We start from the raw sequence: 115,343 nt of genomic DNA, 5'->3' as shown, positions 1-115,343 counted from the left end.
CCCTCATCGTTTGTCTTGTCTCATCGGTGATAATGCGCGGACCACGGGTGAGATCTCCATACTCGGCTGTGTCACTTATGGAATATCTCATGTAGGAAAATCCACCCTGGTAGATCAGATCCACAATGAGTTTCAGTTCATGAAGGCACTCAAAGTAGGCTATTTCAGGTTGATAACCAGCCTCAACCAGAGTCTCGAAACCGGCCTTAATCAGTTCCGTAACTCCTCCACAGAGAACGCACTGCTCGCCGAAAAGATCTGTTTCTGTTTCCTCCTGAAAAGTTGTTTCTATTACTCCTGCTCGAGTGGCCCCTATACCCTTTGCGTATGCAAGAGCCAGCTCAAGAGCTTGTCCTGTGGCGTTTTGATAAACGGCAACCAGAGCCGGCACACCAGCTCCTCGAACATACTCACTTCTCACCAAATGACCCGGTCCTTTGGGAGCAACCATCGTTACATCAACGTCTTTTGGGGGGGCTATCTGCCCAAAATGTATGTTAAACCCGTGAGAAAACATCATCATTTTACCCGGCTTAAGATGAGGAGCGATAGAATTACGATAAACGGACGCCTGAATATGATCGGGTATCAGGATTTGTATAATATCCGCCTGCTCTGCTGCTTCTTCGACCGATACCGGCTTAAAGCCGTGTTCTAAGGCAAGGTTATAATTGTAAGACCCAGGGCGCTGGGCCACGATTACCTGCACACCGCTATCTCTTAGGTTTTGAGCCTGGGCATGTCCTTGGCTGCCGTAACCGATGATAGCCACCTTTTTACCCTGTAACATTCCAAGGTCCGCATCGGATTCGTAAAATAGACGCATTCGTGAATCCTCCTCTTTTGATTTATGCTCGTGCAGAGCACAACTTGAAGCGCCTCTTTGCTCGGATCAACCAAAAATCTTTAACATCTATTTATCCACCGACTTTTTGATTACCAATTTCTTCTTCGACAATCCACTAATAACAGTCAAAACCTGTTATTCATCAATAAATGCTTTCTCTTTTTCAGGGGCTTTCGATGCTTTACTCTGCTTTCCGTATTCTTTTTTACCTCTAGCCATTGCAGCCTTTCCTGTGCGGGCAAGCTCTAGAATGCCAAATTGATTAAGCAGTTCAAGAATAGCTGAGATTTTTCCTTCGTCCCCTGTAACTTCGATTATGTAGGAACTTGGGCTTACGTCCACCACTTTTGCTCGGAATATATCCACAATCCTCAATATTTCAGCTCTGCTTTGCTTATCTGCTCTGACTTTTATAAGAGCCATTTCTCGCTCGACAAATTCCATGTTGCGAAATTCTATGACTTTGATAACGTTGATGAGCTTATTTAGCTGTTTGATGATCTGTTCAACAATGTGTTGATCACCCGTAGTGACCAGAGTTATGCGGGACATGCCGGGTTCATTTGTCACCGCCACAGTCAGACTTTCTATGTTGAAGCCTCGCCCGCTGAAAAGACCAGCAACTCTTGCAAGCACACCGGGCTGGTTTTCCACCAGCACACCGATAATATGACGTTCGTTGTTTCCATTTTGTGTTTGTGCGTTTGGACTCATAGTCACCTACACCAGTAACATTTCGTTAATAGGTTTTCCTGCTGGCACCATGGGATAAACATTTTCTTCTTTATCTACAATAAAATCCATTATGACCGGTTTAGGCGTCTCAAGAGCCTTTCTTATAACCGGCTCTACTTCATCCGGAGTGACCGCTCTAAGTCCCACGGCACCGTAAGCCTCAGCAAGTTTCACAAAGTCCGGTGCTGCGCTCAAACAAGTCTGGCAGTAGTTCTTGTTATAGAATAGTTCCTGCCACTGCCGCACCATCCCAAGATAGCCATTGTTTAATATAGCTATCTTTATTGGAAGCTCGTTACACACTGCGGTAATTAGTTCCTGTATGTTCATCTGGATACTACCATCTCCGGCGATGTCTATAACAAGTTTGTCTGGTCGCGCAACCTGAGCACCAATAGCGGCTGGAAAGCCGTAACCCATTGTTCCTAACCCGCCGGAAGTGATTAGAGTTCTTGGTTCTGTGAAGTGATAGAATTGAGCTGTCCACATCTGGTTTTGCCCTACTTCTGTGGTGATTACAGCGTCGCCCTTAGAGAGTTCATAGATTTTTTCTATTACAAATTGAGGCTTAATAACGTCAGTCTGCTGATTATATGTGAGAGGATGAGTCTTCTTCCAATCTTCGATTTGTTCCAACCAGGAACGTCTTTTCTCGTCTAGATTCTGAATTGGCTCTTTTTCAAAGATGGAAATGAGATGCTTAAGAGTTCGTTTACAATCACCAACAATAGGAATATCGACTATAACGCTTTTACTTATACTTGTTGGGTCCACATCAATATGAATAATAGTCGCATTTGGTGCGAAAGCTTCCACCTTACCGGTTACTCGATCGTCAAAACGAGCTCCTACCGCAAACAGCAGATCACAGTGACTTACCGCCATGTTAGCGCAGTAGGTTCCGTGCATACCGAGCATTCCCATCCAGAGCGGATGGAATTCTTTGGTGCCCCTTTTCAGAGTAGCCGGAAAGCCGCCAAGTCCCATGAGGGTCGTAGTGACAGGAATCTGGAGCATCTCAGCAAGTTTTCTCAGTTCTGCTGATGCTCCCGAGTGGATTACTCCACCTCCAGCGTATATAACGGGTCTTTTGGCTTTTCGTATCGCCTGAGTCGCTCTTTGCACCTGTCCCTTGTGAGGCTCAATAGTTGGACGGTAACCTCGAAGATTAACAGTTTCAGGATAGACAAAGTTGGTTGAAGCCTGGATTACGTCCTTCGGGAGGTCTACAAGCACCGGTCCAGGGCGACCGGACCTAGCAAGATAAAAGGCTTCTCGGATTACTCTGGCAAGGTTTTTTACATCTTTTACGAGATAATTATGTTTTGTGCAGGGGCGAGTTATACCAGTAATATCCACCTCCTGAAAAGCGTCGTTTCCGATAAGGCGAGTAGGAACTTGTCCCGTGAAAATTACTATAGGGACAGAATCCATGTAGGCTGTAGCAATTCCCGTTACAGTGTTAGTTGCTCCCGGACCGGACGTAACCAGGCATACACCCACTCGCCCCGAAGCTCTAGCGTATCCATCTGCTGCGTGGGCAGCCCCCTGTTCATGGCGCACAAGGATGTGTTTTATGTCGTAGTTGGACATCTCGTGGTAAATATCGAGCACCGCTCCTCCCGGATACCCGAATATTACTTCCACACCCTCGCGTTTCAAACATTCAAAGAAGATCTGCGCCCCCGTAAGCTTCATGGTTCTTTTGAAACCTCCCGAAAGGAAGAATTATACCCCTGGAAGGGATGTTTACTTCCAGTCAATCGATTTTAGTTAATCTAAACTCTTATCTTAACAGGAAAAATCCCCCTCACAGGGTTATTGAACTGTAGATAAAAAAATTTTTTCTGTCAATCGTTTAACATAATTGGGTAGGTGAAAGGAGCTAATGTTAATCCTTCCATCTACCCTTATATATAGAAGCGATGGAAACTATGTATCCTAATTAAACGATGACAATTTCAGGAGGGTCGGATCCTGGATAACCAAGTTCCTTCAAAGATCTTATCTGTTCCCATGCATCGGTATCATGAAGTTCGTTTAGTCGTTTATGATCTATAGATGAAAAGCTGGCTGCGTCAACAGAGATGGCTGAAAATCCGGCAAAAATTCCCACATCGGGACCGATTATTTCTGCCTGCACCGGTCCACAATCGCAGATTGTGCTAAGCGAGACGGCGAAATTGATGAAAGCTACTTTGCCGGGTTTAAATGTATTTAAGACCGCATTAGCAGCCAGAGCTAACCCTTTACACAGGCGTTCTTTACCTATTAGTGTTATAACTCCTTCAGGACAGGCTTGAGCGCAGATGGGGCATCTCATACACGCTGGATCATCTATGACAACCACATTTTTTTCTGGATCAATCACTGGAATCTTCATCCTGCAGGCTTCTCTACAGGCTCCACAGCCCTGGCATTTTTCAGTATTAAGTTCCATGTCCACGAGCCTGTGTTGATCCAGTTTGGATTTTTTAGAAACTCCCCCCATGCCTAAATTTTTTATAGCACCACCGATACCCGAAAGAGGATGTCCTTTAACATGCGTTACTACTATCATGGCATCGGCTTCGTATAGAGCTCCTGCAACTTCTATCTCCTTGATAAGCTCGGATCCCGTGGAAATTGGTACTACATAGCCGCCCTTCAGTCCGTCAGCGTTAATAAAGTGTCCAAAGCCAAAACCATTAGCAACAGCATTTTCGTAATGGTCGTATCCGTTCGATCTCATCTCAGGATAATAGGTTGTTGTGTCTGTCAGAAAGGGTTTTCCTCCCCTCTCGCGCACTTCATCCATAATTTGTTTTACGAAAAATGGACGAATGTAATTTGGATTGCCCAATTCGCCAACATGCAGCTTGACGGCTACGAGGTCGCCCTTTTCTACCACATCGAAAACTCCGGCTTTTTCATAAAGCTTTTTGGCTTTTCTGAGCATGTTTGAAAAAGGGTCCCACTTCACCATAAAAACCTTATTGTAGTCCATTCTGTCCCTCCTTCTTGGAGTTGTTATTGCTGAGGTATAAACACGACCTTCCGTTCCCCTTCTTCGATCCAGCCAAGCTGGTGTCGAATCATTTTTTTTCGACTCTCGGGATTATCCTTAAACTGCTTAATGGATTTATACAGTTGTTCATTTTCTTTTGCTATGTTTTCAATGTTTTTATTAATGATAGCGATCTGGTTCTTCTTGTTTAAATATCCTTTTATGCCGGTGGGAGATGAGAAAATGCCGTAAAAAAGCAGAGCGATTATTATTGCAGCCGCAGCCCAAAATAAAACTCGAACGTTCAGCCAATCTTTCATAGGAACTCTATCCCTTGGCTATTTCTGGTATTCTAACTGAAGGGAAAAGATACGGATCGGTATGGGGCAGAAAGAGAGCTCCTCTAAATTCATGAATTAGCTCAACGTTAACGTTAAGCTCTACGTAAGTTATTTTATCGCATATTTCTTCAATATCCTTAAAGAGATTTCGGTTGAGAAGGAGCATCGAAGCTCCTTTTCCTGATGTGTTTCCCATGGGAACGAATTTGTCAATTGGCAGGTCAGGAAGCATACCAATTCGAATAGCCATTTGAGGATCGATATGATTGCCAAAGGTCCCAGCTACATAAAACTTGTCAATATCACGGACATCGATGCCGACTTTGCGGGCAATGATGTTTAATATAGTATACATCGCCGCTTTGGATTTGAGGAGAATACCGATATCTATGTCGGTTATAATAAGGTCTTTACTGTCGGCAGTTTCATCCGCAAAGGCGACAACAAAGCCTGTTCCGTCAGGAGTATTTACGATTCTGGGATTTTTTAACCTGGTGTTAATCTTTCCCTGAATGGTTAGAAACCCTGCCTGGAACATTTCGGCAATTAAATCAATTAGCCCCGACCCACATATTCCTATAGGTTTTTGATCACCAATGGTATGGTAGTTAAGCTCCAGAGTCTCAGGATTGATGCGGACTCGATCGATTGCTCCCGGTGCCGCCATCATGCCTCTCTCTACTACCCCTCCCTCAAGAGCAGGTCCCGCGGCACCCGCACAGGCTATAAGCCAATCCTTATTTCCAAGCACCACTTCAGCGTTTGTTCCCACATCCACCAGAAGCGATATGGCTTCACTTTGGTGCATACCAGAAGCTATGATTCCGGCGACGGCGTCACCGCCAAAATAGGAACCAACATTAGGAAAGACATAGACTATGCCATCCGGATGTATCTTTAACCCCAGGTGTCGAGCTCGAAAGATCGGAAAAGTGTTTGCTACAGGTATGTAGGGTTCTCGACAAATGTGGGAAGGGTTAAGCCCAAGAAAAAAGTGGCTCATGGTCGTGTTCCCAGCAACGGTCATGGCGTAAATGCGATTTGGTGACAAACTAAGTTCTTTCGATACTTTTTCTATTACATCATTGAAGGCGTTGATGAGGAGCCTCTGAAGTTCTTTAAGTTTTTCCTCACTGGATGCGTAATGAATACGGCTCAAAATGTCTTCACCAAAGGGGATTTGAGGATTAGCTATGGATGTCTCATAAAGCACTTTAGCAGTGGAAAGATCTACAAGATAAAAGGCAATTCTTGTCGTCCCAAGGTCAAAGGCGGTTCCGAAAGGTCCTGAATTTGTTGATCCAGGTTGAGGATTTTCAGTAACGTCCAGGATATCCCAGCCGCTTTTAATATAAGCGAGAATTGCTCGCCCCTCGAAATTGTTTCTTCTAACCTGTTCAGATAGCCTTTTGAATCTTTCAAAGGATATTCCTTGCAAGGTTAAAGGTTCAAACCCTGCTTTATTTAAATGCTTTATTAATCGATCCCAATCGGCAGTGTTATTTTGTAAACTTGGTTTATCAAGAATGAATGGTTCTTCCACTACCAAGGGTGAATATTCGTAAGACAATCTATAATCGATAGCATTCATCGGCAAAACTCCTTTTGAGCGCTCTTCATAACATTAAAACTTGAGAGGGTTATTCCTTACGACCACCACTTTATTGGCTGAAATCTCATAATATTTACCATAAATTGAACAATTCCAACAGATAGAAACTGGGATAGAGAAAAGGGAAAAGTTTCGTCAAGTTCCTTCAAGGCTTCTTTGACCATATCGGAAGGCTCTATATTAACAGCTTCACACCGCCATGATTCTTTATGTAAAGGGTGACAGAATCTGGGGGAACTAAAACTTACATGCATCCTGCATGCAAGCGGTCTGAAGGAATAGACTAAACAAAGCTTAGAATCCTTATCTAGGAAAGGACAGGGAGCAATTTTGCGAGAATAGGCTGTGAGAAGTTCCTCTATAATACTTTTCCCTGACAAATATTGAACGTTTTTGGATATGGAATCTATGATTTCTGATCGATCGAGCAAAGACGGCAGAAAAAGCCTTCTAGGAGAAACTTCAAACAATCCGTTGTAAAGATAAAGATATTCAACAGTGGAAATCCCGTAAGGCATTTGATAACAGCACCAAAAACATCCCATATGGCATTTAACTTTGTCGTCAGGATGGTGATGGCGAGAAATGAAAAGACGGCAGGATTCATCAAATAGATTGAAAAATTGTCCGAGAAGTTTTTTAACAGATATGGGAAGTTCACCAGTTATATGAAGTTTTGATAGCGACTTTCCGTAAGAGTTCTTTAACTCTTTCAGAATACTAGTCAGGGCGTCTTGAAGCTTTTCCAACTTATGACATCCTTATATCACTTTGCCGTCATTACACTCCCATGAGCAACAAATCTTTCTTCTTGACATAGGTATTAACTTTTCTCTAATGTAATTAATGATCTAATATAAGGGAATATGCCGGAAAGTTCAATCTTATTTCGAGAAACCGGTATAGACATTTTTAGAAGCTGCATTAGAAGGCGGTAGAGTTCGCCAGGTTTTTAATTCGGTAAAAAGTCATAATCCTCTAAACCCTTAACTAACGGAGAAGAAGCATGAAAGAGCTGAAAGATCTGGTAGCAGTCATTGCCAAATCCCTGGCAGAGCATCCCGAAAAAGTGGACGTTAGAGAAATTGAGGGGCAGAATACCTGTGTTATTGAACTTCGAGCGGCAAAGGAAGATCTGGGAAAAATTATCGGCCGGGAAGGTCGGAATGCTCATGCCATCCGCACTATTCTCAATGCGGCAGCGACAAAGTTAAAAAAACGTGCAGTTTTAGAGATCATAGAATGACCTGTTTTTCTAATCAATTGAATGAGTCGGCTCCTCATCTTGAGAGGGTTTCTAAAGATGAGGAGCCCAAAGGTAAACCTTCATGTTTTGGTAATTCTGACAAGGTAGCACCTAGAAATTCAGATGGTTTAATCGAACCCAATAAGGAATGTGTTCAATGTGAACACATTTCTGACTGTTTAAAGAAAGCGTTGCAGGAACAAGGAATTTTGAATCCGCCAATACGCGATAGAGAACCAGTAAATCGGCTGATGGGTTTTCTACGTAGATGGTCGGACAAAAAGCTAAGCAGTAAGAGTTAAAGATACCTTCATTCATTGCATCTAGGAATCCCGGAACCATATCTATTACCTGCTCTGATTTTAGTGACGGTTCCACCAGTTATAGTTATAAACTGGTCAAGGCGATTAGAACCGCAGTTGTAGTAAAATACTTTAGCGGGTTGATAGGCATAAGCTCCGCTACCCAAAGGGACCTTTATAATGCCTTTATCTTCTACATAGTCTGGTTTTCCACATATGCTGATTAACTGACTCTCACCATCTCCTTCGCAGACAAGGTTTCCGCTACAACGAATGCAATCCACCGCCAGTGTAGTATTAGCAAATAGCAAAGTGACAAAGCCTACCACCAGCCAGCATCTTTTAACACTAGAGATCTTGCCTGTCATTGCCTGTTTCTCCGCTTGAGATTGTCTGATAATTCTCCTTTAGTTGGAGAGCTTTTAAACATGTCTTCACAATAATAATATAGTAGGCACATAGGAGTTATCACAAAAATTTTTTCGAATAGCCTTTTCCCCTGCCTTTACAAATGTAAAGCATCCTTTTAACTCTAGATGATTTTACTCCTACGGCACGATCCACACAGTCTTGTCTGCGGCTAACTGAAGCACCTTGCTACCGACCCTTCCCAGGAAAAATTCCTCAATTTTTGAAAGCCCTCGTCGCCCCACAACTATTGTTCCACACTGGCGTTTTCGAGCTTCTTCCACTATAGTAGCAGCCCTGCTGTAGGCGCCCGAAATAATATTTGCTTCAATCTGTTTATACCTGATGCCGGCATTTTCCAGAATATCCTTAGCATTTTCAAACACTTCTCCCATTCTGGCTCGAACTTCTTCCATCTGTTGCTGCTCTACCCGCCTCATCCATTCCACCCGTTCATCAGGCACAAAGAAAGGATCATAACTTACAGTCAGAAGCTCCAAGGCTCTGACCACATGAACAAGATGGATTTTTAAATCCGGTCTATCTTTTCCTCCAAGCATAGAAGCTACATACTGAACAGCTTTCATCGCTTCCGCCGAAGGATCCAGACCAATAACTATACCTTTGTCTCCTGCCTGTTCGCCCACGACCCATAGGGGAACATTGGTCAGTCTGGATAGAATTTTAGAAGCAATGCTTCCAATGATGAGTTCTTTTAGCCTACTTGCTCCTCGGCGCCCGACAACAAGCGCATTGTAGCCCTTTTGAGCTTCAAAAACAATGTCCCGAGCGATACCCACCTGGCGCTGCTGCACCGAGATAGTGATTTTATCTCGCGGAATGCCGTGTTTGACCAGTATTTCCGCGAGCTTTTCCATTTCCGCTTCTACTGCCTTGCGCTGTGCTACGTCCCATGCCTGCATCATATCTGGTCTATAAGTGGTAAGGGGGCTACTTTCGATGTCCCAAAAGCTTTCCGGGAGTGGACTCATAACGTGAAGAATCCTAATAGAAGCTCTGCCATCATTTCCCAGCATCTTTCCAACATACTCCACTACCCGGTAAGCCCACTCCGATACATCAACCGCCACAAGAATCTGCCTCATTTCCATAGCTATTCTCCTTTTTTGCCTGGTTAGAACCGTTTAGTTCCTCGAAAGAAATCTTCTCCAAATTTATCCTCAATTCGCATTCTCCCCCAGAATGTGAAATGCGGAAACCTAGCTTTTTACCAAGAGCAAGCATTTGAGTGTTCTCCGGCAACACTATGCCAAACACATGTTTTATGCCTCTTTCTTTGGCAATCTGAAGGCACTTTCTCAGGAGTGCCGCTCCAATGCCCTTGCCCTGCCATGGATCCCCTACCAAAATAGCAAACTCAGCTTCCTCTTTGTCAGGTCCGGAGATCACTCTAGCCACTCCCAACATTCGTTCCTCAGGGCTATCTTCGTCTATAGCTACAAGGGCAATCTCTCGGTCGTAATCAATCTGAGTAAATCTCACAAGCAGAGAATGGGGCAAAGCTTTCATTGGGTGAAAAAACCGAAAATATACACTTGTAGGTGAAAGCACCTTAAAAAGGTCCTCGAAAAGAGGCGCATCTTCGGGACGCACAGGACGAACAAAAATTCGTATTTCTTCTGCTGCCTTCAGATGCCATTCATATTGGTTGGGGTAAGGGCTTATAATAAGATGCATGGGAGGTTTGGTTTCCGACGGTTTTAAAATAATTCTAGCATCGACAATAATCGGCTTTCCTTTCTGTATAAGTACAGGATTCATATCGAGTTCCTGTATTTCGGGGAAATCGGTTACCAAATTGGCAAGTCGGATCAGAAGTTCCTCTATAAGTTCAAGATCGGCCGGCGGGAGTCCCCTATATCCCTTCAAAAGCTTTGACACACGGGTTTTTTCTATTATCAGGCTAGCCAGAGCCCGATTAAGCGGAGGAATACCTATAGCACGATCCTTAAGCACCTCTGCAAAGATTCCACCCCATCCGAAGACCACAACAGGACCAAAAAGAGAATCTTGCTTCGCTCCAATAAGTAGTTCGTAATCGCGCTCTACAATCATACTTTGCATAGTCACGCCGTCAATTCTAGCATCTGGCATGTATGCCTTAGCAGAAGCAATTATGCTGTCAAAAGCCTCTGCGATGTCTTCCTCGGACGATATATTAAGTCTGACCCCACCTGCTTCGGTTTTGTGAAGAATATCGGGGGAAGCGATCTTCATCACGAGCGGCATGACCATTTTCTTCCCGATCTGCAAAGCCTTTTCCTTGGTTCTAGCAAGTTCTACATTGTTGACAGGAAATCCGTAAGCGCGAAGAAGAGCCATCGAGCTCCATTCCCCCAGCCTACCATCATTTTGGGAAATAGCATCTTCAATGATCTTATCTGCACTATTTCTATCGAAAAGAAGAGACCTTGAAAATCTCGAGGGTATTTGCTGTATAGCTTCCAGATTTTTTGCGTAGTCGTAGAGGTATTTAAAAGCCTGAACAGCTTCTTCGGGAGTTTCGTAAGTGGGAATACTAGCTTTGTTTAGAATTGATCTCGCAGGAGTAACATCGTGACCGCCCATCCAGCAGGCTAGAACGGGCATAGGACGCTTAATTACGGCTTTAGCAAAAGCTTCGGCAACAGCGACAGGATCAGTCATTGCCTGAGGAGTTAATATTACAAGAACGCCATTGACATCTGGAGAACCAAGACAGGTCTGAATTACCTGGACGTAGCGTTCAGGGGTAGCATCTCCAAGGATGTCCACTGGATTCCCGTGGCTCCAGCATCGAGGCAGAATACTGTTGAGCTTTTCCATAGTTTCAACACTAAGTTCTGCCAACTCTAGTCCAGCATCAGATATTGCATCAGCCGCCATCACGCCTGGGCCTCCAGCATTGGTTATAACAACCATCCTGGGACCTGAAGGACGAGGCTGTTTTGCAAGCAGTTCGGCACATGCGAAAAGTTCTCCGATCTCTCTCACTCTCACAATACCGGCTCGTTCAAAGGCTGCATCGTATAGAGCATCTTCTCCTGTCATAGCTCCCGTGTGAGAAGAAGCAGCTTTAGCTCCGGCCTGGCTTCTTCCTGCTTTGAGAACAACGATTGGTTTCGCTCTCGATACTGCTCTTGCAGCGCTCATAAACTTTCTTAAATTAGTAAGCCCTTCCATATAGATGATAATACTGCTTACCTTGGGATCGTTACCGAAGTAATCGATAAGATCTCCAAAATCGACATCGAGCATGGAGCCAATACTCACGAAATAGCTAAAGCCTATCTTTTCTTCCACAGCTAAATCTAGAATGGCAGTGCACAGGGCTCCGCTCTGGGAAATAAAAGCCAGGCGTCCAGATGGCGGCGTATGAGAAGCAAAACTTGCATTAAGATGGCGTTCAGGGCAAATAATTCCGAGACAATTCGGACCTATAATTCTAATACCCTTAGATTGAGCCACCTCTTCTATACGTTTTTCAATTAATAGCCCGTCATTACCGGTTTCCCTTCCACCAGCCGAAAGAATTATGGCGCCTCTAACCCCCGCATATCCACAATCTTCTAACACTTCGGGCACTTCTTCGATCGGGATAGCAATAACTGCAAGATCTACCGCGTTTCCTATTTCCTTTACAGAAGGAAATGACCTAATGCCATTCACTTCTTTTCTTCTGGGATTAATGGGATATATAGGACCAGGAAATTGAGATTCCAGAAGATTTTTCATAACTGCTTTTCCTACTGCACCTTCCCGTTCTGTAGCTCCTATTACAGCTACACTTTGAGGTCTAAAAATCGCATCAAGTCCCTTAAGTCCCATGTCTTATGACCTCCAGGATTTTCGTTGTGTAAGAAATCCTTTAGATTATCCTTTTCATACAGCAGCGGCTGATAGAAATGTAAAAAGTTGTGTCGCGTTTTTCTGGAAAGGATTCAACCCACGCTTTACCTCCGTGTTTTTTTGCCACCTCGGAAATGATAGCAAGTCCAAGTCCAGAGCCTTCCGCTTTGGTTTTCCCCCTTCTAAATGGATCAAATATAGTTTCAAGCATATGTGAGGGAATGCCGCTTCCGTTATCGTGAACAGCTATGACCCAAAAATCTGGTTTTTCTTCTACTTCGATTTTTATGTGAGATAACATCTGGCCTCCGTGTTTAAGAGCATTATCCACGAGATTTCTCATGGCTCTAAGAAGTAGGTGAGGATAGCCGCGAATTACAGGAAGATTGTTTTGAACCTCAAGTGTGACATTTTGGTTTTCCAGCCTGCTCTTGAATTCCGATTTAATGCTTTCAATAATATCGGAGAGAGGGAAATTCTGGGGCTCTTCAATGGATTCTCTGGCAGAAATGTAACCGTTGATACATTCCACAAGATTAACAATCTCTTCTGCTGCTTTCATAATCTGACGACAGTAAAGCTTTCCTTTTTCGGCAAGCCCATCGCCGTATTTTTCAACCAGTCTTTTGGTTAGACCGTAGAGTCCTACAGCAGGGCTTTTGAGGTCGTGACTTATGGAATAGGCAAAAAATTTTATGGTTTCTTTCCTACTTTCTAAAAGATTGATTCTTTCATTGAGAACTTCATTAAGTCGTGCATAGGCCACAACGAGTCCTATTTGATGTCCCATAATAAAAAGGGTTTTCATATCCTGAACTGAAAGCATTATGTCTTTTGTTGAACCAAGATTCATAACCCCTTCGACTTTTCCAAGAACGACGAAGGGAACACAATAAACAATTTTAAGTCCCTTGCTCTGAAGAAATTGGGATCTGACCCTGTCTTCAAGGTCTTCCACTCTGTAGGCAATAAAGGAACGGAGTTCGGCCGCTTTCCCTGTAAAACCCTGTCCTATCTTGACTCGCTCAAGCCCCGAAACATCAAGTCCGTAATGGGTAATAAGGCAGAAGTCGCCACTGACTGAGTCGAAGAGGTATATTCGTCCTGCATCTAGATCAAATTCTCGAAGGATAACCTGGAGACTGCCATCTAGTAACTCTCGAAGAGTTTTCGGTTGAGAAAGGAAATCGCTAAGAGCGATAAGACGGCTGAAACTTTTATCCTCCTCCACCATTTGGTCGAACAAAAGCGTAACTTGATTTTTGGCCACTTCTACTCCTCCATTTAACTATTACTCAACCCCCTCTATGTCCGGCAAAAAGACCTTGCAAAGTTTCCGGATGTCGGCGAGCATCTTTTCCCGGTAATAAGCGACCGATTGAGGATCCGTCATGACCATGTCTAGCTGGCGAGTATGAATAATGATGTACCCGATCAATCGCAGAACGTCTTTCATCTCTTCGACATTTCTACCTTCTATTCTTGCAGAAAGAGCGTCTCCATTTAAGGTACAACGGAACATCCATAGATCGAGGAGCAAGGCTATAAATTTTGCTCGAAGGATTCGTCGGTCTATACTGGCAGCTCCACCTTTGAAATGAAAGCTAACATAGTTTTCTCTGGTCCTTTCGCTAACCAGAGCTTCAACTTCCGAGAAGTGGTAACCAAAGCGGGACTGAAGAGAACAGAAGTTTCGCGAGATCATGAAATAGTTTTTTACTGCCATTGAAGAGGAGACGGCCGGATCCAGATTAGGATTCAGAGTGGATTCTGCCAATACGGACAAAAACCCTTTGGTTTCTATAGGTGGAGGACCACTCCATGGCACAGCCATCATACCTTCCCACAGAGCTTTCATCGGTATGGAAGCTATATCTTCAATACGCACGTATTTATCTTCCGGAGAAACCGTCCCCGGATGAAAACCATCGTCAAGATCTAGGATCCAAAACTGCATTTTTCTTTCACTTATGAGTCGTTTAGCTGCTTTCTCCGCAAATTTAAACTCTCTGCCGAATCGAAACATTTCTCTTACGGACATTTCGTGGCAGAAGCGAGTAATGTCGTGGTAAGTTTTGCACTTTTCTGGTTTGAAATCGATAGAATCCGGATCTAGAAGATGCAAAGGAACTATGAATCGTGATGTCTCGTAAAGGGTCTTGTATACCGGAGTGTCAACCATTATTAGATCCGCCTGGTTGAGATCTTGTGAAGGCACAGCGTTAAGTCCTTTAAGAATAAGCCTTCTGTTAGCATCTACGGTAATTTCATCACCTTCTTTAAGTGATCTAGTAGCACCGCTAAGACCAAATATAGCTGGAATCTTAAATTCTCTCGCCACGTTAGCAAGATGTCCGGCAACATTCCCAACCTCCGTAACAACAGCAGAGGCACGTCCTAGAAGAGATGCCCATCTAGGAAGAGCGAGTTCTGTAACCAGCACAGATCCTTCTGGAAACCTGAGAGCATCGGCATCTCGTTTGATAACAAACACTTTACCAGAAGCTACACCAGGGCTCGCCGTTACTCCACCTTTAAGAATAACCTCCTCGGCAGGCGAAGGCTCCAAAATTTTTAATCTTTCTTCTGAAGGCTTTGGCAATTGAAGGTTTAGAGGGCGGGTTTGAAGAATCACAAACCGATCATGTGATGTTAAAGCCCATTCAATATCTTGGGGCACTCCGTAATGACGTTCTATACTGATAACAATACTGGCAAGGAGTTTGAGTTGTGACTCTGTAAGGGATGGCATTTCCCATTGGTGAGGCGGCATTTCCGCTCGAACAACTCCTTCCTCCTCAAGAGGAATAAAAGCAACATCCTTAATGGCTATGTTTTGAGTGAGCAAATCAAATGGTTCATGCCGGGAAATGATAAAGATGTCCGGATCCAGAGAACCATCGACCACAGGCTTGGGTAATCCCCAAACAGAGTGGACCAAGAGGCTTTCTTCATCGGGACTTATGGGATTTCTGGTATAAACCACACCTGATGCCACTGGATCGATCATCACAAGACATCCTACGCTCATGGCTATATCTTCATCTCGAATTCCGTGGCGAAAACGATAAGTCATAGCTGGAAGACCATACATGCTGGCAACAACTTCTTTGTATGCTTGAATCACATGATCGGGGTGAACATTAAGAATTGATCTATACTGACCCGCAAAGGAATGGCCTAGGAAGTCTTCGCCAAGAGCACTACTTCTAATGGCAAAAGTTACAGAAGATCCATGTTTTTGAAGCAATTCATCTATTTGGCATATTATAGCCTCTTCGAGATCATCGGGAATGGGAGTATTAACAATAAGTTGCTGTATTGCTGAGCTCAAAGCAAAAAAATCACTTATGTCTTCGGTTACTGTTTTTTGAAGTAAACGGTTTATTTCGGAAAATAGATCCGTCTCAATTAAGAATTTTCGGTAAGCTTCTACTGTAATAGCGAATCCATCGGGCACATTAAGCCCCAGAACGTGTTTAAGTTCACCTAAATTAGCCATTTTTGAACCAACAAGGTCAGAAGAGTCGCGACTTATGTAGTCCAGGGGCATTACGAGTGGTGCGCCAGTAAGAGTTATTTTGGGTTCTATAAGTTGACTAATGGATTTTTCGATCTCGCGGAATTTGGGATAGAGTTTTTCGTATCTTCTAGAGGAGAGTTCGTTGAGATATTGAATCATTTGAAACACGTTTGCACTTACTCTAGTTACACGAGAGCGGATAAAAGTCATCCCGAAGGGCTTGTCGCCTCTCAGCATCTCCTCAATTTCGGTCATTATTTCTAGAGCTCTATTGTTTGCTCCTAAAAGAAGCTTAAAATTATGGTATCTATTTTGAAAAATAAGTCTAAGTTCTTCTGGGCTATGATGATGTTTTTCCTGTTTGCGAAAATTATTGAACAGCTTTTTTAGAAATTCCACAGCAACCCCTTACCAGTTATTTTTGTTAACTTAGTCGGATTGTCTGGCTCTTGCAGCTTCTTGTATCTTTTCCATCAAAATTTCGAAATCACAAGGCTTCATTAGGTAGTCATAGGCACCATGGGCTATACCGTCCCTCGCAGCTTGTTCTGAACCATGTCCGGTTACGATGATGACAGGCATGTCGGGATCCATTTTTTTGAAAATCTTAAGCACTTCCAGACCATCCATGTCTTCCATCTTAAGATCGATGATGGCTATATCAAAGAAATCTCCTCTTAATTTTCTAATAGCTTCTGCCCCACTATGGGCCGCTTCAACCTTAAGGTTGCGTTTTTCCATTCTTCTTCGAAGCACATCGACATAAGCTACTTCATCGTCCACAATAAGAAGTTTGAGGGGTGCCATCTTTTCGGTTTTTTCGAAGGGCTGCATCAGGTCTTCTCCTTTGGCTAACCATGTCTACAGTTTGGATGATCGTTTATTCGGTGCGGATGCTTTTTCTCCAGCCACTTCATCATTCTGATTCTCTAGAAGTTGTTCCACATGCTCTTTTGGGGATGAACTCCTATCACCGGTTAGGACTACGATTTCAGGAAGGGCGCCGACTATAAGCTTTGTTGGGGTTTCCACTGGAGGCAACCATACTCTGAAGGTTGTTCCCCTTCCGAGTTCGCTTTCAACCTCAATATTTCCCCCCGCTTTTTTTATAATTCCGTAGCAGATAGGCAGCCCGAGACCAGTGCCTTTACCAACCGGTTTTGTGGTAAAGAAAGGTTCAAATATACGAGGAAAAATCGACTTGGGAATGCCTGGCCCCGTGTCGGAGACCTCCAATACGACCCAATCATTAACCAATTTTGTGGACATAGTAAGAACACCGCCCCCCTGAACTTCCATGGCGTCAATAGCATTGTTGACTAGATTGAATATAACTTGCTGCATTTCCGTTGCAGACAGAGCAACATCGGGAAGACTTCTTTCGAGTTTCAGTTCTACTTTAACTCTGGCATAACGTGCACGCTGCTCACAAAGTGGCGCCAATTCTTTTAGTAGATCGTTTAGTGAAACTCGCTTTTCCCCTGAATCCGTTCGTCGGGCAAAGGTTAAAAGTTTGTAGGTGATCTCTTTACAACGAGAACCCTGAATTTTTATCTGTTTAGCGGATCTGGCGATCTCTTCGTAGATTTCCGAGTTTTGATCTGGCAGGTCCTTGAGACAGTCCTCAATCCATCCGGCTTCCTCAACCATTATAGCCACAGGATTGTTTATTTCGTGGGCAATACCTGCAGCCAGTTCGCCAAGAGAAGCTAATTTCCCTGCCTCAATGATCTGTTCGTTCATAATGTCTTTTTCTCTATCGACTTCTTTGATTCGCTCTACAAAATGGTTTGCGAATCGCCAGCTAAGAATGGCAAAGGCAATACTACACAAAACACTAACAGCAATGACTGCTACTCTGGCTTTGATAATTTCCTTAAAAACTTCTTGATCCCACTGAGTATAAATCAGAATCCATCGAGCCGTTTTAAGGGGAACAGCTACATAGATCATATTTTTTCCATCAAAAGTCTTTTTGGTAAAAAGCCTCACAAGTGAGCCATCTTGCACCATAGTTACATCTTCTCGGACAATGTCTCTAGCTACCGGAATATCCAGATAGTGTTCATCAATTATTGTAGCCGGACCTGACAAAACAACTTTGATTATCGACTGAAGAAGGTCTCGAGGATAGGGGCGGTTTATAGAAGTTTGGAGTTCACCATCATAATTCAAAATGAAAGCTTCCCCCGTTTCTCCAAACCTGAGGTTTTCAACAACTTTTGTGAAAGTAGCAAAGTCAATTGTAGCTCTAAGGACCCAAAATCTGCCCTTCTCCTCTATCCTGACCGTTGTAGCAAAATGGGGAATTCCTCTGAGACCGAGAAATACATCGCTGATATAATAGGAATTTTGAAGAGCTTGCTGAAACCATTTGGAACTTCCATAAAACGCCATTCCAAACTTAAAAGGACCAGCGTAGGAAATCTGAAACCCATCATCTCTAATAAACCCCAGATCGACAAACGTTCCTTCTTTGGTGGATTGTAAGATCCTTAAGAGATTGTTAAGATGATCAGGATTACCTAGTTGTTCAATATTATTTGATTGAGCAATTATTTTTACAGCTTCAACATTATTAGCCAGAAAAGCATCTATGTTTTGAGCGTGTTTCTGAACATATTCTGAAAGGTATGCTAAAGTCTTAGACTTATATGCCGTGTGAAATTGATAGCCGCTTATAATTGCAACCAAAGCAATTGGAATAAGCGACGTGCAAACCGTAATCAGAAATATTCTATTTCTCAATTGGATGTAGTGTCTCGGTTCGTGCATGCCCTCTCCTGCCCGTTTTACAAAACCATAGGGATACCATGCCTTTTCTTCAGCAATACTTATGCCATCACGAAATCTCATAATTTTAACTTGCTCTTTCCATAGGTTCTTTCGGTAGGGTTATCCCCCTGTGTGTCTGATATTTTTACACCGTGTAAAACTTGCAGACTGAGATTACTATGAATTCTACAGTTTCAACCTTTCTTTTTTTATATCTCCAGATGCCAATATTATGGGTATAATTTTTGCCTGAAAAGTGTTTGTCTATTACATCAATACTATCACCCTGGTAAGGCGATAGAAAATTGAAGATCATTTATATTTTAATCGCTTAATTTTGAGAAGGAATACAAAAAATGTCTGTGAGATCATGGATAACCAGGATATTTCGAAAATCAAAGCAAAAAAGAGCTGATATCACTGAAAAGTTTCGCATAAAGTATCAGCACTTCAAGGAGCTTCTTGATTCCAACGCGGAAATGGCAAAGGTTATTGCTGAAATCGAGGATAAGCTTCAAGGTAAAATTGTGTTCAGTATGGCAAATGTCCGATCGATGGCTACTCGGGCTATTTTCCACAGCCTAAGAATGATTGACCGATTGAACGACCTTTCCAATAAAAATTATCCTGAACTTTATGATGTTCATCAGACTGTTCAAAATAATATCAGAGAAGTTCTGGAAGAACATCAGGAAACTGGGCGTGAAAGACCCTGGATTCTTCCTTACAATCAGATCTCTTACGAACTTATCGAAAAAGTTGGAGGTAAAAATGCAAACCTGGGCGAAATGCTTACAAAACTTGGGTTGCCAATTCCTCGTGGTTTTGCAATTACGGTCAACGCTTTCCATTTCTTCATGGATGCAAACGACCTACGAAGTGAGATAAACAAAATCCTTATGGAAACTGATTTCCAGGATCCTCAGTCCATCGGAGAATCGAGTGAAGCAATCCAGGCAAAAATTATAGCATCCAAAATACCTTTCGAATTGTCCCAGGACATTCTTGAAGCTTACGAAGATCTCGTCAGCGTCGTGGGTTCAGATATAAATGTTGCTTTGCGAAGTAGCGCCATAGGAGAAGATGGGGATATATCCTTTGCTGGTCAATATGTCTCCCTTTTAAATGTGCCCCGAGAACGCCTGCTTAGATCTTACCGCTACGTTATTGCAAGCCTTTATACTCCCAGAGCTATGGCTTATCGATATCACATGGGAATAGATGACAGAGATTGTGCTATGAGTGTCGGATGTCTTGAAATGATACCTGCCGTGGCAAGTGGTGTCTGTTATTCAAGAGACCCGTCAAATCCTGACAAGGACGAAATTGTCATAAACGCTGCCTGGGGGCTTGGATCTTACGTGGTAGACGGCGTTGTCTCTCCGGATACTTACAAAGTAAGGAGAGATTTCACCATCTCAGAAATAAACATTTCATGTAAACCTGTAAAACAGGTTCTGGATCCAAGTGGCGGTTTACAGGAAGCGGCTGTCGAAGAAAATCTCAGGCTCTCGCCATGCCTCAAGGAATCCCATATCCGTCTTCTGGCTGAATATGCTCTTAAATTAGAATCCCATTATCGTTGCCATCAAGACATAGAATGGGCACTTACACCAGATAACGAAATAGTTCTTCTTCAAGCAAGACCGTTGCGGCTTGTAGAGTCATCCATAAAGATGCCAGCCATAGTTATTCCTGACGATTACCCAGTGCTTATATCAGATGGCGCGATAGCATGTCCCGGCATAGGAAGCGGCTTAGCCTTCCACGTCCAATCCGATGAAGATCTTTACAAAATACCAGAGGGGGCTGTTCTTATTGCTCACCATTCCTCGCCTAAATTCGTTATCGTCATGGATCGCATAAGCGCTATAGTAACCGATGCCGGAAGCATAACAGGGCATATGGCGTCCGTAGCTCGAGAATTTAAAATTCCAACTCTCCTGGATACAAAAATTGCAACCAAGATCATTCCACAAGGAGAAACAATAACGGTTGATACTTTTCAGGGTAGGGTTTACAAAGGCGAACTCCCAGACCACATAAAGAGCATAATATCTGAAGCATCCAGAGTATATGCTCCTATGAAAGGCACTCCAGTATATCGGTCACTTGAAAGACTTTCTCGTTTTATAGTGCCTCTAAATCTCATAGATCCCCAGGCTCCCAACTTCTGTGCGAAAGAATGCAAAACTCTGCACGACATAATGCGATTTGTCCATGAAAAATCCTACGGTGAAATGTTCAGATTGAGTGATGCTCTCAGCGATGAAGAAGGAGCCGCCTATCGTCTCGATGCTCTCATTCCTCTAAACCTCTACGTCATTGACCTCGGGGGAGGACTTATAACGGAAATGATAAAAAATGACAAAGTCCCTGTTGAAGCTGTGGCTTCTGCTCCCTTTAGAGCTCTTCTCAGAGGCATGTTGCACGAAGCTTTTGTCAAACCTGCCTTAAAGCCTATTGAATTTGGAGGTTTTCTTTCCGTTCTCAGTGAACAGATGCTCTCCAATCCTTACCTTGCCGATCGCTTCGGGGATAAAAGCTATGCGATAATATCAGACAAATATCTGCATTTTAGCTCTCGAGTCGGCTATCATTTTGCCTTGCTGGATAGCTATTGCGGACAAACCATTAATAAAAATTATATAACTTTCTCATTCAAAGGAGGGGCGGCTGACGATGTGCGTAGAAACAGGCGAGCTCGAGCCATCGCCCGTATTCTCAAACTACTCAATTTTTCCATTGAAGTAATTGCAGACCGGGTTGAAGGAAGACTTCAGAAATACGATGCTTCTGTCATAGAAGAAAACCTCGATCAAATAGGTCGACTTCTGCAATTTACCCGCCAGATGGATATGCTTATGTCATCCGAAGCGATGATAGAAATTGTTGCTCAAGCTTTTATTCGCCAGATCTACGATGTTACCGAAATATCAAGGATGCCATCTGAATAACACTATTATTGAGATTTGACCTGTTTTGCAAAGTGAAAAAGGTAAACTCCAGCGGATAAGTATCCCAGCCCAAGAGAAATCCACAGAAAGGTTTTTCCTAACATGTCCAAAGTGTTCTGAAGTTTGGGAATAAAAGCAACAAGGCACAGCATTGCCAGAGATTGAAAAATCATTTTATTTTTTCCAAGCATGCTTGCTTTAAGAATAATTCCCTGGGAAGCCGCAATAGATCTTAATCCGGTCACGATAAGTTCTCGACCAACTATCAAAAAAACCATCCAGGCAGGTACCTTCCCTAGCGGGATAAGCATGATAAAAACCGCCAAAACAAGGAGTTTGTCCGCCAGAGGGTCGAGGAGCTTTCCTATCGATGTTTCCAGATGCTTACGTCTCGCAAGAATACCATCAAGATAATCGGTAACAATAGCTGCAAGACATGTAAGGAAAACTAAATGGAAAGCCAGGGGACTTACCGGCGGGATAAGTGCAATAAGAACGACCGGCACAGCGGCTATCCGGAAATAGGTGAGAGTGTTTGGAAGATTGAGTAAGTCCCGCGAACCCTTTCCTGAGTTGGTCATTGGCTAAGAGAACCTCTAAGGCATAGTCTTGTAATATGAGTAATATTGGAGGACCCGCTGTATGTATTGTTTGGTTTCGTCATATGGCGGGACCCCTCCATACTGTTTTACAGCATTCGGACCGGCGTTATATGCTGCAAGGGCAAGGACTAGATCATTATTAAAAAGACGAAGCATTTCCTTCAGGTAGCCTATCCCTCCTCTAAGATTTTGAACAGGATGGTAAGGATCTTGCACTCCCATGTCCATTGCCGTTCCGGGCATAAGCTGCATAAGTCCCATGGCACCCTTGGGAGACGTAGCCTGTGGGTTAAAGGCAGATTCAGCTCTAATAACCGCCTTCACCAGTTTAGGATCAAGCCCATGTTCCGCCGAAACCGCATTAATATAAGGTTCAAAAGCTTTCTCATATCGGTTCGAATCGAAGAAAGTTGGTTTTATCACCGAACGTTGGGTCGAAACATAAGATGATGTTGTGTATCCTGTTGGTGCATAAGCAAAGGATCTGTAAACACTTGGTGTTGAAACACTCATGTAAAACCTTCGTTTAGCTTGTTGAAGTTCCTTTTTCAAAGCATTCAGAGCTTGAGGTGTTACCTTATTTGTTGGTTTTGTTGGCACATTGGTAAAATGCACCACTCCTTTTTCATCAACATAGGTATAAATCTGAGCCTTTACAGGGAAAACTGTTAGAAAAACGAAAAGAGTGGCTGTCAACCACGTCAGTTTTTTAAACCGAACTGGTGGGACCACTTCCATCGTTTTTCTCCCCTTTTGAGAAATACAACATCTCTTGAGCAACCACATAAGGCTGCTCATTACTGTCTCTTCACTACTCTACCTTTTTCCAATCCTCCAAAAATCTCTTAAGCCCAATGTCTGTAAGAGGATGTTGGATGAGCTGTTCGATCACTTTGAAGGGGATAGTGGCGATGTCTGCTCCCAGCTTGGCGGCTTCCAAAACATGAAGAGGATTTCTGATGCTAGCAACGATAACCTCTGTCTCAAACATGTAATTGGAGAAGATATCAACGATGTCCTTAACTAGCTCCATTCCTTGAGAAGTAATATCATCAAGCCTTCCTACAAATGGGCTTACATATGTAGCACCCGCTTTGGCAGCGAGAAGAGCTTGAATAGGGGTGAAAACAAGGGTCACGTTGGTGTGGATATTTTCCTCATAAAGAACTTTAACCGCCTTAAGTCCCTCCCGAGTCATAGGAATTTTGACTACAACGTGAGGGTCAATAGATGCAAGATCACGGGCTTCAGCAATAAGATCTTCAGCTTTTGTGCTCACAGCTTCAGCACTTACAGGTCCCTGCACGATTTCACAAATCGCCTTTATATGTTTTCTAAAAGCTTCGCGCCCTTTGATACCCTCTTTTGCCACGAGCGATGGATTGGTGGTAACACCATCAAGAACGCCAAGTTCATGAGCCGCTTTGATTTCATCAAGGTTTGCCGTGTCTATGAAAAATTTCATTTCTCCGAGTCCTCCTTTTGTCTCTCGATATACCTTTTTCTGCAAGTTTCGCTGCAGAAGTAGATTTCTTTTCCTTCAACTCTATCTTTTATCGCTTTGTCCTTTACGATGTAAACGCCACACTGGGGATCCCGCACCAATTCTGCAACCGTGGGTGGTTCCCGTTTAGATGTCTCTCCTCTATCCTGTTCTGGTAGAAAAACTTTCTTCTTAATGTGTCGCCAAAAAAGATAGGCACAGTAAACCAGCAACAGGAAAAGTATGAATCGCATCATTTCCTCTTTATCCTCTTAACTTTTTGCCCTTTTGCAGGAACCCGCCGCAACAAATCCTTTACAGTCTCGTTGTAAATCGGGTGCACCAGCCCAGGGGCTAACTCCATAAGTGGAATAAGCACAAACCTTCTATTTTCAAGCATCTTGTGGGGAATATAGAGGTCGTCCTCATCGACACATATTTGGCCATCAGTCCCGTAAAACAAAATATCAATGTCAATCACTCTTGGTCCCCACCGAATTGTCTGAACTCGTCCCATTTCGACTTCTATTTTCTTTACAGCCTTGAGAAGTTCTCTAGGCGATAAATTTGTTACGCCCTGGACTGCTCCATTGATAAACCAGTCCTGGTCGCGATATCCCTGAGGTTCTGTAGCATACCACGAGGACACACCAGTAGTTGTCAAAACAAATTGTTCTTCTAAAAGCCTGACGGCTTTTTCACATTGCGCTATTGCGTCCCCAATGTTACTACCAATCCCAAGAAAAACTTCTTCCACGAGCAGGTTTCTCGCTTATTCTATCTTTTAGCAAACCAAGTTTAGCGTATTCCTACTTTTCTAATACGTTCTACTGCTTCTCTTATTCGTTCCTTGGTAACCGTAAGAGCCATTCTTATGTATCCTTCTCCTGGTTCTCCAAAACCGTTTCCTGGCGTTGTTACGATACCTGCCTCCTTCAACAGTTTCATGGCAAAACCTGTGGATGTAGTTTCCTTGGGAACAGGACACCACACGTAAAAGGTGGCTTTTGGAACGAAAGGAGACAAACCAACGGAACGGAGTCCCTCAACCAGCACATCACGGCGCTCCTGGTAAATTCTTTGCATTTCTTTAACGCAGGATTGATCACCTTCAAGAGCCACAATACCAGCTTTTTGCACAGCATTGAAAGCTCCTGAGTCTATATTGCTTTTTACCTGCCCGAGAGCTCCAATAACTTCTTTGTTTCCCACAGCAAAACCGAGACGCCAGCCGGTCATGTTGTAGGTTTTAGAAAGCGAATGAAACTCTATTCCCACATCCTTTGCTCCCTTAACTTCCAGGAAGCTCATGGGGCGATACCCATCGAAACTCATTTCCGAATAGGCAGCATCATGACATACGATAATTTCATACTTTTTTGCAAAGGCAACCACCTTTTCAAAGAACTCCGCTTCCGCTGTGGCTCCGGTTGGATTGTTGGGATAGTTGATGAACATCATCTTAGCCTGCTGAGCAACCGACGGCGGAATAGAATCGAGATCAGGGAGGAAATTCCGCTCCGCCGTAAGCGGCATGAAGTAAGACTTTCCTCCGGCAAGCACTGTCCCAGCATGATAGACAGGATAAGCTGGCGATGGAACGAGCACAACATCACCAAGGTTAATAAAGGCGAGAGGCATATGGGCAATGCCTTCCTTAGATCCGATAAGAGTTATGACCTCTCGAGATGCTTCGAGCTGGACTCCAAATCGTCTCTCATACCATCTCGCTACGCAATCCCTAAAATCGTTCATGCCGGAGTAAGATGGATACCTGTGAGTAGAAGGATCTTTGACCGCTTCTCGAAGTGCTTCAATAATGTGAGATGGTGTGGGAAGATCCGGGTCACCCACCCCTAAATCAATTACATCAACGCCTTGAGCCTGCACTTCTGCCTTAATACGATCCAGTTCTTGAAAAAGGTATGGAGGAAGTTCCTTAAGTCTATTAGCTCTATCAAACACCATTAGATTTTCGCCTCCTTACATTTACTTTCTGAGTCCCAAAACATCATGCATGTCGTAAACGCCAGGATTTTGATTCACTATCCATCTAGCCGCTTTAAGAGCCCCACGAGCGAAATTGTCTCGACTATGGGCTCTGTGGGTAATTTCTATTCGTTCTCCCAGACTTCCAAAAATGATAGTATGTTCACCAACGATATCCCCTGCTCGGACTGTTTGTATTCCTATTTCATCTGACCTTCGTTCTCCAATGAGCCCATGACGTGCAAAGACGGCTGCTCGATCCCATTCCAGCGACCGCGCCTGAGCTATGATTTGCCCGAGCTTTATAGCTGTGCCGCTTGGAGCATCTTTCTTAAATCGATGGTGAGCTTCCACAATTTCCACATCAAAATCGGGTCCAAGCAACTTTGCTGTGTATTCAACAAGCTTAAACAACACGTTTACTCCCACGCTCATGTTTGGCGATATCACTATAGGAATAGCTGCTCCCTGCGATTTAATTGTATTAAGCTGATCGGTTGACAGACCTGTTGTTCCAACAACCATCGGGATACTATTAGAAGCACATAACTGGCAGTGTTCGACCGTCGCTTCAGGCGCTGTGAAATCTATCACCACCTGAGCCCTTTTTATAACGTCAACAGCATGGGCGGAAACAATGAGGTCCTCTCGAGCCGATGGAACAAACTGCCTAACAGGTTTTCCAGCAGCGTTGTGATTGGGATGCTCCCAACCACCCACAAGCTCCATATCCTCAGCTTCACACACAAGCTGAGCGATACGGCTTCCCATCCGCCCCGCTATTCCTGCAACAGCAACGTAAATCATATTTATTCTCCCTTCATGCCATTCTTTAGGAGTTTCAGACCTGCCTTATTTTATCTAAACAAGCCCGTATTTCTTGATTGCGTCGAACAGTTTCGCTCGGTTAGTTTCAGAAAGTGGTGCAAGAGGCAAACGAACTTCGTCGCTCGGGATTTTCTTCATCATAGCGAGAGCAGCTTTAACCGGTGCAGGATTGGTTTCGCAAAATAGAATGTGACACAAAGGAAGAAGTTTGTAATTAAGGGCTCTTGCATCATCCCATTTTCCTTCTAAAGCAAGCCGACACATTTCCGACATGTCTCGTGGAGCAATATTCGATACAACTGAGATAACACCCTTTCCTCCAACGCTCATAAGTGGGAAGGTCAAATAATCCTCGCCAGAAAGCACAGCAAAATCTTCACCACAACGGGCAATAATGTCCATAATTTGTTTCATAGAACCAGAAGCTTCCTTTATTCCAACAATATTGGGGATGCGTGACAGACGTTCAATAGTTTCCGGTTCCATGTTAACAGCCGTTCTTCCGGGAATGTTATATAAAATGATGGGTATATCCACTTCGGCGGCAACCTTTGCGAAATGTCGATATAATCCCTCCTGCGTGGGCTTGTTGTAATAAGGACTAATCATTAGCACAGCATCGGCTCCAGCTTTATAAGCATGGCGGGTAAGTCGAATAGCTTCGGCAGTGTTGTTAGATCCTGTTCCGGCAATAACAGGCACACGCTTGTTGACCTGTTCAACCGTTATCTCAACAACTCGTTCGTGTTCTTCAAAGGAAAGAGTTGCCGATTCGCCTGTAGTTCCACAGGGCACAATACCGTTAGTTCCTTCGGCTATCTGGAATTCTATAAGCTGTCGAAGGGTTTCCTCATCCACTCTCCCGTCGTTAAACGGTGTGACTATAGCCACAAAAGCTCCTTTAAACATAGTGCCCCCTCCTTTAATTGACCAAGGTTTCATCCCACAATAGACCCTCGTAAACAACGAGAGCCTGTCCCTCTAGAAAGACATCCGAAAAACCTTCCATCTTTTTGCTGAAAAACACTCGAAGGCTTTCCCCGCCCTTTGTGTTAACAGCCACGGGAGAGTGAGTCTTTCCAAGAGCTGAAGATATGATCGCTCCGGCGATAGAACCTGTTCCGCAAGCCAGAGTTTCGTCTTCTACTCCGCGTTCGTAAGTTCTTATGAAAATTTCATTTTCACTGGCAACCCAAACGAAATTAACATTTGTGCCGCGAGGAGAGAATTGAGGGTGAAAACGAATAAATCGACCAAGCTTTACCACATCAACAGAATCAAGTTCTTGCCTATCTTTACAGAAAATAACCACGTGGGGCACACCTGTATTGGCAAAATGAACGACTATATGGTTTTGAGCTGGATCTATTGATGAAATCGAGAGTTTTTCGATCCCTTCAAGTTCGCTGAGAGTAACAGGAATGTTAAGTTTGGCTTCACTTATCCCAGGAATCTGGACTTTAACTTGAGTTGATCCTGTAATTTCAGCCTGAATAAAGCCTGCCCCGGTTCTGAAAACCATAGAACTGGATTTTACAATCCCTTTCAACACAGCGAATCTTGCTGCACATCTAGCTCCATTGCCGCACATTTCAGCTTCACTACCGTCTGAGTTGAAAAATCGCCACGAAAAGTCCACTTCCTTATCGTTTTCAACAAGTATAAGCCCATCAGCTCCCACAGATAACTTGTGCCTGCAGGCTTTCCGAGCAAGTTCTGGCGCTTTTTCAGGCGAAATGACCATTTGCCGATTATCAATCAAAATAAAATCATTTCCACTTCCGGTCATTTTAAGAAAGGGGATCCTGGATTCTTTCATGTGTTACCTCCAGAAGAAATCCAATGAGGAATGCGTTCAAGACGGATAAGGTCTTCCCAGGTTTCTCGCTCACGGATGATTTCATACTGATCATCCTTAACCAGCACTTCTGCTGCTCTTGGACGGGAATTGTAGTTTGACGACATTGAAAAACCGTAAGCGCCAGCGCTCATAACGGCAAGGAAATCGTTTGAAGACTGCATCGGAAGGACACGATCTCTTGCGAGAAAATCTCCCGATTCACATATCGGTCCCACCACATCCACTATTTCTGTGCCTCGGGAAGGGTCTCGACGAACAGGTAAAATAGCGTGAAAAGCGTTATAAAGACTTGGTCGGATCAGATCGTTCATAGCAGCGTCCACAATTACAAAGTGTTTAGTTGGAGTCCTTTTGTTGTAAAGAACTTTTGTAAGCAAAATACCGGCGTTTCCAACTATGACCCTTCCTGGCTCAAAGATAAAGCAACACTCCAGACCTCGCATTTCCTTAAGAACAGCTTCTGCGTATTCTGTTGGATGGGGAGGTTTTTCTTGGTCGTAAGTTATACCAAGTCCTCCACCAACATCCACGTAGCGTATGTCAATATTGCGCCGCCTCAATTCTTGAACAAGTTCTTTAATCTTAACAATAGCTTCCACAAAGGGGGCTGTGTCCGTGAGCTGACTTCCAATGTGACAATCCACCCCCACTATCTCTACATGATCAAGTTCTGCTGCTCGATCGTATGCATCCAGAGCAAGCTTCATATCGATTCCGAATTTGTTTTTCTTCATACCGGTGGATATGTAAGGATGTGTTTTCGGATCCACATCCGGGTTTACTCGAAGTGCTATAGGAGCCTTAACACCAAGATTTCCGGCACGTGCATTGATTAGCTCCAATTCTTCGAAGGATTCAATGTTAAACATAAGGATGCCTTCCGATAGAGCGTAGTCAATCTCCTGAACACTTTTTCCTACTCCGGAATAGACAATCCTATCTGGAGGAATACCTGCTTTTCTGGCTCGATATAGTTCTCCTCCGGAAACTATATCCATCCCGGCTCCTATTGACCCAAAAAGGCTCAGGATAGCAATGTTTGAATTAGCCTTTACGGCAAAACAGGTAAGATGATCTACCGTAGCGAAAGCTCCATCAAAAACTCTGAAATGGTGACTCAAGGTAGCGTAGCTATAAACATAACAGGGCGTTCCTACTTCTTCAGCAATGCGATGAAGCGGAACATTTTCGCAATGAAGAATGTCTTTTACGTAATGGAAATGGTGCATGCAATTCACCTCACCAGCTTTCTATTTTGTTTCTTTCATGAAAACGTTTCGAATCTCAATCCAAGAAGATGTCACCCCTTCTCCCCCAGAAGGATCTGACGAAATGGATGACACGGCGTAACCATAAATTTGATTTGGCAAAGCAGTTTTATCAATAAAAGGTGGATGTGTTACAGGCTTATCGTTAATGCGAACAATGTTGCCATCAGGCTGTTTTCTATAAACATTGTACCCAGCGATTTTTCCTTTCGGTTCCAGCCAGTGAATCTCGAGTCCTTCTTTGCCAGGCACAACCCACACGCTTTCTGGTGGTGGCGGCAACACTTTAGTTTTCGCTTTTATTTTACTAACAGTGTAGGGCTTTCCCCAAATTGTTATGCCATCTTTCTCATAGTAGGGTATTACTTTGTAGTCGTAAAATTTTCCGCCTTCCACCTCAGTATCAAGGTAATTTGTCTTGCGATAGTTAGCTTCTGATATAACCTTCCACGGTTCAGTGCCACTTTTTCTTTCCACCTTAAAACTCAAAGTATTGCCAGCGTCCTTGCACTGATCAAGACAGACCAGCCACTCAACAATGATCCCCTTATCTGTGGCTCTGGCAGTAAGCCGTCTCATTATTTCACCAACTGGATAAATCCTGACATCCACGGGAGCAGACGCAGTGATTACTTTCTGACGGTCTCTATCGTTAACAGTAACTCGATATCTGTAAGCATGGTTTGCAACAACCTGAGAATCTTTCCAGACCATTTTTCCGCCATCCATTTTGGCAGGATCGGGATAAGCTGGATGAAAACACTGGGTTCTCTGCCATGGAAGATCCGGGCATTCTTTACAACTCAACCCTTTCCAGTCTATTTCAGCTTTCTCAACGGTAAAACAATAGGGATACTTTGAAAAATCTTTTTCCTTGGAGGCAACATCCCAGGAAAGCTCCACCCCATCTGGATACAGATTTACAAAGATTTTATCTACCTTGGGCGACTCTTCTTCAACCACTTTTGGCACAGGAAAACCTTTTCTCCCGCATCCGACAAGACCAAGCACAGCAAAGAGAAGCACCCAAGATTTAAAAAAACCTATTCTAATCGAACCTGACTTCATATATCACCACCTCAGTGAGTCAATTTATAGCGATTCCTGATAGTATTAATGTTTTCCTTGGTTTCCCTAACGTAATTTTCTGTAGTTTCTATGGCTTCTTTTACCCGAGACCATGATGTTCCACCATGAGACTTTCGGCGTTCAACAGCTTTACGCACATCGAGCACTTCGAAAATGGTTTCGTCAAAGGCTCTATGAAATTTTCGTAGTTCTTCCAGAGTGCAATCCTTGAAATCTTTTCCTTCTTCGATGCAGAATCGAACAATCTGTCCAACTACATGGTGAGCCTTTCTAAAAGGCACTCCTTGAGTAACCAGATAGTCTGCCAATTCGGTGGCGAGAATCCATCCTTCTTTTGCCGCCTGTTCCATCCTTTCTTCACGAATGGTAATTTCTGGAAGCATCATAGCGAGAAGTTTCAGAGTGCTGAGGATCGTATCAGCCGTATCGAAAAGAGGAATCTTATCTTCCTGAAGGTCTCTGTTGTAACTAAGTGGTAACGCTTTCATGGTAGTGAGCAAAGCCATCAAGTTGCCGTAAACTCTTCCGGTCTTTCCTCGCATCAATTCTGCTACATCAGGGTTTTTTTTCTGCGGCATAATGCTCGAGCCCGTGCAAAAGGCATCGCTCAGTTCAATGAAACCAAATTCTGAACTCGACCATAACACAAGTTCTTCTGCAAGGCGGCTTATATGCATCATAGTTATGGCTGCCGATGAGAGAAATTCCAGAAGGTGATCTCTGTCGCTTACTGCGTCTATGCTATTTCGGGTTATTGCATCAAAGTTAAGATACCTGGCTGTTATAGTCATGTCTATAGAAAAGCTTGTGCCTGCTAGAGCTGCACTTCCCAAAGGAAGCACATTGACACGTTTCAGCGCGTCGGCAAAACGTTCTTCATCTCGACGAAACATTTCACAGTATGCCATGAAATGGTGACTCAAAGCCACAGGCTGAGCATGCTGCAGGTGAGTATATCCGGGCATTATAACGTGGAAACATCGTTTTGCTAGATTAGCGAGAGTTTCTATCACTTTCACGAGTTCTTCTCTGACCGATAATATTACGTCCCGCAGGTAAAGCCTAATGTCGAGAGAGATCTGATCGTTTCTGCTCCTGGCTGTGTGAAGCTTACCCCCTATATCGCCTATCTTCTGAATAAGCCGCTGTTCTATTGCCATGTGAATATCTTCGAAGGATGGATCGAAAACAAATTCTCCTCGCTCGATTTCTCGGTAAATCTCTCCAAGGGCTGTAATAATCTGGGAAGCTTCGTCATGGGAAATTATTCCACATTCTGCAAGCATTCTACAGTGGGCAACACTTCCTGCAATGTCATATCGATAGAGTCGCCAATCAAAGCTCAGCGATTCCGTATATCGTTCTACTTCGCCAAGAGTGGGTTTTTCAAAGCGTCCCTGCCAGGGTTTTTTAATTTCCACGGTTCTTTTGTCCTCTTTCTTTCAAAAGACTGTTCTTCTTCATGCCTTTATCTGTTGAATCATGGAAGCGATTTTTAGCCTGAGTCCCTGAAGACGAATAAATCCAGTAGCATCAGCCTGCTGATATTCGGTGTCTTCCTCAAAGGTGGCAAGACTTGGTCGATACAGCGACCGATCCGATTTCCTACCCAGCACCATTACATTGCCTTTGTAAAGTTTTAACCTGACAGTGCCCCAGACGTTATCCTGGGCTGTATCCATAAATTGCTGGAGGAGTTGGCGTTCAGGTGAAAACCAGAATCCGTAATAAATCAAACGCGAATATTCAGGAATAAGACTGTTTCTGAGATGCATAACTTCTCGATCCATCGTAATGGATTCAATCGCCTGATGGGCTACTCGAAGTATAGTCCCTCCCGGTGTCTCATAGACCCCCCGAGATTTCATTCCCACGAATCGGTTTTCCACTATGTCCACTCTACCAATACCGTGTTTTCCGCCCAATTCGTTGAGATGCTGCAGCAACTGAGCAGGAGACATCCTTTGACCGTTGACAGCTACAGGATCTCCCCGCTCAAAATCAATCTCAACAATCTCAGGTTTATCGCTAGCCCGCTCGGGGCTAACCGTAAGCACGAACATGTCTTCCGGGGGTTCCGCCCAGGGATCTTCCAGAATGCCTCCCTCGTAGCTTATATGAAGAAGATTTCGATCAGAACTGTAAGGTTTTTCTTTGGTTACCGGCACAGGAATGCCGTGTTTTTTTGCAAATTCGATAAGAGCCGTCCTGGACTTGAAGTTCCACTCTCGCCATGGAGCAATGATTTTAAGGGAAGGATCTAAGGCCATATAGGTCAGTTCAAACCGAACCTGATCGTTACCTTTACCCGTGGCACCGTGACTTACTGCGTCAGCTCCTTCTTCCTGAGCAATTTCAACCTGTTTTTTAGCGATAAGCGGTCGTGCAATAGATGTCCCCAGAAGATATTGATTTTCGTAAATAGCGTTTGCACGAAACATGGGAAAAACAAAGTCTCGTACAAATTCCTCTTTAAGATCCTCTATGCGGACTTTTGATGCTCCTGTTTGAAGAGCCTTTTCTTCCAGCCCAGCGAGTTCTTCACCCTGGCCTATATCAGCGGAAAATGCGATTACCTCACACTGATAGGTCTCGATCAACCACTTGAGTATGACCGAAGTGTCAAGACCTCCCGAATAAGCAAGAACAACCTTGTTAACCTTCATTCCCAACTCCTTGTTGAAACGCAAAAAATTACGTGACCCTTTTGAATCATTACGAATCAAGCGAATATTTCATCTTTCAAGAATTATTAAGTGCTTTTCACTCCAGAATGGCAACGAGCGTATAAAAGATAAATCATGCTCAATCCCGCTACTGAAGAATCAACCACTCAAGCAAAGCCATCTGGATGAACATTCTGTTTTCTGCCTGATCAAAGACGACCGATTGAGACCCTTCTATGACGTCGTCGGTGATTTCTTCTCCACGGTGAGCCGGAAGACAGTGTAACACGATAGCCTCAGGATGAGCATGGGAAAGTAGCTGGCGATTGAGCTGGTATGGAGCAAAGACTTCTCGCCTTCTGGCTTCTTCTGCTTCCTGTCCCATGCTTGTCCAAACGTCGGTATTCAAAACTTGAGCGTCTTTAACGGCTTCCACCGGATCTCGATAAAGTTCCACTCTGCCGTAACTACGATCGCTACTCTTTACCTTAGCCATAATCTCTGGATGAGGCTCAAAACCTTCAGGTGTAGCTATTCTGAGAGTTAATCCCAGGCGTAGAGACGCCTCAATCCATGAATGACAAACGTTGTTTCCATCTCCCACCCAGGCTATGGGGAAATTGAAAGATCCTTTCTTTTCCCACACCGTAAGAAGATCCCCAAGCACCTGACAGGGGTGATGTAGGTCAGTAAGACCGTTTATAACCGGGATGGAAGAATAGCGAGCAAGTTCTTCCACTTCTTCGTGAGCGTAGGTTCTAACCACAAGAGCATCAATGTATCGGGATAAAACTCTGGCTGTGTCTGAAAGAGGCTCCTTACGGGAAAGTTGAGTTTCTTTAGAAGTCATAAAAATGCAATTACCGCCAAGGTAATACATGCCTGCCTCGAAGGAAACCCTGGTTCTCGTAGATGGCTTCATAAAGAGCAGACCCAGCACTTTACCTTGAAGAGTTTTTACAAGAGTTCCCTCACGAAGAGCTTTTTTCAACACCTGAGCTCGCTCAATGACAGCCCATATCTCTTCTTCTGTAAGATCCCATATAGTCAAAAAATGCCTGGTCATACAATCTCCTTAAATATTTGATCAAGCTGATCCAACAGCCAGTCAATGTCTTCTAAGGGAATTATAAGAGGCGGGAGAAACCTTAGGACTGTGTCCTGAGTGCAGTTGATAATGGCTCCTCGCTCGAGACATTTCTCCACGACAATCTTTGCTGGTCTATCAAGCTCCATGGCGAGTATCAGTCCACGTCCTCGAATATCCTTAACTATTCCATGTTTTTTCTGAAGTTCTCTAAGTCCCTTAAGGAAATACTCTCCTTTGCGCTGAACATCTTCCAAAAACTTTGGATCAGCGATGGTTTTAACTGTTTCCAGAGCCACAGCACTTACAAGCGGTGTCCCGCCAAAGGTGCTGGCATGGCTTCCCGGATCAAATACCTCCGAAACTTTTTCAGTGGTTATCATCGCCCCAATAGGAAGACCGTTAGCAAGAGCCTTTGCAAGAGTTATTATATGAGGCGCTACTCCTTCGTGTTCGTAGGCAAAAAGTTTTCCTGTTCTTCCCATTCCCACCTGGACTTCGTCGAATATGAGAAGTAGCCCTTTTTCATCACATAAGTCTCTCAGGTTTTTAAGATAACCTGCAGGGGGAATTTTAACTCCACCTTCTCCCTGTATGGGTTCCACCATAACCGCACAGGTTTTTTCCGTGATAGCATCCCGCACAGCTTCGATCGAACCAAATTCTACATATACAAAGCCATCCACAAGAGGTTCAAAACCCTTCTGAACCTTTTCCTGACCTGTTGCTGAGAGAGTGGCGAGAGTTCTACCGTGGAAAGAATTTTTCATAGTGATAATCTGGTAACGGCCCGGGCCGTAGTGAGTAAAGCTATACTTTCTGGCAAGCTTTATAGCCGCTTCGTTAGCTTCAGCACCACTGTTACAGAAGAAGACACGATCCCCAAAGGAGCATTTTACAAGTTCGGCCGCAAGTAGTGTTTGCGGTTCTGTGTAAAAAAGGTTTGATACATGAACAAGTTTTCTTGCCTGCTCACATAAAACTTCCGTTAATCTTTCCGGACAGTGTCCTAAATTACATACAGCAATGCCTGCAAGAAAGTCCCGATATTCCTTGCCATTATTATCCCATAATCGACAACCCGAACCACGGACAAACACCACCGGCTGGCGAGCGTAAGTGCGACATATTGTTGTGTCACAAATTTCGGTAATGTTCAGTTCTCCCCTGGCTTCCATTGTTTCCTCATCCTTTTACGATTTCAGTTCCTATACCGGAATCGGTAAAGATTTCAAGTAGAACAGAGTGAGGCAGACGGCCATCAATGATATGAACTTTTTCAACGCCTGCGCTCAAGGCATCTACAGCGCATCGAAGTTTTGGTATCATGCCGCCCTTTACGGTTTCAGTTTCTATAAGCTCCAGAGCCTCGCTCATGGTAAGACTTGAGATGAGATTACCGTTTATATCCAACACACCCGGCACATCGGTCATGAGAACAAGTTTAGTGGCTTTTAGCGCTCCAGCTATGGCTCCAGCGACAAGATCGGCATTTATATTGAAGGTTTCTCCCTGAGGACCGACTCCTACGGGAGCTATCACTGGAATAATCTGGCTTTTTTCTAAAATGCGGATAATTTCTTCGTTAACTCTTTTTACCTCTCCAACAAGACCGATGTCTATAATTTCTGGCGGTTGATCATCTCCCTGATACTTATAAATGTGCATCTTCGTGGCCTCAATGAGATTGGCGTCCTTCCCGCTTAGTCCCACCGCTTTACCGCCATGGTTATTCAGCAGTTTCACAATGTCTTTATTGAGTCTTCCGGCTAGCACCATTTCGACAATGTCCATTGTTTCTTCATCAGTTACTCGCATCCCTTCCCGAAATAGGCTTTCTTTGCCGATCTTTTTTAGCATTTGACCGATCTGAGGACCTCCCCCGTGGACCACAACTGGATTTATGCCGATGTATTTGAGAAGCACGACATCCTGAGCGAAGGAATCCTTAAGATGTTCTTCGATCATGGCATGGCCACCATATTTGATCACAATAGTTTTGCCATAAAAACTCCGTATGTATGGCAGAGCTTCGCTCAGAACTTTTGCTCTTTCCGCAACTTTTTCCATCGATTCTGCCTGTCCCATCTTCAATCCCTCAAGAAAAAACCTTTGTTTCCGCCCACAATAACCATGAAACCGTCCGCCCCTGAAAACCTCCTGGAAATTCGATTACTTCCAGCCTGCTACAGGATGTATCGGCTCAGGTCTTGATCTTCCACAATGTCTTTTAGAGTATCAAGCACATACTGCCGATCTATTTGTATAGTCTGTCCCTGAAGTTCTGGCGCATGGAAAGATATATCAGACAGAAGCTTTTCAATAATGGTGTGAAGCCTTCTAGCACCTATGTTTTCTGTCCGGGTGTTTACTTCGTAAGCTATTTCGGCAATGGCTTCGATCGCTTCGGGTTCAAACACCAGTTCAACGCCCTCCGTTTGAAGAAGAGCCTTATACTGGGTCGTGAGAGCGTTTTCTGGTTCTGTCAAAATTCTCACGAAATCTTCCCTGGTAAGAGGTTTTAGTTCCACGCGTATGGGAAACCGCCCCTGAAGTTCGGGAATAAGATCAGAAGGCTTAGCTATATGAAAGGCTCCAGAAGCAATGAAAAGTATATGATCAGTTTTAACCATGCCGTATTTTGTCATAACGGTGGAACCTTCAACAATGGGGAGCAAATCTCGTTGAACACCCTCTCGAGAAACGTCAGGTCCCCCGGTTGCGTCTCTTCCCACGATCTTGTCTATTTCGTCTATAAAGATTATGCCCGACTGCTGAACTCGCTCTATAGCCGTCCGAATGACTTTATCCATGTCCACAAGCTTTTGAGCTTCCTCTTCGGTGAGAATCTCTTTCGCTTCGGGAATTTTTACCTTTCGTCGCCTGGTTCTTCTGGGCATCATGGAATTAAGCATTTCACGGATACTGTAATCGAGTTCTTCCAGGCTCACTCCAGTAAAAATTTCCATAACAGGAGCAGACCGATCTGCCACTTCAACTTCTACGTAACGCTCATCTAGTTTTCCCGTTCTAAGAAGTTCTCTAAGTTTTTCTCTTGTGGAATCGATAGTTTGGATGTTGTCCGCCATCTCTTCTGGTGAAAGATTCGTCTCCGCTTGACGAGCTGCCGCACCACGACCCCTTCTTTTGGAAGCAGGAAGAAGAATATCCAGAAGTTTTTCCTCCGCAAGCTGCGCCGCTTTTTCTCGAACCCGTTCTAATTCCTCCTGCCGGACCATGCTGACAGCAATATCGGTAAGATCTCTAATCATTGATTCGACATCCCGACCAACGTAGCCCACTTCGGTGAACTTGGTTGCTTCCACTTTAAGAAAGGGGGACTGAGCAAGTTTTGCTAATCTACGAGCGATCTCTGTTTTACCGACCCCTGTGGGTCCAATCATTATAATATTTTTTGGAGCAATCTCATCTCGCAGGTGTTCAGGCACCTGTTGTCTTCGCCATCGGTTTCTTAAAGCGATGGCGACCATTTTTTTCGCTTCCTGCTGTCCTATAACGTATTTATCGAGTTCCTTGACAATCTCTGCTGGAGTGAGCGGTTTATTCATATCTCAAGCTCCTCAATGACAAATTCGCTGTTAGTGTAGATGCATATCGAAGCCGCAATGCGCATTGCTTCTTCGACGATTTGGCGTGGAGAAAGATTCGAATGCTTAATAAGAGCTCTGGCTGCAGCAAGAGCATAAGGTGATCCTGACCCAACAGCGGCAACGCCATCATCGGGTTCAATCACGTCCCCACTACCAGTTATTATAAGACACTCGTTTTTATCTGCGGCAACGAGCATAGCTTCAAGCCGACGAAGCACCTTATCGGTGCGCCAGTCTTTAGCAAGTTCGACGGCTGCCCGCTTAAGGCTACCATTATACTGCTCAAGCTTTGCTTCAAGCCGTTCAAAGAGTGTGAAGGCGTCAGCCGTTGCTCCCGCAAAACCAGCAAGAACTTTACCGTGATGCATGCGGCGAACCTTCTTTGCACCCTGTTTAATAACCGTATCTCCCAGGGTCACCTGCCCATCTCCCGCCATAACCACTCGACCCTGATGGCGGATGGCTAGAACCGTTGTGCTCTTTATCGATCTTTCTTGCATATCAATCCCTACCGTCCTTTCTGCTTCTCAAGTGAGCTTTATCATATACACTGGTTAAATGTCCAAGATCAACGTGAGTGTAACGCTCTGTTGTAGTCAGGTGAGCATGACCAAGCATTTCCTGGATCGATCTTATGTCTGCTCCAGCGCTCAAAAGATGACTTGCAAAGCTATGGCGTAGCCCGTGAGGTCCCATAAGCTTTGATGCTCGGGCTTCCAGTAGTTCCTTTTGGAGTATGTCGTGGACAGCTCGAGTGGACAACTTTTTGCCTCGATGGTTTTTAAAAAGCACGTCAGAGACATGGCGGAGGTCAGGTTCTTGGGTGGATAGAGCTTCAAGGTAAGAGCTTATTGCGGACAGAGCCGTTTTTCCTATTGGCACAAGCCGTTCTTTTCTACCCTTCCCCACAACTCTTAAAAATCCTTGATCATGATCAACATCGGTTTCCTTGATAGATACAACCTCACTAACTCGAACACCTGTGGAATAAATAGTCTCGTATATTGCCCAATTTCGAACCTGGCGCCAATGAGAAGATGCAGAAAGAGCTTTGTCTTTCAGATGACCTAAAAAGGCGTAGATTTCATCAACATCCATGTAGGGTGGGGTCTTTAGAGGAACTCTAGGATTGTGAACTTCTTCAACGGGATTATGAGTTTCTTCAAAACGTTCTTCAAGAAAGCGATAGAAGCTCCGTAAAGCTGAAAGCTTCCTCGCTTGAGAACTTTTTTCTAGGGATAGGGAACCGAAAAACTCCAGAACGTCGTAGCGCGTTCCGTCGTGTATTGTCGGAATACGGTTTCCGTTTTTCTTTGCGAGCCAGTCAGCCCATTGATTCAAATCTGACTCGTAGGCTCTAACAGTCTCACCGCTTACTCGCCTCTCACTTTCTAAGTAAGCAAGGAATAATTTTATAGCCTTAGCTAGTTCCATTGAGATTCCATCCCTTGTGATGGGTTCAAAACTTTTTATAGAGAGTATGGGAATAAGATGATTAAGGACAATCTAAACATCTCTTTAGTTCTTTTGTCACCTGCCTGCAGCTAATTGTACGCATTTTTTGTACTCATCGCCAAACCATTCCTTTAGAAGATTAAGGCTTGGGTAGTGAGTAAGATCATAGTGGATCGGGGTAATAGCAATATACTTCTGCTGTATAGCATAAGAGTCCGTATCTTCGTCGGGATCATATTCTGCGGTCTGGCTACAGAGCCAGTAATAGACTCGATTTCTCGGATCTATCCGTCTGTCATAGGTTTCAGCGTATTTAAGATGTCCCTGTCGCACTATTTTAATGCCTCTAATTTCTTCAGCGGGACAGTGAGGAAAATTTATATTGATAGAAACACCCTTTGGAAAGATGCGATTTTCGATAATTTTAATGATCTTTGGCAAAAAAGCCATTGGCCCACTGTAATCCTTTGCTGGGTAAGCATCTATAGACACAGCTATAGAAGGAAATCCAAGCATGGCAGCCTCTGTGGCAGCAGATACAGTTCCCGAATAGATCACATTTTCACCAACATTAGCTCCATGGTTTATGCCGGAAATGACCATATCCGGCAGAGGACGCATTAGTTCTCTAATAGCAAGTTTTACACAATCTGCCGGAGTGCCGTTTACAGCATAACCGAAAAAAATCCCATTTCGTTTTACTTCTTTTACTCGGAGTGGATCCAGAAAGGTAATGGCATGTCCCACAGCACTTTGTTCTGTTTCTGGCGCTACCACATAAACATCGTGTTCCGGCGCCAGAATGTGGTAAAGAACTTCAATGCCCTTTGCGTAAATACCGTCATCGTTTGTAATTAGTATCCGCATTTAACTCCTAAAAACCTCCTCCTTGCTGATAAGATTTGGCAAGTTGCACTCCAAGTTCCATGGCTTTTCGGTTTAATTCTTCAGTCCCTCTGGGGGCTCTGTTCATAAGAGCGGCTTCCAGACTTTTGAGAGATACCGCCCCTGTTATAAAGACAAGGCTTCCCAGAGCTACCACATTTGCAACCATTTCTTTTCCGAGTTCTTTGCGAGCCATGGCTGTAAAGGGAATAGAAATGGCTTTAGTTGTGGGTAGCTGTTTCACAAAGGTTGAATCTACTATAAGGATACCGTTTGGTTTGATGTCGAAGCAGTAAAGATCACAGGAATTCTGATTCATGGCGAGCAACACGTCCGGCTTCAAAGCTTTTGGGTAATCGATCTCCTCGTCGCTTATAATTACTTCCGATTTGCTGGCTCCACCCCGTGCTTCTGGCCCATAGCTCTGGCTCTGGCAGACATATTTTCCATCATATATCCCAGCGGCTTCCGCTAAAATGATACCAGCAAGGATTAGCCCCTGACCGCCGGATCCGCTCAGGCGAATTTCGTAGCGGTAGCCCATTTTTTTGATGCCTCCTCACGAATTTTCTGATACTCCTGAGTGAAAACCGGAAGATCTCTATCTACAAGAACCCCAATCGTAATTCTTCCAGAAAGTTCCTCAGGAGTCATGTTTTTGGCTTTTTCGACAGTTACAGCCGCTTTTTTCATCCATAAAAGCATGTCAACGGCACTTCCCATATTATTTTTGCGCCCATATTGAGTATGGCAATTACTAATCACTTCAACAACGGCAAATCCCCTTTTCAGGATCGCTTTTTCTATTATGTCGTCAAGGACATTGGTGTGATAGACGGTGCCTCGAGCCACGAAGCTAGCGCCGGCTGTTACTGCAAGTTCTGAGATAGCAAAGGGATGCTCGATATGCCCAAATGGTGAAGTTGTTGTGTAAGCTCCATAGGGTGTTGTTGGAGAAAACTGTCCTCCGGTCATACCGTAAACGTTATTATTTACAATGATTGCTGTAAGATTCAGGTTTCTGCGAGCGGCGTGGATGAAGTGATTTCCGCCGATGGACATAGCATCTCCATCACCCATGATTACAATGACCTGGAGGCGAGGTTTGGCAAGTTTGATACCAGTTGCGAAAGTAAGAGCTCTCCCGTGAGTTGTATGAAGTGTGTTAAAATCCACATAAACGGGCAGGCGACTAGAACAGCCAATACCAGAGACGAGTACGACATCATCTTTTTCAAACCCGATCTTGTCGATTGCTCTAATGAGAGAACCAAGCAGAATACCGTTTCCGCATCCTGGGCACCACACGTGAGGAAATTTTTTGTCGTGGCGGAGGTATTTGTGAATAAGCTTGGTTATTTCGGCCATTGTTGCTTCTCCTTATAATTTGACAAGGCGGGAAAGAATTTCATTTGGGGTTATAAGCTGACCGTCAATGCGGTTAAGCTTTTCAACCCTTGTCCTGCCCTGGTTGATTCGCTTAACTTCTCGCGATATTTGACCGAGGTTAAGCTCCGGCACTAGAACAACTTTTACTCGCCGAAGTAACGGTTCTATCACCTGTCTGGGAAATGGCCATATTGTCACCAACTGGATAAGGCCCGCACGGACCCCTCGACTTCTTGCTTCCCGAACTGCTCTTCTAGCAGATCTTGCTACCGACCCGTAAGCAATCACAAGCACTTCTGCATCTTCTGTGAATTCTTCTTTGACCATCATAATGTCAGAGAAATTATTGTATATTTTCCGATGAATTCGAGTAAGGAAGGCTTGAATTTCGTCAGAGCGTTCAGTGGGAAAACCACGTACATCGTGTATAAGCCCAGTTACATGGTAGCGGTAGCCATCTCCAAAAGCCGCCATAGGTGGTACCCCTCGCGGAGTGTCTTCGTAGGGAATATACCACTCAGGTGGCATGCTTGGCTTTATTCTATCGAAGACCTCGATTTCTTCAGGGTGAGAAAGTTGAATCTTTTCTCGAGTATGAGCTACTACCTCATCGGAAAGAATGATGACCGGCGTGCGGTATTTTTCTGAAAGATTAAAAGCTCGGACGGTAATATCAAAACATTCCTTGGTTGTAGAAACTGCAAGGACGATTATGGGATGATCACCATGAGTTCCCCATCTAGCCTGCATTACGTCACCTTGAGCTACTCTGGTTGGTAGTCCAGTGCTGGGTCCCCCACGCATAACATTAACGATCACGCAGGGAATTTCCGCTACACAGGCAAAGCCTATGTTTTCCTGCATAAGGGAAAAACCTGGCCCGCTTGTTGCCGTCATTGCTTTGACCCCAGCGAGGGAAGCTCCGATAACCGCACCAAGACTGGCAATTTCATCTTCCATCTGTATGAAGGTTCCTCCAACGGCAGGAAGTCGGTGAGCCATCATCTCGCTGATTTCTGTTGCGGGAGTTATGGGATAGCCGGCAAAAAACCTGCACCCTGCGGCGATAGCTCCTTCTACCATCGCTTCGTTACCCTGAAGAACTAGGACTTGTCCTTGGGTAGTCTTGGAGTCGCTCACTTCGATCACCTCCAGATATTAAACAACATCTACCGGAACGGGTTTCTTGGTTCTAACACTTATAGCAAAATCCGGGCAATGAGTTTCACACCATCCGCATCCTGTGCATCTATCTTCAGCCACAATAACCGGGTTTCCGTTCTCATCCATCTCAATACACTTCCTGGGACAAAGAGCAACACAAATACCGCAGGACTTGCACCAAGCTCGAAAGATGTCAATTTCAAAACTTCTCTTTTCTTTGGTTTTACTTTCGTCAGTTGTCTTGGTTAGCACTTCGTTTTCCATGATTTCCACACCTTTTTTGTAATTTTTGCTCTAAAAAATTTTATAAAGGTGCGCTTCCATACGACTAACTTTAGGGAATGAAAGCTTTTCGTTCTCACAGTTTCCATAATTGTCAATATGATAAGGACTCCCGAATGTTCTCATTTTTTGTTGGAATGTAGCCTTAATTACGATAATATTACCTTAACTTTTGGGTGTCAGATCGCATTGGAAAGAGAGTTAAAATGAACAGGTCACGTTTTGGACAAGCCAAAATGCCAGATCCTGCTAAAGTTACCAGAATAGAAAAACTCGATATTAGCGATCCAAAACTTCTTAGAGAATTTATACCCGTTAGCATAGACAACATTTCTGTTCAGGACATACTCCCCTTTTCAGTCTATTTCCCATTTATGCAACCTAATGCCTCCGTAGAATTTATCAAAATTGCTCCATCAGGTGGTTTTTTAAACTCTCGATGGAAAACCATTTTCAGAGAAAATAATATAGAACACGCCTATGTCCATGTAAACGAGTTTGAGCTATATGCCCGTTACATCAACGAAAAACTCTCAAAAGTTCTCTCAAACCCTTACCTTTCTAAGGACAAAAAGCACAAAATACTTTATAGAACTGCCTCTTATATCATGCAAAGAATACTAAATGATCCACGATCTGGAAAGAACATTCAAATGGGGCTTGATTTTATGGAAATGTTTTCTCAATACGTTGTGAAAAGCGAGGTAACAGCTTCCATGCTGGCCAGGATTTTTTCAAAGAACTATGAGCTATTCAGCCATTCTCTTCAGGTGGCTTTACTTACCGCTGTTTTTTGTCGTTTTCTGAAAAAGGACGTTAATTTCATTCTTCTTTGCGGTTTGGGAGCTCTTTTTCACGACATCGGGAAGGTTGAAATACCCCAAGATATATTGTTAAAAAAGGCACCGCTTTCGGATGAAGAATTTGCAATCATAAAGCGTCATCCTGAACTGGGAGTGAAAGTTATGGAATCTCATGGAATCTTGGAAAAACAGTCTCTAGATGTTGTGCTTCAACATCACGAATCTGCCGATGGCAGTGGATATCCGTCGGGGCTCACCATTGACGACGTTTCCCCCATGGCTCAAATTGTACATATCATAGACTGTTACGATGCTTTAACTACAACCAGAGCTTACAAACTGGCTGTGAACCCCTTCGAAGCCCTGAAAATAATGATTGTAGAAATGAGAAATTCTTTTAACAAAAGTCTCCTGGAAAATTTTATAATCTTCCTGGGATACTAATAGAATACATCTATGTTTCAGCGCGCTTTAGTGCTTTCTGCTGGCTGGGGAACACGGCTTCGCCCCTTAACATTCTTTCGCCCAAAGGTGTTAATGCCTGTGGGTGGGAAAACTCTACTGGAACGCTGGCTTTCTCACTTAGATGGATGCGATGAAATTTTTGTAAACGCTCATGCTTTAAGTCCTTTATTGCATGAACACGTTAAAGCAATGCATTTCAATTATGGACATCTTAGAACTTTTCACGAACCGAGGATTCTTGGTTCAGGTGGATCTCTCTTCGCAATGTCAAGGGCTTTTCCTAACGAATGGATGATAGCAGTAAATGGAGATACTTTCTTCTCTCGTCCTGAGCTTAAATTTATTTTTAGCCAGATAGATTATGAAACTCCCTCGGTCTATCTTGTCCTAAGGAACGAATCTCGTTTTAACAATATCATCGTCGATGCTGAAGGATTTGTTCGCCACATACGCAAATCTTTTCTAAATGAGACTGAATTAGCCAGAGGATACCGTGTTCTTGCTTACACTGGAGTTCAAATCTTCCACACAGATCTTCTCGTTCATTATGGAGCGATGTTAGCAAAGCGTTTAGAGCCGGCGTATTCTTCGGTTCCCTTTATGGACGTCATGGAAATATACACTATGATGATTGATGACAGTGTGCCTGTTAGGTATCTTGAAATAAATGATGGATTGTGGTGTGATGTTGGCACAATAAAACGGTATATTGATCTATGTCTGGCTGTCTGCGACGGTGTTATGGCAGGAAAAGACGTTATACTTGAACCTGGGATTGAAGTAAGTTCCACTATTTTATGGGATGGGGTGCGGATCAAAAGTGGAAGTAAGCTTGACAAATGCATTGTTACCGATGGGGTTATAGTGGATGGAATGTATCAAAGAGCGATTATTACTCATTGCGGGGTCTGGAAGCTCTAAGCCATTATCAAACATTGGTTATCTACACAGCAAAGTAATTGATTTTTTAGAAAATGTTAACACTTGCTTAGATATTAAGCCCATAGCTGGAGATGGGTCAGACAGGCGTTTTTTCAGAGTCCAATGGGAAGGGCAAAGCTTTGTTGTGATGTATTCACCACCTGACACTCCCTTTCGAGCAAGGGAAAACAGAGCCTTTGACTATTTCTCAAATCACCTTGCATCTAATGGGATTCCAGTTCCAAAAGTTTACACATCTGATCAAATGAAAGGAATCTTCCTAATGGAAGATCTTGGCGATATTAGTCTTTACAATTACATCCACCACCACCCAAAAGCCCGACAATTGGTGTATAGAAAAGCCATTGCTCTTCTTGTTCATTTTCAAAAAAAAGCTACTTTTGGCATCAACCCGGATGTATGTGTTGACGGCTCCTTTTATGATCCCCCCTTTGTTTTAGAAAAAGAACTAGAATATTTCAGACGGTCTTTTTTATGTAACTTTCTAGGACTTTCTGCTTCGTGGAACAGCTTAAAAGACGATTTTTGCCGACTTGCTGATTTGGCCGGAACTAGTGATTCATCATCTTGCATACATCGTGATTTCCAAAGCAGAAACATTATGATCAAGAGAGGGAAGCTTCATGTTATTGATTATCAAGCCATGAGATATGGACCTGGTGAATACGATCTTGCCGCCCTTTTAATCGATCCATATGTTGGAATACCTTCGCACGAACGCTGGGGCCTAGCAAAGTTCTACGCTCGACTGAACAAAGATTTTTCATTCGAGCGTTATGAAGTGGTTTCCCTTTGCAGAAATCTGCAAATCCTTGCAGCCTTTGCTTTTTTGGGGAAAGAAAAAGGCAAGTCGTTTTTTCTTCGCTTTATTCCAAAAGCGCTAAAGGAGCTTTCAAGTAATCGGCACATTCTCGTTCGCTTAGGGTTCTCATCTCTTTGTAGTTGGCTTAATAAGGCTCGGGAAAAATTCTTACAATTCAACTCCTTATGCAAAAAAAACTGAAAAAAGTTCTTTTTTGTGATTAAAATAAAAAGTTCATGGACGTAATACCGAAAGTTATGTATCCTTATTTTACAAATCATCTCAGAAAGGAGGCTGTTATGACATCCAACACCACCAGAACAAAAAGGCGACGTAAGAACAAAGATCGCCCAAACAAGGAAAACCTTAAAAAGGAAACAAAACGAATTACCAAAAATCTCGAGATCCTAGAAAAGCTTATGACGTCGTAAACCACTAACACCTGGGATATTTCATCCCAGGTGTTTTTTGGAAAAACCAGGATGTGTAATAGTAGGAAAATATCCAGATGTAAATGTAAGTATCTAAGACGGGTGACAAGTCGCTGGCGTGATCTTGGGGGGGAAATTTGTAAGCTAAGGTATAAAAACAGACGTCTCATGGAGCTTTCATACATAGATCCCATGACAGGTATTCAAAATCTTCGAGCTCTTAAGGAATTTGCATCTACCCAGATAAAAGCAACCATCAGAACGGGTGTTCCAACTGCCATAATAATGATCGATCTTGATGATTTTAAAAAAGTAAATGATTCTTATGGGCATGCAGTTGGAGACATTGTTCTAAAAGAAACGGCTAAAGTTATTAAAACTCATATTCGAGCATCAGATCAGGCCTTCCGCTATGGTGGCGAGGAGTTTGTGGTTGTGTTGCCTCAAACTCAGCTAGACGAAGCTATAAAAGTAGCAGAACGGATTAGAGTAAAAGTAGAATCTAACCTTATCTGCGCTATAAACGGAGATAAGCCTATTTTTTCAATAACTGCAAGCTTGGGAATATCTATTATAACACCAGAATCCTCCTATTCCGGATTTGAAGCCGCTTTTGATAGAGCTGATAAAGCTCTTATGGAGGCTAAACTAGGCGGCAAAAACATGGTTATGTGGGAAAGTGAGGCGGCTAAAAAAGCTGAGGTGTCAGGTGATGAAAGGAAGGAGATTTTAGAGTTTTTTTCTCTTAACCATACTAACGCAAAATCAAAGAATTCTGATATCTGATGTGGCTTCATTCATACCGCAGAGCTTCAATGGGATTAAGCATGGAAGCCTTATAAGCTGGGTAAAATCCAAAGAATATCCCCACAAATCCCGAAAAGCCAAAGGCAAGCAAAATCCCAAAGGGAGAAATAACGGTAGGCCAGCCAGCCATAGTAGAAATACTTCGAGAAATAATAACGCCAAGAATAATTCCCAAAACTCCCCCTACGAGAGAAAGAATAAGAGATTCCATAAGAAATTGAAGGCGAATATCCCAGGTTTTCGCTCCAACCGCCATTCTAATACCTATCTCCTTTGTTCGCTCTGTAACGGAAACCAGCATAATATTCATGATACCAATCCCACCCACTACAAGGGATATGGAAGCAATGGTGCCGAGAAGAAGGGACATCACCCTAACCGATTCTCGAGCTGTTTCAAGAATTTTTGTGAGGTTTCTAACTGTAAAATCAGGATCCTGTTTTGGTCCTATTCGGTGTCGTTGCTTTAGAAGTTCATTTACCTGTTGTTCAGCCACAGGGAGATCCTCGGCACTTTTAGCCTTTATCATTATCATTTTAACTGATCCAGGAATGCTTGTTCCAAAAAGCATCCTCTGAGCCACCGTAACCGGAACAAACACCGTATCATCCTGATCCTGACCAGTGGGTGTTTGGCCTTTTTTTTCAAGAACTCCTACAACCGTGAATGGAACATTTCTTATTCTGATTATCTTGCCAACAGGATCGGCTTCTCCAAAGAGATTTTCCACAACCGTCTGTCCCAGGATACAAACTTTAGCCATATTCTTTACATCCTGTTCGGTAAAAGATCTGCCAGAAGTAAAATTCCAGTCGCGAATAAAAAACATTGAAGGAGTCGTCCCCACTACCGCTGTTGACCAATTCTGGTTTCCGTAAACAACTTGAGCACTACCGGTAAGGAAAGGAGCTACGTCCATAACAGCAGAACATTCTTTTTTAATGGCTTCCGCATCGTCAACAGTAAGAGATGATTGAGACCCTGTTCCGGCGCGAATTCCGCCAACGGTTGTTGCGCCGGGAAGGACAATCAGAATGTTGCTTCCCATTGTAGCGATCTGATTTGAAAGCTGAAGACTCGCTCCGCTTCCTACTGCAAGCATTGCGATCACTGCAGCAACGCCAATTATTATGCCGAGAGTTGTCAAGGCAGATCGAACTTTATTTGCTTTAAGAGATCTCACAGCGATCTTTATTGTTGATCCCAAATTTACCATCGTTTTCTACTTTGTCCTCCGCTCGTCCGCTACTATCCGACCATCCCTGAATCGTATTATCCTCTGGCCGTAAAGGGCTATATCCGGTTCGTGAGTAACCAAAACTATTGTAATGCCCTTCCTGGCATTAAGCTCGGTAAAAAAGGACATTATTTCCTCGCTGGCGGCTGTATCAAGATTTCCTGTTGGCTCATCAGCAAGGATAATGGATGGATTGTTAACCAACGCCCTAGCTATGGCTACTCTCTGTTGCTGTCCACCCGAAAGCTGATTTGGATGGTGACGTTCCCAGTTCTGAAGCCCTACAAGTCTGAGAGCTTCCCTGGCTCTTTCAAGCCGTTCCCTTTTGGACAAACCATTATATAAAAGCGGTAGTTCGACGTTTTCCAAAGCCGTCATACGCGGAAGAAGGTTAAAATTTTGAAACACGAAGCCAATTTTTTTGTTCCTTATTTCCGCAAGAGCATCCCTGTTCAGTCCGGCTACATCCTTCCCGTCAAGTTTGTAAGTGCCGGAGGTAGGAACATCAAGGCAGCCAAGAATATTCATGAAAGTGGACTTCCCCGAACCAGAAGGACCCATTATTACAACAAACTCTCCCCGATCAATAGAAAGCGTAATCTCCTTGAGCACTTGCTGGTCTATGTCCCCTACTCTATAGATCTTTGTGATGTTGTAAACTTCAATAAGAGCCATTAGCGGAAAAACCTCAATAAAGCACTGGAAGATTTTTGTGGTTTACCTTTCGCCTCAACAATAACATCCTGTCCTTCTTCGAGACCAGAAACAACCTCAGTATAGCTTCCATCGCTTATACCGAGAGTAACCTTAACGAATTTTGGTTTTCCCTTGTCCAACACCCAGACCCCAGGTTCTCCTGGTTTTTCTCCGTTCTTTACTAACCGTTCCAGAGTAATCCTCAAGGCGGCATTTGGAATTCTTAACACTCCTTTCTTTTCGGCGGTCACGATAGACACATTAGCCGTCATACCAGGTTTTAGTTTTAATTCTGGGTTGTCAACGAGTATCACCACATCGTAAGTCACAACATTTTGAATATTTGTAGGAGCAAGGCGAATCTGCGATACCGTTCCGTGAAATATCTGGTCCGGATAAGCATCAACGGTAAAATTAACGGGTTGACCTACAGTAACCTTGCCAATATCGGCTTCGGCAACATTGGTGTTTATTTGCATTTTCGTAAGGTCTCTTGCAATAGTGAAGAGAGTTGGAGTCTGAAAACTTGCTGCTACCGTCTGACCTACATCAACATTTCTTGAAATTACCACGCCATCCACAGGAGAAATAATCTTGGTGTAGTGAAGATTTGTCTCAGCACTTTTCAATGCGGCTTCAGCCTGAATAAGTTGAGCCTTAGCGGCTCCTACCTGAGCCACTGCAGTCTGGTAATTTGTTTCTGCAGCATCCAGTTCGCTTTTTGCTATCAGATCCTTTGCAAAAAGTGCTTTGTTTCTTTCAAGAGTTCTTGCCGCATCAGCAAGAGTTGCTTCCGCTTTTTTCAAGTTCGCTCTAGCTACAAGGACGTTCGCTTTTGCCTGCTCCACCTGAGCTTCCAAAATTGACGGGTCTATTTCGGCAATAACCTGCCCTTTCTTCACCGGCGAATTAAAGTCAACGTAAATGTTTTTGATCGTGCCGGAAACCTGAGTGCCCACAAGAACCATAGCCACAGGATTTATTGTGCCCGTGGCGGAAACTATTTGCACAATGTCGCCCTTCGTCACTTTCGCTGTTGAAAATCCTTCTTCGACTTTTTTGTCTCCAATGTCGCTAAGGAACACACTGATGAGAACAACCAGAATCACCCATCCGACGATGATTAAAACTCTTTTTGGTGTCATTCAAACATCTCCGTTTTAATGACATTTTAGGACAAAAACCGTTTACTTACCTACCCCCATAGCCTTTAGAAGACTAGCTTCAGCGATTTTATAGTCGTAAAGCGCCTGGATATATTCAACCTGAGAACGAGCGTAAGCTACAAGAGCATCTGTCATTTCAATTGAGCTACCTGTTCCAACTCCGTAGCGGCCTCTTGCCAATTCGAGATTTTCTTGAGCCTGTTTTGCCGCCAGTTCGGCTGCATTAATTCTTTCCTGAGCTTCCACCATGTTAAGATAGGCTTCCTTAACTTCAAGGTAGATTTTTTGCTTCAGAGATTCTTCATTGGCTTTCAACATTCCCAGGTTTGCTTTGGCTTCCTGAACCTTGTATGTAGTTGAAAAGCCACTGAAAATAGGCACATTAAAGCTTAGTCCCACATCCCAATCATCTCCGGAAAAATTGCCATTTCTCGGGATGCTGTAAGTAATTTTGGTAGCGAGATTAGGATAAAAATCCTTCTTTGCCAAATCGACCGATCTCGTAGCAGATCCTATTTTAGCTTGAATACTCTTTAAATCTGCTCGCTCCTTATATGCCCTTTCTAAGGCTTCTTCAAATGTTATTGACAATCTATCCATTGTCAGGCTGTCTTCAATATCATACTCGGGAGCTCTTGGAAGCCCCATAGCATTATCAAGAGTGGCTTTAGCAATCTTTACGGCATTTTCGGCCTTTATGAGGTTAAGGCGAGCATTGGTAAGGTCAACTTCCGCCTTGGTTACATCTATTTTTGGCTTGACTCCCACTTCGTAAAGCCCTTTTGCCTGATTGAGATGAAGTTGATACTGTTTGACGATTTCCGCTGCTACATTGCAGTTCTTCTTTGCTCGCAAAAGAGAGTAGTAAGCCTGCTTTACGGTAAACACAACCTGCACCGTCGTATTTTCGGAATCGAAAAGAGAGGACTGGGTGGATTTTCTCTGGACATCAACCTGAGCCGATGTTTTACCAAAATCAAAGAGGTTTTGCTTAAGGGTTGTCTGACCGATGTAATCGTTAAATGATTTACCCGTTACATCAGGAGTAGACATCGATTTGGTATTACTGTAGCCAGTTGTAGCGGTTATTTGGGGATAATAGCCCGATTTGGCCTGACCAACTTTACTTTCAGCCGCCTGAACGCTATAACGGCTTGCCCAAATATCAGGATGTTGCCTTAAACTAATATCAATGCACCGCTGAAGATTCAAAACTTCGCCCGGCTTGATCTCCACCACTGCATCTTCTGCAAAGGCGGAAAAGTTTACCAACGCAAGGCTAAAACCAATCCACCAAAGCATTCGTAAGATCGTCATGATTTATGCCTTTCCTTAGTTTATATTTCCACGACTCTAATTAGATTAGTTGTTCCCATCTGACCAATAGGTATGCCTGCTGTGACCACAATTCTGTCTCCGGGTCTAGCAAGTTTATGTTCAACCACCCAGCGACGCGCTTCTTGAAACATCTCGTCAGTGTTGGTGAAGTGTTTGGTAAGAGCCGGGATTACTCCCCAGGATAAGCTTAGCTGGCGGAAGGTGCTTTCTCGGTGAGTGACTGCTATAACTGGCATTGAAGGACGGAATCGAGCCACTAAACGGGCTGTTTTCCCTGAAGCTGTAGAAGCCACAATAGCCGAAGCACCCAATTCTTCGGCAATTTCCCAGGCAGATCGGCTGATGGCGTTTTCTACAGAATGCTCAACCGATTCCACTAAAGAATTTTGCAGGAAGTCCTCCAGCACACTTTCGGTGGATCGAGCCACCTTATCAAGCACTCTTACTGCCTCTACCGGGTATCGTCCTATTGCTGTTTCCTCGGAAAGCATTACGGCATCCGCTCCGTCAATAATTGCATTTGCCACATCCGAAGTTTCCGCTCTAGTCGGTTGAGGGTTGTTAACCATGGAAAGAAGCATCTGAGTAGCTGTAATAACGGGCTTGGCTCTCCGTCTTGCCTCGCGGATAATACGCTTCTGAATAATAGGAACATCTTCCAATTTCATTTCTACTCCAAGATCACCTCTAGCAACCATCACTGCATCTACTACGTTTAGAATAGCATCAAGTCTTTCCACAGCCTGAGGTTTTTCAATTTTACCGATCACCATGGGAGGATCAGGCACATTTTTAATCATTTCCCGAAGAAGTTTTACATCATCCTCGTGCCGTATAAAAGATAAAGCCACAAAGTCCACGCCCAGAGAAAGTCCAAATTCCAGATCCTCTTGATCTTTTTCGGTAAAAGCGGGGATTCTGAGGGCACTCGAAGGCAGATTCACTCCTTTGTGAGATCTCACTACCCCGCCAACCACAACTCTAGCCAGAACAGCATCCTCGAGAATTTTTTCAACCACAAGTTCCATTGTGCCATCAACAAGTAAAATTCGATCTCCTTCTCTCACGTCATCTAAAAGATATGGATAGTTAATTGGAATAACATTCGAACCAGGCTTTTCTTTTTGGGATGGAACCAGATAAACCTTCGAGCCTGTTGTAAGTTCCATCTGATCTTCTGGTAGTTGTCCAAGGCGGATCTTAGGTCCTCCGAGGTCCTGAAGAATACCCAGGCAGATGTTTTCACTACTGGAGAGAGTTCTTATGTGATTCACTCTAGCAGCATGCTCAGATCTGGTTCCGTGAGAAAAGTTTAACCTAAACACATCGACACCTGCTTTTGCTAGCTGTCTTATCATTTCCAGCGATTCCGAAGCAGGCCCAACGGTGGCTATAATTTTCGTTTTTCTCTGTCTTTCACTCATTGGCTCGGTTCTTCATTTTATATTTGTCATCACAACAAAAGGCCTTATTTTACTTTAATTACCACTCTGTGCAGGCAAGAACTTGGAAGAAATGGATTTTATATTCCGGTCGGAATAATAAAGATTCGGAATCATTGCCAGTAGCACGTCACGTTTATTATCTTCGGGATGGTCCAGCACATATTGATAAAGCATTTGGAGGATCTTGCCTATCTGAGGACCCGGACCGATGTTAAGAACGGACATTATATCGTTACCATTTACAGCGATAGATTTAACTGAACGAGGGTATCCTGAAGATTGAATGCGACTAATCCGATCTCGCAAAAGATCAATTTCTCCCGTGTCAGCGGGATCAACACCGTGAGCCAGACGATCGGCTCGAAGAAGATCCAAAAAATCATCCATAAGATCGTTGCCTATTCGATTTATAAGTCGCCTTACTGCACCATCGGACCACTCGTTGATATTGTGAACCATGTGGTTTTTAACAAGAGTTACGACATCTTCAATGAGTGTATGGCTTGTTTTCCAACGGTTGAGAATCTCTCTTGTCATTTCTGCACTCAAAGTTTCATGCCCAAAAAAACGAAATCTGCCTTTAATTTTCTTCCTTACTCTAGGTTTTGCAATGTCGTGAAATAATGCAGCGAGACGCACTCTCAGTCTAGGTGGCGTGTGAGCCACTGCTTCAACGGTATGACGGTAAATGTGGAAAAGATGAAATCCATTTTGTTTTTTCATCCATCCTTCAAGGATTTCAGGGAAAAAGTTTTTGAAAGCACCGGTTTTTCTAAGAATCTCAAACCCATCTCGCACATGAGTCCCAACGATAAGCTTAAAGAATTCATCCCTTATGCGTTCTATTGCCACATCTTTAAGCAGTGGGGAAGTTTCTTTCATGGCATTATAGGTCTTCCTTTCTATGGTAAAGCCGTATTCTGCCAGAAACCGAGCAGCACGGAGCACTCGCAAAGGATCTTCTCTAAAACGAGCTTCCGGATTTACCACTCCTCTTATAATGTGCCGCTTAAGGTCTTTAATCCCGCCGAAGATATCGATAAGTTCCTCTCCCTCAAATGGCATAGCTACAGTGTTTATTGTAAAGTCGCGCCTAGCGAGATCAGCTTCTAAGGTTCCGGCGGGGGTTGTTTTACCAATACAGGCAACTTCCACTGGCATACCACTTAGCACAACGACGATAACGCCAAAACGAGCACCTACGGCCACTGTTCGATATGGCGAAGAAAGAAGGACATCATCGGGTGCGTCCGTAATAATATCCCAATCTTTTGGAGGAAGACCTAAAAGAAAATCTCTTATGGCTCCTCCCACAATCCAAGCTGAAAAACCACTTTTTTTAAGCCATTCAAGGAAGTTACGAAGTTCAGGAGGAAAAGGTAGATTTAACCTTTCTGGAAAGAGCTTTTCCATAATGAGACCACCTTCCAACGCAATTTATTAGTCTGCTTCGATAAGACTTTCGCGAAGAAGTTCCAAATCGTCTATCTCTTCTTCGAGATAAGCTTTGAGTTTCTGTTTAAGACGGTTTTCTATCTGCCTTACTCGTTCTCGGCTGATTCCAAACTGATCTCCTATCTCCTGGAGAGTCAGAGGTTCGTCGGCAATAAGCCTTGTATCGAATATAACAGCTTCTTTACCTTTAAGATGCTTTCTAAAGTTCATAAGCTTTTCATGTAGTATTGCCCTTGCTTCATTATCAGCAATTTGATCGTCGGCCAGAGGAGCACTGTCGGCGAGAAAAGCGATATGAGTATCTTCGGAACCTAATGAAAGGGGACTGTCCAGTGATACCTCGGAACCACTAAGCCTCTGGTCCATCTCTATGACTTCTGACTCTTTAACATGAAGCTTCTGGCTTAAAAGAGCCGGTGTTGCATCAATCCCCTGACGTTCAAGACGCTCCTTTTCTTTCCTCAGGTTAAAAAAGAGCTTCCTTTGAGCCTGAGTAGTGCCAATTTTTACCAAGTTCCAGTTGTCCATGATGAACTTAATGATATAAGCCTTGATCCAGAATGAGGCGTAGTAAGAAAATTTGTATCCTCTATAAGGGTCAAATTTCTTTACTGCTTGCATCAACCCTACGTTACCTTCCTGAATGAGATCAAGAAGGTTTCTCATCCAGTATTTTTGAAACTCCATAGCTATTTTCACGACCAGGCGAAGGTTAGATGTAACAAGCTTATATGCTGCCTGAATATCACCTTTTTCGTGGTATCTCTTAGCAAGTTCTATTTCCTCTTCTCGAGTCAGCAAAGGATATTTTTTAATCTCCTGTAGATAGAGATAAAGCGGATCGAGAGCGGTCTTCTCATCCACGACGATTTCTGGAAGAGCGGGGACAATTTCTTCTTCCTGAATTGGCAGAAGCTCCATTGTTTCCTCATCAGGCAACTCTGCAGGAAAATCAGGGGAAAAATCCTGTTCCAGATCATCTTTAAATTCAGGCACAGCATCCTCTTTTTTCGCCTGCCGCTCTTTTCTAAGCTTCATGTAATCTCCCCCTCTCCTTTTTATGTGGCTTTCCCTTCACTCCATCAGATCCTGTTGCGCTCCCATTTAAAAGCGCATCTGGTGGACGATGGATCACCTTTTTAGAACTTTTAGATACCACAAAAGCTATGCCATAGCAAACAAAGACGAGAGTGTGTTCTAAAAATATAGTTATTTCGATGGTGGCAAGATATTGGGGGGTCGCCGTCCCCGGCGACCGATGCATTGCAAATTTTACGGTTCCCTGTGACCATTAGTAATATGAAGGATGGTTGCCGAGATGAACAAAAAACAAAAAGAATTGGCAGGAACCATTGAGATAGGGGCGGTCAGTTTGACCGATCCATTCCCACACTACCCGGCATGCGGGTCCCCACCGGGCGGTTCGAGAAGCGTAGGGGCGACCTCTTATGGTTGCCTCTGCAGGCAGATACTACGGCCTCTGCTGATTTCTCGCTCCGGTTCATCACCGTCACCCTTTCACAGGCGTAAAGTAGGGGCGAAAAATTTTTCGCCCCTACTGCACAACCGCCGAATTTACACCATTTCGCCTTGATCACGAGAGCTTCGCGGCCTCTAGACCACTTGCCCTGCTCCGCAGCGACTTCTATTCTGTGGTTGAAGAGCCGGATCTGGGGATTAAAGATTTTTAAAATCTATCCCTTGATAACTCCAACGGGACGCAACCGGGCCACCTTAAGACTAAGCCCTGCATTATGGACAACTTCCACTACTCTGCTAACATCTTTATAAGCTTCTGGCATTTCTTCTTTAATAGTCGCCTTACTTGCTCCACGGACATATATACCGCGCTCAGCCAATTCTTGTGGAATTGATCGTCCCTGGGACACCTTCATGGCCTGATGCCGGCTCAATAGTCGCCCTGCCCCATGGCAGGTGCTACCAAAGGTTTCTTCCATCGCTTTCTCTGTGCCCACCAGAACGTAGCTGTAGCGTCCCATGTCACCGGGTATCAAAACCGGTTGACCTACAGATCGATACACAGCTGGGACTTCCTTTCTCCCTGGGCCAAAGGATCGAGTTGCCCCTTTGCGATGGACGCAAACTTCCATTTCCTTACCCCCTACAACATGTCGTTCTATTTTTGCGATATTGTGAGCAATATCGTAAAGAAGCGAAAGTCCCAGGCGCTCTGCCGGCATTTTGAAAAACTGTTCAAAAGTTTCCGCAACCCAGTGAGAAATCATCTGACGGTTGGCAAAGGCAAAATTGGCTGCAGCGCCCATAGCACCTAGATAAGCCTTACCCTCTGGTGAACGTATAGGAGCACAACAAAGCTGGCGATCCGGGAGGTCAATGCCGTATTTTGCTACACTCTTCAAAAGTATGGCGATAAAATCATCGCAAACCTGGTGTCCTAAACCCCTTGAGCCGGTATGGACAAAAACGGTAAGCTGGTCTGGGAACAGCCCAAAAACTTCAGCCACTTTTTTATCGTAAATTTCTTCAACAAAACCGAGTTCGATGAAATGATTTCCAGAACCAAGAGTTCCAAGCTGGGATTTGCCTCGTTCTAGAGCCTTTGATGATACTTCAGACGGGTCAGCCCAGGGTATGCACCCATTTTCTTCTATACGTTCCAGATCGCTTTCTTTGCCAAATCCTTTACGAACCGCCCATTTGGCTCCTTCCGCCAGCACTGATCGGAGTTCAGACTGGGACAATGAAAAATCTTTCCGGGAAGAACCAACTCCTGAAGGAATATTTTCAAACAGCTCATCAACTAGACTCTTAACTTTATCATCCGAAAGATCCTTTTTAGTGAGATGGGTGGTCATGAGTCTTACGCCGCAATTAATGTCGTAACCCACACCACCAGGGGAAACGATTCCTTCGTTTAGATCGAAAGCAGCCACGCCACCTATAGGAAATCCGTATCCCTGGTGGATGTCCGGCATAGCCATTGAGTAACCGACGATACCCGGAAGAGTAGCTACATTTGCTACCTGCTGAGCGCTCTGATCCTGGATAATGAGATCTAGCATATCTTCACGGGCGTAAATCAGTCCATCGGTTCTCATCTTGCCTTCTTTTGGAATCTTCCATCTCCATTGATCTATAGCGACACATTTTATTTTCCCCATAATAAACCTCCTGTTCTACTCATCAGAAATTTCTGATGACTTTTTTTCATCATAACCTTCAAGTGCAGCAAAAAACAACGCTTGCATTTCATCAAATCGCCTGCTCATTTCAAGAAAAAGGGAGCGAATGAGTTCTAATTCGCTATGCTCCTGAAGATCCAGAATTCTAAATAAAGCAGACTGAGCAGAACGGAAGGCACCAATGGTGGCATCGGCATGACGTCTTAAAAAAACGGAAACTTCATGGTGCGGCATATTGGCCATATTATCCGAAAGTTGTTCAGTTTTTTTACTGAATTCGATTGCAAGTTCAGTAAATGCTTCAAGCCAAGATTTTTTTTCTTCCATTTTAGTTAGATCCTCCAGTATATTTCCTGAGTGAATAACTCCGAAGGTGTCTGAGATGATAACCATTATAGACACTTGCTCTTTTTACAAGACATAACGTTTTGGTGCAAGGTCGATAAGATTTTTTATTGTAGGGTGATGAATAGGTATGCAGTGTTCTGTTGTAATAATAAAAATCTGACATTCAAACACCATACCATTACTTGTAATCTGTGGTCATCATGTTACAATACAGACGGAGGGCAATCCTGAAATTATGGTGCAAAATGCTTAAATGCAATAACTGGAGGAATGTATAGACAATGCAGACAAAAGCTATTCCTATTCAAGTGGGCGAAATGATCAAGATTCCTGTTCGAGGTCTTTCACCTATTTTTGAGCGAAAACTTCATGAAAAGCTTGTATTTACAAATCCCGAATATCAGCATCGTCATAATGCTGGATTGTGGATTGGAAACATTCCTCCCACAATATCGTGCATACGAAAAGTTCGAGGATATTACGTTATTCCAAGAGGTTTTTACCACGAACTGATAATATCTTGCCAGAGACTCAGACAGCCCTATAAGCTGGTTGATCTCAGAAGATCCTTTCCCCCTATTGATGTGGACTTTCATGGCTATCTCAAAGAATATCAGCAGCAAGCTGCAGAAGCGGTTTTGGAGAGAGACTTTGCAACGATTGTGGGCGGTTATAAGACAGGAAAAACGGTAATCGCTCTTTACACTATAACCGAACGAAAACAACCTACTCTTATAATGATACCCAAGCTGGAACTTCTTGAAAGTTGGTATAAGAAAATCCAGATATTTCTTCAGATCCCAGAAGAGGAGATCGGGCTTTACATTCAGGGGAATAAAACCATTGGAAAACGTATTACTATAGCTCATACGAGCGAAGTGGCTAAATACTGGGGAGAGCTTACCGATCAGTTCGGTTATATTATTCTGGACGATGCTCACCGTTGCCCAACTAGAATAATTACCCAAATTATTCCCAGATTCGATTCAATGTATATGTTGGCCATTTGTCACGAATTCAACCCTCAAGATAAACACTTCCAGATGATTAGATTCTACATTGGAGAGCCTGTATATTCAATAGATGCTAAAAGCGCTCGCGAAGGCTGTGGAGTAATAAAGGCTGAGGTAATCGCGAAACCTACCAATTTTACATATTCATATCGATCTAGAGCAGATTATCTTGGTATGTTTCAGCAACTTATGGAAGATCAATCGCGAACTGAGTTAATTGTAAAAGACATTGAAGAAGCTTTGCAGAAAGGCGATGGTCCAGTAGTCGTTATAACCGGAGGGCCAATCCAGGAAGAGATATTCTATCAGCTTTTATCTAATCGAGGTTATTCAGTCCACAAGGTTTCTATTCCTTATGATCTTCTTAAAGAATCGGATGAGAGAGATGCTTATGATGAAGAATCTGGTGGATTAAGTATGGCCGAACCCCCCGGTTACATACCTGACCACTACGACGTTCTTATAGTTACCCCTAGGATTCTCACCCACTGCTATCCTTACCTTAAAGGGATCAGGAGCATTTTTCTGGCTGTTCCTCTTTACTTTACCAATCCTCTCCTCAATGCTTTGAAAACCATCAGCACATCTGTCCCCGGAAATGGAGCTTCTGGAAAGGGTGAACAACCATTAGATCGCAGACATAAAAAGATAAAGATTTTCGATTATGTTGATACCAATATTGGGCTTTTATCAAATTATTTCAGAATGAGATCTTATAATTACGGATTCCCGCCTGATGTAATCTTGCAACACCATAAAGAAGGGGTTCAAAGTGGGTAAGATTTAAGCGGGTTTACATGCAGTTACGCTTCGTTGCTTTAGGGTCTCTCCTTAAGGGATGTCCCTATGTAATTACTTTGGGTGTACGTCCTCAGTTTAGTTGCTATTCCAGTGAAGATTTGTTCGCTCTTAAAATTACCCCGGTTGTTCTCTTCCCAACCAGTAAGTATGTGACGATTTTTCAAGCATCGGGAAAGCCGACCTTTCCTTCGCCTTTCTCCTACCATTTTCGAAAATGGCGATTTGCTCAATTTGCTCTCGCTTCTTATCTCAATGTACCTATGTTGAAAACCAGATGTTACAGAAGAAATACCTCAGCAGATGACGTCCTGGAAACATTCTCCCTCCCGCTAAAAATACTGGATCTAAAGAATGATCAATCTAAAGGAAAGCTTGTTACAACAAAAGAAAAGCTTGACGAAGAACTCAAGCTTAGGCAGCGTATGACCATCATTCAGGAAGAGTCAAAAGATATCATAGCCCGTCTTGTTCTCGTTTTTATCTTTTACGAACTGACCGGTTTCAAAACGGATAGTTCTATTAAAACTATTCCTAGTTCAGTTATTGAACAATCGCTTAAGATCGTTTACGAAGCCAATCTTGATGATATTGCTATTGAATGGATGCTCACCGAAAAAGGCTGGTTATTTGCCGGGCTTAACTTCCCACCAATGGTTTTCCTTTCGCCCGAAGGTAATACTGTTATTAATAGAAGAACTTTTCTATGCCATAAGTTCTCCCTATTTTCGGATGTTATCTCAGGAAAAGCTCCTGATTTTAATTACGGATATCGCCATTGAATAGGATGAAAAGTGCTGAAGAGTAGGTCTCGGAGATTTGATGTTGCTTCTTCACCAAGAATAATATCCAGAAGTTTTTTCTTTTTTTCGTGATAGATCACCTGGGGTTTTCCTTCAATGTGTGCCAGACTTTTTGCAAGTTCAATGGCGTCCTGAAGATTACCAAGTTCATCTACAAGTCCTAAACTTTTTGCTTTTGCTCCAGTCAATATCCTACCGTCTGCTATTTGTCGCACGGCTGATTCTTCCATGCCCCGAGCCCTGGCAACATCCTTTACGAACTGATCATGCACCTCGAGTATCGTGTCTTTCAGGAGCGTTTCTTCTTCTGGAGTCATAGGTCTAGACGGGTTTCCCGTATCTTTGAATTCTCCGCTTTTAATTACAACCGTGCTATAGCCTATTTTTTCGAAAAGCTTTTCGAAATTCGGGAAAACTGCAATTGCACCAATGCTTCCTGTCACGGTTCCCGGGTTTGCTACAACCTTGTTGGCTATACAGGATATGTAATATCCACCCGAAGTTGCCATACCACCAAGTGATGCTACCACAGGCTTTACACTTTTTGTTTTTTCCACTTCACGGTATATTTCCTGAGCTGCGCTGACGCCTCCCCCTGGAGAATCAACTCGCAGAATAATGGCTTTCACTTTGGGGTTTTCTCTGAAAAATTTCAGTCCTTCGATGTATTCCCGCGAATCTGCTATAAGCCCTTTAACCCAGATGATTCCAATCTGTGGGCCTGTTTTTAGGTCCTCCTTCTTATCCCAGAGTATATAACCAACCGTTATCAAAAGGGGAATTAGCACGAAGATTATAAAGAAAACCCACAAAATTCCTTTCAAAATTCCTCTCATGGCACACTCACAGTTTTATTTCTCTATCACAAATAGAAAGGGTGATCCCACAGTATCTTGTCCAACTCGGGAATCACCCTTTTATCATTCAGTTACTTTTGCTGAAGTAGATCCCCCAATTTTGGAGCTTCACTTTTCTGGGATGCTTTAAATTTCTCTATCTCTTCTCGCTCTAGATCTTCTACAAGCCGTTTGATGGACAGGCCGATCTTTCGTTCCTGCGGTGCCACATTTATAACCTTGGCTTCCACCGCTTGTCCTACTTGATAAGCCTGTAATGGATTGCCACCCTTCTGATGATCCCCTATCTCAGACACGTGGACAAGTCCCTCGATGCCTTCTTCAATTTCAACGAAAAGACCAAAATCGGTAATATTTGATACGGTTCCCGAAACCACAGTGCCAACAGGATAACGATCTCCTATAGTTTCCCATGGATCGGGTTCCAGTTGTTTAATTCCAAGAGAAAACTTCTTTTCGTTTTTATCTATATGGAGAACCTTTGCCCTAACTACCTGTCCTTTTTGGAAAACTTCCGAAGGATGCTTAATACGCTTGGTCCAGGAAATGTCGGATATGTGTATAAGCCCATCTATTCCTTCATCTATACCGACAAAAACGCCAAAGTCGGTAATATTTTTGATTTTGCCTTCAATAACAGTTCCAACGGGATATCGTTCTGCCACCACATCCCATGGATTTGGCTCAAGTTGCTTCAACCCCAATGAAATCCTGCGCCGGTCTTTATCTATACTTAACACAACGGCTTCAACCACATCACCGACATTCAAGATTTTGGACGGATGACGAATTTTCTCAGTCCATGACATTTCCGAGACGTGGATTAACCCTTCCACGCCTTTTTCCAGTTCGACAAAGGCACCATAATCGGCGATACTAACCACCCGGCCTTTCACTCTAGACCCCTCTGGATACTTTTGATCCACATCGCTCCAGGGATCAGGCGTCAGCTGTTTAAGCCCAAGAGACACTCTTTCATGTTCGCGATCGTAATGAAGAATTTTTACAGTAATCGGATCGCCGATCTTAAACATTTCCGATGGGTGCCCCACTCTACCCCAACTCATATCAGTAATATGGAGCAAGCCGTCAACACCGCCGAGATCGACAAAAACTCCATAATCGGTTATATTCTTTACATTTCCATTTACAACCTTACCTTCTTCAATCTTGGCAAGGGTTTCCGCCCTCTTGGCTTCACGTTCCTTTTCGAGAATAGCTCTTCTGGAAAGAACCACGTTCCGGCGGCGACGATTATATTTTAAAATCTTAAAAGTCATGGTTTTTCCAATTAGTGCATCCAGATCTTTTATGGGTCTTATGTCCACCTGGGAACCAGGAAGGAATGCAGGGATACCGATATCTACTGAAAGTCCGCCTTTTACCTTAGTAACGACTCGACCTTCAATGATTCCGTCCTCTTCATATACGCGACTAATTTCTTCCCATACTTTTATTTTTGCCGCCTTCTCTTTAGATAGATAAACTACCCCTTCGTCATCATCGTGATACTCAAGGAGCACATCCACTTCGTCACCTACTCGAACATTAATGGCACCTTTCTCATCTCGGAATTCGCTGGTGGGAATGATTCCTTCGGATTTATATCCTATATCGACCACAACATAGTCATTCGTAACATGGACAACTCTGCCTCTAACAACTTCACCTTCCTGAAAAGTTTGAAAACTTTGCTCGTATAAGTCATCAAGGTTTTCCTGCTCAAACTCGCTTCGACCGTCACCGCCAAACTTTGTCATTAGATGTGCCGCGTGAAATCCTTCTCGTCCATTTTCTATTCCTTCTTTTGTTGTCATAATGTTTCTTAACCCCCTTGCCTATTGAGAATTCGGCTTCAAAGAAGCCCGTGGATTGAAATAATGCATATCTGATAGCAAATTGTGAGAACGTTTACAATGGTTTTTATTTGATCTGTTTTACATTTCAGATCAAGCCAGAACACCTTTGACGATAGAGATCCACGATCTTATTCATTACATCTTCTATACTAACTCCGGTCGTATCAATCACTACTGCATCAGGATCTTTAATCAAAGGCGCTATGCTACGTCCCATATCAGCTTTATCTCTTTCTATAACATCTTTTAGCACTTCATCAAAAGCAACCTCAACACCCCGAGAAACAAGCTCCTGCCATCTTCTTGATGCTCGCTCCTCAGGGGTAGCAGTTAGAAAAATCTTAAGGCACGCATCCGGGAAAACCACTGTTGTGGCGTCGCGTCCCTCTACTACAACGGGAGCCTTAGCGGCAATGGATCTTTGCACTTCGTTGGCAAAGTCTCTTACCTCCTGGATCTTGGCAAGACGAGAAGCTTCCATGGCCACTTCTGGATCGTGAAGTTCCCCGTTGATCACCCTTCCCTGATACTTCACCATAAATTTTCCTTCCGCCACATCAAATTCCAGCGGAAAGAATTTAAGTTTACGAACAAAATCCTTTGGCTCTAAACCATGATTTGATCTTATAGAAACCCAAGCGCAGGATCTGTAAATAGCTCCACTACTGACAAAGAAAAATCCTAAACGCCGAGCTACTTCAGAACAAACGGTGGTTTTACCGGATCCTGCCGGTCCATCTACGGCTATAACGTTTAGCTTTCTTACGGACATCAAACCCGAACCTCTCCAAGCACTTCTTCTAGAGCAGCAACAAACCGTTCGTTCTCTTCTGGAAGTCCTACCGTTATCCTGATGAATCTCTCAAGCCCGTAAGAATCCATTGCCCGCACAATAACCCCTTTGCGTAGCATTTTTTGGTAAACCGTTCTAGCAGGAACCGGAAGTTTTATCAGGAAAAAGTTTGTATGAGTTGGTATGTATTCAAGTCCCATCGCCCCGATTTTATCATAAAGATATTTCAATCCTTCCCACACCACCTGCCTAGATCTATTCAGAAATTCGTCATCATCGAGCGCAGCAAGAGCACCTACTTGAGCGAGCATATTTATGTTGAAAGGCTGACGGACTCGGTCAAGGTAATCGGCTATTTCAGGATTTGTAAAGCCGTAACCTATTCTTAAGCCAGCAAGTCCATAGGCTTTCGAAAAAGTTCTCAAAGCAACCACATAAGGTCCCGACAAGGAAATATAGTCAATAGCGTTTATGGATGCGCCTTCTTGCATAAACTCAATATATGCTTCGTCAACCACTACAACTACATCTCGTGGAATATTTTTAAGAAAGGCATCCCATTCACTCAAAGATACTACGCTTCCGGTAGGATTATTGGGGTTGTTAACAATGATAACCTTGGTTCGGTCGGTTACCGCTGAAGCCATCCCTTTTAGGTCAACCCGGTAGTTGACTAGCGGGACAGGAATTGCTCGAGCTCCCACAACTTGAGCAACAATCTGATACATTAAAAACGATGGCTGAGGCATTACGATTTCGTCATCCCGCTGAAGAAAAGCTTTGGAGACCATCTCTATAATCTCATTTGACCCGTTACCGAGCACAATACCTGCAAACGGGACATTGAACTTCTCAGCCAGCTTGCGTCTTAAATAAAAGCTACTTCCGTCAGGATAACGATGAATCTTATCAAGAACCTGCTTGATGGCTTTAACGGCCTTTGGCGATGGTCCTAAAGGATTTTCATTGCTTGCCAGCTTTATGGCGTCTCTAATGCCATATTCCCTTTCGAGTTCTTCTAATGGCTTACCTGGAGGATAAGGCACAATCTGTTTAATGTAGTCAGGAACAATCATGAATACTTCCTAGCCCCTTTCGGTAACTAAAATTGACGAATCTCCATCTATACGAAAAAACCTTTATTTGCAAATATTTTGTGTGGGTTATTGTTATCTTAAGATATTGCAATCAATTTCCTTCAACTAGCTCACATAATGTCAAATTTTCTTTAATGATCTTTCTTTGCTTTGTCTCCAGAAACTTTTATGGTTAGAATTATAAATTGATAATTGGCAAACACAAGAAACAGTCTAGTCTCTATTCCTAAACAAAAACGGCAAAGGAGACAGAAGCACCATGAGTATTGGATTGACCAGCTTAACACCATCGTCTGATGCTTTGAAAATACACATGGAACTTACCAGACAGGCTCCTATTCAGATTGATTCGGTGTTTATGATTCTAAAAGAAGCAGTAAACGGAGCAAAAGGGCTTGAACAGCAAGCAGAAACACTTCTTACGGAATACCACCATCGCTACAAAAACTGGCAGGTTATCCTTGATGAAACCAAGAGATACATCACATCAAACCAGCGTTTTTGGGAAAAACATCCTTTACGAGGCCGGATTGTTTTTCTTTTAAGTAAAATTATCTTCGATGCTTTCATCCAGTCGTCTCAGCCAGCTGTTAAATCTGTAGCTATTGATGAATTGATAGTGTTTTGGAACAGAATTTTAGATTCAAATGTCCTAAAACCTCTAATCGGAAACCATAATGAAAGAGCTATCCAATCACTCGAAGATGCCAGGGAAATCGATGAGCTAAACGGGGCAATCATCGCCCTTTTCCTGGATAAACTGATTAAACTCGACGACGATCACTTTTTTATTTTGCTCAACAGCTTTTACTCTCTAAAACCTCTGGCTAAGAAACTTGTGATCCTATGGGAACATCAAGGAGAATTTTTACAAATTCTTCGCAACCTGCTTTTTCGAGTTTTTGATCAAACCTACAACTACTGGCTAAACAAAGAAGATCCTTGCGAATGGCTTAAACCCTACCTTGAATCTGATATAGATCTAGCATCTCTTGAAAGTTGTGTTGCCATAAGTCATGCAACACTCAGGTCTCACCTGAATCTTATGATCAAAACTCAATCCATTTCCAACCATGTCCAGGCTATAACAAAGTTAATCGAACTTCCAGATTACAGAGATATTGTGAGAGCTTATGAAAAATTCCCAGAAGAACTTCATAGGTATCATCTTCGCGACGTCACTCGCCTTAGCATGATAATACGGCTTAAAATTACCCAGGTTAAGGGACTTGAAGCTATTCAGGAAGAAATGCTTAATCTAGTAAATCGGGATCTTGCTTTGTGGCTAAAGAGTCAACCGGAAGAAACACTTGCTCAAACAATTGACACTGTTATGGAAATTCTCTCTGCAAGCTTTAATACCCATCCTGAAGCGGTGCTACGTTGCGTGCGCACTTTCGGTGTTGAAATTGTTTCAGGCGGCAACAAAAGGCTTATCGATCATTTCATTGATCGAGCTATTGCCTTAGGCTTTCAGACACCCCAGATTAAGGGAGTCAGCACCTACTGGCAGGTTCAGGTAAACAATGCCCATATTCTTAACATTCGTGTATGGTTGGATATTATCAAATGCGATCCCAAAAAAACCAGACAACTTCTATCGGCTCTCATCGTATATCTTTCTCTCACCGGAACTTGCATTCGAGATACAGATCTTTTCCAACGAGATGTAAGTGCTATACTACACGCTCCCATAGCTACTGTTTACAATTTGGTTAAACAAATGGCTCGGCTCTTCCCTGTTTACTTCAATGAAATAGGTGCTGAAGGGGTTTTAAGAAGCGTGTCCACAGAAGTTGATGAAATACACGGTAGAGGAGATCCCCTGGTTCATTTCCTTAGGAAACAAAGCCATGTAGAAAGTAATAATCTGACTGTGCCTTTTATTGAAGCCGTTTTTAAGTTTTGGTATTCTCTTGATCCATCCCACATAAAAACTTTCTTGCCTGGAGAAGTCTATAGCACTATTGATCCATCAAGTTCTTTTGTTCAGTATCCTCATAAACTCGTTAAAGCTCTGTTTGACGAAACTATCGTCAACAAAATTGAAGATCTTCTTGAACTCAGCGAGGAAACTCTTAACACTGTCTTTGATCGTATCCCGGATGTGCCGTCTAAAGAGAAGCGAAGAGTCGTTCTGATGGTAAAATTTTATCAACTCCTTTATGAAAAGTATAACCTCGACCCAAAAGACATAGTTGAATACCTCCATCGAGGTGCTCAACTCGGTCTTCCAAACCCGTCTGAATTGGTTGCCGCATTGGAGAACGGCGATAGCTTTTCAAAACTTAAAGCTATCCTGGATTATCTGTCAAAGCTAAAGAATGTTATCACAGAACCTTCAGAGCTAAGAGCTCAGGAAAACATTTACATTAAACGCCATATCGCCGTTGATATCCCATCCATGTATGGATCTTACAACGAGAAAAAGTTCGACGCTTTAGGATTAACCTTCAGGCTTGAAAATCTTGCAAACGTTCTCTTTGAAGAGATTCTTCAGTCTTTTGATCTTGGTTTTATTACTAGAGCGACCTTTTCGGAAATACTTCGTGTGTTTCCCCTTTTCATAAAGGCTCTGGAAATAGAAGGGATAAGGTCCACTCAACTTGAACGTTACTACGAAATGTTTGAAAAGGCTCTAGAAGTAAGAAGATTTTCTCACTCTCAGTATATGGACATATTCAGAGGATTTTCGGAGGCAATAAAGCAGATCATTACCTTGTATTATCATATTACTCATGAGCAGAACCTAAATCGAATTATTCCCCGGCTTAAGGATGAGGAACTCTTGCCTAAATACCGCCGCACGTCGGAAATGACTCCAAGGGAAAGGTTACAACAACTTTCGGAGACGGTGCTTAGAGATTTTGTAGCCAGAACTTTTGGACTTCAACACTTTGATAATTTCATTACCCGCATTCTATCCACTCTTTCTCACCAGAAATCGGTTTTCAGCCCTGATGCCCTGGATCTGCTCCTTAGCTACGAACCTGGTAAAACCATTACATCAATACAGAATCCCGATCCTCATCTCTATGATCCCATCCATCTTGGCAATAAGGGCTACAACTTGGCCACTCTTCACGAGTCAGGTATCAAAGTGCCTCCGGGTTTCATCATAACAACCGAATACTTCCGATGCAGGAGAGTTATTGAACATTTTCCTGACTCCAAAAGAGACTTCCAGGCTAGACTGCACAAATTTCTTGGAATGCTTGAGGAAGAAACAGGACGTTGTTTTGGATGTCCCACTAATACACTTCTTCTTTCTGTAAGAAGCGGTGCTACCATGTCAATGCCAGGCATGATGACAACATTTCTTAATGTGGGAATCAACGAAGAAATCGTAGAAGGACTCATCAGGCAAACTGGAGAAGTCTGGTTCGCCTGGGATAATTACCGAAGATTTCTTCAATCATGGGGTATGTCTTTTGGTATCGACAGAAATGAGTTTGACAGCATTATGAGAGCTCACAAAGAGATGCGGGGCGTGAAAGTCAAACGCCAGTTCAAACCCGAAGAAATGAGAGAAGTGGCTCGGGATTACCGTAGAGCTTTGGAAAGTTTTGGAGTGCCCATTTCTGACGACCCATGGGAACAACTCCTTACTTCTATTAACAAAGTTATTGAATCCTGGAATGCTCCCAAAGCCAGAACTTATCGAGAAATCATGGGCATATCCGACAATTGGGGAACAGCTGTTACCGTGCAAGCGATGGTATTTGGAAACTTGGACGAATCATCTGGAGCTGGAGTGATGTTCACTCACAATACCTGGGCTGCAGAAGAAGACATAGACCCGAACGGCGATTTTACTCTCGGCAACCAGGGAGAAGACGTCGTAGGCGGTTTGGTGAAAACTCTTCCCATATCCGAAAAACAGCGTCTCAGAGAGGCTGAACCTCGAGAAACTTCTCTAGAAAAGCTCTTCCCTGAAGTTTACAAAAAACTGGTCGAAATCGCCGAAGAACTCGTTTATAAACAACATTGGGGACCCCAGGAGATAGAATTCACCTTCCAGGGAAATGTAGGTGATAATCTGTATGTGCTTCAAAGCCGGAATATGACCCCTAGAGTATCCCGTCGGTATCGAGTCTTTGTTCCGACTCCGGCTCTTGCAGAAAGCTACCTTGCAAGCGGTATCGGAGTAAGTGGGGGGGCTATCTCAGGACGAATTGCTTTTGATTTAGAATCCATCGACAGGCTAAGGCGGGAATTTCCAGATGATCCGGTGATCTTTATCCGTCCAGATACCGTTCCTGATGATATCAAGGAAATTTCTTCGGCTGATGGAATTCTCACGGGCAGAGGTGGAGCCACGTCCCATGCCGCCATAGTGGCTCACAGATTAGGAAAAACCTGCGTAGTTGGTTGCACCAAAATGACCGTTTGGGAGCAAGAGCATCGATGTAGCATAAATGGACATACATTCCGCACAGGGGATATTATAAGCCTCGATGGAAGAAGTGGAGCCATCTATCGAGGCAACCATGAAACCAAGTGGGAAGATGAGGTTATAGCAAGCAGTTAGCAAGTCGACCAAAAGAGGAGGAACATCCATGAGTGATGAGAAGTTTGTGCCCCAGAGCCTTGGCATCAATGGGCTTGGTCGCATAGGTAAGCTTTCTTTGTGGCATCACGTAGAAAGGCAGTATTTTTCGGAACTTGTTATAAACGTTGGGCGAGATGTGGGAAAAGGTCTAGAAGACCTTGCTGAATACATAGAAAAGGACTCAACCTATGGTTCGCTTCATAATTTTATCTATGGATGTAGAGCCAAAAGAATAATTGAGGAGATAAACGACAAAGAAGGCACGATGAAAATAAACGGGGTTAAGGTTAAGGTGCTCCGAAAACATAGAAACCCTTCCGATATTGGATGGCGAGATCACAATGTTGAAATTGTTGTAGATGCTACTGGTGTTTTCCTTGATCCTACGACTCCTCCGGATGATCCAAAGGGTTCTTTAAGAGGGCATCTTGTTGCAGGAGCCAAAAAGGTTATACTCTCCGCCCCATTCAAAATAAAAGATAAGAGTAAATCCTTCCCTGAAGATACCATAACCACGGTTGTTGGTATAAATGACTACGCCTATGATCATAAAAAGCATGTCATCATTTCCGCTGCATCCTGCACAACCACATGTCTTGCCTACATGATGAAGCCACTTATTGACCATTTTGGTGCCCAACGCATCCTTTCGGCGTCCATGGCAACTGTTCACGCTGCAACCGGTTCTCAAGCAGTCCTCGATAGACTTCCTAAAGCTGGCGCAACCGATCTTAGAAAGACTCGATCTGTTTCTAACAACATTATACTAACTACCACCGGCGCCGCAAAGGCTTTAGCTTTCGTTATACCGGAGATGAAAAACATTGGTTTTATTGCCGAATCAGTTCGCGTCCCCTTAACAACTGGCTCACTTATCATTCTTGTAGTCTTGATTCAGGATGAAAGTTTCACCAATCCCGTAAATCGCGAAACCATCAATAACATTTACAAAGAAGCAATGAAGCGATATCCTGAAGGCTATCTGATATACTCAGAAGAACAGAATGTTTCCTCGGACATTATAGGCACTCCCCGAGCTGCAGCCATAATTGAAGGAACAGAAACTCACACAAGAACAGCCGCTGTTAGGTTCGACATTGATGAAATTTTAAGAACGGGCGCCACATCGGGAATGGAAGTTCCGCCCACAGAAGAAGAAATTCAGACACAAACAGCCAGCATTATTATGGAAAAAGGCAAACGTATTTTACAGATCCCCGTTACTCAAGCTGTTATCTACGGTTGGTATGATAACGAACTTGGTAGCTACACCAACATGCTGGGAGATCGCACAGTTATGGTCGCAAAAATGATGAGACAGTAAGCACCCGGTGCTCTGTGCCTGCTAAAGGCACAGAGCCGTGAGACCTTATTCACCTTCGAACTAGAGGAGGAAAAGATATGAGCGTCAAAGTAGTCATTAACGGCTTTGGGCGTATAGGACGGATGATATTTAGAGCAAACATTGATCGTGGGGAACCTCTGGAAATTGTTGCTATAAATGATCTTGGAAGTACGGCCGATCTTGCTCATCTTTTGAAATACGATTCCGTGCATGGACGTTTCAACGCTGAAGTCGGTTTCGATGCCGAATCTCTCATTGTAAACGGCAAAAAATACCGTTGTTGTAAAACTGCCGACCCTGCTGAAGCCCCTTGGCGAGAACTCAATGTTGACATAGTGTTGGAAGCAAGCGGGCGATTTACAGAAAGAAGTCAAGCTCAGAGACACATCGAAGCGGGAGCAAAAAAGGTTATTATTGGTGCTCCAGCCAAAAAAGCAGACGCTACCTTTGTAGTTGGAGTAAACCACGAACAATACGATCCCAGAAACCATCATGTTGTTTCTAATGCGTCCTGCACAACAAACTGCCTTGCTCCTATTGTCAAGGTGCTTCATGATAAGTTCCTTATTGAGCATGGTCTTATGACCACGGTTCATTCTTACACTATGGATCAACGCCTTTTGGACGCTCTGCATAAGGATAAAAGACGAGCGAGAGCAGCAGCTCTTTCTATGGTTCCAACAACGACTGGAGCCGCCGTAGCCGTCACCGAAGTTATCCCGGAACTCAAAGGAAAACTCGACGGATTAGCCATTAGAGTTCCAACTCCTAATGTTTCAATCGTGGATTTTGTTTGTAGAGTCTCAAAAAGCGTTACAGTAGAGGAAGTTAATGCTGCTCTTGAGGAAGCCGCAAATGACTATCTAAAAGGTATCCTTTATGTTGAGAAAGATGAACTGGTTTCGTGCGATTTTAACCATTCTACTTACTCCTCCATTGTTGATGCGCCTCTTACGAGGGTCATTGATGGACAGCTTGTGAAAGTCATGAGCTGGTATGATAACGAGTTCGGCTATTCAAACCGCATGATCGATCTCGCATTACACATGGGAAAACAGCTTTAGGCAAACAGGATTGGTGTTAAGCTATGGAGGGGTAAAGAGATGAAAAGAATTGATGATGTAAAGTTCTCGGGTAAAAGAGTATTTCTGCGGGCGGATTTCAATGTGCCGCTAGATAAAGATGGTAGAGTCACTGACGACACAAGAATTAGAGCCACTCTTCCTACTATCCAGAAAATCCTTAATGACGGTGGCAGATTGGTGGTAGCTTCTCACCTTGGAAGACCCAAGGGCAAACCAGCGCCTGAATTTTCTCTAAAACCCGTAGCAAAAGCTCTATCTGACCTTATTGACAAACCTGTTCCGATCGCACCTGATTGCATTGGCGAAACTGTTCAACAGATGGTTCAAAATCTAAAAGACGGCGAACTGATTATGTTGGAGAATCTCAGGTTCCATCAGGAAGAAGAGAAAAACGATCCTGAGTTTGCCAAAGCTCTGGTTGAGAATATTGATGTATATGTTAACGACGCCTTTGCTGTGTCACACCGCGCTCATGCGTCAGTTCATGCTGTAGTGCGTTTCGTGCCTGAATGTGTTGCCGGGTATCAGCTTCAGCAAGAACTGGATTATTACCATCGAGCTTTGGAAGCTCCAGAGCGTCCTATGGGATTTATTATCGGTGGAGCTAAAGTTTCCACCAAAATTGGGGTTCTGGAACATCTCCTGCCACGGTGTGACCTTATGGTTATAGGTGGAGCTATGGCAAACACTTTTCTTAAGGCGCTAGGAAAAGGTGTAGGAAAATCGCTTGTCGAAGACGAATATCTAAAAACGGCTCAGGAGTTTCTCGAAACGGCAAAAGCCCGTGGAATAGAAGTGCTTCTCCCTGAAGATGTTGTTGTCGCTCTATCACCAGAATCGGAATCAGAACCCTGTCGTCAGTTAGCCATTGGGGAAATCCCGGATGATGTTATGATATTCGATGTTGGAGAAAAAACTCTTGCTAAGTGGCGTGACGCTCTTTCACGATGCAAAACCATTGTGTGGAATGGACCGGTTGGTATGTTTGAAAAACCTCAATTTTCAAAAGGAACAATGGAGCTTGCTAGGTTCGTCGCAGGACTTGCTGCTCTCACTGTAGCAGGAGGAGGCGATACGGTTTCAGCTCTCCATCAAGCTGGAACTTATGAAAAAATGAGCTATGTTTCAACGGGTGGAGGAGCTTTCCTTGAGATGCTTGAGGGTAGGGAACTTCCAGGGGTGGTGGCACTAAAAGATTGCGGTAAGGATTTAGTCTAAACAAGGAGTTCTCGATGAAAGCTCGAAAATGTCTTATTGCTGCAAACTGGAAGATGCACAAAACTATCGATGAAGCAGTTAGTTTTGTCAGAGAATTTCAGAAGAAGCTTCCTTTTCGAGAAGATCGAGAAGTTATGATTGCTCCACCTTTTACAGCTCTTTATGCTGTCCGATCATTTCTTCATCGAGAAGACATATTTCTTGGCGCTCAAAATTGCCATTGGGAAGACAAAGGCGCCTTTACTGGCGAAATTTCTCCAGCGATGCTTTTGGACGTTGGTTGTTCCTATGTTATTGTGGGTCATTCCGAACGACGCCATATTTTTGGTGAAACTGATGAGGTTATTAACAAGAAAGTGTTAGCCCTATTGAAAAAAAGCCTTAATCCGGTTCTTTGTGTGGGAGAAAAACTTGAGGAGCGCGAAGCAGGTAAGACTTTTGATGTTGTAAAAGATCAGCTTCTAAAAGGGCTTAACGGTGTTGGCAAAGAAGAAGCAAGTAGAATTGTTATCGCTTACGAACCTGTGTGGGCTATAGGAACAGGACACACAGCCAAACCATATCAGGCTCAGGAAGTGCACGTTTTCATTAGAAGCGTTTTAGCAGAACTTTATGACAACGCTCTTGCAAGTTCCTTGCGAGTATTGTATGGAGGATCGGTTAAACCTGACAATGTGGATGAACTTATGGCGGAACGGGATGTTGATGGGCTTCTTGTAGGAGGCGCAAGCCTTGAAGTGGATTCGTTCTGCCGGATTGTATCTTATAAAGCTTAAAGTGAAAGGGGTGTAAGGCAAGAAGATGGAAACGCTACTCATTGTTTTCCATGTGCTGTTGTGTCTTTTCTTGATAGTTGTGGTATTGTTGCAAACGAGCAAAGGAGCAGAAATAGGAGCAGCTTTTGGCGGTGCATCGAGAACGCTTTTTGGAGCTTCTGGTGCTCCAACCGTTATGGGTAAGGTCACAGCAGTTGTGGCTATTTTATTTATGTTAACAAGCATTGTGCTGACTAGATATGCAGAACGTCCCAGTGTGCGGTCGGTAATGGATAAACCTCAGCAGACCGCACCCGCACCGGTTTTACCAGAAGCAAAGCCGGTTCCTGTAGCACCTCAGAGTAAGGAAGGGACTTCATCGCCTGCTCCTGAAAAAGTTTCTGAAAAAGACAAAGCTCCTGCTACAGCATCAGAACAGTCTCAGGTTCCTAAGACTGAAACAAAAAAATAGACTTGAAATTTGTGTCAAAATATGTATATTAGCAAATGCGAATGCCGAAGTGGTGGAACTTGGTAGACACACCATCTTGAGGGGGTGGCGGGGAGACCCGTGCCGGTTCGAGTCCGGCCTTCGGCACCATCTATAAGATCAAAAGGCCACGGTTTCGACCGTGGCTTCGTTATTTATGTGTTATGTGACGGTTTATGTGACGGTTTCCAAAATAGACCCTGATAAGAATCATAGACCAAAATCTTCCCTGTTTATGGGAAGCTGAGGGTTGTAGTAAGGATCATTGTCAAGAATAAAGGCCCATCTTTCTCGCATAGTGTCTATTTCTCGCCTGAAGCGTAGTTGTTTCTCAACAGTGTCTTCATATCCTCGACTCTTCGATTCATGATGATATAGTCTAACATGAGGAAGCACCACATGACGATAACCCTTGGTAAGAACTTTTAAGCAAAAATCTATATCGTTAAAGGCAACGCCAAGATCTTCATCAAATCCGCCAACTTCATTCCAGATATTTCGCCTTACCATCATGCAGGCGCCAGTTACGGCGGACCAGTTTGAAACGATCCTGAGCCTATCAAAATACCCAGGGTGATCGGCTGGAAGATGCTTAAAGGCATGTCCCGCTACACCTGGAGACCTAGGATCAGGAGAAATACCCAAAATAACTCCACCGTGCTGAATAGTATTATCTGGATAGATGAGAATCGCACCTACACAACCTATGGAGTCTCTCTGAGCATAAGCGGCCATTTCCTGTAACCAGGTCGTAGGACCAATAAGTTCCATGTCGTTATTCAAAAGCAGTAATATCTCTCCTTCAGAATTGGATGCCCCTAAATTGACCAGCCTTGAAAAATTGAAGGGTTCCCGACACTCCCGCACCTTAAATTGATGTCCCAGAATTTTGCGCCACTTTTCAAAGGTCTTAAAAGTTTCTTCTTCCACACTACCGTTATCTACAATCACGATTTCGTAGTTCTTATAGGTGCTTTTATGATGAACGGAAGTAATTGTTTTGTCGAGATCGTAGGATAGATCTCTAGTCGGAATTACGATGCTTACAAAGGGTTCCCCCTTTAGACTATATCGTATTAAATGACGACCTGGACCTACCTGATTAACTGTGGCTTCTTCTCCCCTTCTAATTAAAGCTTCTTCCACAGCGCGTTTTCCTGCTTCTGCAGCATAATCCTTGTGGTTTCCATCCATAGCCGTGGAACGACTGTGCATACGCCAGTGATAAAGCACTCTCGGAATATGGAATATTTTATCGGTTACTTCGGTAAGTCTCAGAATCAGATCCCAATCCTGAGCGCCTTCAAAGCCTTCTCGGAATCCACCAACTTTATCTATGAGTTCTTTTCGATACACTCCCAAATGCCCGGTGTACATCTCACCAAGCATTAATTCAGGCGACCAATCAGGTTTGTAAAAAGAATCTCCATAACTGCCGTCAGGACGAATTTTGTCTTCGTCAGAGTAAATCATGTCGGCGTCGGGATGTTTATTTATAAGACGCACAACTTCCAGGAGTGCATCCAGGGTAAGTTCATCGTCATGATCCAAAAACGCAACAAATTCACCAGTTGCTATAGAAAGTGCATCATTGGAAGCTTTAACAATGTGGCCGTTAATTTCTCGAAATTTTAACCTGATTTTGCTGGGAAATCTTGAAGCAAAAGATTCAATTATTTTTTTTACATGCGGCTTTTTAGAACAGTCATCCACAATACACAATTCCCAGTTTTCGTAATATTGATTTGCAACCGATTCTAAAGCTGCCATCAGATGAGACGGTTCCGGATCATAAACAGGCATGACAATACTAATAAGAGGCTTGTAGGAAAGAGTTTGAAGAATCTTTTGAGCTTCCTGATGAGAAAGGGGTGCAAAATAAACCGTCTGTTGGATCTTAAAAATTCTTTTTCTGAACCAATTGATTGTTTTTAGTATCGTGGCATATAAACCTATGGTCTTGTAATAGGCAAAAAACTTTTTTACAAGAACCACAGACGAGTTGATTCTGCGTTTTACTTGACGAGCTTTTCCAGATGTCCAGCGCATAGGGGCAGTAACCTTCCAGGAACGAGAGTTGAAAACGGCGTTCAAGGCATTCTGTAATTCGCTTATCTGGGCTTTCATTAAGCTAGCAGATTGTTGAAATAACTTTTCCTTCTCAGCTAGAACTCTTTGAAATTCTGCTTCTTTTTCACTAAAAACCCGCCGAAATTCTGCTTCCCTTTCGCTAAGAACCCGCTGAATTTCTGCCTTTTCTCTCTGCTGACTCTCAAAGATGGCTTTTAGTTCCATCAAAGCCTGCGATGTATTCAGGAAATCTCTGTATTGAGCCGAGACGAAATCGAAAAAACCTCTGGTAAGATCTTCTGGCGTTATCAATTTTAGATGTTTATCGTAAAATTTCTTGCGATAGGGAAATTCTTCTGAAAAATCCTGTCTGAAAACAAAGGCTCTACCACCAAAGGATCGATAAACAGCAACCTTATGGGGAACATAGAGAAAGCTTCCCCGCCCTGAAAGTCTGTAAATAAAATCCCAGTCTTCCAGCCGATCAAAAGACTCATCAAAGCCGCCAATCTCGATAGCAAGCCTTCGCCTGAATAAAAGTCCACAGGTTGGAATATAGTTATTGAGAAACAAAGCTTCCCGAGAAAATTCTCTTCCGAAGAGACCCAACGTCCTTTTTGTTCCGTCAGGTAAAGGTTCTATCAGTTCAACCTGACCGTAAACCACGGAAGCCGTTCTGCCATACCAGAGAAGAACTGCCAGAGCGTCCTTCTCCATAAGGTCATCATCATCAAGAAGTCCAACCCATTCACCTTGAGAAACTTTAAGACCAACATTAGCAGCCTTTGCTCGCCCACAGGATGTTTCATGCGCAATATAAGTGACTTTGTAAATCCTTCCTTCAAAACTCTTTACAAGCTCTTCCACATCTTCGCCACCATCGTTTACAACAACAGCTTCCACCTTTGGGTAAGACTGCCAGGCAAGACTTTCAAGAGCTTCTTGGAGAAGACGTGGACGGTTTTTGGTTCTAACTATGATGGAAACAAGAGGATATTCATCAATGTTTTTCAATCCTTCAATATATCGTTTGGGAATTCTTAGCACATCAAAGGGGGTTTCCATTGTTTCGAGAGCGTAAAAACCTTCGGCGTATAAAACGTCAGGTGAAAGGCTAAAAGCACGAGCCCTATTAAGGGCAAGCACAGTATCTTCGTAGGGTCTTTCTTTTAGCTGGCTAGTGTAAGCCTGAATAGCTTGTTTTTTAACATCTATAGTAGAAGTGATATCTATAAGCCGATTTGCTTCGCCCTGCTTTGTGATTTCGTACAGCCATACCTGTCCGGTAAAACCTATTTCTTTAAGAATTTCCCAGGCAAAAATAGTTGTTGCTCTGTGATCTGGATGAAATTCAAAAGGCGAAGGCAGGAAAACAGTCCTTGGTTTAACTTCTTCAACAATTGAAGGAAGTTTCTTATGAAATAGGAGTTGATTTTCCTCTACTTTACGATCTGCTATCCCCCAGCAGATTACCTTCTCAACACCCAAAATACCTGTGGCCGCGACAGCTTCCGATTGCCTTGTTTGACTATCTCCTGCTTGAGACCCATCAGTAACAATCACTACGAAGACTCGAATACCTCGTCTAGCAGCGAGCGCAATAGTTCCACCCATTCCAAAGGTCTCATCATCCGGGTGAGGAGCTATTATCAGATATGGTCCTTCTGGAATGTCAGAAGGCTGATAGGGAATTAAATACTCTTCGGGCTGAAGCATTTATTAAACCTCTCTAGGTATTCCTGAAAAAATCCCACAGAAATGACATAGAAAATAAAATATGGAGGGCGATCCGGGGATCGAACCCGGGACCTTTGGTTCCGGAGACCAACGCTCTCTCCACTGAGCTAATCGCCCTCGTTATTATTAAACTTCTTTTACCAGCTAGGTTTAATAAAGTCAACATGGGCAGGATGAAGCCTTTATTTCACCAAGATGCAAACTCACCATCCCCATTTGCGAAAAAATGTAATAGCTGAGCGAATGTTATTCATCATGAGCCTGGGATTTCTTGCCATGGGGCGATTCCAGTCATGAACTACTTGAGCCTGAGGAAGATATACGATTCGCCCAATGTGTCTGAGCTTTCTCGAAAGATCATAGTCTTCCCAGTATAAGAAAAACCTTTCGTCAAAGCATCCCACTTTACGCAGGGCATCAGTCCTGCACCACATACAGCACCCGCTCATAATGTAACCTTCCTGCACTTTATCCATGTTAACATCTCTACACTCATATCGCCGATAGCGCCGTAACCGAGAAAGAGCTGGCAAAAATATAGCCATAAAGCGCAAAAGAGCGTCAATCGGTGTTGGATCACGTCTCAGGAGATATTGCAGAGAACCATCCAAAGAAAGAACTTTAGGACCAATTAGCACCACACCATTGTTAGCTTCAGTATATTCGAAAAAAGCCGTTAGCGTGTTTGGATGAAGGTAAACGTCAGGATTCAGAATCAAATGATACTTGAAACAGTGGCTTTGTATCGCTCTATTGTGGGCAACTCCATATCCTACGTTTTTTCCGAGCACATCTACAACTACCTGGTGCTTCGGATGATTCATTCCAAAATAGCAAGTTCTAACAAGACCCTCAACAACGTCCCTATCAACAGGAGGGACAGAATTATCCACCAGAAATAGGGTTGACTTTCCGTCAAACCCTGCTCTATCGAGAACTGAAAATGATTCTTTAAGGCACCGAAGGGTTTGTGATAATTTATCAATGCTAGGCTTAAAAACAACAATGGAAACCCCAACACCGGTTTTCGTAGATGGACAACCTGGGCTATATTTGAAAGGATCCAGTGTCATGCGCCGTTATCCCAAAATCGCTTTAACTGGAGGTATAGCAAGTGGCAAGTCAACAGTGGCTCGGATGTTGCAGGCAAAAGGAGCCCTTATCATAGACGCCGACAGTGTGGCCAGGGAAGTTGTCGAACCTGGAACCGCCTGTTGGCAGGCTCTCAGAGATGCTCTGGGAACCACCTTTTTTGATCCATCTGGACGGCTCGATCGTAAAGCTCTCAGGAAAGCTATCATGGAAAATCCTGAGATCAAAAAGCGGCTTGAAAGCATAACTCATCCCGCCATAGTTTTTGAAATGAATGCCCGATGGGAAGATTCTATCGTCAGAGATCCTAATCGGATTGTTATTTTTGATGTCCCACTTCTTTTTGAGGTCAACCTTCACCATCGGTTTGATTTCATAATAGTAGTTTATGTTCCAAGAAACATCCAGCGGGAACGACTCGCCGCAAGAGATGGCATTTCCATAGAAGAAGCCGAACAGTTTATAATGCTCCAAAAAGACATCGAATTGAAAAAGGCCCAAGCTTCTGCCGTTATCGTTAATGACGGAGACATCGAACATACAGTTAGTCAAGTTGATGCGCTCTGGGACAAACTTGAAAGGTTCTGGCATGATTTTAAAGCTCCTGAAGCACTTCAACCCTAGAAAGAGATCGAAGACTCTTTCTCCATCCGTCCCAGTAAGAACGGGTAAGCTGTTCCACTAACATTGGCTTGAATCGCTTTGCTTCGTCTTCAACAACCTTTTCATCCGGCATCTTGACATCTATCCACTGGCAAACTTTATAGCCTGTCATGCCCTTTATAGGCTTTTCAGTAAAAGGCACTGCTTCGGTAAGATCCATTAGCCGCTCAAGTTCATCTCCCCATACTCCAAAACCAATGTCTGGTTTAAGACGATTAAGGAATGGGGATTTTTCTGCCTTAATATTTATTTCTGCAGCAACTTTCTCTAGAGATCCAGCATTTCTGGCTCGTTCCAGGAAACTGCTAGCTTCTTTAAGGGCTTGTTCCTCAGCCTTTTCTCTTCGGTAGTCCTTTTCAACTCTGTCTTTTATTTCATCTAAGCCAGGAATTCTTGGAGGCTGTATGGCTTTAACTTGAGCTACTATAAAGCCATTTTTAACTTCAAGTACATCAGAGACGCCTTTGTCCGGGAGTTCGAAAAGTTTTTTCACAACTTCTGTGTTTTCAGGAAAAGCTGGCAGTGGTTGAGACACCGAAAGCCATTCATTTACATCGACCAATACAAGTCCTCTCTTAGCAGCGCTCTGCATAATATCTTTTGCCGCAAAAGCTGCATCAGCAAATTCTTTTGCCTTTGAGTAAGCCTCATCCCTTGCTTTAATTTCTGTAAGTTTCTCCTTTATGTTGTTCTTCACATCATCGAAGGGAAGATCTCTTTCCGGTCTTACATCTTCGACTTTTATAATGTGAAATCCAAAAGGTGTTTGCACAAGATCACTTATTTCCCCCGCTTTCATAGCAAAAGCCGCATCGGCAAATTCTTTGATCACCTGGGACTCCGTAATATATCCAAGATCCCCACCGTTCATTGCTGTTCCCGGATCCTCGGAGTAATTTTTAGCAAGAGTGGCAAAATCCTGACCAGCCTTTGCAAGATTCAATATTTCTTGAGCCTTCTTTCTTACCGCTTCTACTTGTTCAGAAGGAGCATCAGGATCTACTCGGAAAAGCACATGTCTGGCGTGAACTGCTTTGTCCTGGTGGTAATCCTTGCGGTGTTCTTCGTAGTAATTTTTCAGTTCATCATCGGTTATAGACACATTTTTTGCGAAGTCAGATAAGGGAAACAAAACATAGGCTATCTTGCGTTTTTCAGGTTCTTCGTAGAGCTTTTCGTGAGCCGCATAATATGCCTTCAAGTTTTCATCTGTAATAGAAATTCCAGACTCATATTTAGCCCACGGAACATCTATGCACAGGAACTGTTTATCCGTCTTGAGCATTCTTACGTAATCTATCACTTCCTTATCTGAAACAGTAACCTGGCGAACTACCAGATCTTCCAGTTTTTTCAATGTAAGTGTCTGAGCAAGCTCCTGTTCAAATATTTCCGGGGTCATACGATTCTGCTGAAGGATAAGCTGATATCTTCTGAGGTCAAACTGCCCGTTGGTTTGAAAGGCGGGAATTGCTTTTATGGTTTCTTGCAATTCGGCAGGCGAAATACTAATGCCCAGTTCAGAAGCTTTTTTCAGCAAAAGAACACGATCAATCAGCAGATCGAGTGCTTGTTGTTTAACATTAAACTTGCTAAGCATTTCTTCAGAAAAGTCTTTACCTAACTGACGTCGGTAAAAATCTCTTAGTTGTTCATAAGCCTTGGCATACTGCTGCCAAGTGATATAAACATCGTCAATTCTGACGAGATGGCTTTTTCTGCGCTCCTGGTAGGAATATCCTCCCCAGAGGACAAACACTATTACGATCAGGATAAGAATGGTCTTTATTAGCCACGAAGAGGCATTCTTTCTGAGCGAACCAAGCATAAAATTATTTTCCTCCTGCAAAAATATCAGACATTGTTTTCTGGGATGTAAATAATGGGTTCAGTCTTGCGGCGTTCAAAGATAAGATATCCTAAAGCACCAAAAAAGGGAATAGTAGAAACTGTTAAAAACCATATAACCTTTCGCCTTGGAGAACTAAACCGACGCTTGGGAATATCCTGAATAGCCCAGAAGGTAGGAATTAACGGGGCAAAAAGTAGAACAAGAGTAAGTATCACGCTGAGAGCTGTCATTTTATACCCCTTTCTTTGATGATCTGTCTTTATCGTATTCCTTCCATCCACGAGCCATAGAACTCCTCCTTTAACCGCAAACATTCATCCAGTTGAGCGATAATCTGTTTCCACAATTCGAAGCCCCTAAAGCCAACCATCTCTATAACCTTTTGTGTTCTCTCCTGCAAGCCCTTCCTGTAAAGTCGGAAAAAGTAATATCCAACAAACAACTCGAGGATAAGAAGAGAAATAAGGGCTCCCAATCCCTCTAGAGTGAAAATCCTTTCGAAGAATCGAAGGATCCTTTCGCAAAACCATATCCACAAAGGTTTTTCTGAAATGTATCTAAATTCACCTACAGCTAGCACAAAAATTACCCCAAGCCCCCAATAGAATAAGCCTTGAAAAAGATTTAGAAACCTTGCTTTCTTCTTTTCAACCTCTTTGCAAACATCTTCAATAAGAATTTCTAGCTTTTCTTTCCAATCCGCCCATAGACGATTTGGATCATAAACAGCCGCAAGATCCTGAAATAGCTGGGGCGGAACGGAGCGCACAAGAAGTAGCCTATTTAATTGTTCCGCCAATGAAGAAAAGTGGGCCATTGTTGAATCATTAATTAAAAAGCTTGACGAAGATTCATCACTTGCTTGACCCATCTTCACAAATCGAGAAATCAAGTAAGCAGGGCCTTTAAGATTGTCCGAGTCCGAAAAATGAAGGACCCTCTCAACGATATCCCTTTTTATAACTCTACTTATGACTCGTTTCCCTTCCAGTTCCCAGCCAGTGGCAAGTTGGGATAGTTCCAGCCTGAGTGCCTTTATGTGCTCCACTGCGCTTATGCAGGTTTGAAGAGCTCTATTAATTTCTTCTTCTATTTGCTCAATTTCACGTGCGATATTGCTGTGTTTGATTTCCTGAATTTCTTTCAGTTCTCGTTCCCTAAAAACTTCCCGTTCAAAAATAAACCACTGATTTCGACTTTCCGCTGATTTGTTTTCCAAAACTTCCTTAGCCGATACCAAAAATAACAGAGGACGAGATATGCCGTTTTTTGTGAGATACCCAACAAAACTTTCCACAAGGAGCTCCAGTCGGTTTGATTCGTCTCTGAGAAGGTCGATCTTATTCAACAAAAAATAAAAATTTGAAGGGTCTTTTTCCTTGGTTACTTCCCGTAGAAATTCGTAAAAGGCTTCGTCAGCGTATTTTTCTAGAGATACCACCCAAACCAGTAAATCGAAATGGTTTAGAAAAGATCTAACGAGATTGCGATGTTCTAATTTGATACTATCAAAGTCCGGCACATCACATAGAAGCAAATTTCTAGCTTTATTTGCTCTGTGACGATAAAAGACTACAGGCAGGTTGGATTCAATCAATACGCCAGGGACAGGAATTTCCTCATGTGCATAGATAATCAACTCACTTGTGTAGGGTCTTCGGTGGCTTGCCAAAGATACGGTATCCCCCGCAAGAGCATTCATAATCGTAGATTTTCCAACGCCTGTTCCACCTAAAATACCAATTGTTAAAACACTATTGGAAAGCTCTTTGATACTTCCTTCAATATTTCTAGCTCTGGCTTTGAGATTTTCCTTCTCATCAAAAGAACATGCCCATTCCGGAAGTTTTTCAATCGTCAAAATTATTCTTTTTAGTCTCTCGTCGGGCCGCTTTGCCGGATCTTCCATACCGATCTCCGTGCCAAATAGTTCCCCCATCTATAGACATTTATTCCACACCTGGGGTTTGGGAACTGGAGATTGGGAGTTGGGAATTGGGAATTGGGAATTGAATCCCCAATCCCTAATTCCCGATCCCTGATCCCCAGTTCCCGGGGAGCACTATTACACCCCTTGTATCTCTCAGCCAGAATGCTGAGGACTTTCTTTTTCGGTGTGTGGAGTTTTATCAGATCCACAAGAGAACTTCTCCTGCGGATGTTTCTTGCACCGTTGACCTGAGCGTTCAGTTTTAGACCACAAGCTTTGCATTCAAAGCTCTGAGTGTCTTTCCTGTTCCTTTCATCAACATACCCGCAGTTGCTGCACTCCTGAGAGGTGTAAGCAGGATTCACTTCCACGACTTCTATTCCCAGAAGTTCCCTCAGTCTGTGCACCTTTTGCAGAAAATATCTCCTGCCGAGGTTCTGAACAAGCCTGTTCATCCTCCTGGAGAGCCCGGGAGACCTGAAGTCCAGCTTCTCTATTATCAGATTTGCAGGTTTGTAGAGATCAACTATTCTGTTCAGAAACCTGTTGATCTCTTTCTTGAGAAATTCCCTAAGTCTCCTCACGTATGCCACATATTTTTTGTCCTGTAGCGGCTTCAATCCGCTTCTCTGAAGATACGAGAGCCTTCCTGTGATCTTTCTGTCCAGTTTCTCCAGAAAGCTGTAGAAGTTTCTCCCGATCAGATCTCCTCTATCCGTTGCCATCAAAGGCTTCAATCCGATGTCTATCGCTATCTCATCCACAACCGGAGCGTATGGAACGTTTTCAAGCTCTTTTACTCTTTTTATCTCTATCTCCCCGTTTCTCTCCACAATCTGAATGAAGTTCAGGAACTTTCCCGGAAGACGCTCTGCGTGGGGATTGGAGATCAGGGGGATGAGAACTCTCTTGCCCTTTTCCAGAGTGGACAAAGCAAGCCACCACTCGAAGTTCTTTGCTTTCCCCTCTGCCTTTGGCTTCAGTTCAAAGACCTTGCTGTCCAGATGAAGAGAGATTTTCCTGAAAGAGGGCTTGCGAAGTCTTTTCATCACACTTCTGAAAATGGATTTGATAAGGCTTTTGTGCTTTTCTTCCACTTCCAGATTTCTTCCATCGGGAAGTCTCACCGACCGCTCTTCAAAGGAATACCAGCCATTTCTGCTGTTTATCCTGCTGAGTATAACTTTATCTTCACGGGAAAGACTTGAACTCCAGACGATTCTGAAGATTCTCTTTTTTACCTGCTCTATATGACTTCTGATCATGGAGAGCACCTGCGCGTCGCAGGTCTGCTTGTATCTTTCAGAGAGATTGCTTTTTACGGCGTCCAGCTTCGTGTATTTCTGAAATTTTCCCCTGTTGAGATAGAACTCTTTCCATCGCAGCCTCGCTATGGCCTCAGCGGTCTTCCTGTATTCCCCGATCAGAGCGATTATTTTGCTGATTTTTCCTTTGTTCGCCCTGTGTTTGAATCTGTAGGCTCCGACTGTTCTGTCAGCCACTCTGGATTTCCTCTATTATCTTCTCTGTTTTTCTCTTTGCTTTTCTAAGCCCGTATAGCTTCGCCGAAAAGCTGTAAATAACAGCCACAAAATCCTGGATCAGATCATCTTTTTCGTCTTCTGCTCCATTGACGACCTCTATGAGCTTTTCCTGTTCCTCCAGAAGCAGTCTCAGGTAGTTGAAGCCAAATCTTGTGAGGCGGTCTTTGTGTTCAACGATCAGAATGGAGTAATCTCTTTTCTTCAGGAGATTTATCAGCTTTGGTCTTGCGTCGTTGACCCCGCTTCCGATTTCCTTGACCACATGAACAATCTGATAGCCCTTTGCAACTGCGTATTCTTTTAGCCTTTCGGCCTGTTTTTCGAGATTATCTTTGTTTTCAGCGCTGGAGACTCTTGCGTAGATAGCTACACGGTTGTCGTTTCTGGGGGACTGTCTGTCTTCTTCCAGGACGACAATAGTTCCTGTGGGAAGCTGCACGGCATTCGGTAGTTTTCCATCCTTGAACATCTGCCATGCTCTTCGATAGCTGATCCCTACTTTCTTTGCCCATTCGTTCAGTTTCATGGTAACTTAATTGTAAAGATAAATTTCAAAAAGTTAAGAATTATTGTCTATATTTTTCTATAAATGACTATTAAACCGGCAACTTGTTTCTTATACAAAAGCAGAAAACCTATTCTTGTAATGATTCTCATGGGCTTAGAAGCTTACCCATACCCTATGACTGTTGGCCATTCATAACAGCGGTGTTCAAAAGCATCTCCGTTGCAGATTCATCCGGCACAAAAGATTCTATACAATCTACAAATCGATCTCGTTGAAGGAACACAATCGATTCCATGCCGCGTTTATAACGATTGGAAAGCTCTTCCACAATGCGGTAAATCTCATTATTGGCGAAAAAGTCCACCGTTGCTTTCGTAATAAAGGGGGCTATGATTGCATCAATCGCTGCTTTCGCTATTGATAATCCTCCACCTATAGCGACTTCGATACCAAGAATAAAAACTCCCCAAAGAATAAACGAAGAATAGATGCCCAGTTCTTTAGTCTTGGGAATGCCTTTAGTCATGGTTTCAAATTCTTTCTCCAGCCAATCGAAAAGATTTTTGGAATGTTCTAACATTAAGTTGTGAATATCCTCTCGGGCAATCAATCTTTTGGGCGATCTGAGCGCATCAGCAATAGTTTTTTTTTCCGGAGGAACTCTTTTCAGAACTTCTGCAATAAGAAAGTCAACGGCATGAAAGACTGGTGAATGGTCAATTTTTTCTTCGATACGTTTAAGCGTTTCTTCTCTGGAATCGTAATCTTTATCCGAAAATTCTATTCCTAGAAAACCAAAGATTTTCGAAAACGCCTGAGAAATCGCCCGGCGAGGTTTTCCAAATATGTCGTAACGATCATAGAGAACCTTAATTTGAGGGTGAACATGAGCCTTCGTGTGCTCTTTAACGCTCGAAATATGTTTTTCCAGCACTTCGGAGATTGCACGATTTGCTAAGTCCTTCACTTCACTAACGAGTTTTTTAAGAGCCGTTCGGTCTTTTTCGATCATTGACGCTAATTCCTGACGAGCATTAAGTAGCCTAACCTGAATTCGTTCGTCTTCCCGCTCGCGAATAGCCTTCCATTGTCCTTCCCCTACCCTGCTGTGAAGGCGTTCTTCCAGGATCTCCCACGCCTTAATATGATTCAACCGTCCGTCCTTTGGTTCGGAAAAAGGCAGAAAGACCAGGTTGTGCTCTGTTACTTGAATTTCTTGCATCTTAAAAACCTGAATAACATCCTCCGAATGAAGTTCCCGGGTTGCTTTGTTTACAACCACGAGAAATTCTTTGTTCTCGTTAACTATGCGGCGCAGAAATCGGTTCACACGTTCGTCAGCATACTTTTCCTGACTCATGACAAAGATAACAAAGTCGCTGAGAAGAAATATATTTTCTGCCATTCTGTGATGCTCTTTGGCCAAGCTGTCTATGTCAGGGCTATCAACAAAAACCCAGGGAAAAGGCTGAGAGTGTTCTACAATTGTAAGTTCTTCTGGAGAACCCTCCATAGGTTTGTTAACTAAGGGTTCAGTTCTAAAAGTCTTGAAACAACTCAGCTTAATATCACTTCTGCCTTTAGGGAAAGCCGCAATGGGACCACGGGTTTTCGGCCGTTCCACGCCTGTGACGCTAAGATAAGCTCGGCACAGCGAATTAAAAATGGTCGATTTTCCAGTTCCTGTTCCACCTATGATGCTGATCCAGAAGAAGGGTGCTGCCCTGCGATCCTTAGAAACAGCTAGCATGAACGACAGCTTCGCAATTGCAGCGTTAAAAGATTCCACAGGAGTGGTGTATCCGCTCCAGATTATTTTTGTCTTTGGCTTTTGAAACATTTCTTGCCTTTCATTTCAAAATGGAAGAGCCTTGATCTAAAGAGATCCTCCATATTGGGAAGGAAAATGCTCCATTCGTCTTCGGAGTTGAAGAAAAAACTACAGAGAGCCGTCTTTTTACCATGATTGGTCCACATCCAGAGCGGAGGGGACCATCTTCTGAAGGCAAGTTTTATCCCAGCTCTCCCTTTACAGGCAAAATATAAACCCCGATCAGATATTATTAGCCATCCCTTAGTGTAAGGAGCAACTGATGGCACTCTGTGAGAAAAAGCTACACTGCTCCACAAGAGCCTTTCATCATCTTCTTTAACATCGTGCCAGCGGCTTTGCCACGGTTCCGGCACAGACGAAAAAACAGAAAGACTGCGTTTGCCCTTCTTGAAGAGATCTACAACAACCAATTCCAGAATCATTCTAAGACGCCTTATGAAACTGAAAATCTTTGACAAACCGGCTTCAACCATTGCGGCAAGATATCCATTATTGTTTCCACAAGAACCAACAAACAGAAATAATCTTTCCTCTACACAGGCAATTTCTAGATTTCATTGCCGGTTTTATGTTAGGATAACTAAAATCCTTTTGGAAGATTTTTGTTCCGGTTTTGGTAGGTGGGAGAAGATGAAATGAGAAAAAACCTTTTCGTTGCACAAATCGGTTCACCCATGACTGTGGAATCCATCTTTGTCATCGAAGAAAAACAACTTCGCCGAACCAAGCTAGGCGATCCTTACGTGCATCTCAGGTTAGTTGATAAGACAGGATCTATAAACGCAAAAATATGGAAAGACAGTGACATCAATCTCGAAAACGTTCCATCCGATGGGGCGGTTTATATTAAGGGTCGAGCTGAGGTTTTCAACGACTCGATGCAGATAGTCATTGAAACAATTCAACCCACAGAATCTCAAGATATTAACCCTCTGGATTTTCTCCCATCTTCGGATCATGATCCTAACGAGCTTTTGAAGGAACTCAAAAAGCTTCTTAAATCCACTTTTTCAAGCGTTTACGGTCCTCTTTTAAAAAAATTTTTCTCTGATTCTGTCCTCATGGAGGGATTCAAGACAGCACCCGCTGCTTTGAAAATACATCACGCTTATATTGGAGGCTTACTTGAACATACTCTAAGCGTGGTAAGGCTTTGCAGCTATATCTCAAGGCAATATCCATTTCTTAACGAACATCTCCTACTCACTGGAGCGCTTTTTCATGACATAGGCAAAATTAAAGAATTCCGCTGTGATTGGAGGATAAACTATTCAGACGAAGGAAGACTCATTGGTCATATAGTGCTTGGGGTGCAGATAGTGGATAACCTGATAGGCTCTTTACCTTCCTTTCCGTCGGAAGCGGCTATGCTACTTCGGCATCTGATTCTGAGCCATCACGGAGAGCCCGATATGGGAACAGTTCAGCTTCCAATGACTCGAGAGGCTATGGCGCTCCACCTTGCTGACAATCTGGACGCTAAAATGGCAAGCATTAACCGCATTTATGAGGAAGCCCAAACGGAAGATAGATGGACCACCTATCAGGCGCTTTACTCCAGAAGGTTCTTTTTGCCAACGGAAGTTTCTGCTGAAGCAGAAAGTGAAAACTCCAGGGTTGGAGCTGAATTTGGAATGCAACTCTCAATCCAGAAACTATTAGAAAAACTTGAGAAAAACTCGTGAAAATTCAACCTAAAGTAATTAGCCTGGAAGGCATAGACGGTTCTGGAAAATCATCGGTTGCTAACTGGTTGAAGCACTATTTGGAATCGATAAACTTTGATGTGGTGCTTCTTCGAGAACCGGGATCGACCCCGTTGGGGGAAAACCTTAGAGCCTTGCTTCTCAAAGAGTCTTTCAGAACCGCATCCCCCTGGACAGATGCCTTGCTTTTTTATGCTGCGAGATTAGAAAACATCCTTCGGAATATAAAACCAGCCCTGGAAAGTGGCAAATGGGTCATTCTGGATAGATTTCAGGATGCAACGATCGCCTACCAGGGCTATGGACAAGGGCTGAATGTTGATGAACTCGAAATCATATACAGAATCGTTGCTGATGACTTTGTTCCGGACTGGACGATTCTTTTAGACTGCTCCCCAGAAGTGAGCATGAGCCGAATTCCGGACAGTGTCAGAACAAGATGGGAGCGGTTGGGAGAGACTTTCTTAGAACGAGTAAGAAAAGGTTATCTCAGTCTTGCTTCAAAGCACTCAGATAGATTCACTGTAATTGACGGGACAAAGCCACTTGAAGAGGTGCAAAACCTTATCAGAGAAGAACTCCTAAAGAGGTTTAAGCAGTGGGGCAGTTTAATTCAATCCACGGACAGGAGCGATCAATAAAAGTCGTAAAGCGGCTTATTCTCCAAAACCGACTTCCCCACGCCATTCTGCTCATCGGGAAGGAAAGAATTGGTAAAAGAGCCTTTGCCAGAGCTGTAGCCAGAGTTCTTTTGTGCGATCATAAATCAGACAATGCCGAAGCTTGCGGGAAGTGCAACTCCTGCCGTAAAGTGGATGCTCTATCTCATCCCGATCTTATGATTATTGGAACCGAGGGAAATACAATCAAAATCGATCAAATCAGAGCGATTATAGAAAAAACATCCTACAGAACAGCAAAAGATCGTTTCAGGGTCGTTATTGTTGAAGAAGCCGAAAAACTGAGTGACGAAGCTTCAAACGCTCTTCTTAAGATTCTGGAAGAGCCCCCTGAGAGAAACATCTTTATCCTTACATCTTCCAGACACCACCAGATTCTTCCCACAATCAGATCCAGGTGTTGTCATATAGCTTTACAACCAATTCCCCACGGAGAACTTCTTAAGATGGTAGAAGAGAAAGCGGGACATCTTCCTTACGAGGAGGCGCTTTTTTATGCACTTCTCGCTGATGGTAGCTGTCAAAGGCTTGAGGAGTTACTAACTGCAAGTCATGATCCCTTCCCATGGAGTTCTCTATCATCTCGCATAAAAGCTATTGCTCAAATGCCAATGTGGCAGTTTTTTTCGGAAGTTGGGAAATGGGTAGAAGATTACCCCAATCTAGAAACACTGCTCCAGCATATAAAAATCTGGCTGGCAATCTTGATAAGAAATCGTGTAGCTGGAAAAGGTGTTAGCTTGTCTGAACAGCGAAATAATTGTCTTGCAGACGAAGGACTTCTTTGTCACTCTAAAGAGGATTCAAAAGGATCTCCGCCGGATGGGAGTTTTTCCGATGAAGATATTGATAAATATCTTGACTTTTTCGAAACAATCGAGGAAGCGGAACAGGCGCTGAAATTCAATGTGAATAAGATGCTTCTACTTGGAGAAATAGGGCTAGAGATAAAGGACTGTTTTATATGAGCAAGCGTATTGGAGTGAAGTTCAGGGAAAGAAGCTTTATCTGGCACTTTGATCCAGGTCCCTGGGATGTAAAGGTTGGGGACTACGTGGTTGCTGAGTCTCCCGAAGGGATAGCTCTGGGAATGGTTGTAGAGAATCCCATACCTGTTGAGACAGAAGAAGAAAGGGCAAAGCTCAAGCAAATCGAGAGACTTGCGACAGAGGAAGATATAAACAAATACGTAAGTCATAGAGAAAAGGAACAACAAGCAAAGGAATATTGCCTTGAGCGTATCGCCTTTCATAATCTTCCCATGAAACTGGTTGATGTAGAGCTACTTTTTGATGAGTCCAAGATTATTTTCTACTTTACTGCTGAAGGGCGAGTAGATTTTAGAGAGCTGCTAAAGGATCTGGTAAAGCATCTTCGGATGCGTATTGAATTGAGACAAATCGGGGTTAGAAACCATGCTGCAATAGTGGGTGGCATAGGTATATGTGGTCGTCCTCTTTGCTGCGCCCAGTTTTTGAAAAAATTCCACCCGGTATCGCTCAAGATGGCAAAAGATCAAAATCTCAGTCTCAACCCTTTGAAAATATCCGGCACTTGTGGCAGGCTTATGTGCTGCCTTCACTATGAGCACGATGTCTATACAGTGCTCAAAGAAGGACTTCCTAAAATGGGGCGAAAAATAGAAACTCCCGAAGGAAAAGGTAAAGTCATAAGACAAAATGTGCTTGAAAGAAGTATTACCGTGGAATTGGAAGACGGAAGGCAAATAGAAATTCAATATCCGCCGCTTGACGAAGAGTATTGCCGTCAAGCTCTGGCTAAAGCCCACAGTTTAGAACAAAGTGAGGAAACCGAGTCGGATCAAGATGTTTTTAACATTGCTGGAATGGAAGAGGAAAAGGAATGACAAAGAGATTTTACGTCACAACTCCTATTTATTACGTTAATGCGCCTCCGCACATCGGGCATGCTTACACTACTATCGTGGCTGATGTGCTGAATCGCTTCCACAAACTTATGGAGTATGAAACCTTTTTCCTTACAGGAACCGATGAACACGGCGATAAGATCGTTCAGGCAGCTCAGGAAGCAGGGTTAAGCCCTAAAGAATACGCCGACAAGATCAGTGATTTATTTCGTAACACCTGGCCCAGGCTTAACATATCCAACAATTTCTTCATTAGAACGACCGACCCGGCACACAAAAAGGTTGTGCAATACGTGCTTCAGAAAGTCTATGAAGCCGGGGATATTTATTTCGGTTCTTACCGAGGTCTTTACTGCGTAGGTTGTGAGCGGTTTTACACCGAACGAGAACTCGTTGATGGAAAGTGCCCGGATCACGATAAACCCCCCATAGTAAGAGAAGAAGAAAATTACTTCTTTCGTATGAGCAAGTATCAGTCCTGGCTTATTGAATACATCGAGCAGAACCCCAACTTTATACGCCCCGAAAGGTATCGCAATGAAGTGCTCGGATTTCTTCGAGACCCCCTTGAAGATCTCTGTATTTCAAGACCTAAAGAAAGGCTCAGCTGGGGCATCCCCCTTCCCTTCGACGACCGATACGTAACCTATGTGTGGTTCGACGCTCTCATAAATTACATTTCTGCTCTTGGTTATCCTGACGGGGAACTGTTTCACAAGTTCTGGCCGGTGGCTCATCATCTAATAGCCAAGGACATCCTGAAACCTCACGCCATTTACTGGCCCACGATGCTTAAGGCGGCAGGTATTCCACCTTACCAGAGCCTTAACGTTCACGGCTATTGGAAGATTGAAGAAGGCAAGATGAGCAAAAGCAAAGGGACGGTCATTCGTCCCCTCGATCTTGTAAACATTTATGGGCTTGATGCATTCAGGTATTTTCTAATGCGAGAGATGGTATTTGGACTTGATGCCAACTTCAGCGAGGAAGCCCTCATACAACGCCTTAATGCTGATCTGGCAAACGATCTGGGGAATCTTTTCAGCAGAACATCAGCTATGGTGAAAAGATTCTGCGGTGGGCTTACCCCAGAATGGCGGGATCAAATAGATAATCCTCAGGATAGGGAACTTCTTGCAAAGTGCGATGAAACCAGGTCAACCTATGTGCCAGCAATGAAAGAAATGGAATTTCATAAAGCGCTTATCTATATCTGGGATCTTATAAACGGAGCTAACAAATACATTGACGAAGTTGCACCATGGGATCTTGCAAAACAGGGAAATCGTGAGCGGTTGGATCAGGCTTTGCGACTCCTGCTGGAAGTGAATCATCTTGTGGCTGTGCTTATCGCTCCTTTTATGCCTGAAACTGCAGAAGAAATGCTTAAGCGGCTTGGAACACCTGAACAGGCCTTTGATCTTTCCTGGTCTCAAGATGCACTTATACCTGCCTTAAAAACTGGTGTGTCTATTGAAAAAGGTGAAGCCCTATTTCCTCGAGTGGATATAGAAGCGTGGAGAAAGAAAAAACAGCAACAGGACGTAAAAATCGAGGAGGTAAAATCGGTGAGGGACTCGGAAACGTTAATCTCCATCGAAGAATTCCAAAAGATAAAACTGGTGATTGGAACTATCGTTGAAGCTGAACGCGTTCCAAAATCGAAAAAGCTTATGATGCTCAAAGTGGATATTGGAGAAATTCGGCAGGTAGTAGCGGGAATAGCGGAACACTATAATCCTTCGGATCTCGTTGGTAAACAGGTGGTTTTGGTAGCTAATTTACAGCCTGCAAAGCTCATGGGAGTGGAATCTCATGGAATGGTGCTTGCTGCCGGAAGCCCCGAAGGACTAAAGCTGGTCGTTCCAGAAAAGCCCGTTCCCCCGGGGTCCATTGTGAAGTGAAGAAAAGCCCCTGAAAGAAGCTCAAAAACATAATAGCCACTCAAGAGGGCGAAGAAGTTTTCGCCCTCTATCAATAAATCAAGCCAACTTTATCGCTCTTATATCCTCTATCACGTCCATAAAAGGTTGTCTTCTGATGCGGTGAGGAAGCACAAGTTCAGCGGCTTCTTCGATATCTTTCCGAACAACTTCTTTTCTTCCTTCAAAAGCCGCGATGGTTTTTGCCGTCTTTAACATAATAATATCGGCTCTATGCCCATCCACTCCGACATCCAGGCAGTAAGAAGCTATTTCAAAGAGAAGGCTTCTGTCTATGACTATCTCAGGATATAATCTCCTCGCTTTTTCAATTCGCTCAACCAGAAATCTGGACTCCTCCTCCCATAGCTTGGAAAAGCCTTCCGGATCTTCGTCAAAAGCCACCCGACGTTCCATAACCGTCACCCGGCTTTCCACGTCTCTCAATCCTTCCACATGAACACACAGTCCAAAGCGATCGAGAAGCTGGGGCCGCAACTCACCTTCTTCGGGGTTCATTGTGCCAACAAGAGTAAACCGAGCCGGATGAGAAAAGCTCACTCCTTCTCTTTCAATGGTATTCACTCCCATAGCGGCGGAATCAAGAAGCACATCAACCACATGGTCATCAAGAAGATTTACTTCGTCCACGTAAAGTATGCCTCTGTGAGCAGCAGCAAGAAGACCCGGCTCAACCCGTTTTTCGCCCTTCTTCAAGGCGTGTTCGAGATCGAGCGTTCCAACTACTCGATCTTCCGTAGCACCAACAGGAAGCTCCACTACCCTGATCTCCCGCCAGATCTTTTCTGGCTTCCCGCCCCAAACAACAAGATTGCTACACTCCTTCCTTGGACATTCAGCACATACGCCCTCTGGGTCTTCGTTTTCCAGATTAAAAGGGCAATCCTTTACCACCTGGATTTCAGGAAGAATATGAGCGAGAGCTCTCACAGCCGTGGATTTTCCCGTGCCTTTCTCTCCCCTTATCAGCACGCCGGAAAGAGTTGGATTGATAATGTTAAAGATGAGAGCTCGCTTCATCTTCTCCTGTCCTACAATGGCTACAAACGGATAAAGTCTTTCACAGGTCATTTAGTAACCTCCTTTATGATTTGAACAAGGCTTTCTGCCTTGAGGTCTTCAATGCGAAAGTATGGAGCCTGCATAACATTGGCGAGTTTTCTAGCAAGCCCGAACTGCACAATGCCCTGCTTTTCCGTATCCACCACCACGGTATAGATGCGTTCGTCCATGGCAATTCTGGAAGCCACAAGTAACGCTTCTTCGACGGGTTTTTTAGAACCCAGGGAAACATTGGCTTTACCATCGGTTATGATAATAAGAATGGGTCTTGCCGTGGGATCTCGCAAAAGCACGTTTTTCAATACTTCATAGGCTTTAATAAGTCCTGCAGAAAGAGGAGTCCTGCCACCCACTGGAAGATCTCGAAGAAGTCTTGCTGCGAGTTCTACAGATGATGTTGGTGGAAGCTTTACTTCAGCTTCATTACGCCTGAAGGCAACCATAGCTACTCGATCTCGCTTCTGATAAGCATCCAGAAGAAGAGACATTATGGTACCCTTTGTGGCGGTCATCCTTCCCTGGGCACCCATTGAGCCGCTCGCATCCACCAGAAAAAGAAGAAAATTTCCTGTGCGGCGTTCACGTATCTTATGCCTGATGTCTTCTGGAGCAAGATGAACGGCAAGATTTTCCCCAGAGGCTCCACGTCGCTTCAACTGATAGGGAGCTGCAGCTCTGAGAGAGGCATCAAGAGCTACATCAGCTCCAGTGCCTCGCAGACTACTTCGAACATAGCGTCCCTGTTTTTGAGCTGTTCTCGTTCTGCTACGTCTTCCAGAACCTCGCCTTAAGATGCGATCTTTAGGCGCCGAAAGTTTTCTAACCTTGAAGGTTTCCCCGATTTCGAATATGCGTTCGAGCACCGTTTTGTAGTCGGTTGAGTTTTCTCCTTCGGGAAGATTATGTCTCTGGTCGCTTTCTTCCTGAGTCTGAGGCTCAAGCTCTTCTGTTCTTTCCTGCGGAAAGTCCGAAGGAGTCGTATTGGATTGTTGATTTTGATGCTGTTCTTCCGGTGGCTTAGAATCTTCTTCGCTTTGATCATTGTTGTTTTCTTCTTTCGGTGGAGGCGGCGGAGGTGGGGGAGGCGGTGGAGCAGCTTCACGGCGCCTGTGTATTAACACCATTGGAGCCACCTCTTTTATGTCCTGCACAGTCACGTGAAGGCGCCTATTTAGAGCTGCCAGGGCTTTAGCAGCCTGCTCCATGACAATATCGGCTCGATGTCCTGCGACGTTGTTTTCTACCGAAAGATCTGAGATAAACTTCCGCAAGTGGTCTGTTATCTTGACCTTACCAAGCAACTCTCTCGCCGCTAGAATGCTCCACGCAAGGGATTGATTGTCGCTTTCGAATCGTTTCGAAAACTCTTCAGGATTATTATCAAACTCCTCGCGCCTTATCATAAGTTCGACCCTGCGTTCTAGATCCTGCTCTCCGGTGACTTCCACGCAGAGTCCAAATCTATCGAGAAGCTGAGGGCGAATATCGCCTTCTTCCGGGTTCATTGTTCCAACAAGAATAAATCTAGCCGGGTGCGAGAAAGAGATCCCCTCTCTTTCCACTCTGTTAACCCCCGATGCGGCTGCATCGAGAATCAGGTCAGCAATATAATCGTCCAGCAGATTGACTTCATCAATGTAGAGAATGCCTCGATGAGCCCTGGCTAGCACTCCCGGATGAAAATGACGTTCGCCACTTCGGATCGCTTTCTCAAAATCTATGCTTCCCACAACTCTATCTTCTGTAGCGTTAAGAGGAAGGGTCACGACAGGGATACGGCGTGAAATTACAGGCAGAGGATGCTCCAGATTACGGCAGCGTTCACACCATTCTGATGGATTATCAGGATCGCAGGAAAAGGGACAACCTTTAATTACCCGAATTTCAGGAAGCAGAGCGGCAAGAGCTCTTACAGCCGTCGATTTCGCCGTTCCTTTCTCACCCCTTATCAATACTCCACCAATTGCGGGATTGATGGCGTTCAGAATCAAAGCCTTTTTTAACTTCTCCTGACCTACAAGTGCTGAAAAGGGATAAATTTTACATAGAGCCTCCATAGGCTCGATCTCCTTCCATTTACGTTCATTTACGAAGCTTTTAGCCCGGTCAGCCTACTGAATGCACATAAATACAATCAACACCGCTATCCTTACGCACATTGTAAGAATGGCACTTGTCACGCCTCTTATTATTCCAAGTCTAAGCCCGAAGATTGAAATCCACTGCGGAAAGTAAAAACGAAGGTAGAGCACAGGAAGCATGAAAATGCTCCCGAAAAGAAGCGCTATTATTGCTTGATGGTCGGTTATAATCTGCTGCCGCAAAATGGATCCCATCATGGTAATCCCAACAAGAGGCGATGCAATGTAAGCGGCTACAGCGGGAAGCACCGCAGCGGGAAGACTAAAATAGCTTGCAAGCGGCATTAGAAAGCCTTCAATCCGAGCCATAACTCCAAGTTCCATCAGCAGGAAGACCGTAACGGTTACCGTTAGAAATATGCCGCCAATTCTTCCGAATCTTATAAAAAAGCGCCTCACAGCCGACCACCTCGAATGTGAAGGAAGAGTCGAATTTTGGAAGTTCAAATTGATGTCACATCTTTGATGTTGATTCTTTAGTAAAATTCTCCCGGCTATCATGACAAATAGCAGAAGAGCCACGCTTCCAAGCCAGAGCGTTCCCATATAGACTGATCCCGCATAAAGTCCCAGAGCAGGAAGTATAACGGGTAAGTGATAAGTGAAGAGTTCCTTTACGGGCGCTATGCTTCCTGCAAGAAGCGAAGCAAGGAAGGTTTCTCTGTCTGTAAGTATTTTATTTTCTCGCATGTCCTGCAGCATTGAATTTGCTGCAACGAAAGAAACCGTTGCTGTTATAATGGCAAATCCACAGGCATCAGGAAGACCCGCAAAACGGCTTAAAGGACGCCCGATTTTGCTAATCTTCATGATTATTCCCGTTTCTACGAGCACCTCAGCCACGGCAAGCCCGACACCTATAACAAGGATGGTGGGAAAAGCGAAGTTAACTGCTTTCTTGAGAATCAGCAGCAGATCGCCAGACATCCTGGTCCATTTACCTCGAAAGGACAGAATATTTTGCACTCTAAACTCTCATTACTTCCTGCATTTTTTTCTTCCAGAATTCAACTTCTTCTTTTGTCACCACATCTATCGATCCACCCTGGAATTCTCCTTTCACATCCCCTATTCTTTCTTCTATCCAGCCTTCCACTTCCAAATAAATCTCCTTCAGCACATCTTTTACATCATCTGCCGGGTTCCAGAGTCCTCTTTCCCAGGCTTCAATCAGTCGCCGCCCAATTTCTTCCAGAGCCCAGGGATTGTGTTCTTCAAAAAACTTTTTATTTTCCTCGTTCATGAGAAACGTTCTTGCAATATCGTCAAAAATCCAGTCATCGACTTCCTTAGTGGTAGCCTCCCACCCATAGACTCTACCAACTCGTTTAGAAATATCTCCCGCACCCTTGTAGCCGTGGCGTTTCATTCCTTCTACCCAGCGAGGATTCAAAAGCTTCGTTCTAACTACCCGGCGTATTTCATCAGCAAGATCCCTTACTTCCACGTGCTCGCCTTCTCTCGTGTCCCCATAGTAAGCCTTAACGTCTTTCCCGGAAAGATGGCGAGCTGCTGCAGTCATGCCTCCGTGAGTGCCGAAATAGCAACAGCAACCAAAAAGATCGTATTCGTCGCTCACGACTTTGTTGTAAGTAACATCAACGCTTTTTAAAATGCCGGCGAACTGTTTATGCTTTTCTTTTCCCCAGATGCCTTTTCCGTAAGCGTAGCCGTTCCAGTAAAGGAAGACCTCAGCCAGGTCCTTTTCTTCTTTCCATGCCGAAGCATAAACGGCTAGCTGAGTCCCAGCTTGATATGTGCCGGGCATGGAGCAAAAGATGCGAAGAGTAGCGTCCCTGAAATCTCCGCCATCTTGTTGCATCTGTTCAAGTGCATGCTTTCTCACAAAATTCATATCCAGTGGTTCATCCAGCCTGGCTACTTCCTGCACTGCTTCATCTATAAGTTCTATAACATTTGGGAAGTTATCCCGAGTAATACCGGAGACTCGTATTGTGACGTCAATTCTGGGCCGGTTCAATTCGGCAAGCGGTATGATTTCAAATCCTTTGATTCTCCCGTTCGAAAGCCATACAGGTTTTACACCAAGAAGGGACATAATTTGAGCCATTCCTTCTCCATCTGCCCACATTATGTCGCTACACATCCAGAAGATAGCAACATTTTCCGGATATCTTCCTTCTTCTTTTAGATGCTTTGCGATGAGTGCATCGGCGAGTTTCTTGCCTATCTCCCAGGCTGGTTTCGTTGGAACTCGATGTGGGTCAAGAGAATAGAAATTACGTCCGGTGGGGAGAATATCGTCTCGCCCCCGGGTTATAAGCCCCGAAGGTCCCGCGGGAACGTAACCCCCGGAAAAGCCGTGAAGAAGCGATTCTATTTCGCGGCTTTCTTCAATCCTTCGGTTTATGTCAAGTATGCGTCTTTTTATTTCCACCCATTTAGGGTCATCCCAGGCGATATTTACTGACTGAGCCATATCAATCCCCCTTTTCAGTTTATTGCGCAACCTGCGCTTTGAAGCACTTCCTTTATTACTTTTTTGGAGACAGCATCGATCTCTTCCAGTATGGCACCATAGGATCTCCCGGTTCTTTCATCTAATTTTGAAGTATTGCTCAAAAGGTCGGAAAGTTCATATCCAAGAAGCCTGGCTATTTCCTTCCGGAGAGAAACCTCTTCCCCAGCGTCATAGCGAAGTATGGAGTAGATGAAATCCACTCTTTTCTCTCCTTCGGGTATCCTTCCGAAAATGTGCATTCCATCCTGAATCTGGGTGTTGCGAATAAGGGAGAGCTTCCCGTGAATTTCTCGCGCAAGATCTTCAAAAGGTATGGAATGAAGTTCCTCATGAGAAAATTCTGGCAGAGCTTTTCGCTTGCCCTGCCACTTTATTTTTATTTCCTTGTCAAGGTTGGTTTTCTTTACTTCGTTAAGGATAAGATGTTCCAGAGCGTGGGCTCGACCTCGGTCTTTTATCTTTGTTTCCTCGTATTCAGTAAGGAGCCTATCCAGTTCAGCCAGTTCTTCGTATAGTCCGCTTCCCGTCATAACAGTTTGCATATGATCTACCAGGGTAGCGTAGGATCTACGTTTTGCAATAGTTCCTTCCGGTGGGTTATCGGCATTGTAGATGTAAAGGTGAGGAATTGTGTCGATACCTATGTCAGGGAGACATGCGCTTGATAACCCAACGCCTTTTCCAGGGAGAAATTCCAGATTGCCGTGAGTTCCCACATGAACTATGACGTGAACCCCAAATTCTCGAGAAAGCCACTTATAGGTAGCCACATACTGGTGAGGTGGTGGAACGTCGGGATCATGCAGGATCTTGCAGACCTGCCCGTCACAGCGAGCCCCCGCACAGCCCCTTTTGGGTTGAACAAGCACGAGAGCATTTCCATACTGAACACCTGTGATAACGATTTTCCCGTCATAGACCATTGCTGGCGGAATACCTTCTTTGAATTCGCCAGGTGGATTCCCCCAGGCTTCAATCATCCTGTCTCGAGTTTTTTGAGGAAGTTCGTAAAACCATTCCTCATATTTCTCCTTTTCAAGCAGTTTTATTGCTCCCCCTCTGGATACAATCTCTTCAACGGTCGTCCACCGGAATTCCGATATGGCTTTCTTAGACATGATTTCGTCTATAAGTTCTTTGCCGCTTTCGGGAGGATTTACACAATATCCCGCTTCTCGCATCCTTTTCATGATGTCCACAACGCTCTCCAGCGTATCAAGGTGGGCTCCTGCACCGACCGTAGCTTCAACTGAAGCACAGGGGTTGTTATGAAGCACAAAAGCTACCTTTCGGTCTGATGGTGGCACCTTCCTGAGAGCTATCCATCGTTCTATTCTCTGAACGAACTTTTCCACTCGATCGGGTATAGGCACACGTTCTCTAACATCTTCCTCCCCTTCTCTCTGCGCTGCAATAATGATGGGCTCGATCACACCCTCAAATTCAGGAAGAGCTATAGCCCAGCCTATATCCATGTTGAGTTCTTCTCGTTCCCATTCTTCAACAGTTTTGTAATAGGAGCTTACGGGAGAAAAACAGGGCACATCGAGCTTCTTTAGAATCTCAATTCCATCAGAAGCTACACCAGTATTGCTCAGATCACCCCTATCCCTGCTGGAACCCAGGAAAAAAGATATTAGCTTGACCATTGCATCGATACGGGGTTTAGCAGTTGTTTTATCTACAAACCACTCAAGCACAACCTCCCCACTTCCCTTAGTTCCTAAAGACTCATCCTTAACCGAATAGGCAAAAGCGGGGATTACCCTGAAACCTTTTCTTTCGAGGCTTTCAATAAGAAGGTTTTCAACGTCCAGGTTGTTGTTTATCCAGTAATGCCTTGAAAAAAGTATTCCTACTGTGCCTTTTGATGCATTCTGTCCCCAGTATGAGTCATACCAACCGAGAAAGTCGTCTATACCGGTAAAGATTCTGCTGGCTTTAGGATGGTAAAGCCCTTCCCACGGGATTTCTTTTGGCGGATCATAATCCAGGTGCAGCCCGAGTTCTTCAGATGCAAGAAACCTGAGCATATTAGTCATGTTTTCTTCACCGTTTATAACGAGATATGAATAGGCTCGACTTACAATTTCCGGTCTAACGGTCGATAAAGTCCAGTAAGCCGGATCATGGCTCAAACAGACTATTTTGGGCTTTGTTTGCCTTTCTCGGAAAAGCTTTTCCACTCGATCCCAGAAAGATTCAACCGAGCGGTATAAAAAAACCAGATCGGCGTCAAAGATCGTATCAAGGACACGATCAAGTCTTTCGGGATTATTATCGAGAACTCTTGCTGAATGAACTTCTATGTCCAGGATATTACTGAGATTCTTTGATGCCTTGAGCAGCATATTGTAGTAAGACTGCCAAACAATGGCTAAAATTTTTTTCTTCATGATTATGACCTCCCATTGTGGAGTGCACTCATTATCGGGCAAACCAGTTTTGTGCCGTTCCATGAAATTACCTTGGTTTCCACGCCATAGACCTGTATGACAAGGTCTTCTGTGATAATACGATGGGGATGCCCAGTAACCACCACAGATCCTTCACGCAGGATAACGGCGTTATCGGCAAAAAGCAAAGCTAGATTGGGATCGTGGAGAGTAACAAGGACGGTGACGTTTCTTTCCTTTGAAATAGACTTCACCGTGGAAAGGACTCTAAGCTGGTTTCGGAAATCCAGGTGGGATGTAGGTTCATCCAGCACCATTATTGGAGCTGACTGAGCAAGCGATCTAGCAATAAGAGTAAGCTGCCGTTCTCCACCGCTTATCTTGGTGTAAGGTTCATGTTTGATATGTTCTATACCAACCAGTGATATGGCTTCTTCGGCGGCTTCGTAGTCTTTTCTTTTTGGGGAAGAAAACATTCCCACATAAGAAGCTCTACCCATAAGGACTACGTCTAACACTCGGTAAGGGAAAGGAGGTTCATGATCCTGAGGAACCACCGCAAAAAGATGAGCTCTATCGCGAACTGAAAGCTTGCTTGAATCTTTATCGCCAACGAGAATTTTTCCCCTGTAAGGCTTCCACAATCCTACAATGCACTTAAATAGAGTGGACTTTCCGGATCCGTTTGGTCCAAGTATTGCTGTTACAGTTCCCTGAGTTGCGCTGAAGCTGATAGACTTAAGCACATCTTTATGTTGATTTTTGTGGCGAAAACAGAGCGAATCAACTTCAAGGTTCATTTTCCCCACGCCTCCCTTCCACCTTTTTTCATGAGGTAGATGAAAAAGGGCGCTCCTGTGAGAGCCGTGATTATACCTACGGGGATATCGAAAGTAGTTAGAGTGCGTGAAATAGTGTCGGCAGCAATCATGAATGAGGCACCTCCAGCAATAGCTAGAGGGAGAAGAATTCGGTGATCGGGACCTACCAGCATACGAACCAGATGCGGAACCATTAGCCCGACCCATCCTATAATACCGCAGACGGAAACAGCCGTTGCTACAGCAAGAGTTGAAAAAGCTATAAATAGAAGGCGATCTCTTTTTACGTTAACTCCCAGAGCCTTAGCTTCTTCCTCGCCCATGCTGATAACGTTAAGCCTCCAGCGCATAAGAAGGATCGGCGTAAGGCCTACTGCCACTCCCCAGAAGGAAAGCCTAACAAGTCTCCAGTCAGCGAGAGAAAAGCTTCCCATCAGCCAGTAAACAATGCTCTGGAGCTTGTGGGGATCAACAAGGAATTTCACTATGGATACGAGAGCGGTAAAAAAGGCGGATACAATTACACCAGAAAGTATAAGGGGCAATCTCGATACTTCGCCCTGAGTTCGTGCCGTGAGATAAGCAAGGAATACTGCTACCACAGCACAGAGGAAAGCCATGGATTGAACCGGTAGAAAGCTGAAAAACCCCACAGTTATTGCACATCCAAAGGCGGCTCCCGCAGAGATACCAAGGATAAAGGGGTCAACAAGCGGGTTTCTGAAAATCGCCTGAAGCACGACCCCAGAGCCAGAAAGGGCTGCCCCAACAATGCTAGCGAGGAGAACTCTTGGAAGACGAATATCCAGAATTATAGCTTTCTCAGGAATATCACCCACGTTGAATATATGAAAAACATCGTTCAAGATAACCTTCAGCACCATTTCTGGCGTAATTCCGTAAGCACCCAGAAATATAGCGATCCAGCCTGCCACGATAGGTGACAAATAAATTGCAATGATCTTTGGGTATTGATGCGTGACCCTTTCCATCTAAACTCCCCAACTTTTACAAAACAAAAAGCCGCAACAGGTATTCATCACCTATTGCGGCCTTCATGACCGGATTATTTTTACAACAGGTTTATTAACCGGATAATGGAGAAAGTCAACACAGAAAAAGAGGGTGTTCTAAAACTTTCCTTATGGGGTGGCGAAACATAGAAAAGGCAGGGACGAAACTCAGCTTGGAAGATATTCCCAGATTCAGGTAGCTAAAAACGACCTCAATATATGATTCACCACAATCGGGATAGGGGCGGTCAATTTGACCGATCCCCTCCCACACCACCCGGCATGCGGGTCCGCACCGGGCGGTTCGAGAAGTTGAGGTACCAGAACCACTTGCAGCAGCCCTGGCCCTGTGCCTTCGGTGTCCTGTCGCGGGTTGTCCGCCTCGTCGCTGGCAAGTTCACACCCGGCTTCACCGTGTGTTGCCCCCACCCGCTCTGCTTGCGCAGACATCTGACGTCTTGCGTCCAACATCGACATGGCCTCGAGCACTCCTTCTCGTTCGGCCCTTCGCCACCATAAAGCAGCTACTATGGCCTCTGCTGACTTCTCGCTCCGGTTCATCACCGTCACCCTTTCAGGTATAAGGCGAGATCTCCCCGGGTAAGAACGTACTCCTTCACTGCACAACCGCCGAATTTACGCCACTTCGCCTTGATCACGAGAGCTTCGCAGACTCTGGCCCACTCGCCCTGCTCCGCAGCGCCTTATATCCGGTTCTTCTCCATCGGCTCGCAGTTTCGTTCCACGCTTCCTTCCCACACTCGGTCACCCTCGTGCAGTTGCGCTTCCCTTCGCTCGCTGTGATCAACTCACGGGAGGACTCTCACATCCAAGAGCACGTCCATGACGGGCGCACCGATTGTAGGGGCACGGCATGCCGTGCCCCTACAATTCTATTACAGAGTTTTTTAGAACACCCTCACACAGAAAAAAGATGTTCGAAAAATATTGCAGCGATAACCCTAGCGATTACCATGTTGCAGGAACATGGCATACCGTGCCCCTACTCCCTATTTCTTTCAACAATTCCAAATAAAGGGTAATTTTCAAATGACCTCACATAAATTCAAAAATCCCCGAAGCAGGGCTAAATTTTGCGGTCTAATTTCGACTAACACAAGCAAACGGGATTATATTATCGATTTGACACCAGAGTTTGGGAAATTTTTGCAAGATCTGACCCCAACAGATTTTCCACAGTGAGAATAATTACAAGTCCACGATCTGTTTTGGCGATACCCAAAGCATAGTTCAGGCAGTGACAGGAGACAAGTTGAGGAACATCCTCAATTTCCTCTCCCTTGATATATAAAACTCCCATGACTTCATCGACATGAAGCCCTACCAGAACTCGACCTTCCTGAGCTTTCGTCTCAGCTATTATGATGCAGGAATTTTCTAATGCGGTTATCTTTCCTTCTTCACCCAGAAATTCCACAAGGCTTATCACAGGTATAACTTTTCCTCTCAGGTTGATAACACCTTCAACAAAATCAGGCATCTCTGGAACCTTGGTCACAGGCATAGCTGTGATGACTTCTCTAACCGCACCAATAGACAAACCGTATGTTGATTCAGCAGATCGAAAGATCAAATATTTCCCGGTAAATCTGGCATGACGCTTTTTTATTTCTTCCTGTTTCTTCTCTTCAGTAATATCCATTAGAGCGCCTACCACGTAGTCAACATCGCCTAGCTCGTTCATGACGATCTCACTAAATTCTCGAAGCCATACTAAGTTCCCATGTTTGGTGCGAACTCTGTAATCTCGAACATAAACCTTATTTCCTTTAAGAGCCTTAACGAAGGCTTCTTTTGCAGATGTTTTATCTTCTTCGTATATTAGATCAACCCATCGAATAGATTTTAGTTCATCTTTCGTATAACCGGTGATTACTTCAATTTGATAACCGTAAAAGTCGGCAAAACCGTTCTTATAACCCTTGTAAGCAGCAACTCGCTGATGTTTCCCAGACAATTCACTCATAGTGTTGATCCTCCTCATTGCTGTTTCCAAGGAACAAAAATTTTTCGGACCATTCACTGAAAAGTATAACTCTAACGGTTTAAAGAATTAACCTACGGGTGGAGACTCGATTAAAACTTTTCCTGTGTATAGGGGAAGGTCCAAATTTAGCAAGGGATTCCAGGTGATAACGCGTGGGATATCCTTTATGCTGATCAAATCCGTAGTCCGGATACAGCCTGTGGTAAAAATTCATGAGGCGATCTCTAAATACTTTCGCGACTATAGATGCCGCTGCTATAGAAAGGCTTTTGGAATCCCCTCCTGCTATTCCTCTATTGCAGCAATCCACTTCAATCTCGTAGGGACCGTCTATAAGCGCAATGTCTGGTGATGGAGTAAGCCCCTCAATAGCAAGCTTCATGGCTTTTAAGCTTGCTTTAAGAATGTTTATAGAATCGATTTCCTCCGGGCTAACGTAGCTGATGCTTACTTCCGCCAGGTAAAGAATCTCTTGAAAAAGTTCTTCTCGGCGTGCGGGAGAAAGTTTTTTTGAATCGTTTATGCCGTTCAGGTTAATATTTTCTGGGAGAATAACCGCCGCAGCCACCACAGGACCCGCAAGCGGTCCTCTCCCTGCTTCGTCAACCCCTGCAATACGACTGAACCCTTCTGCTCGAACAATTCTGTCAAAGTCGGCGAGGGTTTCGGATATTCGAGAAAGCGCTCTACATCTTTTCACGAATACGTGCAGCCTTACCGATTCGTTCTCTGAGGTAATAAAGTCGAGCACGTCTTACTCGACCTCTCCTCACCACTTCAATCTTATCAATCCGGGGAGAATGGAGAGGAAAGATTCGCTCTACACCCACACCGTATGAAACCTTTCTTACCGTAAATGTAGCATTAGCACCGCCTCTATGTTTCCTGATCACAACCCCTTCAAAAACCTGGATTCGTTCTTTGTCCCCTTCAAGAATTCTGGTGTGGACTCTGATCGTATCACCCACCCGGAAAGCGGGGATGTCCATTCTCATCTGATCTCTCTCAATTTTCTCAATCACCTTATCCCGCATAACTTTATCCTCCATTTCTAACTTCTTGTTTCGCTATCGGTCGCCAAAAAGACGGTCAATTATAATAGCCGCTGCGCATCGAACTGACAAGTGGTTATATGAATTTTTACCGTAAATTGGTTCAAGAATACAGTCTGCCATATCAAAAACTTCTTCTGCTAACCCCCAGGCCGTGCCAAAAAGTAACAATATCGGTGGGGCATCTGCTAAAGACACAAGCTTTCTGGCATCAGTAAAAGAAAGGGTTTTATTTGGGTTTCTTGTCCGCGCCGATGTTACCCAGCATTGAGGGGTCTTCCCCTGCGATAATTTAATATTCTCCACAGCGTCTTCAATAGAATCAACAAGAACGATGGTCTGGAGAGCCAGAGCTCGGTTAGGGTGAATAACGGAAGCGATTCCTTCACACCAGTGAGCCAGAAGGCGTTTTGCCAGTTCGTGCTGGTCTTTAAGTGGTGTAATAATGAAGCATTGTGGGATGTCGTAAGTTTTGCACAGTCGAGCAAAGTCGTGTAAATCAATACTCGTTATAGCAGAAGCAATTCGCTCCCCTTTTCTGTTAATTACCGGATAGTGAACAAGACCTACATACAAGCTCACGGGATCGCTCCAGCTTTATCAAAAGTCTCAAGTAGTTTTTTTTCTTCCTTAGAAAGAATCAATCTTTGAAACAGGTCCGGTCGTCTGGCTTTAGTTAACAAAAGCGACTGAAGAAGTCTCCACTTGCGGATTCGTTCATGGTTCCCAGAAAGTAAAACCTCCGGAACTTCATAACCTCTAAATACCCGAGGGCGCGTGTAGTGAGGGTATTCAAGAAGTCCCCGCTCAAAAGACTCCGTCTCTGTGGATGCTTTGTTACCTACTACCCCGGAAACCAGTCGCACCACTGCGTCCACTATGACAACCGCCGCCACCTCTCCTCCGCTCAACACGTAATCCCCAATGGAAACTTCATCGTCAACAAAAAAGGAGACTCTCTCGTCAATTCCTTCATAACGACCGCATATAAGCACAAGCCGCTCCAGCTTACTCCAGCTTCTAGCAAGGTTCTGATTAAAGAGATGTCCTTTGGGTGTTAGAAGAATCACTTTCGGTGACGGAGGTTCACTTCTCAGTTCGTCTAGAGCCTTCACTATAGGCTCTGGCTTCATTACCATACCGGCGCCACCACCGAATGGTCTATCGTCAACGGTGCGATGGCGATCGGTGGTATAATTGCGAATATCGTGGATTCTGATCCTTACGATACCTTCGGCTATCGCTTTACCAAGAAGGCTTTCCCTGAAGGGGCCTTCAAAAAACCCGGGGAAAATAGTGAGTATATCAATGATCATCTTCCATTAAACCATCGAGAAGATCAACCACCATGTAGCCCATTTCCGGGTTAATTTCGAGCACGACTTCTTCTACTGCAGGAATGAGCACTTCACGGGCTTTGCTGTCCTGCACCACATAAACATCATGAGCTGGGGTTTCAAAGATTGCCTTCAAGGTGCCGATGGTTTCGCCCTGGCGGGTTTTTACTTCGAGCCCTATGAGCTGGTAATAAAAAAATTCTCCTTCTTCCCTCGGAGGAAGAAGATCTTCCGGCAGGAGAACTTCACTCCCAACCAATTCTTCTGCTCGATTCCTATCCCTTATTTCCTCAAACCCTAACACCCAGCACCGCCCTACAGATTGGATTCCTTTAACAGTAAGCTGCAACAGATTACCGTCTTCTGTTTTCACAAATAGAAGATCCCCCCTCTGTTTTTCAGCAAGGCTTTCGCCATAAGGGAGGATCTTCACAGCACCTCGGACACCGTGGGCTCTAACAATTGTGCCTATAGGAACCCATCGTTTGGCGTCCATACAATCGTGGTGATTATTCTATTATCTCGAGCACTGCTCTTTTATTCAATTTTGTGGAAGCGGCACTCAGTATCGTGCGCATAGCTCGTGCCGTGCGCCCTTGTCTGCCGATAACCTTTCCAAGGTCTTCCTTCGCAACTTTCAATTCGATAACCGAGGTCTGCTCCCCCTCTATCTCTGACACTCGAACCCTATCCGGATGATCAACCAAAGCTTTTGCCATCTGCTCGACCAAATTTTTTAGCATAACACCCTCCGCTTTTTGCTCGTGCCGCCGAATCAGGACCCTTCAATTCCCACACCTACGAAACCTTTGCTTCCTCAGAAGTTTTCATCCTGAGCTTATACTGACCTATAAGGCTTCTTGCGGTTTCGCTCGGTTGAGCTCCATTCCGCAACCAATACTCCACTCTTTCCATGTTAAGTTCGATTCTTGCTGGATCTGAAATAGGATCATAGATTCCCAGTTTTTCCAGGAACCGCCCATCTCGCGGAGCTTCCGAGTGAGCCGCCACTACCCAGTAAAAAGGCCTTTTCTTTCTCCCGTGTCGCGCCAATCGAATTCTAACTGCCATCCCTTTGCGTTACCTCCTTTTCTTCAACTCAGGTCACATTCCGCAAACCCCATTACCAGAGACGTCAACTTTTGACTTATACTTCATTTTGTAATTCTTAGAAAGGAAAAAACGTGCGTTTCTTTTTTTTCTTTTTAGTTTTGCCAACTGGTGCAATACCTGCAGACACTGTCATCTGGCGCATCATTTTTCTCATCTCTTCAAATCCTTTAAGCAACCTATTCACATCTTGAACAGTGGTGCCGCTTCCCTGGGCAATTCTTCTTTTTCGACTTGCATTGATAATATCAGGATTTCTGCGCTCTTGTTTGGTCATGGAATTTATGATCGCTTCAAGGTGAATAAACTCTTTCAAATCGATTTTTGAATTTTTAAGGTCCTTAAACATACCAACGCCAGGAAGAAGCCCAAGGATACGTTCTAAAGATCCCAGACGTTTGATCTGGCGGATTTGATCTCTAAAGTCCTCCAGAGTATAGGAATCTTCAGAAAGTTTTTTAACGAGCCGTTTTGCTTCCTCTTCATTGATGGCTTCTTGAGCCCTTTCAATGATTGTCAGAACATCCCCCATGCCGAGGATGCGGGAACTCATGCGGTCAGGATAGAAAATCTCTATTGCATCAAGCTTTTCTCCAATACCTACGAACTTAACAGGGCAACCTGTTACTGCCCGGATTGAAAGAGCCGCACCGCCTCTAGCATCTCCATCCAGCTTTGTGAGCACAACTCCAGTGATAGAAAGAGCCTCATGAAAAGCTTCCGAGACTCTGACCGCATCCTGACCGGTCATAGCATCAACCACCAGAAGGATTTCTCTGGGCTTAAGTAGCTGCTTAAGGCGTCTCAGTTCTTCCATCAGGGCTTCATCAATGTGCAGCCGCCCGGCGGTATCCACAAGTAGAGTGTCGCATCCGTTATTTTTAGCAAAGTTAAGAGCATCCTTTACTATGTCCTCCGGTTTCTGATCTGATCTAGAAGGATAAACAGGGACATCAATCTGGGAACCCAGCACCATGAGTTGATCTATAGCGGCCGGACGATAAACGTCTGCAGGCACCAGACATGGATTACGGCGTTCTTTTTTGAGCATTAGAGCAAGCTTTGCTGCCGTGGTTGTCTTTCCAGAACCCTGAAGACCTGCTAGCATGATGGGAACGGGAGGAGTTCCCTCAAGTTCAAGTTTAGCGGGAGTTCCTCCAAGAAGTGCAATAAGCTCTTCATGAACGATTTTAATAACCTGCTGACCGGGAGTTAAACTAGCAAGCACTTCCTGACCAATAGCCCGTTCTTCAATCCTCTGCACGAAGTCTTTAACCACCTTGTAATGCACGTCAGCCTCAAGAAGTGCAAGCCGGACTTCTCTCAAAGCGTCTTTTATATTGGCTTCAGTTAGTTTGCCCTGACCTTTAAGATACTTAAAAATTTTCTCAAACCGACTAGTTAATCCTTCAAACATAGCTCCTCACCTTTTGGTCTGTTTTACCAGTCTTTTGCTGGTTTTACTTTTTAATTGTCATATGATATGATATTTTTTGTAGGTAAGCGGGAAGTGCTTTTCCGCAAACCCCACATAACTGTAAAAGATTTTTGTTCGTTTGTCAGCATAAGTTGAAAAATTAACATTATCAAGCCAGTTGTAATAGGAAATATTGCTACAAGGGCTAAAAAGACTGGTAGAACGATTATAACCAGGTAGATCCAAAAAACTTTTCTACGACATAACTGTGGAGTCAGCCATGGCGATTATAACCCTAAGTAAAGAGTACGCGGCAGAAAGTGACGTGCTGGCAGAAAAGCTATCAAAGCGCCTCGGTTATGACATCTTAGATAAACAGTTCATTCAATTTATAGCTCAGGAGATGCGCGTTCCCTCTTCTGAGTTAGTTTCCTACTCCAGGCTTCGCGCATCAAGACTGCTTCAACTCGTGGACAAGTCGGTGCTGAAAACCTTCCACGAAGCCACCGTTAGCCCATCAAAAAGGATAGATGATTCTCGGTATTTCTCTGCTGTAAAAACTTTGATCGAAAAAGCAGCCCAGCAAAATAACGTTATCATCGTGGGCTGGGGAGGACAATGTATTCTGGCACAAAACCCCAAAGCCATCCATATAAGGGTTGTGAAGAACATAGAAGAGCGCATTTCTATCCTTAAACAGCAGTTTGGGCTTGATGATAGGAGCGCCAGAGAACTGATCGAACGGGAGGAAGGGGAGTCTGCAAGATATATAGAAACTTACTTTAATCGCTTATGGGATGACCCCCATCTTTATCATTTGGTTTTAAACCTGAGCAAAATCTCATTTGAACAGGCCGTAAACATTATTGAATCTATGGTGCGAGATATTGAAGAACAAAACTCTACGTAGGCTCTCTCTCCCAGAATTCCACCACTCTTCCATCCGGATCCTTAATTTCAATAAGTTTAACGCCCCATACGCATCGAAAAGAGTCGGGTAAATTGGGGAAGATCTGGCGAAGAACCTTAATGGTTTTTTCGATGCTGGATACCTGTATTGAAATCACAATACTTTCTGGATGTGTAACCTGCTTGGTGGTCCTTGAAACATCCATAAGTCCCAGGCGAGCACCTGTTGATGGTGAAAGTTCTACGAAGAAGTCGTTTTGGAAAATAATGTCGCAAGCCAGAATCCTACGATAGAATTCGACACATTCCCGCCATTTAGAGCAATAAAGCACCGTTCCTATGCTCATGATGGGAAGATCATTTTTACAGTTCGATCCATCAGTCACAATAAAAATCACTCCCCTGAGTCCAGAGTTTTAATAAGGTTAAGAGAGGTCCACTCGCCTTTAGAAATTCTTGATACAAAGGGTTGTTTTGGAAACATTATCTTGTCAATTTCTTCAATCGAATAACCCCTAGCTTTTAGTTCCTTAATCTTCGCCTGGAGGGATTCGAGATATTCCTTTTTCCTGACAATAAGTTCTCGCCCGTTAGGGTGATGCCCTGAATGAGCACAGAAGAGGTCAGAGAAATCAAAAGATAGCATTTTGTTGAGGGCCATCAGTGTCTGATTAGCGTCTTCCTCGTGAAACAGGACTATAGGGCGAGTTGTCAGGAAAAGATCGCCTACAAAAAGCCACCCTTCGCGGGGTTCGTATAAAATAATGTGATCATTACTGTGTCCACCAACATGGATAATTTCGAAGGAGTGTCTCTTTGTCAGGATAGAACCCGCCGGGTAGGGTTCTCCCCTGAAAGGTTCACGCTTTCCCCATATTATACGACGGTATAGGGGCAGGTCAGCTTCGCGGCGAGCATCGCCTACGCGGTCAGGATGAACATAAACAGGAACCTTTGGATACACTAGGTTTATCCAAAAAGCCAACCCGCAGTGATCTTCGTGAAGGTGAGTGATAACAACCTGCTCAGGAGAATATGCCAATAGAAAGGGTTTGGTTTTCTTAGCAAGACTTCGTGGGCCCGTATCCACAAGTAGCCCATCAACGCAGTATAGAAAAACGTTAAAGCGAAAGTTGAAATAGCCCACCGTTCCGTGAGCAATCAGAAAATTATCATTGAATTTGGTCACCCGAATACCCATAGACGATTCCTTCCCCTACCCCCTGCAAGACTATTTACTTTCTTGACTTTTAGGTTCCTGTTCTTTTTGCGACTCATCCCCCTTAGATTCTGAAGAGCCGTGAAAGGACTGCCGAAAGTTTCTTATCGCCTGTCCCAACCCGGATCCAATTTCTGGAAGCCGTCTTCCTCCAAATAAGATCAAAACTATTATCAGAATTACCAACAGTTCGGTCCAACCTATTTTGCCCATTTTTCACTTATCTCCTTTCGAGCGGGTAAACTACTTCAAGAGTCTCTCCACCTCATCCAGAAGCCTCAAAAATTCTGGTGATTCGCGATAAAGTTCCATAGCTTTCTGATAATTTAACCAGCCCTCCCAGGTCTTTTCCCACTCATCATTGAACCAGTAATATTTTCGATCTATGGGTTCACCTCTACGTCTCTTCATATACATAAGATACTCTTCATAACAAACAGAACAGAAAAGATAAGGAGCGCTATAATTTTGGGGCACGGCGTATTCTTCATCGGTGATTTGCCCCCCACATCGAGCGCACCGGAAGGCACAGCGCATACACTGGAAATGCTTTCTGAGAGATTCAAGCTTAAATTTCTTAAGCTTTCCCTCTTCCGCTTGCTGAAGGTCTTCCGTTTTTTTCTTGAAGTCAATCAAATCTGCCACTTTGTTAATTCCTTCCAGGTAAGTTTTTAATCACCGACATAGCAGGTGATTTTTCTTTGTTCTCATCTTCCGGTAATTCCATTTCGGGGGAGTCGCTATCATTTCGCATAGGGAGATTAAACACCTGCTGAACCAAATCGATGTAAAACTGGCGCGATGGTCTGGATGCCTTGCGTTTAACAAATATTATGGGATCGTGGAGCATTTTCTTAACTAGAGATTCTGTCATTTTCACAATGGCTTCTTTTTCCTTGTCGGAAAGATGAGAAAGTTGTGCCATCGTTTTTCTTAGTTCTGCCGATCTGATTTCTTCCGCCTTCCTTCTCATTGCGATAATGGTTGGAACAACATCAAGAGTCTGGAGCCAATGTTGGAACTTTAATGTTTCTTCTTCAATGATGTATTCCGCTCGAACTGCCTCACGTTTCCGCTCTTCTTTATTCCACTCTACAATACCCTGTAAATCATCAATGTCATAAAGATAAACATTATCAAGCTCATTAACGCCTGGATCTATGTCGCGGGGCACAGCAATATCTATGAAGAAAAGGGGTCTGTGTTTTCTTTTTTTCATGCAAGCTTTGACATCCTGCCGACTGATGATCAGCTCTGGCGAACCTGTAGATGAAAGCACCACATCCACAGTTTCAAAAGCGTCCATAATATGGGCAAAAGGAATAGTTGAAGCTCTAAATCTTTTGGCAAGTTCCATAGCTCGTTCCATTGTGCGATTAGCAATGATGAGATGAGATGCCCCGTTCCGCATAAAGTGTTCTGCCGCAAGTTCTGCCATCTCCCCTGCACCAATAAGAAGTATCTTCTTGCCCTGAAGATTTCCGAAGATTTTTTTAGCTAGCTCAACAGCGGCATAACTTACTGATACGGCTCGACAACCAATGCCCGTTTCTGAACGGACTCGCTTAGCCACAGAAAAGGTTTTATGAAGAAGTCGGTTGAGGATAACCCCCACGGTTTTTTGCTGTGCCGCATTCCGATAAGCATCCTTAATCTGACCGAGTATTTGGGGTTCTCCCATAACCATGGAGTCCAGCCCGGAAGCAACTCTAAATAAATGTCTAACGGCTTCTAAATCCTCATAAAGGTAAAGAAACTCTTGAGGGAACGGAAGATTGCTACTGTCACCCAGTAGTTCACGAATAAGTTTAGCTGTTCTTGCAGGATCCCGGGATACAGTAAGCCATTCTACTCTGTTGCATGTGGAAAGCACCATAAATTCATCAACCACACCCTCGCTAGTGGCTAATTCTCTGAGGCGGTCC

104 protein-coding genes and 2 tRNA genes (2 of these 106 cut by a window edge) are annotated in these 115,343 nt (G+C 43.9%); 23 read left to right on the top strand and 83 right to left on the bottom strand.

What is annotated here, in order from left to right; all coding sequences use genetic code 11:
* The 7 genes from ilvC to WHS38_05070 form a co-directional block, all read right to left on the bottom strand.
* Positions 1 to 826, bottom strand: partial view of a ketol-acid reductoisomerase gene (gene ilvC, locus WHS38_05100; GenBank protein MEJ5300349.1) — the 5' portion only. Its footprint begins 182 nt before the window's first position; only the first 826 of its 1,008 coding nucleotides appear in the window; it begins with the start codon at positions 824 to 826; its stop codon lies beyond the left edge, outside the window.
* A 156-nt stretch (positions 827 to 982) separates the two neighbouring features.
* Positions 983 to 1,561: an acetolactate synthase small subunit gene (ilvN, locus tag WHS38_05095; GenBank protein MEJ5300348.1), complete on the bottom strand. Its 579-nt coding sequence runs from the start codon at positions 1,559 to 1,561 to the stop codon at positions 983 to 985.
* Between the two features lie 6 nt (positions 1,562 to 1,567).
* Entirely contained in the window at positions 1,568 to 3,280 is a 1,713-nt protein-coding gene (ilvB, locus tag WHS38_05090; GenBank protein MEJ5300347.1) for a biosynthetic-type acetolactate synthase large subunit, read from the bottom strand.
* Between the two features lie 247 nt (positions 3,281 to 3,527).
* Entirely contained in the window at positions 3,528 to 4,568 is a 1,041-nt protein-coding gene (locus WHS38_05085; GenBank protein MEJ5300346.1) for a DUF362 domain-containing protein, read from the bottom strand.
* A 23-nt stretch (positions 4,569 to 4,591) separates the two neighbouring features.
* Positions 4,592 to 4,888 carry a septum formation initiator family protein gene (locus WHS38_05080; protein ID MEJ5300345.1) on the bottom strand — a complete coding sequence of 99 codons (297 nt, stop codon included), beginning with the start codon at positions 4,886 to 4,888 and terminating at the stop codon, positions 4,592 to 4,594.
* A 7-nt stretch (positions 4,889 to 4,895) separates the two neighbouring features.
* Positions 4,896 to 6,500, bottom strand: coding sequence for an ASKHA domain-containing protein (locus WHS38_05075; GenBank protein MEJ5300344.1), 1,605 nt, complete (start codon positions 6,498 to 6,500; stop codon positions 4,896 to 4,898).
* 56 nt (positions 6,501 to 6,556) lie between these two features.
* Positions 6,557 to 7,270, bottom strand: a complete 714-nt coding sequence (locus WHS38_05070; GenBank protein MEJ5300343.1) for a YkgJ family cysteine cluster protein — start codon at positions 7,268 to 7,270, stop codon at positions 6,557 to 6,559.
* Between the two features lie 257 nt (positions 7,271 to 7,527).
* On the opposite strand from WHS38_05070, the gene WHS38_05065 reads away from it, so the two are divergent.
* A complete protein-coding gene (locus WHS38_05065) occupies positions 7,528 to 7,767 on the top strand; it encodes a KH domain-containing protein (protein ID MEJ5300342.1) in 240 nt (79 codons plus the stop codon).
* 310 nt (positions 7,768 to 8,077) lie between these two features.
* Here WHS38_05065 and WHS38_05060 read toward each other — a convergent pair whose 3' ends face one another.
* From WHS38_05060 to WHS38_05030, 7 genes are all read right to left on the bottom strand, one after another.
* On the bottom strand, positions 8,078 to 8,437 hold the full coding sequence (locus WHS38_05060) for a DUF2845 domain-containing protein (protein MEJ5300341.1): 360 nt from the start codon (positions 8,435 to 8,437) through the stop codon (positions 8,078 to 8,080).
* Between the two features lie 180 nt (positions 8,438 to 8,617).
* On the bottom strand, positions 8,618 to 9,589 hold the full coding sequence (locus WHS38_05055; GenBank protein MEJ5300340.1) for a universal stress protein: 972 nt from the start codon (positions 9,587 to 9,589) through the stop codon (positions 8,618 to 8,620).
* Positions 9,558 to 12,305: a GNAT family N-acetyltransferase gene (locus WHS38_05050; protein MEJ5300339.1), complete on the bottom strand. Its 2,748-nt coding sequence runs from the start codon at positions 12,303 to 12,305 to the stop codon at positions 9,558 to 9,560. The genes WHS38_05055 and WHS38_05050 overlap by 32 nt, the downstream gene beginning before the upstream one ends.
* 40 nt (positions 12,306 to 12,345) lie before the next feature.
* Positions 12,346 to 13,596: a GAF domain-containing sensor histidine kinase gene (locus WHS38_05045; protein ID MEJ5300338.1), complete on the bottom strand. Its 1,251-nt coding sequence runs from the start codon at positions 13,594 to 13,596 to the stop codon at positions 12,346 to 12,348.
* 21 nt (positions 13,597 to 13,617) lie between these two features.
* Positions 13,618 to 16,248 carry a PEP/pyruvate-binding domain-containing protein gene (locus WHS38_05040; protein ID MEJ5300337.1) on the bottom strand — a complete coding sequence of 877 codons (2,631 nt, stop codon included), beginning with the start codon at positions 16,246 to 16,248 and terminating at the stop codon, positions 13,618 to 13,620.
* 30 nt (positions 16,249 to 16,278) lie between these two features.
* The gene (locus WHS38_05035; GenBank protein MEJ5300336.1) at positions 16,279 to 16,683 is read right to left on the bottom strand and encodes a response regulator; all 405 of its coding nucleotides are present in this window, start codon (positions 16,681 to 16,683) and stop codon (positions 16,279 to 16,281) included.
* Positions 16,684 to 16,710: 27 nt separating this feature from the next.
* A complete protein-coding gene (locus WHS38_05030; protein ID MEJ5300335.1) occupies positions 16,711 to 18,705 on the bottom strand; it encodes an ATP-binding protein in 1,995 nt (664 codons plus the stop codon).
* Positions 18,706 to 18,980: 275 nt separating this feature from the next.
* Between WHS38_05030 and WHS38_05025 the strand changes: the two genes are divergently transcribed.
* Positions 18,981 to 21,581 (top strand): PEP/pyruvate-binding domain-containing protein, encoded by a 2,601-nt coding sequence (locus tag WHS38_05025; GenBank protein MEJ5300334.1) that lies wholly within the window; start codon positions 18,981 to 18,983, stop codon positions 21,579 to 21,581.
* 5 nt (positions 21,582 to 21,586) lie between these two features.
* Here the strand turns inward: WHS38_05025 and pgsA are convergent, their stop codons facing one another.
* The 24 genes from pgsA to WHS38_04905 all read right to left on the bottom strand — a co-directional run bounded on the left by pgsA (position 21,587) and on the right by WHS38_04905 (position 43,222).
* A complete protein-coding gene (gene pgsA / locus WHS38_05020) occupies positions 21,587 to 22,162 on the bottom strand; it encodes a CDP-diacylglycerol--glycerol-3-phosphate 3-phosphatidyltransferase (GenBank protein MEJ5300333.1) in 576 nt (191 codons plus the stop codon).
* A 15-nt stretch (positions 22,163 to 22,177) separates the two neighbouring features.
* Positions 22,178 to 22,921, bottom strand: a complete 744-nt coding sequence (locus tag WHS38_05015) for a lytic transglycosylase domain-containing protein (protein ID MEJ5300332.1) — start codon at positions 22,919 to 22,921, stop codon at positions 22,178 to 22,180.
* Between the two features lie 73 nt (positions 22,922 to 22,994).
* A complete protein-coding gene (gene fsa, locus WHS38_05010) occupies positions 22,995 to 23,648 on the bottom strand; it encodes a fructose-6-phosphate aldolase (protein ID MEJ5300331.1) in 654 nt (217 codons plus the stop codon).
* On the bottom strand, positions 23,645 to 23,923 hold the full coding sequence (locus WHS38_05005; GenBank protein MEJ5300330.1) for a hypothetical protein: 279 nt from the start codon (positions 23,921 to 23,923) through the stop codon (positions 23,645 to 23,647). Before WHS38_05005 ends, fsa begins: the two co-directional genes overlap by 4 nt.
* Complete coding sequence (gene folK, locus WHS38_05000) at positions 23,920 to 24,423, bottom strand: 2-amino-4-hydroxy-6-hydroxymethyldihydropteridine diphosphokinase (GenBank protein MEJ5300329.1); 504 nt, start codon at positions 24,421 to 24,423, stop codon at positions 23,920 to 23,922. Before folK ends, WHS38_05005 begins: the two co-directional genes overlap by 4 nt.
* Positions 24,424 to 24,464: 41 nt before the next feature.
* Positions 24,465 to 25,634 (bottom strand): LL-diaminopimelate aminotransferase, encoded by a 1,170-nt coding sequence (locus WHS38_04995; GenBank protein ID MEJ5300328.1) that lies wholly within the window; start codon positions 25,632 to 25,634, stop codon positions 24,465 to 24,467.
* A gap of 21 nt (positions 25,635 to 25,655) precedes the next feature.
* Positions 25,656 to 26,462 carry a 4-hydroxy-tetrahydrodipicolinate reductase gene (gene dapB / locus WHS38_04990; protein ID MEJ5300327.1) on the bottom strand — a complete coding sequence of 269 codons (807 nt, stop codon included), beginning with the start codon at positions 26,460 to 26,462 and terminating at the stop codon, positions 25,656 to 25,658.
* Between the two features lie 54 nt (positions 26,463 to 26,516).
* The gene (dapA, locus tag WHS38_04985; GenBank protein ID MEJ5300326.1) at positions 26,517 to 27,392 is read right to left on the bottom strand and encodes a 4-hydroxy-tetrahydrodipicolinate synthase; all 876 of its coding nucleotides are present in this window, start codon (positions 27,390 to 27,392) and stop codon (positions 26,517 to 26,519) included.
* 13 nt (positions 27,393 to 27,405) lie between these two features.
* Positions 27,406 to 28,302 carry a diaminopimelate epimerase gene (gene dapF, locus WHS38_04980; GenBank protein ID MEJ5300325.1) on the bottom strand — a complete coding sequence of 299 codons (897 nt, stop codon included), beginning with the start codon at positions 28,300 to 28,302 and terminating at the stop codon, positions 27,406 to 27,408.
* Positions 28,299 to 29,573, bottom strand: a complete 1,275-nt coding sequence (lysA, locus tag WHS38_04975) for a diaminopimelate decarboxylase (protein ID MEJ5300324.1) — start codon at positions 29,571 to 29,573, stop codon at positions 28,299 to 28,301. Before lysA ends, dapF begins: the two co-directional genes overlap by 4 nt.
* A 21-nt stretch (positions 29,574 to 29,594) precedes the next feature.
* Positions 29,595 to 30,680, bottom strand: a complete 1,086-nt coding sequence (locus WHS38_04970) for a hypothetical protein (GenBank protein MEJ5300323.1) — start codon at positions 30,678 to 30,680, stop codon at positions 29,595 to 29,597.
* Positions 30,681 to 30,691: 11 nt separating this feature from the next.
* Positions 30,692 to 32,122, bottom strand: a complete 1,431-nt coding sequence (argH, locus tag WHS38_04965; GenBank protein ID MEJ5300322.1) for an argininosuccinate lyase — start codon at positions 32,120 to 32,122, stop codon at positions 30,692 to 30,694.
* A gap of 39 nt (positions 32,123 to 32,161) precedes the next feature.
* Complete coding sequence (locus WHS38_04960) at positions 32,162 to 33,367, bottom strand: argininosuccinate synthase (protein ID MEJ5300321.1); 1,206 nt, start codon at positions 33,365 to 33,367, stop codon at positions 32,162 to 32,164.
* A gap of 148 nt (positions 33,368 to 33,515) precedes the next feature.
* The gene (gene argF, locus WHS38_04955; protein MEJ5300320.1) at positions 33,516 to 34,433 is read right to left on the bottom strand and encodes an ornithine carbamoyltransferase; all 918 of its coding nucleotides are present in this window, start codon (positions 34,431 to 34,433) and stop codon (positions 33,516 to 33,518) included.
* Positions 34,430 to 35,632 carry an aspartate aminotransferase family protein gene (locus WHS38_04950; protein MEJ5300319.1) on the bottom strand — a complete coding sequence of 401 codons (1,203 nt, stop codon included), beginning with the start codon at positions 35,630 to 35,632 and terminating at the stop codon, positions 34,430 to 34,432. The genes argF and WHS38_04950 overlap by 4 nt, the downstream gene beginning before the upstream one ends.
* 7 nt (positions 35,633 to 35,639) lie before the next feature.
* Positions 35,640 to 36,542, bottom strand: a complete 903-nt coding sequence (argB, locus tag WHS38_04945) for an acetylglutamate kinase (GenBank protein ID MEJ5300318.1) — start codon at positions 36,540 to 36,542, stop codon at positions 35,640 to 35,642.
* A 98-nt stretch (positions 36,543 to 36,640) separates the two neighbouring features.
* Positions 36,641 to 38,023, bottom strand: coding sequence for an ATP-dependent protease ATPase subunit HslU (gene hslU, locus WHS38_04940; protein ID MEJ5300317.1), 1,383 nt, complete (start codon positions 38,021 to 38,023; stop codon positions 36,641 to 36,643).
* Entirely contained in the window at positions 38,020 to 38,565 is a 546-nt protein-coding gene (gene hslV, locus WHS38_04935; protein ID MEJ5300316.1) for an ATP-dependent protease subunit HslV, read from the bottom strand. Before hslV ends, hslU begins: the two co-directional genes overlap by 4 nt.
* Position 38,566: 1 nt before the next feature.
* Positions 38,567 to 39,499, bottom strand: a complete 933-nt coding sequence (locus WHS38_04930) for a tyrosine-type recombinase/integrase (GenBank protein MEJ5300315.1) — start codon at positions 39,497 to 39,499, stop codon at positions 38,567 to 38,569.
* 96 nt (positions 39,500 to 39,595) lie between these two features.
* Entirely contained in the window at positions 39,596 to 40,387 is a 792-nt protein-coding gene (gene surE / locus WHS38_04925) for a 5'/3'-nucleotidase SurE (protein MEJ5300314.1), read from the bottom strand.
* Positions 40,388 to 40,394: 7 nt separating this feature from the next.
* Entirely contained in the window at positions 40,395 to 40,949 is a 555-nt protein-coding gene (locus WHS38_04920; protein ID MEJ5300313.1) for a 2-oxoacid:acceptor oxidoreductase family protein, read from the bottom strand.
* Positions 40,922 to 41,773, bottom strand: a complete 852-nt coding sequence (locus WHS38_04915; GenBank protein MEJ5300312.1) for a 2-oxoacid:ferredoxin oxidoreductase subunit beta — start codon at positions 41,771 to 41,773, stop codon at positions 40,922 to 40,924. Before WHS38_04915 ends, WHS38_04920 begins: the two co-directional genes overlap by 28 nt.
* Before the next feature lie 12 nt (positions 41,774 to 41,785).
* The gene (locus tag WHS38_04910) at positions 41,786 to 42,934 is read right to left on the bottom strand and encodes a 2-oxoacid:acceptor oxidoreductase subunit alpha (GenBank protein MEJ5300311.1); all 1,149 of its coding nucleotides are present in this window, start codon (positions 42,932 to 42,934) and stop codon (positions 41,786 to 41,788) included.
* 18 nt (positions 42,935 to 42,952) lie between these two features.
* Entirely contained in the window at positions 42,953 to 43,222 is a 270-nt protein-coding gene (locus WHS38_04905) for a 4Fe-4S binding protein (protein ID MEJ5300310.1), read from the bottom strand.
* A 224-nt stretch (positions 43,223 to 43,446) separates the two neighbouring features.
* Between WHS38_04905 and WHS38_04900 the strand changes: the two genes are divergently transcribed.
* From WHS38_04900 to WHS38_04880, 5 genes are all read left to right on the top strand, one after another.
* The gene (locus WHS38_04900) at positions 43,447 to 44,487 is read left to right on the top strand and encodes an HD domain-containing phosphohydrolase (GenBank protein MEJ5300309.1); all 1,041 of its coding nucleotides are present in this window, start codon (positions 43,447 to 43,449) and stop codon (positions 44,485 to 44,487) included.
* A 12-nt stretch (positions 44,488 to 44,499) separates the two neighbouring features.
* Positions 44,500 to 45,429, top strand: a complete 930-nt coding sequence (locus WHS38_04895) for a sugar phosphate nucleotidyltransferase (protein MEJ5300308.1) — start codon at positions 44,500 to 44,502, stop codon at positions 45,427 to 45,429.
* On the top strand, positions 45,377 to 46,453 hold the full coding sequence (locus WHS38_04890) for a phosphotransferase (protein ID MEJ5300307.1): 1,077 nt from the start codon (positions 45,377 to 45,379) through the stop codon (positions 46,451 to 46,453). The genes WHS38_04895 and WHS38_04890 overlap by 53 nt, the downstream gene beginning before the upstream one ends.
* 98 nt (positions 46,454 to 46,551) lie before the next feature.
* Positions 46,552 to 46,683: a hypothetical protein gene (locus WHS38_04885; protein ID MEJ5300306.1), complete on the top strand. Its 132-nt coding sequence runs from the start codon at positions 46,552 to 46,554 to the stop codon at positions 46,681 to 46,683.
* Positions 46,684 to 46,851: 168 nt separating this feature from the next.
* On the top strand, positions 46,852 to 47,469 hold the full coding sequence (locus WHS38_04880; GenBank protein ID MEJ5300305.1) for a GGDEF domain-containing protein: 618 nt from the start codon (positions 46,852 to 46,854) through the stop codon (positions 47,467 to 47,469).
* 7 nt (positions 47,470 to 47,476) lie between these two features.
* On the opposite strand, the gene WHS38_04875 is transcribed toward WHS38_04880, so the two are convergent.
* The 9 genes from WHS38_04875 to WHS38_04835 all read right to left on the bottom strand — a co-directional run bounded on the left by WHS38_04875 (position 47,477) and on the right by WHS38_04835 (position 58,318).
* Positions 47,477 to 48,706 carry an ABC transporter permease gene (locus WHS38_04875; GenBank protein MEJ5300304.1) on the bottom strand — a complete coding sequence of 410 codons (1,230 nt, stop codon included), beginning with the start codon at positions 48,704 to 48,706 and terminating at the stop codon, positions 47,477 to 47,479.
* Between the two features lie 6 nt (positions 48,707 to 48,712).
* Positions 48,713 to 49,402, bottom strand: coding sequence for an ABC transporter ATP-binding protein (locus WHS38_04870; GenBank protein MEJ5300303.1), 690 nt, complete (start codon positions 49,400 to 49,402; stop codon positions 48,713 to 48,715).
* Positions 49,402 to 50,568 (bottom strand): efflux RND transporter periplasmic adaptor subunit, encoded by a 1,167-nt coding sequence (locus WHS38_04865; protein ID MEJ5300302.1) that lies wholly within the window; start codon positions 50,566 to 50,568, stop codon positions 49,402 to 49,404. The genes WHS38_04870 and WHS38_04865 overlap by 1 nt, the downstream gene beginning before the upstream one ends.
* Before the next feature lie 42 nt (positions 50,569 to 50,610).
* On the bottom strand, positions 50,611 to 51,906 hold the full coding sequence (locus WHS38_04860) for a TolC family protein (protein ID MEJ5300301.1): 1,296 nt from the start codon (positions 51,904 to 51,906) through the stop codon (positions 50,611 to 50,613).
* 20 nt (positions 51,907 to 51,926) lie between these two features.
* Complete coding sequence (pyk, locus tag WHS38_04855; GenBank protein ID MEJ5300300.1) at positions 51,927 to 53,351, bottom strand: pyruvate kinase; 1,425 nt, start codon at positions 53,349 to 53,351, stop codon at positions 51,927 to 51,929.
* 54 nt (positions 53,352 to 53,405) lie between these two features.
* A complete protein-coding gene (locus WHS38_04850; GenBank protein MEJ5300299.1) occupies positions 53,406 to 54,785 on the bottom strand; it encodes a CCA tRNA nucleotidyltransferase in 1,380 nt (459 codons plus the stop codon).
* 27 nt (positions 54,786 to 54,812) lie between these two features.
* Positions 54,813 to 55,865, bottom strand: coding sequence for an RNA polymerase factor sigma-32 (locus WHS38_04845; protein MEJ5300298.1), 1,053 nt, complete (start codon positions 55,863 to 55,865; stop codon positions 54,813 to 54,815).
* A 656-nt stretch (positions 55,866 to 56,521) separates the two neighbouring features.
* Entirely contained in the window at positions 56,522 to 57,970 is a 1,449-nt protein-coding gene (locus WHS38_04840) for an RtcB family protein (GenBank protein ID MEJ5300297.1), read from the bottom strand.
* 15 nt (positions 57,971 to 57,985) lie between these two features.
* Positions 57,986 to 58,318, bottom strand: a complete 333-nt coding sequence (locus tag WHS38_04835; protein ID MEJ5300296.1) for a hypothetical protein — start codon at positions 58,316 to 58,318, stop codon at positions 57,986 to 57,988.
* A 302-nt stretch (positions 58,319 to 58,620) separates the two neighbouring features.
* Between WHS38_04835 and WHS38_04830 the strand changes: the two genes are divergently transcribed.
* Positions 58,621 to 60,132 (top strand): DEAD/DEAH box helicase family protein, encoded by a 1,512-nt coding sequence (locus tag WHS38_04830; GenBank protein MEJ5300295.1) that lies wholly within the window; start codon positions 58,621 to 58,623, stop codon positions 60,130 to 60,132.
* Positions 60,133 to 60,149: 17 nt separating this feature from the next.
* Positions 60,150 to 60,932: a hypothetical protein gene (locus tag WHS38_04825; protein MEJ5300294.1), complete on the top strand. Its 783-nt coding sequence runs from the start codon at positions 60,150 to 60,152 to the stop codon at positions 60,930 to 60,932.
* On the opposite strand, the gene sppA is transcribed toward WHS38_04825, so the two are convergent.
* The 4 genes from sppA to hisC all read right to left on the bottom strand — a co-directional run bounded on the left by sppA (position 60,914) and on the right by hisC (position 65,538).
* Positions 60,914 to 61,789, bottom strand: coding sequence for a signal peptide peptidase SppA (gene sppA / locus WHS38_04820; protein MEJ5300293.1), 876 nt, complete (start codon positions 61,787 to 61,789; stop codon positions 60,914 to 60,916). The genes WHS38_04825 and sppA overlap by 19 nt on opposite strands.
* Positions 61,790 to 61,881: 92 nt before the next feature.
* Entirely contained in the window at positions 61,882 to 63,627 is a 1,746-nt protein-coding gene (locus WHS38_04815) for a 30S ribosomal protein S1 (protein ID MEJ5300292.1), read from the bottom strand.
* 127 nt (positions 63,628 to 63,754) lie between these two features.
* A complete protein-coding gene (cmk, locus tag WHS38_04810) occupies positions 63,755 to 64,441 on the bottom strand; it encodes a (d)CMP kinase (GenBank protein ID MEJ5300291.1) in 687 nt (228 codons plus the stop codon).
* Positions 64,441 to 65,538, bottom strand: coding sequence for a histidinol-phosphate transaminase (gene hisC / locus WHS38_04805; protein ID MEJ5300290.1), 1,098 nt, complete (start codon positions 65,536 to 65,538; stop codon positions 64,441 to 64,443). Before hisC ends, cmk begins: the two co-directional genes overlap by 1 nt.
* Positions 65,539 to 65,818: 280 nt before the next feature.
* Between hisC and WHS38_04800 the strand changes: the two genes are divergently transcribed.
* The 7 genes from WHS38_04800 to WHS38_04770 all read left to right on the top strand — a co-directional run bounded on the left by WHS38_04800 (position 65,819) and on the right by WHS38_04770 (position 75,115).
* Positions 65,819 to 70,090 carry a PEP/pyruvate-binding domain-containing protein gene (locus tag WHS38_04800; protein MEJ5300289.1) on the top strand — a complete coding sequence of 1,424 codons (4,272 nt, stop codon included), beginning with the start codon at positions 65,819 to 65,821 and terminating at the stop codon, positions 70,088 to 70,090.
* 28 nt (positions 70,091 to 70,118) lie between these two features.
* Complete coding sequence (locus WHS38_04795) at positions 70,119 to 71,435, top strand: glyceraldehyde 3-phosphate dehydrogenase NAD-binding domain-containing protein (GenBank protein MEJ5300288.1); 1,317 nt, start codon at positions 70,119 to 70,121, stop codon at positions 71,433 to 71,435.
* Positions 71,436 to 71,512: 77 nt separating this feature from the next.
* Positions 71,513 to 72,520 (top strand): type I glyceraldehyde-3-phosphate dehydrogenase, encoded by a 1,008-nt coding sequence (gap, locus tag WHS38_04790; GenBank protein MEJ5300287.1) that lies wholly within the window; start codon positions 71,513 to 71,515, stop codon positions 72,518 to 72,520.
* Between the two features lie 39 nt (positions 72,521 to 72,559).
* Positions 72,560 to 73,759 carry a phosphoglycerate kinase gene (locus WHS38_04785; protein ID MEJ5300286.1) on the top strand — a complete coding sequence of 400 codons (1,200 nt, stop codon included), beginning with the start codon at positions 72,560 to 72,562 and terminating at the stop codon, positions 73,757 to 73,759.
* 14 nt (positions 73,760 to 73,773) lie between these two features.
* Entirely contained in the window at positions 73,774 to 74,535 is a 762-nt protein-coding gene (gene tpiA / locus WHS38_04780) for a triose-phosphate isomerase (GenBank protein ID MEJ5300285.1), read from the top strand.
* A gap of 25 nt (positions 74,536 to 74,560) precedes the next feature.
* On the top strand, positions 74,561 to 74,986 hold the full coding sequence (secG, locus tag WHS38_04775; protein ID MEJ5300284.1) for a preprotein translocase subunit SecG: 426 nt from the start codon (positions 74,561 to 74,563) through the stop codon (positions 74,984 to 74,986).
* A 43-nt stretch (positions 74,987 to 75,029) separates the two neighbouring features.
* A tRNA-Leu gene (locus WHS38_04770) sits at positions 75,030 to 75,115 on the top strand.
* A 99-nt stretch (positions 75,116 to 75,214) separates the two neighbouring features.
* On the opposite strand, the gene WHS38_04765 is transcribed toward WHS38_04770, so the two are convergent.
* From WHS38_04765 to WHS38_04755, 3 genes are all read right to left on the bottom strand, one after another.
* A complete protein-coding gene (locus WHS38_04765) occupies positions 75,215 to 78,790 on the bottom strand; it encodes a glycosyltransferase (GenBank protein ID MEJ5300283.1) in 3,576 nt (1,191 codons plus the stop codon).
* 62 nt (positions 78,791 to 78,852) lie between these two features.
* Positions 78,853 to 78,928: transfer RNA gene (locus WHS38_04760), tRNA-Arg, on the bottom strand.
* Positions 78,929 to 79,014: 86 nt separating this feature from the next.
* A complete protein-coding gene (locus tag WHS38_04755) occupies positions 79,015 to 79,884 on the bottom strand; it encodes a glycosyltransferase (protein MEJ5300282.1) in 870 nt (289 codons plus the stop codon).
* On the opposite strand from WHS38_04755, the gene coaE reads away from it, so the two are divergent.
* Positions 79,883 to 80,527: a dephospho-CoA kinase gene (coaE, locus tag WHS38_04750; GenBank protein ID MEJ5300281.1), complete on the top strand. Its 645-nt coding sequence runs from the start codon at positions 79,883 to 79,885 to the stop codon at positions 80,525 to 80,527. The genes WHS38_04755 and coaE overlap by 2 nt on opposite strands.
* Here coaE and WHS38_04745 read toward each other — a convergent pair.
* The 7 genes from WHS38_04745 to WHS38_04715 all read right to left on the bottom strand — a co-directional run bounded on the left by WHS38_04745 (position 80,499) and on the right by WHS38_04715 (position 88,707).
* A complete protein-coding gene (locus tag WHS38_04745) occupies positions 80,499 to 82,394 on the bottom strand; it encodes a SurA N-terminal domain-containing protein (GenBank protein MEJ5300280.1) in 1,896 nt (631 codons plus the stop codon). The genes coaE and WHS38_04745 overlap by 29 nt on opposite strands.
* A 26-nt stretch (positions 82,395 to 82,420) precedes the next feature.
* Positions 82,421 to 82,648 (bottom strand): PLDc N-terminal domain-containing protein, encoded by a 228-nt coding sequence (locus WHS38_04740; protein ID MEJ5300279.1) that lies wholly within the window; start codon positions 82,646 to 82,648, stop codon positions 82,421 to 82,423.
* 29 nt (positions 82,649 to 82,677) lie between these two features.
* Positions 82,678 to 84,327, bottom strand: a complete 1,650-nt coding sequence (locus WHS38_04735; GenBank protein ID MEJ5300278.1) for a GTPase — start codon at positions 84,325 to 84,327, stop codon at positions 82,678 to 82,680.
* Positions 84,291 to 85,850, bottom strand: a complete 1,560-nt coding sequence (locus WHS38_04730; GenBank protein ID MEJ5300277.1) for a zinc ribbon domain-containing protein — start codon at positions 85,848 to 85,850, stop codon at positions 84,291 to 84,293. The genes WHS38_04735 and WHS38_04730 overlap by 37 nt, the downstream gene beginning before the upstream one ends.
* Positions 85,843 to 86,418, bottom strand: a complete 576-nt coding sequence (locus WHS38_04725) for an IS607 family transposase (protein ID MEJ5300276.1) — start codon at positions 86,416 to 86,418, stop codon at positions 85,843 to 85,845. Before WHS38_04725 ends, WHS38_04730 begins: the two co-directional genes overlap by 8 nt.
* Before the next feature lie 154 nt (positions 86,419 to 86,572).
* Positions 86,573 to 88,240 (bottom strand): GTPase, encoded by a 1,668-nt coding sequence (locus WHS38_04720; GenBank protein ID MEJ5300275.1) that lies wholly within the window; start codon positions 88,238 to 88,240, stop codon positions 86,573 to 86,575.
* Positions 88,213 to 88,707, bottom strand: coding sequence for a hypothetical protein (locus WHS38_04715; protein ID MEJ5300274.1), 495 nt, complete (start codon positions 88,705 to 88,707; stop codon positions 88,213 to 88,215). Before WHS38_04715 ends, WHS38_04720 begins: the two co-directional genes overlap by 28 nt.
* Positions 88,708 to 88,869: 162 nt before the next feature.
* Between WHS38_04715 and WHS38_04710 the strand changes: the two genes are divergently transcribed.
* From WHS38_04710 to metG, 5 genes are read left to right on the top strand one after another with little or no spacing between them, the layout of a single operon-like run.
* Positions 88,870 to 89,919 (top strand): HD domain-containing protein, encoded by a 1,050-nt coding sequence (locus WHS38_04710; protein ID MEJ5300273.1) that lies wholly within the window; start codon positions 88,870 to 88,872, stop codon positions 89,917 to 89,919.
* Positions 89,916 to 90,581: a dTMP kinase gene (gene tmk / locus WHS38_04705; protein MEJ5300272.1), complete on the top strand. Its 666-nt coding sequence runs from the start codon at positions 89,916 to 89,918 to the stop codon at positions 90,579 to 90,581. The genes WHS38_04710 and tmk overlap by 4 nt, the downstream gene beginning before the upstream one ends.
* Positions 90,539 to 91,588 carry a DNA polymerase III subunit delta' gene (gene holB, locus WHS38_04700; protein MEJ5300271.1) on the top strand — a complete coding sequence of 350 codons (1,050 nt, stop codon included), beginning with the start codon at positions 90,539 to 90,541 and terminating at the stop codon, positions 91,586 to 91,588. The genes tmk and holB overlap by 43 nt, the downstream gene beginning before the upstream one ends.
* Positions 91,585 to 92,487 carry a stage 0 sporulation family protein gene (locus WHS38_04695; protein ID MEJ5300270.1) on the top strand — a complete coding sequence of 301 codons (903 nt, stop codon included), beginning with the start codon at positions 91,585 to 91,587 and terminating at the stop codon, positions 92,485 to 92,487. The genes holB and WHS38_04695 overlap by 4 nt, the downstream gene beginning before the upstream one ends.
* A complete protein-coding gene (metG, locus tag WHS38_04690; GenBank protein ID MEJ5300269.1) occupies positions 92,484 to 94,412 on the top strand; it encodes a methionine--tRNA ligase in 1,929 nt (642 codons plus the stop codon). The genes WHS38_04695 and metG overlap by 4 nt, the downstream gene beginning before the upstream one ends.
* Before the next feature lie 78 nt (positions 94,413 to 94,490).
* On the opposite strand, the gene WHS38_04685 is transcribed toward metG, so the two are convergent.
* The 17 genes from WHS38_04685 to ffh all read right to left on the bottom strand — a co-directional run bounded on the left by WHS38_04685 (position 94,491) and on the right by ffh (position 111,290).
* Complete coding sequence (locus WHS38_04685; protein MEJ5300268.1) at positions 94,491 to 95,522, bottom strand: ATP-binding protein; 1,032 nt, start codon at positions 95,520 to 95,522, stop codon at positions 94,491 to 94,493.
* The gene (locus WHS38_04680) at positions 95,519 to 97,570 is read right to left on the bottom strand and encodes a putative cobaltochelatase (GenBank protein MEJ5300267.1); all 2,052 of its coding nucleotides are present in this window, start codon (positions 97,568 to 97,570) and stop codon (positions 95,519 to 95,521) included. The genes WHS38_04685 and WHS38_04680 overlap by 4 nt, the downstream gene beginning before the upstream one ends.
* Before the next feature lie 54 nt (positions 97,571 to 97,624).
* Complete coding sequence (locus tag WHS38_04675) at positions 97,625 to 98,581, bottom strand: hypothetical protein (GenBank protein MEJ5300266.1); 957 nt, start codon at positions 98,579 to 98,581, stop codon at positions 97,625 to 97,627.
* 40 nt (positions 98,582 to 98,621) lie between these two features.
* Positions 98,622 to 100,094, bottom strand: coding sequence for a cobaltochelatase subunit CobN (locus WHS38_04670; protein MEJ5300265.1), 1,473 nt, complete (start codon positions 100,092 to 100,094; stop codon positions 98,622 to 98,624).
* Between the two features lie 14 nt (positions 100,095 to 100,108).
* A complete protein-coding gene (locus WHS38_04665; GenBank protein MEJ5300264.1) occupies positions 100,109 to 102,532 on the bottom strand; it encodes a cobaltochelatase subunit CobN in 2,424 nt (807 codons plus the stop codon).
* Positions 102,533 to 102,534: 2 nt separating this feature from the next.
* A complete protein-coding gene (locus tag WHS38_04660; protein MEJ5300263.1) occupies positions 102,535 to 103,332 on the bottom strand; it encodes an ABC transporter ATP-binding protein in 798 nt (265 codons plus the stop codon).
* Entirely contained in the window at positions 103,329 to 104,345 is a 1,017-nt protein-coding gene (locus tag WHS38_04655; GenBank protein ID MEJ5300262.1) for an iron ABC transporter permease, read from the bottom strand. Before WHS38_04655 ends, WHS38_04660 begins: the two co-directional genes overlap by 4 nt.
* 657 nt (positions 104,346 to 105,002) lie before the next feature.
* Positions 105,003 to 105,125, bottom strand: a complete 123-nt coding sequence (locus WHS38_04650; GenBank protein ID MEJ5300261.1) for a hypothetical protein — start codon at positions 105,123 to 105,125, stop codon at positions 105,003 to 105,005.
* A 376-nt stretch (positions 105,126 to 105,501) separates the two neighbouring features.
* Entirely contained in the window at positions 105,502 to 106,353 is an 852-nt protein-coding gene (locus WHS38_04645) for a chemotaxis protein CheW (GenBank protein MEJ5300260.1), read from the bottom strand.
* A 79-nt stretch (positions 106,354 to 106,432) separates the two neighbouring features.
* On the bottom strand, positions 106,433 to 107,074 hold the full coding sequence (locus WHS38_04640; protein ID MEJ5300259.1) for a ribonuclease HII: 642 nt from the start codon (positions 107,072 to 107,074) through the stop codon (positions 106,433 to 106,435).
* On the bottom strand, positions 107,061 to 107,408 hold the full coding sequence (gene rplS / locus WHS38_04635; protein MEJ5300258.1) for a 50S ribosomal protein L19: 348 nt from the start codon (positions 107,406 to 107,408) through the stop codon (positions 107,061 to 107,063). The genes WHS38_04640 and rplS overlap by 14 nt, the downstream gene beginning before the upstream one ends.
* A gap of 33 nt (positions 107,409 to 107,441) precedes the next feature.
* On the bottom strand, positions 107,442 to 108,008 hold the full coding sequence (locus WHS38_04630) for an RNA methyltransferase (protein MEJ5300257.1): 567 nt from the start codon (positions 108,006 to 108,008) through the stop codon (positions 107,442 to 107,444).
* The gene (gene trmD, locus WHS38_04625) at positions 108,005 to 108,742 is read right to left on the bottom strand and encodes a tRNA (guanosine(37)-N1)-methyltransferase TrmD (protein ID MEJ5300256.1); all 738 of its coding nucleotides are present in this window, start codon (positions 108,740 to 108,742) and stop codon (positions 108,005 to 108,007) included. The genes WHS38_04630 and trmD overlap by 4 nt, the downstream gene beginning before the upstream one ends.
* Positions 108,732 to 109,259: a ribosome maturation factor RimM gene (gene rimM / locus WHS38_04620; GenBank protein ID MEJ5300255.1), complete on the bottom strand. Its 528-nt coding sequence runs from the start codon at positions 109,257 to 109,259 to the stop codon at positions 108,732 to 108,734. Before rimM ends, trmD begins: the two co-directional genes overlap by 11 nt.
* 13 nt (positions 109,260 to 109,272) lie before the next feature.
* Positions 109,273 to 109,506 (bottom strand): KH domain-containing protein, encoded by a 234-nt coding sequence (locus tag WHS38_04615; protein MEJ5300254.1) that lies wholly within the window; start codon positions 109,504 to 109,506, stop codon positions 109,273 to 109,275.
* Between the two features lie 55 nt (positions 109,507 to 109,561).
* Positions 109,562 to 109,834, bottom strand: a complete 273-nt coding sequence (gene rpsP, locus WHS38_04610; protein ID MEJ5300253.1) for a 30S ribosomal protein S16 — start codon at positions 109,832 to 109,834, stop codon at positions 109,562 to 109,564.
* A gap of 97 nt (positions 109,835 to 109,931) precedes the next feature.
* Positions 109,932 to 111,290, bottom strand: a complete 1,359-nt coding sequence (ffh, locus tag WHS38_04605; protein MEJ5300252.1) for a signal recognition particle protein — start codon at positions 111,288 to 111,290, stop codon at positions 109,932 to 109,934.
* Between the two features lie 280 nt (positions 111,291 to 111,570).
* On the opposite strand from ffh, the gene WHS38_04600 reads away from it, so the two are divergent.
* Positions 111,571 to 112,200, top strand: a complete 630-nt coding sequence (locus WHS38_04600) for a cytidylate kinase-like family protein (protein MEJ5300251.1) — start codon at positions 111,571 to 111,573, stop codon at positions 112,198 to 112,200.
* On the opposite strand, the gene WHS38_04595 is transcribed toward WHS38_04600, so the two are convergent.
* The 5 genes in view from WHS38_04595 to hemA are tightly spaced (at most 30 nt apart) and all read right to left on the bottom strand, a layout consistent with a single transcriptional unit that may run on beyond the window.
* Positions 112,193 to 112,585 (bottom strand): hypothetical protein, encoded by a 393-nt coding sequence (locus tag WHS38_04595; GenBank protein ID MEJ5300250.1) that lies wholly within the window; start codon positions 112,583 to 112,585, stop codon positions 112,193 to 112,195. The two genes, WHS38_04600 and WHS38_04595, sit on opposite strands and share 8 nt — an antisense overlap.
* Positions 112,586 to 112,593: 8 nt before the next feature.
* Positions 112,594 to 113,400, bottom strand: a complete 807-nt coding sequence (locus tag WHS38_04590) for an MBL fold metallo-hydrolase (protein MEJ5300249.1) — start codon at positions 113,398 to 113,400, stop codon at positions 112,594 to 112,596.
* A 30-nt stretch (positions 113,401 to 113,430) separates the two neighbouring features.
* Positions 113,431 to 113,631: a twin-arginine translocase TatA/TatE family subunit gene (gene tatA / locus WHS38_04585; protein ID MEJ5300248.1), complete on the bottom strand. Its 201-nt coding sequence runs from the start codon at positions 113,629 to 113,631 to the stop codon at positions 113,431 to 113,433.
* A gap of 30 nt (positions 113,632 to 113,661) precedes the next feature.
* Complete coding sequence (locus WHS38_04580; protein ID MEJ5300247.1) at positions 113,662 to 114,063, bottom strand: hypothetical protein; 402 nt, start codon at positions 114,061 to 114,063, stop codon at positions 113,662 to 113,664.
* A 4-nt stretch (positions 114,064 to 114,067) separates the two neighbouring features.
* On the bottom strand, positions 114,068 to 115,343 hold the 3' portion of the coding sequence (hemA, locus tag WHS38_04575; GenBank protein ID MEJ5300246.1) for a glutamyl-tRNA reductase. Its footprint extends 92 nt past the window's final position; 1,276 of the gene's 1,368 nt are visible here — the last part of the coding sequence; the start codon falls outside the window, past its right edge; it ends in the stop codon at positions 114,068 to 114,070.

Source organism: Thermodesulforhabdaceae bacterium, assembly GCA_037482015.1.
Classification (GTDB): domain Bacteria; phylum Desulfobacterota; class Syntrophobacteria; order Syntrophobacterales; family Thermodesulforhabdaceae; genus JAOACS01.
This window is presented reverse-complemented; position numbering and strand designations above follow the sequence as displayed.

Bases quoted from the DNA above. Each gene is read 5' to 3' on its own strand.
- surE (MEJ5300314.1), bottom strand. From the start codon at position 40,387: ATGCGGATACTAATTACAAACGATGACGGTATTTACGCAAAGGGCATT.
- WHS38_04905 (MEJ5300310.1), bottom strand. From the start codon at position 43,222: ATGGAAAACGAAGTGCTAACCAAGACAACTGACGAAAGTAAAACCAAA.
- WHS38_04845 (MEJ5300298.1), bottom strand. From the start codon at position 55,865: ATGAAGCTTAGAAAAGAGCGGCAGGCGAAAAAAGAGGATGCTGTGCCT.
- WHS38_04920 (MEJ5300313.1), bottom strand. From the start codon at position 40,949: ATGGGCTACCGCTACGAAATTCGCCTGAGCGGATCCGGCGGTCAGGGG.
- WHS38_04850 (MEJ5300299.1), bottom strand. From the start codon at position 54,785: ATGGAAAAGCTCTTTCCAGAAAGGTTAAATCTACCTTTTCCTCCTGAA.
- ffh (MEJ5300252.1), bottom strand. From the start codon at position 111,290: ATGTTTGAAGGATTAACTAGTCGGTTTGAGAAAATTTTTAAGTATCTT.
- pgsA (MEJ5300333.1), bottom strand. From the start codon at position 22,162: ATGACCAACTCAGGAAAGGGTTCGCGGGACTTACTCAATCTTCCAAAC.
- dapF (MEJ5300325.1), bottom strand. From the start codon at position 28,302: ATGAAAGAATCCAGGATCCCCTTTCTTAAAATGACCGGAAGTGGAAAT.
- WHS38_04735 (MEJ5300278.1), bottom strand. From the start codon at position 84,327: ATGGAAGATCCGGCAAAGCGGCCCGACGAGAGACTAAAAAGAATAATT.
- WHS38_04675 (MEJ5300266.1), bottom strand. From the start codon at position 98,581: ATGTCTGGCGATCTGCTGCTGATTCTCAAGAAAGCAGTTAACTTCGCT.
- coaE (MEJ5300281.1), top strand. From the start codon at position 79,883: ATGCGCCGTTATCCCAAAATCGCTTTAACTGGAGGTATAGCAAGTGGC.
- argB (MEJ5300318.1), bottom strand. From the start codon at position 36,542: ATGGGACAGGCAGAATCGATGGAAAAAGTTGCGGAAAGAGCAAAAGTT.
- gap (MEJ5300287.1), top strand. From the start codon at position 71,513: ATGAGCGTCAAAGTAGTCATTAACGGCTTTGGGCGTATAGGACGGATG.
- WHS38_05085 (MEJ5300346.1), bottom strand. From the start codon at position 4,568: ATGGACTACAATAAGGTTTTTATGGTGAAGTGGGACCCTTTTTCAAAC.
- WHS38_05065 (MEJ5300342.1), top strand. From the start codon at position 7,528: ATGAAAGAGCTGAAAGATCTGGTAGCAGTCATTGCCAAATCCCTGGCA.
- WHS38_04870 (MEJ5300303.1), bottom strand. From the start codon at position 49,402: ATGGCTCTTATTGAAGTTTACAACATCACAAAGATCTATAGAGTAGGG.
- WHS38_05060 (MEJ5300341.1), bottom strand. From the start codon at position 8,437: ATGACAGGCAAGATCTCTAGTGTTAAAAGATGCTGGCTGGTGGTAGGC.
- hslV (MEJ5300316.1), bottom strand. From the start codon at position 38,565: ATGCAAGAAAGATCGATAAAGAGCACAACGGTTCTAGCCATCCGCCAT.
- WHS38_05050 (MEJ5300339.1), bottom strand. From the start codon at position 12,305: ATGGGACTTAAGGGACTTGATGCGATTTTTAGACCTCAAAGTGTAGCT.
- WHS38_05030 (MEJ5300335.1), bottom strand. From the start codon at position 18,705: ATGAGATTTCGTGATGGCATAAGTATTGCTGAAGAAAAGGCATGGTAT.
- WHS38_04840 (MEJ5300297.1), bottom strand. From the start codon at position 57,970: ATGGGGAAAATAAAATGTGTCGCTATAGATCAATGGAGATGGAAGATT.
- WHS38_04970 (MEJ5300323.1), bottom strand. From the start codon at position 30,680: ATGAAGTCAGGTTCGATTAGAATAGGTTTTTTTAAATCTTGGGTGCTT.
- WHS38_04615 (MEJ5300254.1), bottom strand. From the start codon at position 109,506: ATGCTAAAAAATTTGGTCGAGCAGATGGCAAAAGCTTTGGTTGATCAT.
- rplS (MEJ5300258.1), bottom strand. From the start codon at position 107,408: ATGCGGGATAAGGTGATTGAGAAAATTGAGAGAGATCAGATGAGAATG.
- WHS38_04660 (MEJ5300263.1), bottom strand. From the start codon at position 103,332: ATGAACCTTGAAGTTGATTCGCTCTGTTTTCGCCACAAAAATCAACAT.
- WHS38_04860 (MEJ5300301.1), bottom strand. From the start codon at position 51,906: ATGACGATCTTACGAATGCTTTGGTGGATTGGTTTTAGCCTTGCGTTG.
- tatA (MEJ5300248.1), bottom strand. From the start codon at position 113,631: ATGGGCAAAATAGGTTGGACCGAACTGTTGGTAATTCTGATAATAGTT.
- dapA (MEJ5300326.1), bottom strand. From the start codon at position 27,392: ATGTTTAAAGGAGCTTTTGTGGCTATAGTCACACCGTTTAACGACGGG.
- WHS38_04680 (MEJ5300267.1), bottom strand. From the start codon at position 97,570: ATGGAGGCTCTATGTAAAATTTATCCCTTTTCAGCACTTGTAGGTCAG.
- rpsP (MEJ5300253.1), bottom strand. From the start codon at position 109,834: ATGGCAGTTAGAATTCGATTGGCGCGACACGGGAGAAAGAAAAGGCCT.
- WHS38_05015 (MEJ5300332.1), bottom strand. From the start codon at position 22,921: ATGGAAGTGGTCCCACCAGTTCGGTTTAAAAAACTGACGTGGTTGACA.
- WHS38_04885 (MEJ5300306.1), top strand. From the start codon at position 46,552: ATGACATCCAACACCACCAGAACAAAAAGGCGACGTAAGAACAAAGAT.
- WHS38_04710 (MEJ5300273.1), top strand. From the start codon at position 88,870: ATGAGAAAAAACCTTTTCGTTGCACAAATCGGTTCACCCATGACTGTG.
- ilvB (MEJ5300347.1), bottom strand. From the start codon at position 3,280: ATGAAGCTTACGGGGGCGCAGATCTTCTTTGAATGTTTGAAACGCGAG.
- trmD (MEJ5300256.1), bottom strand. From the start codon at position 108,742: ATGATCATTGATATACTCACTATTTTCCCCGGGTTTTTTGAAGGCCCC.
- WHS38_04670 (MEJ5300265.1), bottom strand. From the start codon at position 100,094: ATGGCTCAGTCAGTAAATATCGCCTGGGATGACCCTAAATGGGTGGAA.
- WHS38_04875 (MEJ5300304.1), bottom strand. From the start codon at position 48,706: ATGGTAAATTTGGGATCAACAATAAAGATCGCTGTGAGATCTCTTAAA.
- WHS38_05025 (MEJ5300334.1), top strand. From the start codon at position 18,981: ATGTCTGTGAGATCATGGATAACCAGGATATTTCGAAAATCAAAGCAA.
- WHS38_04890 (MEJ5300307.1), top strand. From the start codon at position 45,377: ATGGAATGTATCAAAGAGCGATTATTACTCATTGCGGGGTCTGGAAGC.
- WHS38_04960 (MEJ5300321.1), bottom strand. From the start codon at position 33,367: ATGAAGGTTAACAAGGTTGTTCTTGCTTATTCGGGAGGTCTTGACACT.
- WHS38_04755 (MEJ5300282.1), bottom strand. From the start codon at position 79,884: ATGACACTGGATCCTTTCAAATATAGCCCAGGTTGTCCATCTACGAAA.
- WHS38_05005 (MEJ5300330.1), bottom strand. From the start codon at position 23,923: ATGATGCGATTCATACTTTTCCTGTTGCTGGTTTACTGTGCCTATCTT.
- tpiA (MEJ5300285.1), top strand. From the start codon at position 73,774: ATGAAAGCTCGAAAATGTCTTATTGCTGCAAACTGGAAGATGCACAAA.
- WHS38_04880 (MEJ5300305.1), top strand. From the start codon at position 46,852: ATGGAGCTTTCATACATAGATCCCATGACAGGTATTCAAAATCTTCGA.
- WHS38_04720 (MEJ5300275.1), bottom strand. From the start codon at position 88,240: ATGTTTCAAAAGCCAAAGACAAAAATAATCTGGAGCGGATACACCACT.
- WHS38_04645 (MEJ5300260.1), bottom strand. From the start codon at position 106,353: ATGAGTGAATTGTCTGGGAAACATCAGCGAGTTGCTGCTTACAAGGGT.
- WHS38_04655 (MEJ5300262.1), bottom strand. From the start codon at position 104,345: ATGGAAAGGGTCACGCATCAATACCCAAAGATCATTGCAATTTATTTG.
- metG (MEJ5300269.1), top strand. From the start codon at position 92,484: ATGACAAAGAGATTTTACGTCACAACTCCTATTTATTACGTTAATGCG.
- WHS38_05080 (MEJ5300345.1), bottom strand. From the start codon at position 4,888: ATGAAAGATTGGCTGAACGTTCGAGTTTTATTTTGGGCTGCGGCTGCA.
- pyk (MEJ5300300.1), bottom strand. From the start codon at position 53,351: ATGAGTGAAAGACAGAGAAAAACGAAAATTATAGCCACCGTTGGGCCT.
- WHS38_05035 (MEJ5300336.1), bottom strand. From the start codon at position 16,683: ATGCAGCCCTTCGAAAAAACCGAAAAGATGGCACCCCTCAAACTTCTT.
- WHS38_04590 (MEJ5300249.1), bottom strand. From the start codon at position 113,400: ATGGGTATTCGGGTGACCAAATTCAATGATAATTTTCTGATTGCTCAC.
- WHS38_04800 (MEJ5300289.1), top strand. From the start codon at position 65,819: ATGAGTATTGGATTGACCAGCTTAACACCATCGTCTGATGCTTTGAAA.
- WHS38_05075 (MEJ5300344.1), bottom strand. From the start codon at position 6,500: ATGAATGCTATCGATTATAGATTGTCTTACGAATATTCACCCTTGGTA.
- WHS38_04895 (MEJ5300308.1), top strand. From the start codon at position 44,500: ATGTTTCAGCGCGCTTTAGTGCTTTCTGCTGGCTGGGGAACACGGCTT.
- WHS38_04600 (MEJ5300251.1), top strand. From the start codon at position 111,571: ATGGCGATTATAACCCTAAGTAAAGAGTACGCGGCAGAAAGTGACGTG.
- hslU (MEJ5300317.1), bottom strand. From the start codon at position 38,023: ATGAATAAACCGCTCACTCCAGCAGAGATTGTCAAGGAACTCGATAAA.
- WHS38_04745 (MEJ5300280.1), bottom strand. From the start codon at position 82,394: ATGCTTGGTTCGCTCAGAAAGAATGCCTCTTCGTGGCTAATAAAGACC.
- WHS38_04740 (MEJ5300279.1), bottom strand. From the start codon at position 82,648: ATGACAGCTCTCAGCGTGATACTTACTCTTGTTCTACTTTTTGCCCCG.
- sppA (MEJ5300293.1), bottom strand. From the start codon at position 61,789: ATGAGAGGAATTTTGAAAGGAATTTTGTGGGTTTTCTTTATAATCTTC.
- WHS38_04795 (MEJ5300288.1), top strand. From the start codon at position 70,119: ATGAGTGATGAGAAGTTTGTGCCCCAGAGCCTTGGCATCAATGGGCTT.
- secG (MEJ5300284.1), top strand. From the start codon at position 74,561: ATGGAAACGCTACTCATTGTTTTCCATGTGCTGTTGTGTCTTTTCTTG.
- WHS38_04665 (MEJ5300264.1), bottom strand. From the start codon at position 102,532: ATGAAGAAAAAAATTTTAGCCATTGTTTGGCAGTCTTACTACAATATG.
- rimM (MEJ5300255.1), bottom strand. From the start codon at position 109,259: ATGGACGCCAAACGATGGGTTCCTATAGGCACAATTGTTAGAGCCCAC.
- WHS38_04930 (MEJ5300315.1), bottom strand. From the start codon at position 39,499: ATGGAACTAGCTAAGGCTATAAAATTATTCCTTGCTTACTTAGAAAGT.
- WHS38_04825 (MEJ5300294.1), top strand. From the start codon at position 60,150: ATGCAGTTACGCTTCGTTGCTTTAGGGTCTCTCCTTAAGGGATGTCCC.
- WHS38_04995 (MEJ5300328.1), bottom strand. From the start codon at position 25,634: ATGGTGTTTGATAGAGCTAATAGACTTAAGGAACTTCCTCCATACCTT.
- WHS38_04765 (MEJ5300283.1), bottom strand. From the start codon at position 78,790: ATGCTTCAGCCCGAAGAGTATTTAATTCCCTATCAGCCTTCTGACATT.
- WHS38_04815 (MEJ5300292.1), bottom strand. From the start codon at position 63,627: ATGACAACAAAAGAAGGAATAGAAAATGGACGAGAAGGATTTCACGCG.
- cmk (MEJ5300291.1), bottom strand. From the start codon at position 64,441: ATGTCCGTAAGAAAGCTAAACGTTATAGCCGTAGATGGACCGGCAGGA.
- hisC (MEJ5300290.1), bottom strand. From the start codon at position 65,538: ATGATTGTTCCTGACTACATTAAACAGATTGTGCCTTATCCTCCAGGT.
- WHS38_04950 (MEJ5300319.1), bottom strand. From the start codon at position 35,632: ATGGAAGCCAGGGGAGAACTGAACATTACCGAAATTTGTGACACAACA.
- argF (MEJ5300320.1), bottom strand. From the start codon at position 34,433: ATGACCAGGCATTTTTTGACTATATGGGATCTTACAGAAGAAGAGATA.
- WHS38_04725 (MEJ5300276.1), bottom strand. From the start codon at position 86,418: ATGAAACTGAACGAATGGGCAAAGAAAGTAGGGATCAGCTATCGAAGA.
- WHS38_05055 (MEJ5300340.1), bottom strand. From the start codon at position 9,589: ATGGAAATGAGGCAGATTCTTGTGGCGGTTGATGTATCGGAGTGGGCT.
- WHS38_04865 (MEJ5300302.1), bottom strand. From the start codon at position 50,568: ATGACACCAAAAAGAGTTTTAATCATCGTCGGATGGGTGATTCTGGTT.
- dapB (MEJ5300327.1), bottom strand. From the start codon at position 26,462: ATGATTTACGTTGCTGTTGCAGGAATAGCGGGGCGGATGGGAAGCCGT.
- WHS38_04695 (MEJ5300270.1), top strand. From the start codon at position 91,585: ATGAGCAAGCGTATTGGAGTGAAGTTCAGGGAAAGAAGCTTTATCTGG.
- fsa (MEJ5300331.1), bottom strand. From the start codon at position 23,648: ATGAAATTTTTCATAGACACGGCAAACCTTGATGAAATCAAAGCGGCT.
- WHS38_04915 (MEJ5300312.1), bottom strand. From the start codon at position 41,773: ATGGCCGAAATAACCAAGCTTATTCACAAATACCTCCGCCACGACAAA.
- lysA (MEJ5300324.1), bottom strand. From the start codon at position 29,573: ATGCACCATTTCCATTACGTAAAAGACATTCTTCATTGCGAAAATGTT.
- WHS38_04715 (MEJ5300274.1), bottom strand. From the start codon at position 88,707: ATGGTTGAAGCCGGTTTGTCAAAGATTTTCAGTTTCATAAGGCGTCTT.
- WHS38_04785 (MEJ5300286.1), top strand. From the start codon at position 72,560: ATGAAAAGAATTGATGATGTAAAGTTCTCGGGTAAAAGAGTATTTCTG.
- WHS38_04835 (MEJ5300296.1), bottom strand. From the start codon at position 58,318: ATGGAAGAAAAAAAATCTTGGCTTGAAGCATTTACTGAACTTGCAATC.
- WHS38_04830 (MEJ5300295.1), top strand. From the start codon at position 58,621: ATGCAGACAAAAGCTATTCCTATTCAAGTGGGCGAAATGATCAAGATT.
- WHS38_04900 (MEJ5300309.1), top strand. From the start codon at position 43,447: ATGAACAGGTCACGTTTTGGACAAGCCAAAATGCCAGATCCTGCTAAA.
- ilvN (MEJ5300348.1), bottom strand. From the start codon at position 1,561: ATGAGTCCAAACGCACAAACACAAAATGGAAACAACGAACGTCATATT.
- WHS38_04685 (MEJ5300268.1), bottom strand. From the start codon at position 95,522: ATGACCTGTGAAAGACTTTATCCGTTTGTAGCCATTGTAGGACAGGAG.